The sequence below is a fragment of the Streptomyces sp. NPDC044033 genome (assembly GCF_056434425.1).
Genome location: NZ_JBWKFF010000006.1, coordinates 244,424 through 350,410 on the forward strand (window position 1 = coordinate 244,424; position 105,987 = coordinate 350,410).

At 70.8% G+C, this 105,987-nt stretch carries 87 protein-coding genes, 1 tRNA gene, 1 rRNA gene and 2 pseudogenes (1 of these 91 running past the window's edge); 32 read left to right on the forward strand and 59 right to left on the reverse strand.

Translation table 11 applies throughout. The features are described 5' to 3' along the window. The 5 genes from AC07AB_RS14080 to AC07AB_RS14100 form a co-directional block, all read right to left on the reverse strand. Positions 1-814: the 5' portion of a DMT family transporter gene (locus AC07AB_RS14080; protein ID WP_478565205.1), read on the reverse strand. Its footprint begins 137 nt before the window's first position; the window shows 814 of its 951 coding nt (coding positions 1-814); the start codon lies at positions 812-814; the stop codon falls past the left edge of the window. Further along, entirely contained in the window at positions 811-1,803 is a 993-nt protein-coding gene (locus tag AC07AB_RS14085; protein ID WP_478565208.1) for a BadF/BadG/BcrA/BcrD ATPase family protein, read from the reverse strand. The genes AC07AB_RS14080 and AC07AB_RS14085 overlap by 4 nt, the downstream gene beginning before the upstream one ends. Positions 1,804-1,852: 49 nt before the next feature. Further along, entirely contained in the window at positions 1,853-3,010 is a 1,158-nt protein-coding gene (locus AC07AB_RS14090; protein ID WP_478565211.1) for an SIS domain-containing protein, read from the reverse strand. Then, positions 3,007-4,302, reverse strand: coding sequence for a D-tagatose-bisphosphate aldolase, class II, non-catalytic subunit (locus AC07AB_RS14095; protein WP_478565214.1), 1,296 nt, complete (start codon positions 4,300-4,302; stop codon positions 3,007-3,009). Before AC07AB_RS14095 ends, AC07AB_RS14090 begins: the two co-directional genes overlap by 4 nt. Before the next feature lie 177 nt (positions 4,303-4,479). Further along, positions 4,480-5,247, reverse strand: a complete 768-nt coding sequence (locus AC07AB_RS14100) for a GntR family transcriptional regulator (RefSeq protein WP_478565462.1) — start codon at positions 5,245-5,247, stop codon at positions 4,480-4,482. Between the two features lie 439 nt (positions 5,248-5,686). On the opposite strand from AC07AB_RS14100, the gene AC07AB_RS14105 reads away from it, so the two are divergent. From AC07AB_RS14105 to AC07AB_RS14115, 3 genes are all read left to right on the forward strand, one after another. Further along, complete coding sequence (locus AC07AB_RS14105) at positions 5,687-7,762, forward strand: glycoside hydrolase family 36 protein (protein WP_478565217.1); 2,076 nt, start codon at positions 5,687-5,689, stop codon at positions 7,760-7,762. A 101-nt stretch (positions 7,763-7,863) separates the two neighbouring features. After that, positions 7,864-8,097 (forward strand): hypothetical protein, encoded by a 234-nt coding sequence (locus tag AC07AB_RS14110; protein WP_478565220.1) that lies wholly within the window; start codon positions 7,864-7,866, stop codon positions 8,095-8,097. 346 nt (positions 8,098-8,443) lie between these two features. After that, a complete protein-coding gene (locus AC07AB_RS14115) occupies positions 8,444-8,977 on the forward strand; it encodes a hypothetical protein (RefSeq protein WP_478565223.1) in 534 nt (177 codons plus the stop codon). Between the two features lie 1,248 nt (positions 8,978-10,225). On the opposite strand, the gene AC07AB_RS14120 is transcribed toward AC07AB_RS14115, so the two are convergent. The 4 genes and pseudogenes from AC07AB_RS14120 to AC07AB_RS14135 form a co-directional block, all read right to left on the reverse strand. Further along, positions 10,226-10,630, reverse strand: a complete 405-nt coding sequence (locus tag AC07AB_RS14120; protein WP_478565226.1) for a hypothetical protein — start codon at positions 10,628-10,630, stop codon at positions 10,226-10,228. 249 nt (positions 10,631-10,879) lie between these two features. Next, entirely contained in the window at positions 10,880-11,107 is a 228-nt protein-coding gene (locus tag AC07AB_RS14125) for a hypothetical protein (RefSeq protein WP_478565229.1), read from the reverse strand. 163 nt (positions 11,108-11,270) lie between these two features. Further along, the gene (locus AC07AB_RS14130) at positions 11,271-11,813 is read right to left on the reverse strand and encodes a GNAT family N-acetyltransferase (protein WP_478565232.1); all 543 of its coding nucleotides are present in this window, start codon (positions 11,811-11,813) and stop codon (positions 11,271-11,273) included. A gap of 130 nt (positions 11,814-11,943) precedes the next feature. Continuing rightward, a pseudogene (locus AC07AB_RS14135) lies at positions 11,944-12,105 on the reverse strand (Tn3 family transposase); the annotation flags it as partial. Positions 12,106-13,021: 916 nt separating this feature from the next. Between AC07AB_RS14135 and AC07AB_RS14140 the strand changes: the two are divergent. Continuing rightward, entirely contained in the window at positions 13,022-14,425 is a 1,404-nt protein-coding gene (locus AC07AB_RS14140; RefSeq protein WP_478565235.1) for an MFS transporter, read from the forward strand. Between the two features lie 74 nt (positions 14,426-14,499). Next, positions 14,500-16,116, forward strand: coding sequence for an MFS transporter (locus AC07AB_RS14145; RefSeq protein ID WP_478565238.1), 1,617 nt, complete (start codon positions 14,500-14,502; stop codon positions 16,114-16,116). Between the two features lie 244 nt (positions 16,117-16,360). Here the strand turns inward: AC07AB_RS14145 and AC07AB_RS14150 are convergent, their stop codons facing one another. Next, positions 16,361-17,194, reverse strand: coding sequence for an enoyl-CoA hydratase/isomerase family protein (locus AC07AB_RS14150; protein WP_478565241.1), 834 nt, complete (start codon positions 17,192-17,194; stop codon positions 16,361-16,363). A gap of 106 nt (positions 17,195-17,300) precedes the next feature. Between AC07AB_RS14150 and AC07AB_RS14155 the strand changes: the two genes are divergently transcribed. Continuing rightward, the gene (locus tag AC07AB_RS14155; RefSeq protein ID WP_478565244.1) at positions 17,301-17,693 is read left to right on the forward strand and encodes a winged helix-turn-helix transcriptional regulator; all 393 of its coding nucleotides are present in this window, start codon (positions 17,301-17,303) and stop codon (positions 17,691-17,693) included. Between the two features lie 868 nt (positions 17,694-18,561). On the opposite strand, the gene AC07AB_RS14160 is transcribed toward AC07AB_RS14155, so the two are convergent. Further along, the gene (locus AC07AB_RS14160) at positions 18,562-19,953 is read right to left on the reverse strand and encodes an MDR family MFS transporter (protein WP_478565247.1); all 1,392 of its coding nucleotides are present in this window, start codon (positions 19,951-19,953) and stop codon (positions 18,562-18,564) included. A 128-nt stretch (positions 19,954-20,081) separates the two neighbouring features. Here AC07AB_RS14160 and AC07AB_RS14165 point away from each other — a divergent pair, with 128 nt between their 5' ends. Continuing rightward, positions 20,082-20,738, forward strand: coding sequence for a TetR/AcrR family transcriptional regulator (locus AC07AB_RS14165; protein WP_478565250.1), 657 nt, complete (start codon positions 20,082-20,084; stop codon positions 20,736-20,738). A gap of 229 nt (positions 20,739-20,967) precedes the next feature. Here AC07AB_RS14165 and AC07AB_RS14170 read toward each other — a convergent pair whose 3' ends face one another. Beyond that, a complete protein-coding gene (locus tag AC07AB_RS14170; RefSeq protein WP_478565465.1) occupies positions 20,968-21,348 on the reverse strand; it encodes a tetratricopeptide repeat protein in 381 nt (126 codons plus the stop codon). Between AC07AB_RS14170 and AC07AB_RS14175 the strand changes: the two genes are divergently transcribed. After that, positions 21,316-21,477 carry a hypothetical protein gene (locus AC07AB_RS14175; RefSeq protein ID WP_478565486.1) on the forward strand — a complete coding sequence of 54 codons (162 nt, stop codon included), beginning with the start codon at positions 21,316-21,318 and terminating at the stop codon, positions 21,475-21,477. The two genes, AC07AB_RS14170 and AC07AB_RS14175, sit on opposite strands and share 33 nt — an antisense overlap. Before the next feature lie 236 nt (positions 21,478-21,713). Here the strand turns inward: AC07AB_RS14175 and AC07AB_RS14180 are convergent, their stop codons facing one another. Further along, positions 21,714-23,873, reverse strand: coding sequence for a DEAD/DEAH box helicase (locus AC07AB_RS14180; protein ID WP_478565253.1), 2,160 nt, complete (start codon positions 23,871-23,873; stop codon positions 21,714-21,716). A 522-nt stretch (positions 23,874-24,395) separates the two neighbouring features. Between AC07AB_RS14180 and AC07AB_RS14185 the strand changes: the two are divergent. Continuing rightward, positions 24,396-24,662, forward strand: a pseudogene (locus tag AC07AB_RS14185) (recombinase RecQ); the annotation flags it as partial. A gap of 171 nt (positions 24,663-24,833) precedes the next feature. Next, positions 24,834-25,481: a hypothetical protein gene (locus tag AC07AB_RS14190; protein ID WP_478565256.1), complete on the forward strand. Its 648-nt coding sequence runs from the start codon at positions 24,834-24,836 to the stop codon at positions 25,479-25,481. Positions 25,482-25,577: 96 nt separating this feature from the next. On the opposite strand, the gene AC07AB_RS14195 is transcribed toward AC07AB_RS14190, so the two are convergent. From AC07AB_RS14195 to AC07AB_RS14215, 5 genes are all read right to left on the reverse strand, one after another. Next, complete coding sequence (locus tag AC07AB_RS14195) at positions 25,578-26,264, reverse strand: hypothetical protein (RefSeq protein ID WP_478565259.1); 687 nt, start codon at positions 26,262-26,264, stop codon at positions 25,578-25,580. 58 nt (positions 26,265-26,322) lie between these two features. Continuing rightward, positions 26,323-27,024 (reverse strand): ribonuclease HII, encoded by a 702-nt coding sequence (locus tag AC07AB_RS14200; RefSeq protein ID WP_478565262.1) that lies wholly within the window; start codon positions 27,022-27,024, stop codon positions 26,323-26,325. A 113-nt stretch (positions 27,025-27,137) separates the two neighbouring features. After that, positions 27,138-28,028, reverse strand: coding sequence for an ADP-ribosylglycohydrolase family protein (locus AC07AB_RS14205; RefSeq protein WP_478565265.1), 891 nt, complete (start codon positions 28,026-28,028; stop codon positions 27,138-27,140). Between the two features lie 10 nt (positions 28,029-28,038). Next, complete coding sequence (locus tag AC07AB_RS14210; RefSeq protein WP_478565268.1) at positions 28,039-28,698, reverse strand: histidine phosphatase family protein; 660 nt, start codon at positions 28,696-28,698, stop codon at positions 28,039-28,041. A gap of 73 nt (positions 28,699-28,771) precedes the next feature. After that, positions 28,772-29,377 (reverse strand): YdbC family protein, encoded by a 606-nt coding sequence (locus tag AC07AB_RS14215; RefSeq protein ID WP_478565271.1) that lies wholly within the window; start codon positions 29,375-29,377, stop codon positions 28,772-28,774. A gap of 138 nt (positions 29,378-29,515) precedes the next feature. On the opposite strand from AC07AB_RS14215, the gene AC07AB_RS14220 reads away from it, so the two are divergent. Continuing rightward, on the forward strand, positions 29,516-30,046 hold the full coding sequence (locus AC07AB_RS14220; RefSeq protein ID WP_478565274.1) for a TerD family protein: 531 nt from the start codon (positions 29,516-29,518) through the stop codon (positions 30,044-30,046). A gap of 125 nt (positions 30,047-30,171) precedes the next feature. Here AC07AB_RS14220 and AC07AB_RS14225 read toward each other — a convergent pair whose 3' ends face one another. The 3 genes from AC07AB_RS14225 to nrdR all read right to left on the reverse strand — a co-directional run bounded on the left by AC07AB_RS14225 (position 30,172) and on the right by nrdR (position 34,305). After that, the gene (locus AC07AB_RS14225) at positions 30,172-30,678 is read right to left on the reverse strand and encodes a DinB family protein (protein ID WP_478565277.1); all 507 of its coding nucleotides are present in this window, start codon (positions 30,676-30,678) and stop codon (positions 30,172-30,174) included. A gap of 127 nt (positions 30,679-30,805) precedes the next feature. Beyond that, positions 30,806-33,679, reverse strand: coding sequence for a vitamin B12-dependent ribonucleotide reductase (locus tag AC07AB_RS14230; protein ID WP_478565280.1), 2,874 nt, complete (start codon positions 33,677-33,679; stop codon positions 30,806-30,808). 113 nt (positions 33,680-33,792) lie between these two features. Continuing rightward, on the reverse strand, positions 33,793-34,305 hold the full coding sequence (nrdR, locus tag AC07AB_RS14235) for a transcriptional regulator NrdR (RefSeq protein WP_478565283.1): 513 nt from the start codon (positions 34,303-34,305) through the stop codon (positions 33,793-33,795). Between the two features lie 514 nt (positions 34,306-34,819). On the opposite strand from nrdR, the gene lexA reads away from it, so the two are divergent. Continuing rightward, positions 34,820-35,605, forward strand: a complete 786-nt coding sequence (lexA, locus tag AC07AB_RS14240; protein ID WP_363224437.1) for a transcriptional repressor LexA — start codon at positions 34,820-34,822, stop codon at positions 35,603-35,605. Between the two features lie 131 nt (positions 35,606-35,736). Here lexA and AC07AB_RS14245 read toward each other — a convergent pair whose 3' ends face one another. The 5 genes from AC07AB_RS14245 to AC07AB_RS14265 form a co-directional block, all read right to left on the reverse strand. Beyond that, positions 35,737-37,728: an ATP-dependent DNA helicase gene (locus AC07AB_RS14245; RefSeq protein WP_478565286.1), complete on the reverse strand. Its 1,992-nt coding sequence runs from the start codon at positions 37,726-37,728 to the stop codon at positions 35,737-35,739. Between the two features lie 67 nt (positions 37,729-37,795). Next, a complete protein-coding gene (locus AC07AB_RS14250) occupies positions 37,796-39,562 on the reverse strand; it encodes an IucA/IucC family protein (protein WP_478565289.1) in 1,767 nt (588 codons plus the stop codon). Positions 39,563-39,644: 82 nt separating this feature from the next. Continuing rightward, positions 39,645-40,367, reverse strand: a complete 723-nt coding sequence (locus AC07AB_RS14255) for a GNAT family N-acetyltransferase (protein ID WP_478565292.1) — start codon at positions 40,365-40,367, stop codon at positions 39,645-39,647. 66 nt (positions 40,368-40,433) lie between these two features. Continuing rightward, the gene (locus AC07AB_RS14260) at positions 40,434-42,476 is read right to left on the reverse strand and encodes an IucA/IucC family protein (protein WP_478565295.1); all 2,043 of its coding nucleotides are present in this window, start codon (positions 42,474-42,476) and stop codon (positions 40,434-40,436) included. Positions 42,477-42,689: 213 nt separating this feature from the next. Further along, complete coding sequence (locus AC07AB_RS14265) at positions 42,690-44,150, reverse strand: diaminobutyrate--2-oxoglutarate transaminase family protein (RefSeq protein ID WP_478565298.1); 1,461 nt, start codon at positions 44,148-44,150, stop codon at positions 42,690-42,692. Positions 44,151-44,465: 315 nt separating this feature from the next. Between AC07AB_RS14265 and AC07AB_RS14270 the strand changes: the two genes are divergently transcribed. Further along, positions 44,466-45,653, forward strand: a complete 1,188-nt coding sequence (locus tag AC07AB_RS14270; RefSeq protein WP_478565301.1) for a trypsin-like serine peptidase — start codon at positions 44,466-44,468, stop codon at positions 45,651-45,653. A 103-nt stretch (positions 45,654-45,756) separates the two neighbouring features. On the opposite strand, the gene hflX is transcribed toward AC07AB_RS14270, so the two are convergent. The 6 genes from hflX to miaA all read right to left on the reverse strand — a co-directional run bounded on the left by hflX (position 45,757) and on the right by miaA (position 53,942). Next, complete coding sequence (gene hflX / locus AC07AB_RS14275) at positions 45,757-47,274, reverse strand: GTPase HflX (RefSeq protein ID WP_478565304.1); 1,518 nt, start codon at positions 47,272-47,274, stop codon at positions 45,757-45,759. Between the two features lie 116 nt (positions 47,275-47,390). Beyond that, positions 47,391-48,878 (reverse strand): M1 family metallopeptidase, encoded by a 1,488-nt coding sequence (locus AC07AB_RS14280; RefSeq protein ID WP_478565307.1) that lies wholly within the window; start codon positions 48,876-48,878, stop codon positions 47,391-47,393. Between the two features lie 120 nt (positions 48,879-48,998). Further along, a complete protein-coding gene (locus tag AC07AB_RS14285) occupies positions 48,999-51,152 on the reverse strand; it encodes a RelA/SpoT family protein (RefSeq protein WP_478565310.1) in 2,154 nt (717 codons plus the stop codon). A gap of 320 nt (positions 51,153-51,472) precedes the next feature. Further along, positions 51,473-52,375: a diaminopimelate epimerase gene (gene dapF, locus AC07AB_RS14290; RefSeq protein WP_478565313.1), complete on the reverse strand. Its 903-nt coding sequence runs from the start codon at positions 52,373-52,375 to the stop codon at positions 51,473-51,475. A gap of 28 nt (positions 52,376-52,403) precedes the next feature. Next, complete coding sequence (locus AC07AB_RS14295) at positions 52,404-52,886, reverse strand: hypothetical protein (RefSeq protein ID WP_478565468.1); 483 nt, start codon at positions 52,884-52,886, stop codon at positions 52,404-52,406. A gap of 117 nt (positions 52,887-53,003) precedes the next feature. Continuing rightward, entirely contained in the window at positions 53,004-53,942 is a 939-nt protein-coding gene (gene miaA / locus AC07AB_RS14300) for a tRNA (adenosine(37)-N6)-dimethylallyltransferase MiaA (protein WP_478565315.1), read from the reverse strand. Positions 53,943-54,126: 184 nt separating this feature from the next. Between miaA and AC07AB_RS14305 the strand changes: the two genes are divergently transcribed. Both AC07AB_RS14305 and AC07AB_RS14310 read left to right on the forward strand, forming a co-directional pair. After that, positions 54,127-54,405, forward strand: coding sequence for a hypothetical protein (locus tag AC07AB_RS14305; RefSeq protein WP_478565318.1), 279 nt, complete (start codon positions 54,127-54,129; stop codon positions 54,403-54,405). Positions 54,406-54,429: 24 nt separating this feature from the next. Then, positions 54,430-54,684: an antitoxin gene (locus AC07AB_RS14310; protein WP_478565321.1), complete on the forward strand. Its 255-nt coding sequence runs from the start codon at positions 54,430-54,432 to the stop codon at positions 54,682-54,684. Positions 54,685-54,771: 87 nt separating this feature from the next. On the opposite strand, the gene AC07AB_RS14315 is transcribed toward AC07AB_RS14310, so the two are convergent. The 3 genes from AC07AB_RS14315 to miaB form a co-directional block, all read right to left on the reverse strand. Then, a complete protein-coding gene (locus AC07AB_RS14315) occupies positions 54,772-55,482 on the reverse strand; it encodes a class III extradiol dioxygenase subunit B-like domain-containing protein (RefSeq protein WP_478565324.1) in 711 nt (236 codons plus the stop codon). Between the two features lie 79 nt (positions 55,483-55,561). Continuing rightward, the gene (locus AC07AB_RS14320; protein WP_478565327.1) at positions 55,562-56,008 is read right to left on the reverse strand and encodes a hypothetical protein; all 447 of its coding nucleotides are present in this window, start codon (positions 56,006-56,008) and stop codon (positions 55,562-55,564) included. Positions 56,009-56,105: 97 nt separating this feature from the next. Then, on the reverse strand, positions 56,106-57,662 hold the full coding sequence (miaB, locus tag AC07AB_RS14325; protein WP_478565330.1) for a tRNA (N6-isopentenyl adenosine(37)-C2)-methylthiotransferase MiaB: 1,557 nt from the start codon (positions 57,660-57,662) through the stop codon (positions 56,106-56,108). 155 nt (positions 57,663-57,817) lie between these two features. Here miaB and AC07AB_RS14330 point away from each other — a divergent pair, with 155 nt between their 5' ends. After that, positions 57,818-58,816 (forward strand): TAXI family TRAP transporter solute-binding subunit, encoded by a 999-nt coding sequence (locus tag AC07AB_RS14330; protein ID WP_478565333.1) that lies wholly within the window; start codon positions 57,818-57,820, stop codon positions 58,814-58,816. Between the two features lie 48 nt (positions 58,817-58,864). Here AC07AB_RS14330 and AC07AB_RS14335 read toward each other — a convergent pair whose 3' ends face one another. Beyond that, a complete protein-coding gene (locus AC07AB_RS14335; RefSeq protein ID WP_478565336.1) occupies positions 58,865-60,271 on the reverse strand; it encodes a sensor histidine kinase in 1,407 nt (468 codons plus the stop codon). A 16-nt stretch (positions 60,272-60,287) separates the two neighbouring features. Next, positions 60,288-60,995: a response regulator transcription factor gene (locus AC07AB_RS14340; protein ID WP_478565471.1), complete on the reverse strand. Its 708-nt coding sequence runs from the start codon at positions 60,993-60,995 to the stop codon at positions 60,288-60,290. A gap of 269 nt (positions 60,996-61,264) precedes the next feature. On the opposite strand from AC07AB_RS14340, the gene AC07AB_RS14345 reads away from it, so the two are divergent. The 8 genes from AC07AB_RS14345 (at position 61,265) to AC07AB_RS14380 (ending at position 68,057) form a co-directional block, all read left to right on the forward strand. Continuing rightward, positions 61,265-62,050: an amino acid ABC transporter ATP-binding protein gene (locus AC07AB_RS14345; protein ID WP_478565339.1), complete on the forward strand. Its 786-nt coding sequence runs from the start codon at positions 61,265-61,267 to the stop codon at positions 62,048-62,050. Between the two features lie 236 nt (positions 62,051-62,286). Continuing rightward, complete coding sequence (locus AC07AB_RS14350; protein WP_478565342.1) at positions 62,287-63,207, forward strand: glutamate ABC transporter substrate-binding protein; 921 nt, start codon at positions 62,287-62,289, stop codon at positions 63,205-63,207. Between the two features lie 113 nt (positions 63,208-63,320). Beyond that, positions 63,321-63,971 carry an amino acid ABC transporter permease gene (locus AC07AB_RS14355; protein WP_478565345.1) on the forward strand — a complete coding sequence of 217 codons (651 nt, stop codon included), beginning with the start codon at positions 63,321-63,323 and terminating at the stop codon, positions 63,969-63,971. Next, positions 63,968-64,882: an amino acid ABC transporter permease gene (locus AC07AB_RS14360; protein ID WP_478565347.1), complete on the forward strand. Its 915-nt coding sequence runs from the start codon at positions 63,968-63,970 to the stop codon at positions 64,880-64,882. Before AC07AB_RS14355 ends, AC07AB_RS14360 begins: the two co-directional genes overlap by 4 nt. 237 nt (positions 64,883-65,119) lie before the next feature. Further along, complete coding sequence (locus tag AC07AB_RS14365) at positions 65,120-66,820, forward strand: FAD-dependent monooxygenase (protein ID WP_478565350.1); 1,701 nt, start codon at positions 65,120-65,122, stop codon at positions 66,818-66,820. A gap of 32 nt (positions 66,821-66,852) precedes the next feature. Further along, complete coding sequence (locus tag AC07AB_RS14370; RefSeq protein ID WP_324606970.1) at positions 66,853-66,939, forward strand: putative leader peptide; 87 nt, start codon at positions 66,853-66,855, stop codon at positions 66,937-66,939. Positions 66,940-67,003: 64 nt separating this feature from the next. Continuing rightward, complete coding sequence (locus AC07AB_RS14375; protein WP_478565353.1) at positions 67,004-67,621, forward strand: cupin domain-containing protein; 618 nt, start codon at positions 67,004-67,006, stop codon at positions 67,619-67,621. Positions 67,622-67,667: 46 nt separating this feature from the next. Continuing rightward, the gene (locus tag AC07AB_RS14380; protein WP_478565356.1) at positions 67,668-68,057 is read left to right on the forward strand and encodes a rhodanese-like domain-containing protein; all 390 of its coding nucleotides are present in this window, start codon (positions 67,668-67,670) and stop codon (positions 68,055-68,057) included. A 343-nt stretch (positions 68,058-68,400) separates the two neighbouring features. Here the strand turns inward: AC07AB_RS14380 and recX are convergent, their stop codons facing one another. From recX to AC07AB_RS14410, 6 genes are all read right to left on the reverse strand, one after another. Further along, positions 68,401-69,147 carry a recombination regulator RecX gene (gene recX / locus AC07AB_RS14385; RefSeq protein ID WP_478565359.1) on the reverse strand — a complete coding sequence of 249 codons (747 nt, stop codon included), beginning with the start codon at positions 69,145-69,147 and terminating at the stop codon, positions 68,401-68,403. Positions 69,148-69,150: 3 nt separating this feature from the next. After that, a complete protein-coding gene (gene recA, locus AC07AB_RS14390) occupies positions 69,151-70,293 on the reverse strand; it encodes a recombinase RecA (protein WP_478565362.1) in 1,143 nt (380 codons plus the stop codon). 209 nt (positions 70,294-70,502) lie between these two features. Beyond that, complete coding sequence (locus AC07AB_RS14395) at positions 70,503-71,633, reverse strand: AI-2E family transporter (protein ID WP_478565474.1); 1,131 nt, start codon at positions 71,631-71,633, stop codon at positions 70,503-70,505. A 110-nt stretch (positions 71,634-71,743) separates the two neighbouring features. After that, entirely contained in the window at positions 71,744-71,938 is a 195-nt protein-coding gene (locus AC07AB_RS14400; protein ID WP_478565365.1) for a DUF3046 domain-containing protein, read from the reverse strand. A gap of 173 nt (positions 71,939-72,111) precedes the next feature. After that, positions 72,112-72,906: an ABC transporter ATP-binding protein gene (locus AC07AB_RS14405; RefSeq protein ID WP_478565477.1), complete on the reverse strand. Its 795-nt coding sequence runs from the start codon at positions 72,904-72,906 to the stop codon at positions 72,112-72,114. 49 nt (positions 72,907-72,955) lie between these two features. Continuing rightward, a complete protein-coding gene (locus AC07AB_RS14410) occupies positions 72,956-73,879 on the reverse strand; it encodes an ABC transporter permease (protein WP_478565368.1) in 924 nt (307 codons plus the stop codon). A gap of 176 nt (positions 73,880-74,055) precedes the next feature. On the opposite strand from AC07AB_RS14410, the gene AC07AB_RS14415 reads away from it, so the two are divergent. Continuing rightward, complete coding sequence (locus AC07AB_RS14415) at positions 74,056-74,676, forward strand: TetR/AcrR family transcriptional regulator (protein ID WP_478565371.1); 621 nt, start codon at positions 74,056-74,058, stop codon at positions 74,674-74,676. 220 nt (positions 74,677-74,896) lie between these two features. Then, positions 74,897-75,817 carry a hypothetical protein gene (locus tag AC07AB_RS14420; protein ID WP_478565374.1) on the forward strand — a complete coding sequence of 307 codons (921 nt, stop codon included), beginning with the start codon at positions 74,897-74,899 and terminating at the stop codon, positions 75,815-75,817. A gap of 142 nt (positions 75,818-75,959) precedes the next feature. Here the strand turns inward: AC07AB_RS14420 and AC07AB_RS14425 are convergent, their stop codons facing one another. Then, positions 75,960-76,268 (reverse strand): AzlD domain-containing protein, encoded by a 309-nt coding sequence (locus AC07AB_RS14425; protein WP_478565377.1) that lies wholly within the window; start codon positions 76,266-76,268, stop codon positions 75,960-75,962. Beyond that, complete coding sequence (locus tag AC07AB_RS14430) at positions 76,265-77,206, reverse strand: AzlC family ABC transporter permease (RefSeq protein WP_478565380.1); 942 nt, start codon at positions 77,204-77,206, stop codon at positions 76,265-76,267. The genes AC07AB_RS14425 and AC07AB_RS14430 overlap by 4 nt, the downstream gene beginning before the upstream one ends. A 159-nt stretch (positions 77,207-77,365) precedes the next feature. Here AC07AB_RS14430 and AC07AB_RS14435 point away from each other — a divergent pair, with 159 nt between their 5' ends. After that, the gene (locus AC07AB_RS14435; RefSeq protein WP_478565382.1) at positions 77,366-78,328 is read left to right on the forward strand and encodes an NAD(P)H-dependent flavin oxidoreductase; all 963 of its coding nucleotides are present in this window, start codon (positions 77,366-77,368) and stop codon (positions 78,326-78,328) included. A 66-nt stretch (positions 78,329-78,394) separates the two neighbouring features. Here AC07AB_RS14435 and AC07AB_RS14440 read toward each other — a convergent pair whose 3' ends face one another. Then, the gene (locus tag AC07AB_RS14440) at positions 78,395-79,267 is read right to left on the reverse strand and encodes a helix-turn-helix transcriptional regulator (RefSeq protein WP_478565385.1); all 873 of its coding nucleotides are present in this window, start codon (positions 79,265-79,267) and stop codon (positions 78,395-78,397) included. A gap of 115 nt (positions 79,268-79,382) precedes the next feature. Here AC07AB_RS14440 and AC07AB_RS14445 point away from each other — a divergent pair, with 115 nt between their 5' ends. From AC07AB_RS14445 to AC07AB_RS14455, 3 genes are all read left to right on the forward strand, one after another. Beyond that, positions 79,383-84,077, forward strand: a complete 4,695-nt coding sequence (locus tag AC07AB_RS14445; protein WP_478565388.1) for an ATP-dependent helicase — start codon at positions 79,383-79,385, stop codon at positions 84,075-84,077. Between the two features lie 146 nt (positions 84,078-84,223). Then, positions 84,224-85,039, forward strand: coding sequence for an Fpg/Nei family DNA glycosylase (locus AC07AB_RS14450; RefSeq protein WP_478565391.1), 816 nt, complete (start codon positions 84,224-84,226; stop codon positions 85,037-85,039). Positions 85,040-85,071: 32 nt separating this feature from the next. After that, a complete protein-coding gene (locus tag AC07AB_RS14455; protein WP_478565394.1) occupies positions 85,072-85,848 on the forward strand; it encodes an SDR family NAD(P)-dependent oxidoreductase in 777 nt (258 codons plus the stop codon). 494 nt (positions 85,849-86,342) lie between these two features. Here the strand turns inward: AC07AB_RS14455 and AC07AB_RS14460 are convergent, their stop codons facing one another. Further along, positions 86,343-86,531: an antitoxin gene (locus AC07AB_RS14460; RefSeq protein WP_478565397.1), complete on the reverse strand. Its 189-nt coding sequence runs from the start codon at positions 86,529-86,531 to the stop codon at positions 86,343-86,345. Positions 86,532-86,790: 259 nt separating this feature from the next. On the opposite strand from AC07AB_RS14460, the gene AC07AB_RS14465 reads away from it, so the two are divergent. Beyond that, a complete protein-coding gene (locus AC07AB_RS14465) occupies positions 86,791-87,414 on the forward strand; it encodes a histidine phosphatase family protein (protein ID WP_478565400.1) in 624 nt (207 codons plus the stop codon). A 274-nt stretch (positions 87,415-87,688) separates the two neighbouring features. Here AC07AB_RS14465 and AC07AB_RS14470 read toward each other — a convergent pair whose 3' ends face one another. The 9 genes from AC07AB_RS14470 to AC07AB_RS14510 form a co-directional block, all read right to left on the reverse strand. After that, on the reverse strand, positions 87,689-88,159 hold the full coding sequence (locus AC07AB_RS14470; protein ID WP_478565403.1) for a Dps family protein: 471 nt from the start codon (positions 88,157-88,159) through the stop codon (positions 87,689-87,691). Positions 88,160-88,299: 140 nt separating this feature from the next. Next, a complete protein-coding gene (locus AC07AB_RS14475) occupies positions 88,300-88,683 on the reverse strand; it encodes a helix-turn-helix domain-containing protein (protein ID WP_030892367.1) in 384 nt (127 codons plus the stop codon). A gap of 94 nt (positions 88,684-88,777) precedes the next feature. Next, positions 88,778-89,308: a CinA family protein gene (locus tag AC07AB_RS14480; RefSeq protein WP_478565480.1), complete on the reverse strand. Its 531-nt coding sequence runs from the start codon at positions 89,306-89,308 to the stop codon at positions 88,778-88,780. A 98-nt stretch (positions 89,309-89,406) separates the two neighbouring features. After that, a complete protein-coding gene (gene pgsA / locus AC07AB_RS14485) occupies positions 89,407-90,054 on the reverse strand; it encodes a CDP-diacylglycerol--glycerol-3-phosphate 3-phosphatidyltransferase (protein ID WP_478565406.1) in 648 nt (215 codons plus the stop codon). Continuing rightward, a complete protein-coding gene (gene rimO / locus AC07AB_RS14490; RefSeq protein ID WP_478565409.1) occupies positions 90,051-91,541 on the reverse strand; it encodes a 30S ribosomal protein S12 methylthiotransferase RimO in 1,491 nt (496 codons plus the stop codon). The genes pgsA and rimO overlap by 4 nt, the downstream gene beginning before the upstream one ends. 52 nt (positions 91,542-91,593) lie before the next feature. Then, the gene (locus AC07AB_RS14495; protein WP_478565412.1) at positions 91,594-92,397 is read right to left on the reverse strand and encodes a helix-turn-helix domain-containing protein; all 804 of its coding nucleotides are present in this window, start codon (positions 92,395-92,397) and stop codon (positions 91,594-91,596) included. Between the two features lie 212 nt (positions 92,398-92,609). Then, positions 92,610-95,408, reverse strand: coding sequence for a DNA translocase FtsK (locus AC07AB_RS14500; protein ID WP_478565415.1), 2,799 nt, complete (start codon positions 95,406-95,408; stop codon positions 92,610-92,612). A gap of 104 nt (positions 95,409-95,512) precedes the next feature. Continuing rightward, positions 95,513-96,190, reverse strand: coding sequence for a response regulator (locus tag AC07AB_RS14505; RefSeq protein ID WP_478565418.1), 678 nt, complete (start codon positions 96,188-96,190; stop codon positions 95,513-95,515). 244 nt (positions 96,191-96,434) lie between these two features. Then, on the reverse strand, positions 96,435-101,981 hold the full coding sequence (locus tag AC07AB_RS14510) for a HAMP domain-containing protein (protein WP_478565421.1): 5,547 nt from the start codon (positions 101,979-101,981) through the stop codon (positions 96,435-96,437). A 259-nt stretch (positions 101,982-102,240) separates the two neighbouring features. On the opposite strand from AC07AB_RS14510, the gene AC07AB_RS14515 reads away from it, so the two are divergent. Next, entirely contained in the window at positions 102,241-104,862 is a 2,622-nt protein-coding gene (locus AC07AB_RS14515; protein WP_478565483.1) for a SpoIIE family protein phosphatase, read from the forward strand. 72 nt (positions 104,863-104,934) lie between these two features. Here AC07AB_RS14515 and AC07AB_RS14520 read toward each other — a convergent pair. From AC07AB_RS14520 to rrf, 3 genes are all read right to left on the reverse strand, one after another. Beyond that, positions 104,935-105,007, reverse strand: a tRNA-Thr gene (locus AC07AB_RS14520). A gap of 55 nt (positions 105,008-105,062) precedes the next feature. After that, the gene (locus AC07AB_RS14525; RefSeq protein ID WP_478565424.1) at positions 105,063-105,779 is read right to left on the reverse strand and encodes a DegT/DnrJ/EryC1/StrS family aminotransferase; all 717 of its coding nucleotides are present in this window, start codon (positions 105,777-105,779) and stop codon (positions 105,063-105,065) included. Between the two features lie 116 nt (positions 105,780-105,895). Beyond that, positions 105,896-105,987, reverse strand: a 5S ribosomal RNA gene (rrf, locus tag AC07AB_RS14530); the annotation flags it as partial.

Below are 105,987 nucleotides of genomic sequence, written 5' to 3' on the forward strand. Positions count from 1 at the left end.
CCCACACGTTCGGGAGCGTCCGGTAGACCGCCAGGGACAGCACGATGGTCAGCACCGGGGCCAGCGCGTTGGTGATGGGGGCGACGACCGTGGCCTTGCCCCGGCTGAACGCCATGACCAGGAACAACGCGCCGACCGCGTTGAGGACCTGCGTCACCGCGGTGAGTGCCGGCGCCTGCCACGGAGCGTCGGACGGGAAATCGCCCATCATCACGAACGCCACCGGAACCAGCAGCAGTCCGCTGATGGTCATCCAGCCGAAGGTCGTCGCGTCGTTGACCCCGACCACCGCGGCCTTGCGCATGCAGAACGCCTGCACGCCCCAGGCAACACAGATCAGGATGGCCATCAGCAGCCATGGGCCGTGCGAGTTCGAGTCGTCCTTGCCGCTGGGAATGCTGAGCAGCACGATCGCCGCCAGCGCCGCGACGACACCCACTAGGGCGAGCCGGTTGATCCGCTCCCGCAGCAGCGCCATCGCCATGAGGACGGTGATCACCGGGGAGAGCGACACCAGGGGGAAGATCAGGTACGCCGGGCCGTTGGCGAGCGCGTGGAACAGCAGGAGTTGGCCGCCGGCGCCGGTCAGTCCCGCGATCAGTCCGTACACGGCGGCGATCGGCCGGCGGTCGAACGTGTTGCCGCGCATCGCGAAGTACGCCGGTATGAGCATCGTCAAAGCCCAGATGATGTAGATCATCTCGTTGGGGTAGCCGTACCTGCTGTTCGGCTCGCTGGAGAAGGCGCCCCACACACCCCAGAACAGGACCAGCAGCGACGCGTACAGGATCCAGCTCTTCTTGCCTCTGTTCATCGGTCTTCCCCTCCTGAGGCAGAGATCCCGGAGGCCATGCGCAGCGCGTCGAGCGCGGGCTGGTCGAGCGGGGTTCCGGCGATTTTCGCCGCGTACAGGGCGGCACCTACGACGGGCTCGTACAACGGGTGTCGCAGTTCGTAGTGGGTGAAACGACTCTTCAGTCCGGTGGCGAACGCCTCCAGAACCGCGTCCGCGCCGAAGGTGCCGCCCGAGTAGGAGACCGGTACGGTCTCGTCCGGGCCGAACTCCAGCCGCTCGCGGGTGACTTCGACGAGCAGGGCGAGTTCCCGGCCGGCCTCGGCGAGGATCGACGAGGCGGCCTCGTCGCCCAGACCGGCCGCCTCGGCCACCGAGCGGCTGAGCGCGGCGATCCGGCCGCGGTCGCCCTGCCACTGGTTGTGGACGACGTCGATCACGTCGAGGTCGGACGCGAGATCCAGGTGGCGTCGGAACACCTCGGCCAGGGGGCCCTCGGGGAGCCGTCCATCGCCCATCCGCGAGAAGGCGTTGAGGCCGCGGACCGCGATCCAGTGCGCCGATCCCTCATCGCCGAACATCTCGCTCCAGCCACCGACGCGCACGCCCCGGCCCAGCCGCTCGCCGTAGGTCATGGAGCCGGTGCCGCTGATGACGTTGATGCCGTCGACCGCGCCCAGTGAACCGGCCCAGCCGCAGACCATGTCGTTGTCGCAGGCGTAGCGGTCGTGTCCGAGCACGGCTCGCGGGGTCGCGTTCAGGACGGGCAGATCGCGGGCCGCCTCCCCGTAACCGGGCAAGCCGAAAAAGGCGTACTCGATGTCGGCGGGGGTCAGCTCGGCCGCCGCACAGACAGCGTCGACGCCTTCCCCCAGCACACGCTCGACGAGCTCGATGCCGTGGGAGAAGTAGTACGAACTTGCCGCCTGCGCTCGCGCCACGACTTGTCCGCCCCGGTCGACCAGGCAGAATGCGGTTTTCGTACCGCCACCGTCGACACCTAGGAACATCGTTGTACCTCCGTCCGGCGCCCTGGATCCGCGCCGTTGATGCCTTTGATCAGTTGTGCAAGGAGTGCAGGGTCACGCCCTGCACGACGCGGTTGACCTCACCCGAGGGGAACGGGTTATCGGCCCGCAGGCCCCGGGCCTGGGAGGCGCGCAGGGCGATGAGCTGGGCGTACACCACAGCGGACAGCGCCAGGGCGACGTCCTCGACGCCATCGAGGCCCGGCAGCGGCCAGGCGTCGTTGCCGTCCGCTTCCGTGTCGGGGCCCGCGGAGACGGTGACGACGCTGCCGGCGGGAAGATTTCCGCGCAGCTCCGCGGAGATGTCCTGGTCGTACTTGCGGGTGTAGGGGTCGTTCGACATGTACACCACGACAGCCGAACGGTCGTTGAGCACCGCCTTGGGACCGTGCCGGAATCCCAGCGAGGTCTCCGAGACGGCCATGAGCCTCCCACCGGTGAGTTCGAGCACCTTCAGCGCCGACTCCTCGGCGAGGCCCTTCAGCGGGCCGCTGCCCAGGAAGACGATGCGCTCGGGCGCGCGGGCCACGAGGGCGCCGACGGTGCGGTCCACGGCGTCGCTCTCGCAGATCGACTCGACCGCCTCGGCCAGGCGTTCGGCGACCCCGTCGTAGGCGCTGCCGCCGAGAGCGAGCAGTGCCGCGAGCGTCATGCACGTGAAGCTCGACGTCATGGCGAAACCGCGGTCGTTGGACGCGGCCGGCATCAGCAGCACGTGGGACTTCGGCAGCTCCGCGTGCTCGCGGGCCAGGCGGCCCTGCTCGTTGCAGGTGATCACGAGGTGGTGCACCTCGGAGAGGACCTGGTCGGCCAGGGCGGTGGCGGCCACAGACTCCGGACTGTCACCCGAGCGCGCGAAGGAGACCAGCAGCGTGGGAACGTCCTCGGCGAGGCAGCCGCGGGGGTCGGCGACGAGGTCCGTGGTGGGGACCGCGTCGACGCGGCGTCCCAGGCGCCGGGCCAGGGCGGGCTGGAGCACCTGGCCGGCGAACGCGGAGGTGCCGGCACCGGTGAGTACGACGCGCAGGTCACCGCGGGCGACGAGCGGACGCAAGAAGGCGTCCAGCGACTCCCGGGAGGCCGCGACGATCCGGTCGACCTCCCGCCACAGGGCGGACTGCTGGACGATCTCGCGGACGGTGTGGGCGGCGCCGTCGTCCAGGGACAGGGCGCCGGAGGGCGTGGTCACACGTGCTCCATCAGGTGGGGGTGGGAGGCGCGGTCGTAGTCGCGCAGAACGTCGCGGACGTGGTCCACGGCCAGGTCGCGCGGCCGGGCGGCGAGCCCGCCGTGGCGGACGCGGGCGTACTGGAGTGGGAGGTGGGCGCTGAGCAGCGGCAGGGGGATGTCCACGGCCGAGAGGTTGTCCATCAGCCGGGCCTGGGCCTTTTCGATCTCAGGGTCGGGCCAGTAGTAACGCATCCGGTCGCTGTAGCTGTAGCGGCGGGCGAGGCGCCGCTCGGCAGCGCTGCCCGGGTAGTAGCCCTCCCACTTGGCGGGCTCGGCGAGCATCCGCTCCTCGACGACCTCGGGAAGGCGTGACCGCTCGGCGGCCGGGACCAGCTCGTCCTCGATCGCGGCGAGGGCGAACAGCGCCTCGCGCAGGGCGAAGGTCAGCCCGGGGCCCACCTTGAGGACCGCCCAGTGGTCCTCGACCAGCGCGGTGAGCGCCTCGGCGGTCTGGTAGTCGGTCGAGTGGGCCTCGTAGACCATGGTGGGCTCGTCGTCGAGGACCTTGCGCAGCTCCTCGGTCAGCTCGCGCCGGTAGTCGACGACCTGCACATGGTCGAACTCGACGGCCGGCTGGACCACGAGGGCCATGACGCGCGGCCAGACCTCGTCGATGCCGTGCTGGGCGAACGCCTTGCGGTGCTGCTCCAGAGTGGTGCGCGCCGCCTCGGGCGTGGTCGGGGCGAGCGCGTCGAGCGTCTCGTGCGCGCCGCCGGGTGTGGGCACCTCGGTACCGATCACGTACCGGATGCGCTCGGCCCGCTCGGGGCCGGCCGTCTCCTCGGCCACCCGGATCAGCCGCGCGGCGCGTTCGGCGACCACGTCGTCGGTCAGCGGTACGGGGTCACCGGCGCAGGCGAAGCTGCAGTCCAGGTGGATCTTGGTGAAGTCCGCCGCCACGTAGGCGGCGACCAGGGCGTCGGCCCGCTCCATCGCCTCGTCGGGCGTCAGGGACTGCCACCGGTTCGGTCCGAGGTGGTCGCCGCCGAGAATCACGCGGTCCAGTGGCAGACCACTTTCGGCGGCGATGCCGTACACGAGGTCGCGGAAGTCCGCGGGCCGCATGCCCGTGTAACCGCCGTACTGGTCGACCTGGTTCGAGGTCGCCTCCACCAGTACATGACCGCCGGTCTCCCGTGCTTGCACCACGGCTGCCTCGATGACCAGCGGATGAGCCGAACACACCGAGGTGATGCCCTGCGGCTGTCCGGCCTTCTGACGCCGGACCACCTCTGTCAATGGGCTCTGCATTGCCAACCCCTTACGCAACGTGTTTCTCAAGCCAATGCGCCGTCATGGCCTGCGGCTCATTTCGGACAGTACTGGTCTTATTTAGGGTCGTCAATAGTCTTATTCTGGTATGCATCTGGTATTGCATAGCCGAACCGGCAGATCCGCGGCGATCGCCCAAGTCCGGTTGGTGATCGTTCAAGTCTGGTTGGTGATGGAGGCCCGGAACCGGTAGCGGTCCCCCCGGTAGACCTGGACGGTCAGTTCGATCGGGCGTGATTCCTGGTTCGACGTCAGCTGGGTCGCGACGAGCATCGGCATGGTCTCCCCGATCTCGAACAGCTCGATCTCCCGTGGCGTCGGGTGGCGGGCCTCGACCGAATAGTCGGCGACGCGGGGCAGCTGCGGCGGGTCGGCGGCGCGCAGGGTGGCGTAGAGCGAGGCCGTATTGAAGTCGGTCTCGGCCAGGGCAGGGCAGGCCGCCAACGGAAGCCGGTTGTGCTCAAGCACGACGAGCAGACCGTCGAGGAAGCGCAGTCGGCGGAGGTCGAAGAGGTCGGCGCCCGGAGCGATCCGGAGCTGCTCGGCCTCGGACACCGTGGCCGGGCGAACGGTGGCGGAGAGCACCTTGCCGGTCGTCGTCAAGCCGTTGGCCTGCGCATAGTCGGCGAACCCCTGGACCTGCGGGGCCGTCGAGGCGGACGCCATCGTCGCCTCGGGGAGCAGACCGAGCTCGGCGACGAACCACCCGCGCGACGACGACGGCCGCACGATGCCCCGCGACTCCAATTGCGCGAGGGCCGCTCGCAGCGTCACGCGCGACACGGCGTACCGGTCGACCAGAGCCCGCTCGGAGGGCAGCCGGTCACCGGGGCGGGCGGCAGCGGCGCGCAGGTCGTCGAGCAACTGCGTGGCTGTGCGCTCGTACAACGGGAGGACGTCGTCACCGAATAGACCTCTGGGCATCGACGCTCTCTCATCTGTCATACCAGAAGCATACCAATCCGATCGACGGTGCGAACCCTCGTCCAGGAGGCCCACTCGTTGACATGCCGCTCGAATACCACTTACGTTCTCGAAGCAGGCCACCCGATGATGGAGAAGTCGCCCGTGAGCGACCTTCCGTTTCGGCCTACCCCGGTGATCAAGGCAGCGTTGTCGCAGCTCACCGAGGATGCCCGCCCGCTACCGCCGGAGGCGACCTCACACTGGGGTACCCGTTCGGACAATACGCCGTCCCCCCACCCCAGCCGACCCGCTGCGAAAACCGGTAGCAGACCAGGCATCGACCAGCCTTACGGACGGTCGCTTCGTCGCGAGCGTGCGGCTCGACTTTGACGATCCCCAACGACGGACAAAAGGCGGCTGCCCCAGTCGGGCACGCACGACCGAAAGAGAGTTCGACATGACGGACATGAACCGGCGAAGCGTACTGAAGGTGGCGCTGGGGGGTGCCGGCCTGGCCGCCTTCCCCGTCGTGGCCATGGGCGCCTCACCCGCGGCCGCCGCACCGAACTCGGATCCTGACCTCGTCGGAGTCGGCGACACCTCCATCACCCTGGAGTTCGACGACCAACTGCGCAGCCGGGTGGCGCTCAAGGGCCTCGACCTCACCCGCTTCGACGCCGGCGAAGCCCTATTGGTGGGCGGTAAGGCCATCGAGGCGTTCGCCTACCGCGGGCACACGACCCGCGACACCCGCCACCCCCGCCACGGCGCGGGCGTCCGGGTGACGATCGAGGGCACGTCCAAGGAAGGCGTACGGAAGACGGTCGTGCTGACCTCCTTCGAGCGTCTCACCGGCATGATCGTGATGAAGGTGACCTACACCAACAGGTCCTCCACCGCGCTGAAGGTGACCGGGTGGCGCAACGGAGCCCACGAACTCCTGGAGACTCCCGGCGGCTTCTACACCTTCTCCGGTACCACGTACACGGACCGCCGCGACTGGGTGATGCCGGTGAAGGACGGCTATGTCCAGGAGAACTCGTTGGGGATGGACTCCTCCGACTACGGCGGCGGCACCCCGCTGGCGACCGTCTGGCGCCGGGACGCGGGCCTCTCCGTCGGACATGTCGAGCCCGTGGCGACGATCCTGCGCATGCCGGTCCGCAAGACGGGCGCCGGAGCGAGCATCGCCATCCAGGACGACACCGCCCGCACCCTGAAGCCGGGCCGTCGGCTCAGCACCGACACCACGTTCCTGACCGCCCTCCCGGGCGACCACTTCATGCCGCTCCAGCGGTACCGCGACTACATGAGCGACATCGGCCAGCGCGCCCCCAAGGTCCCCGCCTCGGCCTTCGAGCCCATCTGGTGCGCCTGGGGCTACGAGCGCGGCTTCGCCACCGAGCAGGTCACCGGAGCGCTGCCGAAGGCGCACGAGGTCGGTCTGCGCTGGGCCGCGCTCGACGACGGCTGGCAGACCAACGTGGGCGACTGGGACATCAGCACGGCGAAGTTCCCTCGTGGCAAAGCGGACATGCGGGCCTTCACCAGGGAGATACGGGACGCCGGTCTGCGGCCGCGCCTGTGGTGGGCCCCGCTGGCGGCGCACCCCGACAGCAACCTGTTCCGGGACCGGTCCGACATGCTGCTGCTGGACCGCGACGGCAACAAGCAGTACGTCACCTGGTGGGACTCCTACACCCTCTGTCCGGCCTACCGGCCGACGGTGGACTACTTCGTCGGGCAGGCGAAGAGGTTCATCGGCGACTGGGGTTACGAGGGGCTCAAGATCGACGGCCAGCACCTCAACAGCGTCGCGCCCTGCTACAACCCGAAGCACCGGCACGCCCGCCCCGAGGAATCCACCGAGGGCGTGGCCCTGTTCTGGAAGGCGATCCACGAAGCCGCGCACGAGGCGAACCCCGACGCCCTCGTCGAGCTCTGCCCCTGCGGCACCGCCTTCGCCTTCCACAACCTGCCCTACGTCGACCAGTACCCCAGCTCGGACCCGGAGTCCTCCTACCAGGTCCGGAGCAAGGGCAAGTCGATGAAGGCGCTGATGGGCACGGGCAGCAGCTACGCCGGCGACCACGTCGAACTGAGCGACGGCGGGAACGACTTCGCGTCCTCTTACGGGGTCGGAGCCGTCCTGTCGACCAAGTTCACCCTCCCCGGAACCGGAGCCCCGGACAAGGCGACCGACCTCACCCCGGAGAAGGAGGTCCTCTGGCGCAAGTGGGTGTCCCTGTACGAGAAGAACATGCTGTCCACCGGCGAGTACCGCGGTGAGCTGTACGACATCGGCTTCGACAAGCCCGAGGCGCATGTCGTGGCCAAGAAGCGGACCCTCCACTACGCCTTCTACGCCGACCAGTGGGACGGAACGGTCGAGCTGCGCGGTCTGGGCCGCACGCGGTACCGCCTGACCGACCCGTTCACCGGCAAGTCACTCGGAACTGCCACTGCTCAGCACAACACCGTGAAGCTGTCCTTCGAGCGTTTCCAGCTCATCGTGGCCGAGCCCATCGGCTGATCAGCCGGGGCGGCCGGGCGGCCGGGCGCCCCGGGCAACACTCTTGATATTGCGAGTGGCGTGCCACAGGCTTGCCGGGCCCCCGCTTCTCCACCTGTGACGTGGGCCCCGCATGCCCCGCCTCGTACCGGACACCCCGCCGCAGCGCGTCCTCGCGGCCACGAACTTCGTCCACACCATGGGCTACGGGCTACGGCCTCTATCTGACGGCCGGGGTGCTCTACTTCACCGAGGCGGTCCACCTTCCGGCAGGTCAGGTGAGGCTCGGACTCGGCATGGCCGGTGTGGTCGCGCTGGCCCTGGGCGTCACCGTCGGCCACCTCCAAGCGCACTGAAACGTGAGCACCGCTGTCGTTCCAGTTGAAGAATGCACCGGGGACGGCGAGAACGCCGTGGAACTCGGCAGCCAGGTCTCCACCCCGCGAATGGCACCCGGCTGCCTCCCCGCTCTACCGCCCCCGCTGCCGGGCCTCAGGTCCACACCGGGGAAGCCTGAGGGAAAAGGGGAAATGGGAAATGGGTCGAAGTACGCAGGGAGAGTGAGTACGTGAACTCTGCCCGGTTTGCCCGAGGGGGGCTTGGATTGACGCTATGTGCACAACAGCCCGCCCGGAGTCCCCGGACTCAGCAACCGCTCCCCCGCCCGGCCGACATGGTCGGCGCGGCCCTCTCATAGCGGTGTTGGTCGCCCTCGTCCTCATAGGGCTCCTCGTGGTGCTGGCCCGGGCCTGCGAATCCATGACCGGTGGGTCGGTGCGCTCGACCGCCGCATACGAGAATCACGTCACCACGACCAAGGACGCGGGAATGCGCACCGTCAGCCGGCTGCGGCCCGCACCGCGCCTGGCAGGCACCCTGCCCGGAGCCTCACTGGAGTCGACGGCCAACGACGAAGGCAGCACTTCCTGTGTGGACGACTTCGGGGCCGACGGCGACGGCGTCACCCGCGGCCAACCCATTTACTACTGGAAGCTTGAGTTCGGCAGTCACCGCGACTATCTGGCGGCGGTCCACAGCCTTCGCGAGGAATGGTCCCAGCGCAAGCTCGCGGTGAAGGAGAGCCCGGGCCCCGCGAGGGGCAGGCCCGGACAGGGCCTGCCCACCATCAGCACCACCGACGAGCACGGCATCGACCTGATGTTCGGGCCGGATCTCTACAGCGGCGCCCCCATCGTGCGGGCCGAAGGCAACTGCATCCGCCACGCCGACCGCTGACCAGCGGGTGCCCGGCCGACGAGGCGGGGGCCGACGTCCAGCCGGGCCTTCATCGCCTCCACCTCGGCACGCCGCCCCGTGCAATTGCGCGTGTGGCTGCGGGCGTCGCTCTGGGGGATCAAGCATCGGGTGGGCAGGTCAGGGTTCCGGAAGGCGCCGTATTGGGGTGGTGCACGTAATCTCCGTGCAGGGGATGCGGCTTACTCACCCGAGTGGTGGGCCGACCTCCTCAAGCACCAAGGTCTCACCGACATCGACGCCCAGATCCTCGCCGCCCCCGACCCGCAGGACGTCGGGACGCTCGTGGTGCGGGCTCGTGCCCCCGAATAGTGGGCGACGGGCCGCGGTCGCGCGTGAGAGCGTGATCATCGGGACCCCCGGATACATGGCCCCGAGCAGTGGCAAGGCGGCAGGCCGGGGGCAGCATCCGACCTGTTCGCGCTCGGTGTGACTCTGTACGAGGCGGCCGAAGGCGAACCGCCCTTCCCGCGCGAGAACCCGACGGCCGTCCTGACAGAGCACCCCCGACCACCCCGTTTCGCAGGGCGCCTGCGGCCGCTCCTGGAGCGGCTCCTCGACGAGGACCCTGCCCGACGGAGCGGCGCCGCCGACGCCCGGACCCTGCTCCGTATCGCTCCCACATCTGCGGAAGACCCGCCACGGAGCCAACCCACGCAACCTGTCCGGCGATCGGAACCGCAGGGCGGGAGCGTGACGATCACGAGCGGCCGGATGGAGTCGGCCAAGGCCCGAGCGAAAACGTACTCCGAGGGGACTGGATGCGTCTTGGCAGTCTTCGGCTTGATCGTCGGGCCGATCATCTCCGCAGACACTGGGGAGGGCAGCATGCTGCTATTCGGCGTCTTCGGCTGCCGGGGGGAGCGGCATCGGGTCTCTTCTTTGGCTGGATGTCTGGGTGGGCGCGCTACGGGATTCTGCTGGTCGTGGATGTTCCAACGACCGGAGCGGACTCTCTCCGTAGCGACTGCGGGGAGAGTCCGGGGCCCGCAGTCGCTGGTCCCCTGCGCTCCGGGTTCCTGCCGCGCCGCGACAAGAACCCGGAGCCATGGAAGAGGTGCCGGACGTCCCCCTCTGGGGAAGGGACTGCCCGACGCGTTGCCATGACGAGCAGCGCGGCCACACGTTCGGGGGGACCGCCCGGCAAAGACCGCCCCAGCCCTCGTCCAGCCCGCCGCACTCTCCACGCCCAAGTCGCTGACCGGCATTGATGGATGGTCCGGCCGGATACTAGGCCAGTGGTTCGCGTTCGGGCCACCATCGCTGGACGGCCTCGACGGTTGTCGACGGGCTCACGTTGAAACAGAGCTTCGCGTCGGGTGCCAGTTCGCGGGTGGTGACGACCAGGACCTCGAAGAGCGGGGTCAGCGCCGGGTCCAGCCGGATCCCGGCACCGATCACCACGATGTCGTAGTCCTTCTCGGACAGCGCGGCGCGATAGACCGCCTCGGCCGTGCGGCCGTAGTCGAGCGCGCAGACAACGACGGTGAAGCCGAGTTCTTTGAGCCGGGCCCGCTCCGCGGCCACGCCGACCTGGACCACTTCGGCGTCGATCTCGGGGAACGCCGCCCGTGACGAGGGCGCGTCGTCCACCAGCGCGGGATCAAGTCCGACGATGAGTATAGACGGGGACATGTCTGTATATCTCCTGTTGTCTTTGTCTTCTGGTTTCCGGACCGAGGATGGCATCGGGGCAGCCGCGCGGCCATCCCGCACTTCTTGGATACCGTTCGGCCGGTGAGTTCCGCGGTGGCCCAGCGTGAGACCGTGCGTGACATCGAGGCGGTCTGGCCGTCTCGACCTCGGTTCCCGGGAGCTGCGACGCCGGGTCGCCGAGCGGCTGACGCGGCTCGTCCCGGCCGAGGCGGGTGTGCTCCTGCTCGATCAGGACTTGCGGCTGCACTCGGAGAATCCGGCTGCGAAACTCTGGCGGAATGAACTCGCCTGATCCGGGGCGGAGCTGCCCATATCGACGCCGAAGGCACGCACGAGCGGATCATCGACGCGGCCGCCGAGTGGTACGACGTACTGGCCGATGTGTTCCATCTGAACCTGGCCGATGTCGACGCTTCCGCTCGGGCCCGGCTGTGGCATCGCGTCCGCGCCGAACACCGGGAGTGGGAGGCTACGAGACATCGTGTAACCACGCTCTGATCGCAGGTGCGGGACGAGGGGCGAACTCGCCGTCCCCGTCTGAGCACCACGCATCTGGACGGGGATCCAGCCTGGGAGCCAACTCGCTCCCAGGCTGGAAGACTCATGAAGACCTTGGGTTTCAGCCCCGCGAGTCCGGTTTCCAGTCCTGGGCGAGGAGCCCGAGGACTACCTCGTCCAGGAATTCGCCCAGCACCCAGGCCGAGGAGCGCAGTACGCCCTCGCGGATGAAGCCGTTGCGTTCGGCGGAGCGCAGCATGGCGTGGTTGTCCGCCAGCGTCTCGATCTGCAGCCGCTGCAGGCCGCGGACCACGAATCCGTAGTAGCAGAGCGTCGCGACCACGTCCGTGCCGTAGCCCTTGCCGCGTGCCGCCGGCAGCAGCCCGAGTCCGATGTGGGCGGACCGGTGGTGGTTGTCGATGCCCCACAGCGCCGCGGTGCCGGCCAGGGCGCCACCTTCCAGCTCCACCACGGAGAACGCGACGCTACCTTGCGCCGCGTCGTCCACCACGAGCCGCGGGTCCTTCGAACCGGGCGAGATCGGCCGCCACGGCTCGGCCTCGGCCCGCGCGGAGTTGACCACGTCGTCGTAGAGCTCGGTCCGCAGAGTGGGGATGTCGTCCTCGTGCCGAGCTCTCAGCCCGATCTTGCTGCCCTTTAGCATGCGGGATTCCTATCCGACTTGGCTCGCCTACGACAAACGAATATTCGAACAGCCCGAGTTGGCGCGTGCCGCTGATCGCCGAAGGGTTTGGGCTGTCACGGGCTGAGGGCCAGAGGCTGATCACGGAGGGGGTGTTGACGTGCCCCAACGCGGACTGGAGCAGGTGCAGGGAGAGCATCGAGACCTCCTGCGACTCCTTGTCGGAGCCGGTCAGGTCGCCGTCCTTGCCGGAGAACAGGTCATGGTTGGCGGAGTTCCAGTTCTCCACGACCTGGAGGCGGCGTCCGCGCATGAGCGGATCGGCAGAGCCGCAGTGGCTGGTCCTCTCACTCTCTGCTCCACCGTGTCTGGCCTCCACTCCCACTCAAGTCGGCGACCTCTGCAGCTGATCTTCCGGCGCATCGCCGCGGGCCGCTCGAACGCGATCACCGCCAACTGGGTGCCCCAGGGCTGGTATTCGCTGTTCCCGAACCCGGCCGTCGCCGAATCGCTCCTGGGCAAGCTGATCAACACGAGCACTCCTCGGCGATCTCGTCCGGCCGCGTCGCGCTCCACCAGCGGTGCCGTCCGGCTTCGAGGAGCGGCGCGAGACGCACACGGAACCCCCTCCGTTCGAGCTCGTCCACCGCCTGTTCGAGGTCGGGTGCGTATCTGGCATCGAGCGGCCCGGACAGCGTCGCGACGACGAGGTTTCCGGCCTCCAGGGCGCGAGGGCGCAGCAGTTGAGGCAGTGCGGGGCGGGTCCCGGAGGCAGCGTCGCGACACCCATGACAACACGCTGCTCATTTACCGATCGGCCGGCCAGCGGCCCCTCCTGTGCGGTGCCCGGTCAGGAGGAGGGCGACGGCGAGCAGCTTGGCTGCCGCGTCCGCGGGGGTTCGCCGCGCGGTCGGCCGGCGCCTCGGCGTACTGCGAGAGCGCGGCCCGGAGCCGGACTGAATGGTCCCGGCTCCGCCCGGCGCTTCCACGGTAGGCGAAGACGGCGTCGGCGTTGCCCCGACTGCGGCTGACGAGCGATCACGGTCGTACCCCCCTGCCGCAGGGCGAGTTCGACTGCCGTGCGTGAGCGGCGCCGCAGTGGAAGCAGCGACTCGTCATAAATCCTGAATTTTTCGTTCTAAAGGGCTTTTCTTGGTGAGCGCTTTACAGGGCGCGCATCAGAATGAACTGAATGTCATTTTCATTTACGTTCTGGAGGAGCCGCCCACATGACCGCGACCGTCTACGACCCCGCGACCGCCACCAGCCGCACCCGCAGACGCCAGTTGCTCGCGGGGTGCCTCGGCAACGGCGTGGAGTGGTACGACTGGACCCTGTTCACCATCCTCGGCGTCTACTTCTCACGCCAGGTCTTCCCGCACGCGGCGGACAACAGTTTTGTCCCACTCCTCCAGACCTTCGCCGTCTTCGCGGTGGGCTACTTCTTCCGACCGCTCGGCGGCCTGCTGCTCGGAGCGCTCGCGGACCGGCGCGGCCGGCGCGAGGCGATGGCCGTCACGCTGTCGCTCATGGGGCTCGGCTGCCTGATACTCGCGGCAGTGCCCACGTACCGCAGCGCCGGGCTGCTCAGCCCGGCGGTGCTGGTCGCCGCGCGGGTCGTACAGGGCCTGGCCGCCGGCGGGGAGTCATCCACCGCCATCGCGTACCTGAACGAGTCAGCCCCAAGAAAGCGACGCGGCTTCTACGCGGGCCTGATGCACTCCGGGGAGGGCATCGGCCTCATGGCGGCCACCGGGGCCGCGGCGCTCACCGCCCAGGTGCTACCGCCGGCGGCGATGAGCACGTACGGCTGGCGCATCCCCTTCGCCCTCGGCGCGGTCGCCGCGCTGGTCGGCGTATGGATCCGGTACCGGAGCCAGGAGACCAGCGACGTGGCGGAGGCCGTCCGGGCCGGGCGGGCCGAACGGCCGCAGGTCCTGGAGTTCCTGACGCGGTATCCCCGCCAGACCCTGGTCCTGGCCGGGGTGGTCCTCGCGGGCACCGCCTCCCAGTACCTCTGGCTGACCTTCCTGCCCACCTACGCCCATCTGACCACTGGCATCAGCCGCTCGACCGCGTTGACGACCAGCACGATCGCCCTCGTGTTCTTCGTCGTCGTCCAGCCGCTGAGCGGCCTGGCCGCGGACCGGATCGGGCATCGCCGGATGCTCATCGCCTTCGGCATCGCGGCCACCACGATGACCGCGCCGCTGCTGTTTTTGCTGCGGCCATCGGCGGGCGCGCTCCTGGCCGTGCAGTGCGGCGGGGCACTGCTGTGCTCACTGTGGTCCACATCGTCGCTCGCGGTGATGTCCGACTTGTTGCCCATGCGCTGCCGCGTCACCGGCATAGGCGCCACTTACGGGGCCACCGCAGCTCTGGTCGGCGGCACCCTGCCTCTGGTCGGAACCGCTCTGAGCAGCCACGGCGACATGCCGCTCTTCGGCGGGTACCTCACCGCGCTCGCCCTGATCACCACCGCCGTCTGCGTCTTCGCCCTGCCCAAGGCGCTTCGCACCGCGCACACCGGCGGGACCGACCCGTGCGACATGCCGATGCCCGTCCCGCTCCCCGCGGAGGCCGCCCCCACCCCCGTACCCCATGCCGTACCTGCGCTGGAAGAGAGCCCGTGACCCGCCGACCGCGCGACCGCGGCGCCCATCCCGGAACGTCCATGCGCACCGCACACGACCGTGATGATCCGGCGATGCCCCTTTACTCCGCCGCATCGGCCCGGGCACGGTCACGGAAACTCCGAGCGGACGCGGACACGACGGGCCTCTCACGCGAGCGGCGCGTCCTGATCCTGGTGATCTGCTGTACGAGCCTGCTTCTGGTCAGCCTGGACAGCACCATTCTGAACGTCGCCCTGCCGGTGATGCAGCGGGACCTGGATACCTCCCTCTCCGGAATGCAGTGGACCGTCGACTCCTACACCCTGGTCCTCGCGTCCCTGCTGATGCCGGCCGGCTCGGCCGCCGACCGTGTCGGCCGCCGCAAGGTCTTCACCACGGGCCTGATCGTCTTCGCCCTCGGCTCGGCACTGTGCTCGGTGGCGCCCGACCTGGAGACGCTGATCCTGTTCCGGGTACTGCAAGCCATCGGCGGCTCGATGCTCAACCCCGTCGCCATGTCGATCATCACCACCACCTTCACCGTCCCCGGGCAACGAGCTCGCGCGATCGGCGTCTGGGGCGGCGTCTTCGGCCTGGCTTTGGCCGCCGGCCCTCTCATCGGCGGCCTGCTGGTGGACACGGTCGGCTGGCGGGCGGTCTTCCTCATCAACATTCCTGTCGGTGTCGTCGCCGTCTGGGCCACCCTGCGCTACGTCCCCGAGTCGCGCGCCCCCGCGCCACGCCGGCCCGATCCCATCGGGCAACTGCTCGTCATCGGGCTGCTCAGCACGGTCACGTACGCCATCATCGAGGGGCCCGGCAAGGGCTGGACCTCGGCGGAGATCCTGGCCTGCCTGGTGAGCGCCACCGCCTCGCTCCTCGGCCTGCTGAGGTACGAATCGCGCCGTGACGAGCCGTTGCTGGATCTCCGGTTCTTCCGCAGCGCACCGTTCAGCGGCGCCGTCGCCATCGCTGTCACGGGCTTCGTGGTCCTCGGCGGATTCCTCTTCCTCAACACCCTCTACCTGCAGAACGCGCGTGGTCTCGACGCGCTGCACGCGGGCCTGTACCTGCTGCCGATGGCAGCGTTCATGCTGATCAGCGCGCCTGCATCCGGCCGCTTGGTCGCCTCCTACGGGCCTCGCCCCGCACTGGTCCTCTCCGGCGCCGCCATGGCCCTGGGCAGCGTGCTCTTCGCGGCCTGCGATGCCGAAAAATCCCGCCCCTTGCTCTTCCTGGGCTACTGCCTGCTCGGGATCGGCGCCGGCATGGTCAACGCGCCCATCACCAACACCGCCGTCTCCGGGATGCCCCTGTCCCAGGCCGGAGTCGCCTCCGCGGTGGCCACCACCAGCCGCCAGGTCGGCCAGGCTCTGGGCGTGGCCGTCATCGGCGCGGTCCTGGCCCACGGCACCCGGAACATCACCAGCGCCGCATACCCGGATACATTCGCCGACGCCGCCCGGCCCGCCTGGTGGGTCATCACCGGCTGCGGTGCGGCCGTCCTGCTGGTCGGCGCGGCCACCAACGGCCGCTGGGCACAGAAATCGGCGGAACGCACCGCTCGCCTCCTCGCGGAGGCCGGCGCACCCGGGCCGGCAAGGGGCGCCGCCTCGCATCCGTGGCCCCGTGGCCAAGCAGGGCAGCTGACCTGTGATGCCCCAAGCCGCCATATCACCCCGATGTCCCATGATGCGAGTGAGCACTGACCAACCGAAGTGGTCCAGCGTCTCATCGGTCACCTCGTTGCCGGGCTCCGCCGCCCTTGGCCGCGGCCGACTGTGCACGGGAGGCGAAGCCGCTCGTGGCCGTACGGCTGCCCGGGTTCTTCGCGTCGGCGGGCCGGCCCCGTGACCGCGTGTTTCCGAACCCGAATCGGGAGCTCAATGGCTTGATGGGCGAACAGAACGGCCGTGGGGCCGTTCAGCGATGTGTCATGCGCCCGTCCGGCGATCAGCGCGCGACGCTGCGCATCAGTCCCTCAAGATCGCGTTCGCCGGCCGGCGTTTGCGCCCCGTCCCGCAGACCCCCGCTGATCAGATGCTGAGCGGCCGGCTGGCTGAACGTAGAAGCCCAAGCATCGTTCTCACGAAGGAGTCCTTCCTTGAAGTCATCGGCAGGCAGCGAGTGCTTGGCCGCTTCGATGACACCGTCGGGCAGCGCGGCGATGTTACGGGCGATACGGTCAACGTACTCGTCAAGCTCGTCGGCCGGCAGGGCCCGGTTGATCCAGCCGTAGGACGCTGCGGTCTGGGCATCGAACAAGTCGGCGGTGAGGATCACCTCCAGTGCGCGGTTGCGACCCACGCGGTCCCGGAGGTACTGCGTTCCACCCCCGCCGGGGATGATGCCCATCAGCGCTTCGATCTGACCCAGCCCAGCGGTCTCGCTGGCGGCGAATGTCATGTCCGCTGCGGCCACGAATTCCGCCCCGCCTCCGCGGGCCTTCCCGGTGAGCTTCACGATGGTCACCTGAGGCTGGTGGCGGATCAGCTCACCGATCGCCTGGAACACGTTGACGTCCGCCGGCGCGAATGCGGCGAGTTCCTGGAGGACGTCCATCTCTTCCCCGATGTGCATGTCCACGTGAGCGATGAAGAATTCCGAGTTGGCGCTAGAGAAGACGATCACGCGGACGGAAGCATCGTTCTTGAGGCCCGTCAGCACCGTCCGCAGCTCACGCATCATCGTCGTTCCGAGCGCGTTCACCGGGGGATTATCGAGGACGATCCGGGCGACGCCGTGTTCGCTGCTCACGTGCAGGGTCGAGTAGGCATCGTTCGTCATGAGGCTCTCCGTTGGTTACCGTTGGGCATGTAGGTTTGCAATGCATACCTACCGTCGACGACGGCGCCCAGACGGTCAAGAACGCACTTTGGGAGCACCTAGGATCATGAAGGACACCGATCTGTACGGCATCGACGCCGAAGCACGGACGGTTTTCCGGGCGGACTGCCCCAGCCGGCCGATCCTCGACCAGATAGCGGACAAGTGGTCGATGATGGTGATGGCACTGCTGGAGCGGCCCACCCGGTTCAATGAGCTGAAGCGGGATCTGGGGGGCGTCACGCAACGTGTCCTCACCCAGACGCTGCGCCGTCTTGAGCGCAACGGCATGATTCGGCGCACGGTGCTGCCGACCTCACCGGTCGGCGTCGAGTACTCGCTCACACCCCTGGGCGCATCCCTGCGCGAGCCGTTCGCCCGGCTCTACGACTGGACCGTCGAGCACAGCGGAGAGATCCAGTCCTGCCAGCGGGCGTACGACACCAGGGCTGACGCTTAGCCGCCTGTTCAATGATGTCGATGTGCAGCTGGATTGCAGTGGCATGAACGCGCAGGGCCTCAGCAGGTCGGACATGGCTTTCACCACTCAAGTACGGGCCAGGGCACGGCGCTTCGGGCCGTGTCGGGACAGGGCTCGCATCCCCTACTGAGAGTCGGACCGAAAATCTCAGGATCACAATGAACGATCGCAAATGGCCGTTTGGTGACCGGGGTTGGGTTCAGGATGCGTTCGGCCAGCGGTTACTGTGACCGTTCGTCGAACGGTTCCCGCCCGGTGCCTCCAGGCCCGCACCTTGCACCGCGGCGAGCAGACCACCGCGTCCGAGCGGCGGTCGACGCCAGCCACCCACCGGGCCTCACGCTCCGGGCACTCCACCTCGCCCGTGCCGTCCTGAACAGCCGACAGGCGCTGGCGCAACCGCCGTTCCCGACGCCACCACCTGGACCGACAGGCCGAAGAACAGAACTCCGCTCCGGGTCGGGCTCCCGGCCTCAGCCGTTCCCCGCAGCCCCGGCAGATCCTTTCCCCGACCCGACCGGCGTCCTCGGACACCAGGTCAGCTTAGGACTCCAGGCTCCTCAGAACCGGGGCTTGGAAACACGCACTTACCTTGCCGAACCGCTCGGGCAGGTCCACCCGCGGTGTCCCGGTGCGGTACTTGAAGGCGATCGCCTCGATCGCCTACCGGTGATCCCGCCACCGTCCACCCCGCTTCGGTGTCCGGTCCGGTCCGGTCCGGTAAGAGAGGCTCGATTCGCTCCCATTGCAGGTCAGCCAACGGCACACCCGGACCAACGGTCAGACGATCTGAAAAGAGACGCCGGTTGCCGGTGATTGTCGGAGCCTTGGACATGTCATCGCTCTCTCAGGCCTGGGGGATGGAGTCATTGAGCTCAACGGCCTTCTTCCCTGGGAGGAGGAGGGCGAGCAGGAGCGGGATGGTGGCCAGCCCAAAGGTCCACCAGAACGTGCCGGCGAAGGCGTCGAGCGACATGGCGTCGGCAGCGAGGCGTTGCAGGATGACGGCGATAACGGCGACACCGAAGGGAGCGCCGACACGCTGCACGACACTGAACGCGGCACTGCCGTGCGGTGCCTCGTCATGGCCGAGGCCAGACAGGGCGATAGCGAGCACGGGGAAGGTGGTGGCGGCGAACCCGAGGCCCTGAGCGAACTGTCCGAGCAGGAGGAGGAACTCGTCGCCGGTGGTACCGGCGAGGGCAAACGGGAGGGTGCCGAGCATGGTCAGCGCAACGCCGCCGGCGACGACGATCCGTCCGTCGAGGCGGGCGGTGAGGTTGCGTACGACGAGGAAAAAGAACATCGTGCCGACGCCGGTGGGGATGAGCAGCAGGCCGGTATGGAAGACGGTCTCACCGCGGATCTGCTGGTAGAACAGCGGCAGCAGGAAGGCCAGGGCATAGGTGGAGAAGCCGCTCATGAAGGTGATGAGACTGCCCACGCCGAAGCTGCGCCGGGCGAACACGCGGACGTCGATGAGCGCCGGGCGGCGGGTCATCAGCGAGTGCGCCGTGAAGGCCGTGAGCAGGATGACGCCGACCGCAAGCGGCAACCATGCCTTCGGCTCGGTGAAACCGTCCGTGCCGGCCGCCTCGCTGATGCCGTAGGCGATGGCGACGACGGCGGGGGTCAGCAGCAGGAATCCGAGGACGTCGAAGCGGTGACCGCGCACGACCGGCATCTTCGGCAGCAGGATCGCGCCGAACACGAGCGCGGCGACACAGACGGGAACGTTCACGAAGAACAACCAGTGCCAGCTCCAGTACTCGACGATCGCGCCGCCGAGCACCGATCCCAGGACCGGGCCGAGCAGGCCCGGCAGTGCGACGACCGCCGTGGCGCGGTGGACGCGCTCCGGACCTGCGGCACGTATCGCGATCGACATCGTGATCGGCATCACCATGCCGCCGCCGACGCCCTGGAGGACACGGAACCCGATCAGTTCGGGCAGCGTCGTGGCGAGTCCGCAGAGTGCCGATCCGACGAGGAAGACGGCGATCGCGATCATCCAGATGCGTTTGGCGCCGAACCGCTCCGACAGCCACCCGCTCACCGGGATTACGGCGACGAACGCCAGCAGATATCCGGTCGAAATCCACTGGGTCTGGGTGACGGTGGCATCGAAGACCGTGCGCAATCGATCCAGCGCGATGTTCACGATCGTCGTGTCGAGCAGGGTGATGAACATCCCGAGGGCCAGCACGAGGCTGAGCAAGGTCAGCCGGCGATCCGTCACGGAGACGGCCGCCGGGTGTGTCGCAGCTGAGGTCATGCGAATCAAACTAAACCGTTCAGTTCAGTCCTGCAAGACTGTACGGTACAGTTCGATAGGTGGGTCGAACCGCCCGGAAGGATGAGGAGAGCATGGCCGCCGCGAGCACCGCCAAGGCAGTACGTGAGGGCTCCGCCGCCAAGCGAGAGGCAATCCTTGCTGCAGCTCGGGACTTGTTCGTGCGCGACGGCGTGGACCGCGTCAGCATGGATGCCGTCTCGGCTCGGGCCAAGGTTTCAAAAGCCACTGTCTATGACTACTTTGGTGACAAGCGTCGCTTGTTTCTCGCCATTCTCACCGACGCCTCCGAATCGTTGAACGCCTCCGGGCAGCGGGTGCTCGACGAGCACCTCTCCGACGATGCCGGGATCATGAATGTCGGGCAACTGGAGCAAGCGCTCGTGGCTGCCGCGGTCGATCTCGGCACGACGATGGTCGGCTCGGCCGACTATGCGGACGTTTTCGCGCTCGTCGCTCAGCAACATCGGGATTCGCCGAGCCCCAAAGGTGACGTCTCAACCGACGCGATGGAGGAAGCCTTCGCTGAACGCATCGCACATTTCGTCGACGCCGGTCTTCTCGATATCGATGACCCGCAGCTGGCCGCCGATCACTTCGTCGCCCTGACGATGTTGCGCGCTTACAATCAGCAACCCCATCCTGGCAGTGTCGACACCGATCGGGTCCGACAGACGATGGTCGACGGGGTCCGCTTGTTCATCCGCGGATACGGAGTTCGCTCCAGGTGACGACGGGATGGTACCGACACCGTTCGCCGCTATCCGAATTCGTCCATCCGTTTCGACTATTCTCGAAGAATAGCCGTCGAGCCCACCGTGCCCGCTTGTGTCGCGCCGCGTCGTGACGCGGTGTACAGCGACCGGCTTGTCCTCGACACTGCGCGCGCCGTGTCCGTGGCCCGCAGGCGAGCATGGAGGACGTCGCCCGTCCCGTGAAGCAGGCGGGGTGTCGACACCGCTAGAGATCTTCAATGGTGGGGGTCCTGGTCCTGCTGACGGTTGAGGTCGTGTGCGCCATGCCGGGGCCTGACGCTCCCGCCTCCCGCCTCCCGCCTCCCGCCTCCCGCCTCCCGCCTCCCGCCTCCCGCAGTACCTTGACCGCCTCTTCGTATCGGCCGGTCTTCCCCAGGAGGTTCCCAAGGTTCAGCAGGACAGCGGGATCCTTCATGCCCGCCTGCATTCGGCAGGCCCGCTCGGCTTCCGCATATCGGCCGAGAATTGCCAGGACGACACCCAAGTTGTTCCCGGCCCGACTGATGCCGGCGTCGGCCATCGCCCTCCAAAGAGGCACAGCGATGGACGGGGCGTGATCATTCGCCTTGAGCACCACCGCGAACATCTCGTCGATGTCGTGTGCTGCGTCCAGGGCCTGGAACCATGTCAGTGCGTGCACCGGCACATCCGCCCGCTGCGCCTCGGCTATGAGCTGTGGGTGGACATAGCCAATATCCTCCCTGAATGGCGCTGAGCTGAAACTCGACGCCTGAAATAAGTCGAGACGTAGTAGATATGGATTGTTGGGACCGCATGTGAAATCGGTGCGGCCCCAACAGCCATCATGTCAATTACGTGGCCACTCCGAGTACTCGTCCAGGAGGCCGAGAGCAACTCCACCGACTGAGCAGCGTGCATGCCGTGGCCTGACTCGAAAATGGCTTCACCATGCGCCGCAGGTAGGCCAGTGCTCGATTCACATGCAGGTGTCTACCCGGCCAGGGCGAGAACCAGTGGGAGCACCGGCCCGGCACCGGCCTGGCGCAGGAGGCGTGCGCCTACGGCCAGGGTCCATCCGGAGTCGGTGTAGTCGTCGACGAGCAGGACCGGGCCAGGGGTGCCGGCCAGGGCGGCGGCGAGTTCGTCGGGCACTGCGTACGAGGCGGCCAGGGCACGCAGCCGCTGAGCGGAGTTGCTGCGGTACGCCGCATACTCGTCCGCCTGCGGCGTGTAGGCCAGGCTGCCCAGCAGCGGGAGCCGACCGACCCGGGCCACTCCCTCAGCCAGTGAGGCGACCAGCCGCGGACGGGTGCGGGACGGCATGGCGACGATCCCGACCGGCCGAGCCACCGAGTCAGGGGTATTGCCGGCCCAGCCGCCCGGCGAGCGGGCCCAGTCGGTCACCACCGTCACGACGGCGGCCAGCACGTCGTCCGGGACCGGCCCGTCCCCAGCCTGCGGCGACAGGAAAGGACGCAGGCGGTTGCCCCAGCCGATGTCCGACAGCCTGCCCAGCGCACGCCCGGTGGCCGCCTGCTGGCCCACAGGAATACGGCCCTTCAAGTCCAGCCCGACCGCGGCGAGCCCGGTCGGCCACATCTTGCGAGGCTCGATCTCCACTCCCGGGCGGTCCAGCTCGCCCGCCGCCGCGGCGAGGGCCGCGGGAGACACGGCCGCCTCCAACCAGGGCCCGGCGCAGTTGTCGCAGCGGCCGCACGGGGCCGCCTTCTCGTCGTCCAGTTGCCGTTGCAAGAACTCCATCCGGCACCTCGTGGTCGCCACGTAGTCCCGCATGGCCTGCTGCTCCGCCGCCCGCTGCTTCGCGACCCAGGCATACCGCTCCGCGTCGTACGCCCACGGCTGGCCTGTCGCGGTCCAGCCCCCCTTCACGCGCTTGACCGCCCCGTCCACGTCCAAGACCTTCAGCATCGTCTCCAGGCGCGAGCGCCGAAGATCCACCAAAGGCTCCAGCGCCGGCAGCGACAACGGACGGCCCGCCTCCTCCAGGACGGCCAGGGTGCGACGTACCTGCTCTTCGGGAGGGAAGCCCACCGAAGCGAAATACGCCCAGATCGCCTCGTCCTCCCGCCCCGGCAGCAGCAGTACGTCCGCATGGTCCACACCACGCCCCGCACGCCCCACCTGCTGGTAGTACGCAATCGGTGACGACGGCGACCCCAGGTGCACCACGAACCCCAGATCCGGCTTGTCGAAGCCCATCCCCAGCGCCGAGGTCGCCACCAGCGCCTTCACCCGGTTCGCCAGCAGATCCTCCTCCGCCTGCAACCGATCGGCGTTCTCCGTCTTCCCCGTGTAGGAGGCCACCGGATATCCACGCTGCCGCAGGAACGCCGCGACCTCCTCCGCCGCCGCGACCGTCAGCGTGTAGATGATTCCCGAACCCGGCAGATCCCCCAGCCGGTCCCCCAGCCACGCCAGCCGGTGGGCCGCATCCGACAGCTCCAGTACCCCCAGCCGCAAGCTCTCCCGGTCGAGCGGGCCACGGAGCACCAGAGCATCGCCGCCCCCCGTGCCCAACTGCTCGGCCACATCCGCGGTCACCCGCGCGTTCGCAGTCGCCGTCGTGGCCAGGACGGGCACACCCTCCGGCAGCTCCGCCAGCATCGTGCGCAGTCGACGGTAATCGGGCCGGAAGTCGTGGCCCCAGTCGGAAATGCAGTGTGCCTCGTCGACCACCAACAGACCGGTCGTGGCCGCGAGCTTAGGCAGCACCTGATCACGGAAATCTACTGAATTGAGGCGTTCCGGGCTTACGAGGAGAACGTCCGTCTCACCCCGCTCGACCTCACCATAGATGGTGTCCCACTCCTCCGGATTAGCCGAGTTGATGGTCCGCGCCTGGATACCCGCCCGAGCGGCCGACTCGACCTGGTTACGCATCAACGCCAACAGCGGCGAGATGATCACCGTGGGGCCTGAGCCCCGCCGGCGCAACAGAGCGGTGGCGACGAAGTACACCGCCGACTTGCCCCAGCCGGTGCGCTGCACCACAAGTGCACGCCGATGCTCCTCCACCAGAGCCGCCACCGCCTGCCACTGATCCTCCCGCAACCGCGCCGACCCACTCGGGTCACCGACGAGCTCAGCGAGGATGGCATCGGCTTCAGTACGGAGCTCCAGGTTGTCCATGCCTACATGCAACCCGATAGCACTGACACTCGGCCACTTCACTCCGCGTGACCGCCAGCTCACGGATGGACCCTCGGCTAACGCAGATAGGGAACGGCCAGGGCGGGGCACTCGGCCACGGCCACCCCCGATTGACACGACAGTGCAGGTCAGGGCCTCAGATCAGCCTCGAATTCGAATGCCTCCCCGTTTCGGCGGCCCGGTGCGGTCGAACAACGGCCTGAGCCTGGGCGTTCTGCAACCGCCGGACGCAGCGCACCGGTTGGGCTGGCTCGCCGACCACATCGACGAGCTGCCGGGCTCCGGGATCATCTATACCCTCACGGTCGCCGCCGCCGAGGAAGTGACGGTGTTCCTGCGCCGCCGAGGGCACACCGCGGCCTCGTACACGGGAAAGGCCGGGAACGCGGACCGGCTGACGAAGCCATCTGGAAGTACTTCGCCTCGCCGGCCTTCCCCTCCGGAGAGCAGGTACGCCGCACACTCGACGTGCTCGCGGCATCGGACCGCCCGGTGTCCCTGATGCCGCCGCTCGGCACGGTCGCCTACCGCGACACGGAAGCGGACACCCACGTGCCGCGCACCAACAGCGCCCAGCGGCTGCGGACGCTGGACGGCGCGCTGACCGTGCCCCCCGCGCCCGCCGAGGAGTTGGCCGGGGTCACCGGGCCGGTCCTGCTCGTGGACGATCCGGCCGACACCGGATGGACGCTCGCGGTGGCCGCACGGCTGCTGCGCCGGGCCGGGGCACCGGGGGTCTTCCCCCTGGTCCTCGCGGTACAAGGGTGAATACGCGTGGCAGGCCCACCGTTCGGGAAGGAATATAGGGAGCGGGGCGTCAAATACCGGGCACAGGCGCGGATTACTCATTGTCGCCTGCCGACGCGGCCGCAAGAATTGGGCGGGCGCCCGTATCGGACGCCCTGCCCGGACCATGGACGCGCAGACGAAGGGAGGAAGGTGACCTTCGGTTTCGCCCCGCCCCCGGCTGGCGCCTCCTCGTCCCGGCTGGGCAGAATGCTCGAACCCGCCGAGTGGGCCGCGGCCGGGATACCCCTGCTGCGCAACCCCCGCGAGCTCGTCACCAGCCTGCACTCGCGCCACTTGCCGGCCCCGCGCACGGCCGTCGTCGCGGTTCTCGACCCGGAGCAGCACCTGGCGGCCAGCGCGTCGTTCGTCCGGCGGTCCACCGTGGCGGACGGCTGGGAGTTCCGCAACGCGCTCCTCGCGCGACTGCGCAGGATCATCCCGCACGATCTGCGGCTGCGGGCTCCGGTCCGTACGGCCGTATTGCTCTACTGCCGCGAGGGCGAGGCTCGTTGGACGGAGGAGGACGGCGCGTGGCTATGGGGGCTGCGGGACGCCTGCACGCTGCACGGACTGCGCTGCGGCGCGTACATCACGCTGACCGGGACCGGGTGGCAGGTCCTGGGGGAAGGGCGGGGCGGCCGGCGGCCGCACTCCCGCTCCGCCGCGCACCAGGAGGTATTCCGCGCCGGGGACGGGACGGAAAGGGGCGACGACGGGGAAGGCATGGAGCGCCTGAGCGCCTCGGTGTTCCCGGGCGACGGGGTGCCGGAGGCGCTGCGCGGTACGGCCGCCCGCTGACGAACGGGGCCGTGGTCCGGATGCGAAAGCGTCGGCCGGCCGCCTCCTGGTACGGGGGCGGCCGACCGACGATCCGCTGATACGGGTTGCCGCGCGCTAGACGGTCGTGGAGATCACGGCGTTGATGCGCTGCGGGTCGCCGCAGATGATCAGCAGCACACCGGCGCGAGCCATCGCGGCCGGCAGCGAGCCGGACACGGCCTCGTCCGCACCGCCGTTGACGGCGACCACCACGACCGGGCGGGCCTGGGCCCGTTCGGCGGCGGCGACCGCGTAGAAGACATCGTCACCGGCGTCGTGCTGCTTCCAGTAGGAGGCCTCGCCGAAGGACAGCTCATGTGCCGCCCACGGGTGCGGGTCTCCGGTGGTGAGCACCAGGATCTCGCCGGGTGCCCGGCCGGAGTCCAGCAGCAGGTCGACTGCTTCGTCGGCCGCGTCCAGAGCTCCCTCCGGGGTGGCGGGAATCAGCTGGATCTGCGGCGTCGCGGGAGCGGCCGTGGTGGCCGTGTCGGCCACAGCGGTCGCGGTGGCCTGGGGGGCGGTGGCGGCTTCGGCGGCCGGAGCGGTCGCCTGAGGAGTCACCGCCGCATCGCGCGGGGTGCGCTGGGACGGGGCTGTGGCCGAGCTCCGACTCGGGCCCGGAACACCGGGCCGCTTCGGGGCCGGGCGGGGGCCAGGACCAGGGACAGGACGGGGGGTCGGCGCGGTGCGGCCGGCGGCCGGAGTAACGCGGGGACCCGGGACACTCTCGTGAATCTGAGGCTCCTCGGGGATGAGAGGCATGGGCTGATGTTAATCAAACGCCGGTGCGGGTCGCGTCGGCGGGTGGCGGTCGGGCCGCTCAGATATCGAATCCGAGCTGGCCGCTGGCCTCCAGAGCAGCAGTTTTCGGGGCGCTGCGGGCCCGCTTTAGGTGCTGCCATCGGGGCAGCGCATCCAGATAGGACCAGGACAATCGGTGGTGCGGAGTCGGGCCCAGCTCCGCCAGGGCGGCTTGGTGCACCGGCGACGGGTATCCGGCGTTGTCGACGAAGGCGAAATCCGCGTGGTCGACGCCGAGTTCGGCCATCATCGCGTCCCGCGTGACCTTGGCGATCACGGAGGCCGCAGCGACGGCGATGCAGGACTGGTCGCCCTTGATGACCGTACGCACGCGCCAGGGCGCTCCGAGGTAGTCGTGCTTGCCGTCGAGGATCACCGCGTCGGGCCGTACCGGCAGGGCCTCCAGGGCTCGCGCGGCGGCCAGCCTGAGGGCCGCCGTCATGCCCAACTCGTCGATCTCCTGCGGGGAGGAGTGGCCGAGCGCGTGCGCGGTCACCCACGTCCGCAGCTCCCCGGCGAGCGCGGTACGGCGCTTGGGGGTCAGCAGTTTGGAGTCGGTGAGCCCGGTCGGGGCGCGGCGCAGTCCGGTGACGGCGGCGCACACGGTGACGGGGCCGGCCCAGGCCCCGCGTCCGACTTCGTCGACTCCGGCGACGGTCTTGGCTCCGGTGGTGGCACGGAGCGAGCGCTCGACGCTGTGGGTGGGCGGTTCGTACGGCATGGCGCGAGCAAGCGTACGCCCCCTGAGCCGCTGTGTCCGCCCCCGGTACCGGTCGGACGCCGAGACGGGGTGCGGGACCGTGTCTCGATCGACGCGTTCGCGGGCTCGGGTGGTCAGTTTTCCGCGGCCGGGAGCCAGTCGGGCAGCGGCTCCGCACGCTCCTGCCACTCGACCGGCGGGGCGCCCCGCTCCCCCGCCGCGACCACTCCGCCGACGATGGCGCAGGTGGTGTCCACGTCCCCGCCCACCTGGGCGGTGGTCCAGAACGCCGTCTCGAAGGAATCGAGATTGCGGGCCGCGGCCCACAGGGCGAAGGGCACGGTGTCGTGTGCGCTGGTGCGACGGCCGCAGCCGAGCACCGCGGCCACGGTGCTCGCGTCGCCGTAGTCGAGCATGCCGCGGGCCCGGCGCAGCCCTGCCTGGACGGCGCTGCGCGGTACGAGCGCGACCACCGAGTCCAGCAGGTCGCCCGGGCTCGGCGGCTCGGGAGCGGCGGCCAGGGAGGCCGCGGCGGCTACGGCCATCGCCCCGGCCACGGCCTCGCGGTGCTGGTGTGTGGTGTAGGCCGAGATTTCCGCTTGGTGCGTCGCCTGTTCCGGATCGTCCGCGTACCAGGCGCCCAGCGGGGCGATCCGCATGGCCGCGCCGTTGCCCCAGGAGCCCTGCCCCTGGAAGAGGCCGGCGGCGAGTTCGCGCCAGTCTCCGCCTTCGCGGACCAGGCGCAGCATCCGGTTCACCGCGGGACCGTAGCCGCGGTCGAAGTCGTGGTGGACGGCGAAGGAGCGGGCCAGGGCGTCCTGGTCGACGCGTCCGTGCTCGAACAGGACGGCCACCACCGAGCAGGCCATCTCGGTGTCGTCGGTCCACTGCCAGGGGGCGGGCGGCAGCTCGCGGCGCTTGAGGGACGGGTAGTTGGCCGGCACGAAGAACTGGGAGCCGAGGGCGTCGCCCACGGTCAGCCCGCGGAGGCTGGCGAGGGAGCGGGAGAAACGGTCAGCGGTCATCGCAGCGACTCTAACCCGCGATGCCGTACGGCTCCGGGGTGCACCAGTGCTCGAACGGGCGGTCGAGGTGGTAGCGGCCGTCGGCGCCGAGGAGCAGGGCGCGGGACTCGGCGTTGCCGGGGTTCGACAGGGACTCGAATTCCGCGACGCTCCAGTGGAGCCAGCGCATGCAGAAGAGGCGCATGGTCAGCCCGTGCGTGACGAGCAGGACGTTCGGCGGGTGGGAGGGGTCCTCGAAGCTGCGCCACAGGCTCTCCAGGAAGGCCCCGACCCGGTCGTACACGTCGGCGCCGGACTCACCCTGGGCGAAGCGGTAGAAGAAGTGCCCGTACGCGTCGCGGTACGCCTTCTGTTTGCGCACGTCGTCGCGGTCCTGCCAGTTTCCCCAGTCCTGCTCTCGCAGCCGCGGTTCCTCGCGGACCCGGACCCGGGAGGCGTCGAGGCGCAGCGCCTGGAAGGTCTGGTGGGTGCGTCGGTAGGGCGAGACGTAGGCGGAGACGCGTTCGTCACCGAAGGCCGCGCGGAGCCCTGTACCGGCCTCCTCGGCCTGCTTGCGCCCGGCCTCCGTCAGGCTCAGGGCGTGATCGGGTTCTCGTTCGTACACCGTGTCATCGACATTCCCCTCCGATTCTCCGTGCCGGATGAGGACTATGCGCCGGGGCCGTGCCATGCACTCCAGCCTAGATCGAGTGGCGGCGGCCTGCCTCATGCCGTCGGCGTACAGGTGTCGCGAGGGGGTTCCGTCACACGGTCCAGGAGGGTTCGATGGCGACCACGTCCCCGGCTATCGCCGTCATGTCCGCCTCGATCTGCGCCCTTGACGCGAGCCGCTCGACCCGGTCCGTGCGGTATTTGCCGTGTTCGGCCTGGGAGTCCCACATCGACAGCACCAGGAACTCGCCGCCGGGGGCCCGGCCGAACGATCCGCGCAGCATGCCCGGTGAGCCGGCCATCGCCGGGTTCCATACCTTTTCCTGCATCAGGGTGAAGTGATCCAGCCGTTCCTCGCGGACGCGGCAGTGGGCGACGCGCACCACGTCCGCGTCCGCGAAGTGCGGCCGAAAGCCGACTTTCACATCGAACTGATGCTCGAACAGCCTGACTTGGATGTCTTTGTACGTACCTGCCTGAGCGGCCGCGAGCCTGTCGTGCGAGCGCGCCATGAAGGAGTCGTAGAACGACCGGCTCTCCCAGAACCCGAAGAGATGCGCCACGTGCGGACGCCCCTTGCTCCAACCTCCACCCTGGCCCCGGAACCCCGGTTCGCCGAGCAACCCCGCCCATTTCCGCTGCCCTCGCTCGAAACCGCGGCGGTCCACCACGGTGCAGCGAATCCACTTGACCAGCACGGCGCCATCGTACGGCGCTGACAGTGGCCCGTATCACGCCTTGGGGCGCCGAAGCCTTACGGGCCCCCCGCCGCAGCAGGGGTGGCAACATGGTCAACCAGCGCTGGGCCCCGGGAAGTTACGAAGAAGGGAAGACCAATGAGCGGCCTCAACAAAGGCTTCGAGAAGGTCAAGGTGACGCTGAAATGGGACCCGAGCCCCTCCGGCTCCCCCGCCAACGACCTCGACATCATCGCCGCCACCTACTCCGGCGACGCCCCGCACGGCGAACCCGCGTACCTCGTGCACTTCGACAGCCGGTCGCCGGACGGCACGATCACCCTCAACCGGGACAGCCGGACCGGTCAGGGCTTCGGCTCCGATGAGGTCATGACGTTAGAGCTCAACCGATTGGCGCCCGCGTACACGCGGGTGGTCGTGGGCGTGGCCATTCAGCAGCGCGACGGCCGGAAGGCGTTCGGCGAAATCACGAACACCGAAATAAAGATCCTTGAGGGATATACAGTGCTGGCGGAAAACGATTTCTCCGCCGTCTCCGAATCGACCGCCTCGACGGTGGCCGAATTCAACCGGGACGCTGCGGGGAAGTGGAAATTCAACGAGTCCGTCCGCGGATTCGACGCCGACCCGACATCCTTTGCCGCGAAAATGGGCGGCAGCAGCTCCTGATCGCGGCGCTGACCTGGGAGAATGTGGCGACGGCGCGGCCGGTCCGATCAGTCCGGCCGAACCGTCGACCCACCGCCTTCGACCTTCCCGAGCCCCAGAGCTCTCAGCCTTCAGCGTTTGAACTCTTAAGCCCCCGTAACCCCGTCGATTCCCTCGCGCAAGAAATCGGCGTGACCATTGTGCCGGGCGTACTCATGTATCAGGTGCAGCATCACCAGCCGCAGCGACACATGCTCGCTCCACCGGGGCTGATAGCCGGTGATGTCGAGTGATTCCGCCTCCCGTTCGATTCGCCGCGCGTGCTCGACCTCCGTCTGCCAGGCACCGAACGCCTCCGTCCGCGTGGCCGCGCTCGCGTCGTACGCCTCCTGGTAGTCGCCCTCGGCGGACCAGACGAAGGGGATGTCCTCCTTGTTGATCACACGGCGGAACCATGTGCGCTCCACCTCGGCCATATGCCGCACCAGTCCGAGCAGGGAGAGCGTCGACGGGGGCATGGACCGGCGGCGCAGGTCCTCGTCCCCGAGGCCGTCGCACTTCATGGCGAGGGTCGCGCGGTGGAAGTCGAGGTAGGCGCGCAGCGTCTCCCGCTCGCCGCCCACCAGGGGCGGATCGATCCGTTCGGTAGTCATCGCAGGAGTGTAAGCGGCGGCCCGGCCGTGAGTTCGGCCATGGGTAAGGGGCGTCGGCTATAGCCGACGCCCCTTACCCATCATCACGCGTCACATCGGGCGGTGTATCACCCGACGCGGCCGCGAATCAGCTGCAACCGCTGGTCGAGCCGCAGCCCTCGCAGAGGTAGCAGCTGCCCGCGCGGCGCATCTTGGTGCCGCAGGAGAAGCAGAGCGGAGCATCGGCGTTGAGGCCGAGCTGCATCTCCACCAGTTCGGTGCTGTTGTGCGCCTGCTTCGGGGCCGGGGCCGCGGTGACCTCGACGACCTCGGAGGCGGGCGTCGCACCCTTGGCGGCCTCGACGGGCCGGGGCACGGACTGGGCCAGGCCCTCCGCGTCCATCTCGTCGTCGTTCGGCTCGTACGAACCCGTCTCCAGGTGGCGCTGGCGCTCACCGGCGGAGTGGATGCCGAGCGCGGAGCGCGTCTCGAAGGGCAGGAAGTCCAGCGCCAGGCGGCGGAAGATGTAGTCGACGATCGACTGCGCCATCCGCACGTCCGGGTCGTCCGTCATGCCGGCCGGCTCGAAGCGCATGTTGGTGAACTTGGAGACGTAGGTCTCCAGCGGGACGCCGTACTGCAGGCCCACCGAGACGGCGATCGAGAAGGCGTCCATCATGCCCGCCAGGGTCGAACCCTGCTTGGACATCTTCAGGAAGACCTCGCCCAGCCCGTCGTCCGGGTAGGAATTGGCAGTCATGTAGCCCTCGGCGCCGCCGACCGTGAAGGAGGTGGTGATGCCGGGACGGCCCTTCGGGAGGCGCTTGCGGACCGGGCGGTACTCGACGACCTTCTCCGCGACGGGGGCCTCGGCCTTGACCTCCTCCTTCTTCTTGGCGGAGAGCGGCTGGCCGACCTTGCAGTTGTCGCGGTAGATCGCCAGAGCCTTGAGGCCGAGCTTCCAGCCCTCGTAGTAGACCTCTTCGATCTCCTCGACAGTGGCCGCCTCGGGGACGTTGACGGTCTTGGAGATCGCGCCGGACAGGAACGGCTGCGCCGCCGCCATCATCCGCACGTGGCCCATGGCCGAGATCGACCGATCGCCCATGGCGCAGTCGAAGACCTCGTAGTGGGCCGGGTCCAGGCCGGGGGCGTCGACGACATTGCCGTTCTCGGCGATGTGGGCGACGATCGCCTCGACCTGCTCCGGTGCGTAGCCGAGCCGCTTGAGCGCCTTGGGGACCGTGTTGTTCACGATCTGCATGGAGCCGCCGCCGACGAGCTTCTTGAACTTGACCAGGGCCAGGTCCGGCTCGACGCCCGTGGTGTCGCAGTCCATCATCAGGCCGATGGTGCCGGTCGGCGCGAGCACGGATGCCTGCGCGTTGCGGAAGCCGTTCTTCTCACCCAGCCGGATGACGTCCTGCCACGACTCGGTGGCCGCGGCCCACACCGGGGTGTCCAGGTCGTCCACGCGCGTGGCGACGCCGTTGGCGTCCGCGTGCTGCTTCATGACGCGCTTGTGGGCGTCGGCGTTGCGGGCGTAGCCGTCGTAGGCGCCGACGACCGCGGCGAGCTCGGCGGAGCGCTTGTACGAGGTACCGGTCATCAGCGAGGTGATGGCGCCGGCCAGGGCACGGCCGCCGTCGGAGTCGTACGCGTGGCCGGTGGCCATGAGCAGGGCGCCGAGGTTGGCGTAGCCGATGCCCAGCTGGCGGAAGGCGCGGGTGGTCTCGCCGATCTTCTCGGTCGGGAAGTCGGCGAAGCAGATGGAGATGTCCATCGCGGTGATGACCAGCTCGACGACCTTGGCGAAGCGCTCGGCGTCGAACGACTGGTTGCCCTGGTCGTCGTCGCGCAGGAACTTCATGAGGTTGAGCGAGGCGAGGTTGCACGAGGAGTTGTCCAGGTGCATGTACTCGCTGCAGGGGTTGGACGCGGTGATGCGGCCCGACTCCGGCGAGGTGTGCCAGTGGTTGATGGTGTCGTCGTACTGGATGCCCGGGTCGGCGCAGGCCCAGGCCGCCTCGGCCATCTTGCGGAAGAGCGACTTGGCGTCGACCTCCTCGATGACCTCGTTGTCCATGCGGCCCCGCAGGCCGAACTTCGAGCCGGCCTCCACGGCCTTCATGAACTCGTCGTTCACGCGGACCGAGTTGTTGGCGTTCTGGTACTGGACGGACGTGATGTCGTCGCCGCCCAGGTCCATGTCGAAGCCGGCGTCGCGCAGCGCGCGGACCTTCTCCTCCTCCTTCACCTTGGTCTCGATGAAGGCCTCGACGTCGGGGTGGTCGACATCGAGCACGACCATCTTGGCCGCGCGGCGGGTGGCGCCGCCCGACTTGATCGTTCCCGCGGAGGCATCGGCGCCGCGCATGAAGGAGACCGGGCCGGAGGCATTGCCGCCGGAGGAGAGCAGCTCCTTGGAGGAGCGGATGCGGGAGAGGTTCAGGCCGGCGCCAGAACCGCCCTTGAAGATCATCCCCTCTTCCTTGTACCAGTCGAGGATCGAATCCATCGAGTCGTCGACGGAGAGGATGAAGCAGGCGGAGACCTGCTGCGGCTGCTTGGTGCCGACGTTGAACCAGACCGGCGAGTTGAAGCTGAAGACCTGGTGCAGCAGCGCATAGGTCAGCTCGTGATCGAAGATCTCGGCGTCCGCGGGGGAAGCGAAGTAGCCATGCTGCTCGCCGGCCTCGCGGTACGTGCGCACCACGCGGTCGATGAGCTGCTTCAGGCTGGCCTCGCGGTCGGGTGAGCCGACCGCGCCGCGGAAGTACTTGCTGGTGACGATGTTGACCGCGTTCACCGACCAGGAGTCGGGGAACTCGACGCCACGCTGCTCGAAGTTGATCGAGCCGTCGCGCCAGTTGGTCATGACGACGTCACGGCGTACCCAGACCACCTCGTCGTACGGGTGCACGCCGGGGGTGGTGTGGATGCGCTCGATACGCAGACCCTTGCTCGCCTTGGTTCCCTTGGAACGGGAGCCACGTGCCGGGCCACTCGCCGTCTCTGTCATTCCGCCTCCCTGTACGGGCAAAACGCCCTAATGCGCCTATTTCTTCCGTGGCGCGGTGTCTGTCTTTCGCCCGGGAGCGCGGCGCGCCCCGGACAGGTCTGTTTGGTGGCCGCTCAGTCGGCGGCCGCGGCGGGCGCGGGGACGTCCAGGTCCCCTGCGGGCCCGCCCGCGTCCGTGCCGGACCGCTGCTCACGGAGTTCGGCGACCGCGGACTCGAAGTCCTCAAGCGATTCGAAAGCCTGATACACGGATGCGAACCGAAGGTACGCGACGAGGTCGAGGTCCTTGAGCGGGCCGAGTATGGCGAGTCCCACGTCATGGGTGGACAGCTCCGCGCTGCCGGTGGCGCGGACCGCCTCTTCGACTCGCTGGCCGAGCTGGGCCAGGGCGTCCTCGGTGACCGGCCGCCCCTGGCACGCCTTGCGGACTCCGGAGATGACCTTATTGCGGCTGAAAGGCTCGGTGACCCCGCTCCGCTTGATCACCATCAGTGACGCGGTCTCCACGGTCGTAAACCTGCGGGAGCAGTCCGGGCACTGACGACGCCTGCGGATCGAGCAGCCGTCATCCGTGGTCCGACTGTCGACGACGCGGCTGTCGGGGTGCCTGCAGAAGGGGCAGTGCATGGCTCTCTAACCCTCCTCACCCTCGAAAACGGTGCACGACCAAGGGCTCCGGCGGGTCCGTACGGATCCCCCGAAGCAGCCCCAAGCATAGGTGATGCCCTCGACCAAGATTGACCGGGGACCACAACTTGTAGGTGGCTGACGCTCATCAAACCACTAGATCTGGTGTCTGGCAGTCAACTGCGCCCGGCGCGTGTCGCGCCTCGGCGGCATCCAAGAGAGTACGGGAAGCCACCCGGTCACGGCTCCACGGGGGCGAGGGTGCCACACTGGGGCCCGACGCGGCGGGACTCGCCGCCGCCGGTTCGGACGCCCGGACTGATCGCTTCCACCCCGGGTTACGAGTTTCGCGGCGAAGAGTACCGCCTTGGGGTGAATTACCACATGGCCGTACACCCATTCCCGTGATCACGTCAGCCAATTTGCCAAATTTCACTCGAACGTGTGTTTGGCGCAACCTTTCGAAAGCTACTACCGTTGTCCAACTAGGGAGAACATTTCGAGAGGGGCCGACGTGACCACCACCGCAGGCAGCGCGACCATCACCGCCCAGGACCGCTCCCAGAGCCGACTCGATACGGCGTATCCGCTGAACGAGGGGACCATGAATCCCGAGGGTCAGAAGCCCACCCGCTCGCTACCCGGCCGGCCTCCCGGAATCAGGGCCGACAGCTCGGGGCTCACGGACCGGCAGCGCCGCGTGATCGAGGTCATCCGGGACTCCGTCCAGCGCCGCGGCTACCCACCGTCCATGCGCGAGATCGGCCAGGCGGTCGGGCTGTCGAGCACCTCCTCCGTGGCCCACCAGCTCATGGCCCTGGAGCGCAAGGGCTTCCTGCGCCGCGACCCGCACCGTCCGCGCGCATACGAGGTGCGCGGCTCGGACCAGCCGAGCAGCCAGCCCACCGACACCACCGGCAAGCCGGCCGCGTCGTACGTGCCGCTGGTCGGCCGGATCGCGGCGGGCGGCCCGATCCTGGCCGAGGAGTCCGTCGAGGACGTCTTCCCGCTCCCCCGCCAACTGGTGGGCGACGGCGAGCTGTTCGTCCTCAAGGTGGTCGGCGACTCCATGGTCGAGGCCGCGATCTGCGACGGCGACTGGGTGACCGTGCGCCGCCAGCCGGTCGCGGAGAACGGCGACATCGTGGCCGCCATGCTGGACGGCGAGGCCACGGTCAAGCGCTTCAAGCGCGAGGACAACCACGTGTGGCTGCTCCCGCACAACGCCGCCTATCAGCCGATCCCCGGCGATGAGGCGACCATTTTGGGCAAGGTGGTCGCGGTACTGCGGCGGGTGTGAGGGCGCACCGAGAGACCGGCCCCGGAACCACTGCGCCGGTTCCGGGGCCCTGTGACGCGGCCTTGCGGCAGGCCGCTGACGGGACTTGCGGCAGGCCGCTGACGGGCTTCGGTGGCGGGCCCATGGCGGGGCTACTCCCCCGCCTCCTGCGGCACGTCCGCCGCCCTCGCGGCGGCGTCGATGGCCGCCAGTGAGCGGCGTGCCTGATTACGGTCCGTCGTGTACCAGAAGTCCGGCATGGAGGCCCGCAGGAAGCTGCCGTAGCGGGCCGTGGACAGCCGAGGGTCGAGCACCGCCACCACTCCCCGGTCCCCGGAAGCCCGTACGAGCCGGCCGGCCCCCTGCGCCATCAGCAGCGCCGCATGGGTCGCGGCGACCGCCATGAAGCCGTTGCCGCCCGCCTCCTCCACCGCCTTCTGCCGGGCGCTCATCAACGGGTCGTCGGGGCGCGGGAAGGGCACCCGGTCCATGACGACCAGCTGGCAGTTCACACCGGGGACGTCGACGCCCTGCCAGAGCGACAGGGTGCCGAACAGGCACGTACGAGCGTCGTTGGCGAAGGTCCGGATCAGCTCGCCCAGCGTCTCCTCGCCCTGGAGCAGAATCGGCATGTCGAGCCGGCCCCGCATCGCCTCCGCCGCGCCCTGAGCGGCCCGCATCGAGGAGAACAGGCCCAGCGTCCGGCCCCCGGCGGCCTCCACCAGCTCGGCCAGCTCATCGAGCATGTCGGTGCGGCCGCCCTCCCGGCCGGGCTGGGAGAGATGCCTGGCGACGTAGAGGATGCCCTGCTTGGGGTAGTCGAAGGGCGACCCGACGTCGATGCCCTTCCACTGCGGCACGTCGTCGCCTCCGGTGCCCTCGGGGGCCAGACCCAGCGACGCGCCGACCCCGTTGAAGTCGCCACCGAGCTTGAGCGTGGCGGAGGTGAGCACCACGGAGCGCTCGCTGAAGAGCTTCTCCCGCAGCAGCCCGGAGACCGAGAGCGGAGCCACCCGCAGGGAGGCGCCGAACCGGTCGTGGCGCTCGTACCAGACGACGTCGTACTCGGAGCCCTCCACGATCCGCTCGGCGACCGTGTGGACGCTCTCCACGGCGGCGAGCGCCTGCTTGCGCACGGCGTCCTCGTCCTGGACCGACTTGTCCTTGGTGGCGCCGATCGCCGAGATCACCGTGCGCGCGGCGTCGCGCAGCGACATCAGGGCGTAGCCCAGGTCCTCGGGGATCTCTTCCAGGCGGCCCGGCAGAGCGAGCTCCATGAGGCGCTCGAAGGTCTCCGCGGCCGTCTGCAGAGCGTCGGCGGCCTTCTCGTTGACGAGCTTGGCGGCGCGCCGGACGGCCCGGTTGACCTGGCCCGGGGTGAGCTCGCCGGTGGCGACGCCGGTGACCCGGGAGACCAGCTCGTGGGCCTCGTCGACGATCAGCACCTCGTGGCTGGGCAGCACCGGCGCGCCCTCGATGGCGTCGATGGCGAGGAGCGCGTGGTTGGTGACGACGACGTCGGCGAGCTTGGCGCGCTCCCGGGCGGCCTCGGCGAAGCACTCCGCGCCGTACGCGCACTTGCTGGCGCCGAGGCACTCGCGTGAGGTGACGGAGACCTGCGACCAGGCGCGGTCGGAGACGCCCGGGGTGAGGTCGTCGCGGTCGCCGGTCTCGGTGTCCGAGGACCAGTCGCGCAGCCGCAGCAGGTCCTTGCCGAGCTTGCTGGTCGGGGTGGCCGACTCGAACGGGTCGAAGAGCCCCTCTTCCTCCTCCTGCGGCACCCCCTCGTGGAGCCGGTGCAGGCACATGTAGTTCGAGCGGCCCTTGAGCATCGCGAACTCGGGGCGGCGGCGCAGCAGCGGGTGCAGCGAGTCGACCGTGCGGGGCAGGTCCCGCTCGACGAGCTGCCGCTGGAGGGCGAGCGTCGCGGTGGCGACCACCACGCGTTCGCCGTGCGCGAGGGCCGGCACCAGATAGCCGAGGGACTTGCCGGTGCCGGTGCCGGCCTGCACCAGCAGGTGGGCGTTGTCGTCCACGGCCTCGGCGACGGCTTCGGCCATGGTGACCTGTCCGGGGCGCTCCGTACCGCCTACGGCGGTGACGGCGGCGTGCAGCAGATCGGGGAGGGAGGGCTTCGTCGTCATAGCCCTGACACCCTACGACGCGGCACTGACATCGCCGTCCACGCGGCCCTCGTACCGGGGGTGGTGATCATGGTGCGTGGAGCGGGTTCGAGACGGTTCCGTGCACGGCCGCGTGCGGGCGTTTCGGGCGGTCGCGGTATCCGTCGAGATGGAGCCGGTTGCGGTTGAGGCAGAGCCGCGCGATGCGGGGCGTCAGCAGGTCGAAGGTCTCATAGCGTTCCTTGCCCTCGGGGAAGCGCTCGTGGTGGCGCAGGATCTCGGCCCGTACGAGCGTCCAGAACTCGGCTTCGGGTACGCCCAATTGGTCGGCGCAGAGCGGCGCGAGATAGCGGAATACGCCTACGAACAGACCCGCGTGGATGAACTGGGTGAGAAAGGCGGGCGGTTCCGTGAGCAGCACCGCGCGGACGTCGGCCGGCATGTCCTCGTGCTCGGGCAGCGGCTGGGCGCTGATGTTGACGTCGTCGACGAAATCCTTGACCGCGAGGCGGACGGGGACGTCGTTGTCGTCGAAGACGACGATGGCGTTCTCGCCGTGCGGGGAGAAAACGGTGCCGTAGCGGTAGAGGAACCGCAGCAGCGGCGGCAGCAGGGCGGCGAACAGGCGCCGCAGCCAGACGGCCGGGGGCAGCCCGGAGCGGTGGACCAGCTCGGCGGTGACGGCGCGCCCGCCTGCGTCGGTGTGCAGCAGGGCCGCGAGGGTACGGGCCCGCTCGCCCGGTGCGAGCTGAGGCATGAGGGGCTCGCGCCAGATGCAGCCGAGCAGCTCCTTGTACTGGTACGGGACGCCGGGGAGCCGGTCGTAGAGGGGGTGCTCGACGGTGACGGAGGCCGTCTCGCCGAGGAGGATCACGCGGGTCTCGTCGCGGAGGAACTCGTCGGCGTCGCGGAGGGAGTGCACCCAGGCGGTCACGGCGGGTGCGGCGAGGGTGCGTTCGGTGGGCAGTCCGCGCCAGACGAGGGTGTTGAGGATGGACAGCGGGAGCTTGACCGTACGGGCGTGCGGGCGGCTGGTGTTGAGGAAGGTGCGGATCGACTGCTGCGGCAGCCGGAGGTCATTGTCAGTGGGGAGGGGGATGATGCTGGCGTCGGCGAGATGCGGTGCGAAGAGGGGCGCGATGGTCTCGTCCCACTGCCAGGGGTGGACGGGGAGCCAGAGGTAGTCAGCGGGGTCGCGGCCCTGGTCGGAGATGGTGCGGGCGAAAACGGCGCGGGTGCCGGGTTCGAGTTCTTCGCGGTAGAGGAGATCGGGGGTGGCGAGGGCGGGGATGCCTCGGTAGCGGGCGAGGTCGCGGTGGACGGCGAGCCACGGCAGGCGCTGGGGTACACGGGCCTCCGGCGTCCAGCGGGCGGCGTCGGAGGCCGAGAAGCCGAAGCGCCCTTTGTTGGCGATGAGCCAGGGGTGGCCGGTCTGGTGGCCTTCGAGGTCGGCGTAGCCCAGATCGGCGAGGGCCGGTGCGGAGAGGGCGGTGGTGCGCAGTCGGACGTCTGCGGCGAGGGTGGCGGTGAGCTCGCGGACGAGGTGGCCGGTGGTGTCGCCGGTGAGGTCGAGCACGGTGTCGTGGGCGTCGGCGAGGAATTGGAGCGCGTCGCCTTGCGGGGTGATCGAGTCCGGCTCCACCCGCCAGTGTCCGTATGCGCCGCGGCGCGCGCGGAAGCGGTAGGTGACCTGGTCGGTCACGGGGAGCCGGTAGGCGGCCGCGCCGTCTTGGGGCTCGCCGTCCGGCTCGGGGGTGAGGACGCCTTCGTAGCTCAGTTCGGCGAGGAGCTTGGCGAGGAGTTCGCGTGACGCGTGGTGCCAGGCTGACTGCGGGGGACGGGGTGAAGGAGGCAAGACGGGACTCCTCGGGTGCGGAACCTGGGCGCGCCAGGCGGATATATGAGTCGCGGGGCCCTCGTGGGGGCTGGGTATGGGTTCACAGGACGTCGCACAGGGAGCGGTCGCGGATCATCAGGGCCGCACGTTTGCCGGGGAGGTCCAGTTCGGCGGAGAAGCGGAAGCCCGCGCTGAGGAAGGCGGCGACGGAGGGGGTGTTGCGGAGGTCCGGTTCGGCGATGATCCGGCCGCAGGAGGGCCGGTGGCCCAGGATGTGGTCGGCCACGGCCCGTAGCAGGGTGGTGCCGAGTCCACGGCCGCGTTGGGCGACCGCGCCGATGAGCAGGTGGAGGCCGGTGTCGTGCGGTCTGGCCGGGTAGTAGCGGGCGATCGGGTCGAGGTCGGCGCGGTACACCTCCCAGTAGCTCATGGGCGCCCCGGCGAGCACGCCGAGGCAGGGCACGCTGCGGCCGTCGCCGTCCAGCTGGGCGCGGACATGGGCCGCGGTGGTCTCGGCGGGGCCCGCGAGGTCCCAGAAGGCGGCGACGGCCGGGTCGTTCATCCAGTCGGCGAGGAGGCGCAGGTCGCGTTCGAGGCGTACGGGGACGAGCTGGAAAGGGCCCGCGTCGGTGCCGACGGGCCCCCAAGCGGCGAGCCCGTCGAGAAGGTCAGGGCTGCCCGGAGGCGGAAGGGGCTCTCCGGCGTCGGGGCACTCGGGGGTGATGAAGGCCGCGGCGAGTTCCTCGGACAGGTTCAGATCGATGGTGTCGTCGGCATCGGGATCGGTAGTGGTGCCGGTGCTTGAGTCGGTGGGCTGCTGCACGGCGGCGCTCTCCTTTCGAGGTGGACCGGGCTCAAGGGCGTATGCCGGTGCGCAGGGGCTCCCGGGTCAGCCCGCGACAGGCGGAACGGATGCGCCGGACGTAGCGGGGGTGACAGAAGTGACGGAGGTGGCGGTGGGCACAGGGGATGCAGAGGGCGAAGGGGGCGCGTCAGGTGCGGAGAGATGCATGGCCGTCGCTCCCGATGCGGCCGAAGGGGCCGGAGTGACAAGAGGGTTGGCGATGGTGACGTAGACGGACTGGGTGTCGACCGGGCCCACCAGCTCGTCGAGCCCGCGCAGCCGGGTCAGCAGATTGGCCTTGCAGCGCAGGTCGGGGGTCTCCAGGAGGAGGGCGGGCAGCGGCGAGCGGATGGCGGCGGGGCCGGCGGCCACGTCGCGCAGGAAGCGGCGGAAGCCGGCCAGCAGGATCTGCTCGTCGGCGAGGCGCTGCGCGCCGAAGGCGCCGATCAGGCCGAGGACGTTGTTGATGCCGAGGTAGTAGGCGAAGCGTTCGTCGGCGACGTCGTCGGCCACGAAGGTGTCGCTCCTGCCGCCGATGCCGGGCAGCCTGCGCTCCAGCTCCGCTCGGCGGGACTCGCGGAAGTAGTAGCCCTGGTTGTCGCGGTAGCGGCCGCCGGCCGGCCAGCCGTCGCGGTCGAGGAGGACGAGGGTGTTCTGCTGGTGCGCCTCCAGGGCGATCCCGGCCTCGCCGTCGAGCCAGAGCACCGGCCGTACGACCGTTTCCAGATACCGCAGGAACCACTCGGCGGCGACGGCGCCCGCGGGTCTGCCGGTACGCGCGACGAGCCGGGCGACGATGAAGGCGAGCCGGGAGCGCATGGCCGAGGGGTCCGGCAGGCCGGGCCAGGGGCGGGGCGAGGCGAGCCCGGCCACGCACACGGCGTCGTCGCCGGGCCCGAAGGGGTTGTGCCGGATGACGGCGTCGAGGCCGGGCAGGGCCTCGCCGTCGAGCGAGTCCACCGCGAGCCAGGCGGGGTCGCGGACGATGTCGAAGCCGGGCCCGGCGAGGCAGGCCGACCGCCACCGCGCCGCGACGCCGCAGCGGAGCAGCCGGTGGACCTCGACACCGCGCCGCAGTTCCTTGCGGAGGTTCTCCCGGCGGGAGTTGGTGATGCGCAGCCCGAGCGAGAGCTTCAGCATCGCGACGGCGCCGGGCCGGTACACGGTACGTACGGACGAGGTGGGGTGCCAGGGGTCGCCGTGCGGTCCGAGGTCGCGCAGCAGCCCCGCGTCGAGGAGTTCGGCGACGGCGGGGCGGTTGCGGACCTCGCGGACCTGCCACGGGTGGAGTGGCAGGGCGGCGCTCTCGGGGGGAAGTTCGAGTCCCGGCCCGGCCAGCCGGGCGGTGAGGTGGGCGGCGGCGACGGCCCGGCCGCGCTCGGTCCAGGCGGAGTCGGAGGCGAGGACGGAGCGGTGCACGGCCAGCCAGTGCAGGGGGAAGGAGCCGCGCAGTTCCGGTGAGTAGAGGCGGGCTTCGGTGTCGGAGAGTCCCTCGCGGCTCTTGGGCGTCGGGTGCAGGGGGTGGCCGAGGAGGAGCGATTGCTCGGCGGTGAGGAAGAGGTCACCCGTCGGCGGGTCGGCGGGGGCCGCTCGCCGCTCCATGATGAACTCCGCGGTGCGACGGGTGGAGTCGGCGACGCGTCCGACGAGTTCGGAGCCCTCGGTGGCGGGGGCGCGGCCCTCCAGCACAGCGCGGTGCGCGGCCTCGCGGCCGAGCAGCGCGGCCACGGTGACAGCGTCGACGGCCGGGGCTCCGGCCGGGCTGCCCTTGAGTACGGCCGGCCCGAAGCGGTGCCAGCCGGTCGCCGACCAGTACCGCACAGGCACGTGCAGCGCGGTGCCGCTCGCGGTGAGCGGCAGGTCCAGGGTGTCGCAGTCCGGGCGCGCGGTGCCGTTCTCGCGTACCCAGCAGCGGAGGAGGTTCTCGACCGCGGCGGCATCGGCGGCACCGTGCGGATCGGGGTGTTCGAGCGGGTCGGCCGATGCGGTGTTGCGGCGCTCCGGGGCCGCCGCATCGGGGCGGCGGCCCTGTCGCGGTACCGACGGGGCCACGGCGGCGGACGCACCGTTTCCGGGAGATGCGTTCACTGAGTTCTGCCTCGCGATGTCGTTATGTCTGGTCGTCACGTTTGGTCGTCACGTCTGTTGTTCACATCTGATGTTCACGATGTGCTGTAAGGGTTTGCTGTTACGGCTGTTACGGCTGCTGCGGCTTGCTGGTCTGTCGTGCTGCCCTGTCGCGCCACTGATCCTCGTGCCACTGCTCCGTCGTGCCACTGCGCCGCATCGGCCCGGAAACGGTCAGCCCGGGAAGCGGCCCATGTCCTCGCCGGGCGTGCCCCTCGGTGCGGGGACGTCCCCTGCCGTTGAGGGAGCGCTCCGCGCGGAGCGCTGAGCCGAGGCGATGGCGTCGGCGAGCCGGTCGAGCACCGCTTCCGCCTGTTCGTCGCTGATGGTGAGCGGGGGCAGCAGGCGGACCACGCTGGAGTGGCGGCCGCCGAGCTCGACGATGAGCCCGCGGCGCAGGCACTCCCGCTGGACCGCCGCGGCGAGCACGGGATCGGCGGGATGAGGGCGTACGCCGTCCGCACTGCCACCCCCGTCCCGGCCACCGTGCCCGCCCGGATCGACGAATTCGACGCCGATCATCAGCCCCTTGCCCCGCACGTCGCCGACCCGCTCGTACTCCTCGCCCAGCCGGCGCAGCCGGGCCGTCATCCGCTCGCCGAGCCGGGCGGCGCGCTCGGCGAGTCCGTTCTCGCGCACGTACTTCAGGGTCGCCGTGCCCGCCGCCATGGCGAGCTGGTTGCCGCGGAAGGTGCCGGCGTGGTCACCGGGCTGCCAGGTGTCGAGTTCCTCGCGGTAGACGATGACCGCGAGCGGAAGGCTGCCGCCGATGGCTTTGGACAGGACCATCACATCGGGTACGACACCACTGTGTTCGACCGCCCAGAACGCCCCCGTACGCCCGACCCCCGTCTGGACCTCGTCGGCGATGAGCGGGATCCCCCGGTCCGCGGTGATCTCCCGCATCCGGCGCAGCCAGCCGTCGGGGGCCGGGATCACCCCGCCCTCGCCCTGCACGGGTTCGACGATCATCCCGGCGGGGGTGCGTACCCCGCTCTTGGGGTCGTCCAGGAGGGATTCGGTCCAGCGCGCCGCCAGCCGCGCCCCCTGCTCGCCGCCGGTACCGAACGGGCAGCGGTAGTCCTGCGGATAGGGCAGCCGGGTCACTCGCGCGCTGTGCGCTCCCCCGGAGACGGCGAGCGCCCCGGCCGTCATGCCGTGGTACGCGCCGGAGAAGGCGAGCAGTCCGTCGCGTCCGGTGGCGGTCCGTACGAGCTTGAGCGCGGCCTCGACCGCGTCCGTGCCGGCCGGTCCGCAGAACTGGATGCGCGCGGAGTCGGCCAGCCCGCGCGGCAGGGTGGTGAACAGTTCGCTGGTGAAGGCGTCCTTCACCGGGGTGGCCAGGTCCAGTACGTGCAGCGGCGCCCCCGAGTCGAGCACGCCGCGGATGGCCTCCAGGACCACGGGGTGGTTGTGGCCGAGCGCCAGCGACCCCGCGCCGGAGAGGCAGTCGAGATACCGGCGGCCGTCCGCGCCCTCGATCGTCAGGCCCCGTGCGCGCACCGGCACGATGGGCAGCGAGCGGGCGTACGTACGCGCCGCGGACTCCCGTGACGACTGGCGCCGCAGGATGGATTCGTGGGCTCCTTCTTGGGCCGCGGGCGGTTGCGTCACCGGGAGCTGGGTAAAGGCCACGACTCTGTGTCCTCCTGCTGCTGAACCTGCTGCTGAACGCCGGTCGGCTGTCCCCCGTATGTACCAACGACGGCGCGGGCCACGGATCACGGCCCGGAGCAAGATCCTTGGCGGCGCGGAACCACGGACCCGCCCGCGACCGTCTCCCACCGCACCGGCATAGTTGGGGCCCGCTGTCCTGATGCCGGGACGGACGTGCCGGACTCGGCATGACAAGTTCACATCACGCACCAGATCAGCCCGATCGCACGGACCAGCAGAACAACAGACCAGCAGAACAACAGATCAAAAAGAACAACACGGGGAGCCCACTCCATGTCATCCATCCGCCGCCCAGTACTGGCCTCGGCCGCGCTGGCCGCCGTACTCGCGCTGACCGCCACCGCCTGCGGCCCGTCCGACGACAAGGCCGCAGGCAGCGGCAGTGCCTCCGCGTCGACCGGCACGGGAGACAAGGGCGACGAGTCCGGTGACGACGGTTTCAAGCTGCCCAAGGACCTGCCGACGTCCCTCCAGGACCTGGACAAGTGGAAGAACGGAGCCTGGAAGAACTGGAGCAAGGACGACTGGCTGCGCGAGGCGCGGGACTTCGTCAACCCGATCATCAAGGGGCACTGGAAGCCCGAGACGATGAAGGACGCGCACACCAGCGACAAGACGCTCGGCACGAAGGACTTCTCCGACGACCAGGGCGTCACCGACGCCGAGCCCCAGCCGGTCAAGGCCAAGGCCGTCGGCCTGCCGTACACCCGCAACGCGGCCCCGGTCGGCAAGATCTTCTTCGACAGCCCCCAGGGCCACATGGTCTGCTCGGCGACGGTCGTGAAGGACCCGGCGCACCCCGGCAAGTCCAACATGGTGTGGACGGCGGGTCACTGCGTGCACGCGGGCAAGAAGGGCGGCTGGTACCGCAACATCGCCTTCGTCCCCGCATACAACAACAAGGGCCTGCCGGCCTCGCAGCTGAACGGCGCGCCGGTGCAGGACGTCGCTCCGTACGGCGTGTGGTGGGCGAACTGGGCGCAGACCTCCTCGCAGTGGATCGCGCAGGGCGCGGAGTCCGGCGGCGCGGGGGCGCCGTACGACTTCTCGGTGCTGCACGTGAAGCAGGAGAACGGCACCGGCAAGTCGCTTGAGGAAACGGTCGGCGCGGCGCTCCCGGTGGACTTCGACGCCCCGAAGGTGCCGGAGATCGCGAGCATGGGCGCCTGGGGCTACCCGGCGGCGGCGCCGTTCGACGGCCAGAAGATGTACGACTGCGTCGACAAGCCGGGCCGGCTCGCCCTGCGGGCCCAGCAGCCGACGATGTACCGCATCGGCTGCACCATGACGGGCGGCTCGTCCGGCGGCGGCTGGTTCGCGAAGGGCGCGGACGGCAAGCTGGCGCTGGTCTCCAACACCTCGATCGGCCCGGCCACGAGCACCTGGCTGGCCGGTCCGCACCTCGGCCCCGAGGCGAAGGGCATCTACGACGCGATCAGCAACAAGTTCGCGAACCGCTGACCGCTCCGCGGGCCGTGCCGTGACGTGCCGTGACGAAGACGAAGGAGCCCGGTCCCCAACACCGTTGGGGACCGGGCTCCTCTCGTGAACGGACCGGGCGCTCCTAGGCGGAAGCAGGCACGTACGGCTGGAGATCGGCCGCGAGCTCCTCGTGGACCCGCGCCTTGAGCAGCGTGCCGGACTCCGTGTGCTCCTCGGAGATGACCTCGCCGTCGGCGTGCGCCCGCGCGATCAGACCGCCCTGCGTGTACGGCACGAGCGCCTCGATCTCGACCTCGGGCCTCGGCAGCTGGTCGTCGATGAGCGCGAGCAACCGCTCCATGCCCTCGCCCGTGCGCGCGGAGACCGCGATGGCGTGCTTCTCGATGCGCAGCAGCCGCTGGAGCGCGACCGGGTCGGCCGCGTCCGCCTTGTTGATCACTACGATCTCGGGCACGTCCACCGCGCCCACCTCGCGGATCACCTCGCGCACGGCGGCCAGCTGCTCGTCCGGCGCGGGGTGCGAGCCGTCCACCACGTGCAGGATGAGGTCGGAGTCGCCGACCTCCTCCATCGTGGAGCGGAACGCCTCGACGAGGTGGTGCGGCAGATGCCGTACGAAGCCGACGGTGTCGGCCAGCGTGTAGAGCCGCCCGCCGGGCGTCTCGGCCCGGCGCACGGTCGGGTCCAACGTGGCGAACAGCGAGTTCTCCACCAGGACGCCCGCGCCCGTCAGCCGGTTGAGCAGCGAGGACTTGCCCGCGTTGGTGTAACCGGCGATGGCGACGGACGGCACCTTGTGGCGCCGCCGCTCCTGCCGCTTGATGTCGCGGCCGGTCTTCATGTCCGCGATCTCCCGGCGCATCTTCGCCATCTTCTCGCGGATGCGGCGCCGGTCGGTCTCGATCTTCGTCTCACCGGGACCGCGGGTGGCCATGCCGCCGCCGGAGCCCGCCGAGCCGCCGCCGCCCATCTGCCGGGACAGCGACTGGCCCCAGCCGCGCAGCCTGGGCAGCATGTACTGCATCTGGGCGAGCGCGACCTGTGCCTTGCCCTCCCGGGACTTGGCGTGCTGGGCGAAGATGTCGAGGATCAGGGCGGTACGGTCGACCACCTTGACCTTGACGACGTCTTCGAGGTGGATGAGCTGGCCGGGGCTCAGCTCACCGTCGCACACGACGGTGTCCGCCCCGCTTTCGAGCACGATGTCACGCAGCTCACGGGCCTTGCCCGAGCCGATGTACGTGGCCGGGTCGGGCTTGTCGCGGCGCTGTACGACGCCGTCGAGCACGAGCGCGCCCGCCGTCTCGGCGAGGGCCGCCAGCTCCGCGAGGGAGTTGTCCGCGTCCTGTGCCGTGCCCGACGTCCAGACGCCGACCAGCACGACGCGCTCCAGGCGCAGCTGCCGGTACTCGACCTCGGTGACGTCCTCCAGCTCGGTGGACAGTCCCGCGACGCGGCGCAGCGCCGCCCGCTCGGAGCGGTCGTACTGGTCGCCGTCGCGCTCTCCGTCGATCTCTTGGCTCCAGGCGACGTCCTCTTCCATCAGGGCGTCGGCCCGAAGGCTCTCCGGGAGGCTCTGCCGGTCCGGCGCGTCCTGCCGGTCTTGCCGGTCCTGCGGAAGGGAAGAAGAGGAGGTCATTTGATCCTTTACGTGTTGGGAACTCTCATCTGCGGCAACGCGCGGGAGGCCCGGGAGATTCCCCGGACCGGCCGCCTCGCCGACGTCATCGATGGTCCCATGCCGGGCCGGGAGCGTCACGCGGGTTTCCGGGCGGCCTTCCAGTCCGGGTGGCCGGGCATGGGAGGGGTCTTCGGCCCGTACAGCCAGGGGTGCAGGAACTGGCCGAGGTCGCGCCCCGCGACCTGGGAGGCGAGGGCGACGAAGTCGGCCGTGGAGGCGTCGGAGTCGCGGTGCAGCGCGACCCAGGCCCGCTCCAGATTGGCGAAGGCGGGGGCGCCGATCTCCTCGCGCAGCGCGAAGAGGACGAGCGCGCCGCCGTCGTAGACGACCGGACGGAAGATGCTGATCTTCTTGCCGTGGTCGGGGCCCTTGGGGGCGGCGGGCGGGCCGCCCGCGGCGCGCCAGGTGTCCGACTTGGCGTACGCGGCGCGCATCCGGGCGGCGAGCGGCTTCCCGGCCTTCTCCTGGGCGTACAGCGCCTCGTACCAGGTGGCGTGGGATTCGTTGAGCCAGAGGTCGGACCAGCGGCGCGGGCTGACGCTGTCGCCGAACCACTGGTGCGCCAGCTCGTGGACCATGAGCGAGTCGACGTACCAGGCGGGGTACGCGGGGTTCGTGAACAGCCGGCGCTCGAAGAGGGACAGCGTCTGCGTCTCCAGCTCGAAACCGGTGGTCGCGTCGGCGATCAGCAGCCCGTACGTCTCGAAGGGGTACCGCCCCACCTTCCCCTCCAGCCACGCGAGCTGTTCCGTCGTCCTCGCCAGCCGCTTTTCGAGCCGCTTCCGGTCGGCGGCGGGCACCACGTCCCGTACGGGCAGTCCGTGCGGTCCCGTGCGGCGCAGGACGGCCGAGCGGCCGATGGAGACCTGGGTGAGCTCGGTGGCGACGGGGTGCGCCGACGTGTACGTCCAGGTGGTGTCCGCGCCCCGGCTCGTACGGCCGGCCGGCAGCCCGTTCGCGACGACCGTGAGGTCCTTGGGGGCGGTGACGTGGAAGGTGAAGAACGCCTTGTCGAAGGGGTGGTCGTTGCAGGGGAAGACCTGGTGGGCGGCGTCGGCCTGGTTGGCCATGACCAGCCCGTCGCGGGTGCGGACCCAGCCGCCGGCGCCGTCGCGCGGATCGCTGGTGTGCCGGACGGTGATGCGCAGGTGTTCGCCCGGCCGCACCGGGCGGGCGGGGGTCACGACGAGGTCCTCGCCGGCGGAGGCGAAGCGGGCGGGGCTGCCGTCGACGTCGACGGAGCGCACGGTGCCGTGCGTGAAGTCCAGGTTGAGGGTGTGCAGCCGGTCGGTGGCGCGGGCGTCGACGGTGGTGACGGCGTCCAGCGGCCGGTCGTTGCCGTGGTAGTCGAAGGCGATGTCGTAGGCGGTGACGTCGTAACCGGGGTTGCCGAGCGCGGGGAAGAGCCGGTCTCCGATCCCTCGCGGGGTCTCGGAGGACGGCGTCGCGGCCGCGACGAGGGCGGCCATGGCGACCGCGGTGAGGAGCGTACGGGCGGTACGGCGCGCCGGGGCGCGGACCCCCGGCGGTTTCGGGGCGCGTTCCCCGGCGGTGTGCGGCATGGGTCAACCGGTACCAGCGCGCGGGCCGGGGCCGTGGGCGGCGCGACAGGATCCCACCCGTACGAGCGTGCCGGGCGGGGCGCGGTGCCGCCGGTAGCGATGCGGCGGGGCCCCGCACCGCTACGGTCCGACGGCCGCCACCTGCCGTCCCGCGCGCGTCACGTCGTAGACCCCGGCCACCCGGCGCATCGCGCGCATCAGCTCCGGGAGCTGTGCCGCGGCGGGCAGTTGGAGCGTGTACGTATGGCGTACCCGCTGTTCATGGGGCGCCTCGACGGCGGCCGAGACGACGGCCGCGCCCGCCGCCGCGATGGCCTCGGTGAGGTCGGCGAGCAGATGCGGGCGGCTGAAGGACTCGGCGAGGAGGGTGACGCGGTAGCCGTGGGCTTCCTCGCCCCGCGCTCCGGCCCAGCGCACGCCGACGGAGGGGCGCCCGGTCGCGGCCATGCGGCCGACGGCCGGGCAGTGGGCGCGGTGCACGGTGACGACGCCGCCGCGGACGGCGAAGCCGGTGATCTCGTCCGGCGGTACGGGCGTGCAGCACCCCGCCAGCCGCACGGTCGCGTTCCGCCGGGCGGTGACGGCGGCGGGGTGGCTCCCCGGCCGCCACTCCCCGTCGGCGGAGCGGCCCTCGCTCTCGGCGGCCGGCCTGGACCGCCGTCCGCCGGGCCGTACGGACGGCACACGCGGAGCGACCGGTTCCGGCACCGGGTGGGCGGCCAGCCAGCGTGCGATGGCGATCCGCGCGGCGGGCGTACGGGCGTGCTCCAGCCAGTCCGGGGAGGGCCCGGAGGCCGCGTCCCGGGACATCAGCAGGTGCAGGGTGTCGCCGTCGCGCAGGACCGTACTGAGCGTCGCCAGGCGGCCGTTGACGCGGGCGCCGATGCAGGCGTGGGCCGCCTCGCCGTGCTGCGCGTACGCGGCGTCCACGCAGCTCGCGCCGGCCGGCAGGCCGAGCGTGCCGCCGTCCGCGCGGAAGACGGTGACCTCGCGGTCCTGCGCGAGGTCGGCGCGGAGCGAGGTCCAGAAGGTGTCGGGGTCGGGGGTGGCGCGCTGCCAGTCGAGGAGGCGGGAGAGCCAGCCGGGGCGGGTGGGGTCCTCGCGCTCGCCGTCCGGCACCGGACGGGCGGGCCCCTCGGCGGCGGCGTAGGGGTTGCCGAGGGCGATGACCCCCGCCTCCGCGACCCGGTGCATCTGATGGGTGCGGATGAGGACTTCGGCGACGTCGCCGCCGGGGCCGGCGACGGCGGTGTGCAGGGACTGGTAGAGGTTGAACTTCGGTACCGCGATGAAGTCCTTGAACTCCGAGATGACCGGGGTGAAGCAGGTGTGCAGTTCGCCGAGCACCGCGTAGCAGTCGGCGTCCTCCGCCACGAGGGCCAGCACCCGCCCGTAGTCGGCGCCGTTCAGCTGGCCGCGGCCGAGCAGCACCCGGTGCACGGAGACGAAGTGCCGGGGCCGGACGAGGACTTCCGCCGCGATGCCCGCCTCGCGCAGCACGGTCCGCAGGCCGGCGGCGGTGGCCTCCAGGGGGTCGGCGCGGGCCGCGTGGGCGGTGACCAGGTCGCGGGTGCGGGCGTACTCCTCGGGGTGCAGGATCGCGAAGACCAGGTCCTCCAGCTCGGTCTTGAGCGCCTGCACGCCGAGCCGTTCGGCGAGCGGGATGAGGACGTCGCGGGTGACCCTGGCGATGCGCGCCTGCTTCTCGGGGCGCATCACGCCGAGAGTGCGCATGTTGTGCAGCCGGTCGGCGAGCTTGATGGACATCACGCGGACGTCGTTGCCGGTGGCGACGAGCATCTTGCGGAATGTCTCCGGCTCGGCCGCGGCGCCGTAGTCGACCTTCTCCAGTTTGGTGACGCCGTCGACCAGATAGCGCACTTCCTCGCCGAACTGCTCCCCCACCTGATGGAGCGTCACCTCGGTGTCCTCGACCGTGTCGTGGAGCAGGGAGGCGGTCAAGGTCGTGGTCTCCGCGCCGAGTTCGGCGAGGATGAGGGTCACGGCGAGCGGGTGGGTGATATATGGCTCGCCGCTCTTGCGCGTCTGGCCGCGGTGCGAGGTCTCGGCGAGTACGTACGCCTGGCGCAGCACGTCGAGGTCGGCGCCGGGGTGGTGCCCGCGGTGCACCTTCGCGACGTGGTCGATGGCATCGGGCAGCCCGTCGCGCGATCCGGGGCCGCTGAGCGCCGCGCGCCCGAGCCGTCTCAGATCGATGCGGGGGCGGCCGCGCCTGCGGCCGAGAGCGGCGTGGTTGGTGGCCTCTGCGCTCATGCGCACCTCCGGCAGCGTCGACCGGCGGTCGGCTGGCGCCTCCGGGCCGGTGCTTGATGCTACCGACCCCATCACGCACCGCTCACCGGCTCTCGCCCAGAGTGAAACGGATCACCCATTCGAGCGAACAAGTGCCGCTCCCGGCGATGTTCGCCCATCCATGAGGACGGTCCGGCGGCTACGGCCGCGAAGCAGTCAAGGGCCCTCGCGGCACGGCCACTCGGCCCTTCCGCCGACGCGGCCGGCGTTCCGCCCGGTGGTGACCGCGGGGCCTCCGCCGGGCGGCGCGCCGGAGCGAACGCCGCAACGCGGGAGGGGCGTTAGGAGGCGAGCGCCGAATCCAGCCACGCCGGGTCGAGGAAGCCCTCGGCGACGATCACGGCGGGGCCGGTCATCTCGATGGTCCCGTCCGGGTTCTCGGCGATCCGCAGGCGGCCGCCCGGCACGTCCACGGTGTACGTGACGGGGAGGCCGGTGACGGCCGGGTCGACGCCGTCGCGGCGGGCGGCGGCGACCATGACGGCGCACGCGCCCGTACCGCAGGACCGGGTCTCGCCGGAGCCGCGCTCGTGGACGCGCATCGCGACGTGGCGCGGGCCGCGGTCGACGACGAACTCCACGTTGGCACCGTCCGGGTAGGCGGCGGCCGGGCTGACGACGGGGGCACTGAGCAGGTCGCCCGCCTCGGCGAGATCGCCGACGAAGGAGATCGCGTGCGGGTTGCCCATGTTCACGTTGCGGGCGGGCCAGCGAAGGCCCCCGACCGCCACGGTGACGTCGCCCGCCGGCAGCCGCGCCGCGCCCATCTCCACGGTGACATCGCCGAACTCACCGGCCTCACCGTCCGCGTCGGCCTTGGCCACGTGCACCCGCCGGGTGCCCGCGCGCGTGGCGATGGTGAGGTCGCCCGCCTCGACGAGACCGGCGCGCTGGAGGTAGCGCGCGAAGACGCGGACGCCGTTGCCGCACATCTCGGCGACGGAGCCGTCGCTGTTGCGGTAGTCCATGAACCACTCGGCGGCGTCCGCCATCGGCCGCGCCTCGGGGTGCGCCGCGGACCGTACGACCCGCAGCACCCCGTCCGCGCCGATCCCGGCCCGCCGGTCGCACAGCCGGGCGACGGCCGCCGGGGACAGCTCCAGCTGCCCGTCGGGGTCGGGGAGGATCACGAAGTCGTTCTCGGTGCCGTGTCCCTTGAGGAAGGCGATGCGCGCGGTGCTCACACGTCGATGGTACGGGTTGCGGGAGCCGTTATCGCAGGCGGGCGACGCGCCAGACGGCCAGCGAGACCAGGGCCACGGCGACGGCCGCGTACAGCGCCACATACCGCCAGTCCGGGCGTCGCCCGGAGCCGCGGGGCGGCAGGCCCGGCCAGGTGTACCCGACGCGGCGGGCGGCCATCACGCCCCAGCCGGCCCCGCAGCAGCTGATGAGCAGCCCGAGCATGGCGACCACGCGGCCGCCGTCGCCGAACTCGAAGGCGAGCGGGAAGGCGAACATCAGCGAGCCGAGGGCCGCGAGCATGACGATCGGCGCGAGCTGCCAGATCCGCAGCCGGCGCTGGGGGCGCAGGTCGCGGAACGCCTCCGGGGCGGTGCCCGCCCCCTCCTCGGGGCCGTCGTCGGCCACGGCTGCGAGCCCGTCGTCGGCGATGCCGCCGGGGCCGTCGGGAGTCAGCGGTTCCGGCTCGTTCCGCGGCTGCGGCTGCGGTCTGCCGCGAGGGCCGGCCTCCATCGCCACACGCCCTCCCAACTCGGATTTCACGGCTCGTTACAGCTCGATCGGAGCTCGATGATGGCACGCTCACGGAGGCCGCGAGACCGCCCGGAGCGTCCCGATGCCATCACGTGATCAGGCTGTGACCGTCCGTTCGACCAACGCCAACGCGTGCCCTTCCAGTTCCGCCTGCCGGCCGGCCGCCCCACTGAGCCAGTGGACCCGCGGGTCACGCCGGAACCACGAGTCCTGACGGCGCGCGAACCGCTTGGTGGCCCGTACGGTCTCGGCCCGCGCCGCCTCCTCGGTGCTCTCCCCCGCAAGGTGCGCGAGCACCTGCTGGTAGCCGAGGGCGCGGGAGGCGGTGCGGCCCTCGCGCAGCCCGGCGCGCTCCAGCTCCCGCACTTCGTCCATGAGCCCGGCCTCCCACATGCGGTCGACGCGCAGGGCGATCCGCTCGTCCAGCTCGGGCCGCTCCACGTCGACCCCGATCTGGAGCGTGTCGTACGCCGCCTCGTGGCCGGGGAGATTCGCGGTGAAGGGGCGGCCGGTGATCTCGATGACCTCCAGGGCGCGCACGATGCGGCGTCCGTTGCCGGGCAGGATGGCGTGGGCGGCGGCGGGGTCGGCGGCGGCCAGCCGGGCGTGCAGCGCCCCGGAGCCGTCCCGCTCCAGCTCGCCCTCCAGGCGGGCCCGCACTTCGGGGTCGGTGCCGGGGAAGTCGAGCACGTCGATCGCGCCCTTGATGTAGAGCCCGGAGCCGCCGACGAGGACCGGGATGCGGCCCTCGGCGAGCAGCCGGTCGATCTCGGCGCGGGCGAGCCGCTGGTACTCGGCGACGCTGGCCGCCTCCTGTACGTCCCAGATGTCGAGGAGCCGGTGGACCACCCCCTGGCGTTCGTCCACCGTCAACTTGGCCGTGCCGATGTCCATGCCGCGGTAGAGCTGCATGGAGTCGGCGTTGACGACCTCGCCGCCGAGCTGCCGGGCGATGGCGACGCCCAGATCGGACTTGCCCGCCGCGGTGGGACCGACGACTGCGATGACCCGCGGTGCGGGAACTGCGCTGTTCACGGGGTCAGTCTCGCAAACCTTGGGCACACTCCTCGAATGAGCGACGTGACGCGGTGCTGTCGGGTTCGTTGCCTGTTGCGAGGTTCCGACAGCCGGTTTACGGGCCGGTGCCCCGGTGGCGTCGTAAGGGGACGCCCAGGGCCACGCGGGATTTCGCCCACACGAGTAAGGTTATGGAGCAGATATGGGCGTGTTTGCAAGGTTTCGCCGGAAGTCGGCCGAGGCGTCAACCGAGGAGGCGGCCACCGCCACTCTGACGGCGGAGCCGGCCGAGGCCGCGGTCACGGCGGCGGACGCGGTCACGGCAGCCGACGAGGCCGCGGAGGCGAGCGCCGACAGCGGCACGGAGCGGCCCGAGGAGTCGGGCGGCGCCAAGGCCCCGGCCGAGGCGGTGGAGATTCCGAAGCAGCAGTCCGCGCAGGCGGCGGCCGACAGCGAGGCCGGTGAGAGCGCCCGTAGTTAAGTCCTCCGAGAGGGAAGGTGGCCCATGGGCCTGCTAGACAATCTGAAATCCAAGCTCGGACCGGTGAAGGACAAGGCCGGCGACCTCGCGCAGCAGCACGGGGGCAAGATCGAGCAGGGTCTGGCGAAGGCGGCCCAGACGGTCGACTCCAAGACCAAGGGCAAGTACAGCAGCCAGATCGAGACCGGCACGGGCAAGGCCAAGGAAGCCCTCGACCGCCTCGCCCGGAAGGACGAGAACGACGGGAAGGGCTCCGGAGGCGGCTCGGCACCTTCCTGATCCCTCCGCGACGCGGACGCGGGGCGGAGACTCCGCGCCCGCGTCGCCGGGGCGCGCCGCGCCTCGGCGCTTCCCGCGCCGCCGGTGTTACGACCAGGCCGCGACGTAGTACCCCACCCCGTACGGCGCCTCGTCGTAGAGCAGCGCTCCGCCGAGCCCCGCGCCCGTACCCGCGCCGGCGAGGACCTGCCAGGGGGCGCGGCCGGAGACCTTCAGCTCACAGGCCAGCTCCTCGTCCAGCGCGGCCAGCGCCTCGACGTCCGCCGCGCCCAGGGCCCGCGCGGCGGCGGCGTCGAAGCCCGGTGCGCGCTCGTCGAGATAGCCGGGGGCCTTCAGGGTGCGGCAGGCGCTGCCGTCGCCCATCACGAGGAGGGCGACCCGCTCGGCCGAGGCGGCCGTCTCCCGGCCCACCTCCCGGCAGCGGTCGCCCGCCAGCGGTTCGCCGACGCCCAGCCCCTCCACCGGCGCGGCGGCCCAGCCCGTACGCTCCAGCAGCCAGGCGCCGACGGCGAGCGAGGGCGGCAGCTCCCGCTCCCCCGCGGCCTCGCCCGGCCCGAGCCGTACGTCGAGGTCCACGCCGAAACCGCGGAACGAACCCACCGCGCCCTGAGGGTGCGGACCGCGCCCCGCCTGTTCGGCGGGGCCGATGACGACGAGCCGTTCGGGGCGGGCGGCGGCGAGCACGGCGATGGCGTCCACACACGCGGCCCGCAGCTCCGCCAGCTCGGGCGCGGCCCCGGCGGCGACTTCCGGGACGAGCAGCGGCGGGCAGGGGCAGACGGCGGCGGCTACGAGCATGGGCGCACCTTAACAAGGCGGTGGCTCCATGCGGCCGCGTGCGGCGAGGACGCCCGCGGCACAGCCGTACGCGGCCGTGTCAGGGCAGGTCGTCGCGGCCCAGCCAGGACGGTTTGACCGGTATGCCGTCCGCGTACCGGTCGGTGTCCGGAGCCTGGCCGTCCGGCTGTTCGGCGGCCTGCTCCCGCTCCTCCGCCCGCTCCCGCTCCCGCTCCCGCTCCCGCTCCCGCTCCCGCTCCCGGGGGTCAGGTTCCGGCGGGGCCGGGGGCGGCGGGGCGTCGCTGTCGTAGACCATCTCCGCCACGGTGAACCGGCTGTAGAAGTCCCGCCAGGAGGTGTCCACGACCATCAGGAGGCCGTCGCCGTCCCGGAACAGCCGGGTGCGCCGTGTCCGTGCGTTGCGCGGACGCGTGGGCAGGTGGTGCCGTACGTGCGCCTCCGGCGCCGCCATGGCCTCCACGCGGGTGCCCTCCACGCTGCCCATCACTCCGGCCACCCAGCGCGCACGCTCGCGACGGCCGTCCATCGTCTCCACGATCAGGCGCAGATGGCCATCGCCGCTCCCCCGCTCGCGCTGTCCGTCGCCCGCTGCCGTCCGTACGGGCGGGCCGCCCCCTGCCCGCTCAGCCGCAGCCCGGCACGGCCGGCGCCGGGCTCGGCGCGGGCGCTCCGATGCCCGGCAGGCCCAGCATGACGCCCTTGGGCGGCTCGGCCGGGGCGCCCTGCCGCCGCTGCCAGGCGTCGCCCGCGCGGGTGCGGCGGACGGCCTTGGCGGGGCCTTCGGCGAGCAGGTGGTGCGGGGCGGCGTAGGTGATCTCGACGGTCACCGTGTCGCCGGGGCGCACCGCTTCCTCGGGCGCGGTGCCCTCGGCGTCGCCCGCCGCCCGCCGGCTGGGGTTGAAGTGCACCAGGCGGTTGTCGGGAGCGCGTCCGGACAGCCGCTTCGTGGCACCGTCCTTGCGGCCCTCGCCCTCGGCGACCATGACCTCCAGGGTGCGGCCGACCTGCTTCTTGTTCTCCGCCCAGGAGATCTCCTCCTGGAGGGCGACCAGGCGCTCGTACCGCTCCTGCACGACGGCCTTGGGGACCTGCCCGTCCATCTCGGCGGCGGGGGTTCCGGGGCGCTTCGAGTACTGGAAGGTGAACGCCTGCGCGAAGCGCGCCTCGCGCACCGCGTGCATCGTCTGCTCGAAGTCCTCCTCGGTCTCGCCGGGGAAGCCCACGATGATGTCGGTGGAGAGGGCGGCGTCCGGCATGGCGGCGCGCACCTTCTCGATGATGCCGAGGAAGCGGTCCTGCCGGTACGAGCGGCGCATCGCCTTGAGCACGGTGTCCGAGCCGGACTGGAGCGGCATGTGCAGCTGCGGCATCACGTTCGGCGTCTCGGCCATGGCGGCGATGACGTCGTCGGTGAAGTCGCGCGGGTGCGGCGAGGTGAAGCGGACCCGGTCCAGCCCCTCGATGGTGCCGCAGGCGCGCAGCAGCTTGGAGAACGCCTCCCGGTCGCCGATGTCGGAGCCGTACGCGTTGACGTTCTGGCCGAGCAGGGTGATCTCGCTGACGCCCTCGGCGACCAGCGCCTCCACCTCGGCGAGGATGTCGCCGGGACGGCGGTCCTTCTCCTTGCCGCGCAGCGCCGGGACGATGCAGAAGGTGCAGGTGTTGTTGCAGCCGACGGAGATCGACACCCAGGCCGCGTACGCGCTCTCGCGCCGCGTCGGCAGCGTGGAGGGGAACGCCTCCAGCGACTCGGCGATCTCGACCTGCGCCTCTTCCTGGACGCGGGCGCGCTCCAGCAGCACCGGCAGCTTGCCGATGTTGTGCGTCCCGAAGACGACGTCGACCCAGGGGGCCCGCTCGACGATGGTGTCGCGGTCCTTCTGCGCGAGGCACCCGCCGACGGCGATCTGCATGCCGGGCCGCTTCGTCTTCATGGGGGCGAGCCGGCCGAGGTTGCCGTACAGCTTGTTGTCGGCGTTCTCCCGCACCGCGCAGGTGTTGAAGACGACGACGTCGGCGTCGCCCTCGGCGGTCCCCTCGGGCGCGCGGACATAGCCCGCGCCCTCCAGCAGGCCGGACAGTCGCTCCGAGTCGTGGACGTTCATCTGGCACCCGTAGGTGCGCACCTCGTACGTTTTCAAGCCGCCCACTGCTCCGCCACCCACTTCGTCACCGCTCACCCGTCCAGGGTAAGGGCCCCCGGGCCGGCCGTCGGACCGGCGGTACGACTACGGAGGGTGAAAGCCCTGTACGCGCTGGACCTGCGCACTCGTTACCTGATCGATGCTCTCCACGCCCCTCCCCAGGGAGGGGGGTGACTGGCAGTATCCCGCCCATGGTCACCGCACTTCCCCGCCTGGGCAGGCGTCGCGCCCTGATGGGCGCCGCCGTGATCGCCGCTGTGCTCGCGCTGCTGGGGTGGTGGCTGCTGCCGTCCGACGGTGCGCCGGTGGTCAAGGGGCAGGTGGCGCTGGCCACGGGGGTGCCGTCGGGGGTGTACTCGCGGTACGGGGACCTGCTCAAGGACGATCTGGGGCGGGACTCGCCCGCGCTGGATGTGCGGCTCACGCGCAGTCAGGGCTCGGTCGACAATCTGGGCAAGCTCACGGCGGGGCAGGCGAACTTCACGTTCGCAACGGCCGACGCGGTCTCCGCGTACCTGGACGAGCACGGCCGGGACGCGGACCGGCTGCGCGCGTGCGCGCGGCTCTACGACGACTACATGCAGCTGGTCGTCCCGAAGGGCTCGGCGGTGGGCTCCGCGCGGGACCTGCGGAAGCTGCGCATCGGGGTCGGCGAGGACGGCTCCGGCGTGCAGCTGATCACGCGGCGGCTGCTGGAGGCGGCGGGGCTGGACTTCGAGCGGGACATCACGCCCGTACGGGTCGGAATCGACAAGATGCCGAAGCTGCTGGAGGAGGGGAAGCTCGACGCGTTCTTCTGGTCCGGGGGGCTGCCGACGGCGGCGGTCCAGAATCTGGCGCTGCGCCACCCGATCCGGCTCGTGCAGCTCGGCGACCTGATCGGTCCGCTGCACCGGCTCGGCGCGAAGGCGCGCTACTACCGGGCGGCGGTCATGCCCGTCGACGCCTATCCCGAGCTGCACGCGGAGCACGCGGTGAAGACGATCGCGGTCGCGAACCTCCTGGTCACCACGGACCGCACGGACGCGGCGCTCGCCGAGAGCGTGACACGGACAGTGATCAAGAGCCGGGACCGGATCGGCGTGGAGGTGCACGCCGCGCAGAAGGTCGACCTGCGCACCGCCGTCTTCACCGACCCGCTGCCGCTGCACGAGGGGGCGCGGCGGTACTACCTCTCGGTCAAGCCCTGACGCGGGGACGCGGACAGGAGCGGCGGCAAGGCGACAAGGGGCGCGGGCTCATTCGTCGCCGTGGCGTGGCACCGTGATCGTCACCCGCAAACCGTTCGGCTCGTTCGGCTCGTACGCGATGGTGGCGCCGCCCGCGGCGAGCAGGACCCGGGATATGGACAGGCCCAGCCCCGAGCCGGAGATGTTCTGATGCCGGCTGCTGCGCCAGAAGCGGTCGCCGACGCGGCCGAGCTCATCGTCGGTGAGGCCGGGGCCGCCGTCGGCGACGACGAGGGTGACGCTGCCGCCGTCCGCCTGGACGCCGACACGGACCCGTTCGCCCTCGGGCGTGAACTTCAGGGCGTTGTCCAGAACGGCGTCGAGGGCGCTGGAGAGGGCGATCGGATCGGCCCAGCCGGTCGCCGCCGCGGCCCCTCGGTAGGCGAGGTCGACGCCTTCCCGGGCGGCGAGCTGGGACCAGGCGCCGACGCGGCCGGACGCGAGTTCCGCGACGTCCGTCAGCTGGAGGTTGGCGGGGGCGTGTTCGGCCAGTGCCAGGCCGAGGAGGTCGTCGAGGACCTGGGCGAGCCGTTTGCCTTCGCTCTTGACGGAGGCGATCTCCTCGTTGCCGTCGGGGAGTTCGAGGCCGAGGAGTTCGATGCGCAGCATCAGCGCGGCGAGCGGGTTGCGGAGCTGGTGCGAGGCGTCGGCGACGAAGGCGCGCTGCTGTTCCAGGACGTTCTCGACGTTGTCGGCCATCTCGTTGAACGACCTGGCCAGACGGCGCAGTTCCGGTGGGCCGCCGCCGGGCGCGACGCGGGATTTCATCCGGCCGGTGGCGATGCCGTGCGCGGCCGCGTCGAGGGTCCGTACGGGCCGCAGCACCCAGCTGGTGAGCCGGAACGCGGCCCCGACGGCGAGCAGCATCGCCGCCAGTTCGCCCGCGATGAGCAGCAGCCAGCCGTGCAGGATCCGGGAGCGCAGCTGCCCGGTGGGCGAGTCGGTGACGACGACCGCGATGACATCGCCGTCCCGGACGACGGGTGAGGCGACGGCGAGGCGGGCGTGCTGCCGCCAGGGCCAGACCTGGCTGGGGTCGTGGCTGCGGCGGCCGGCGAGCGCTTCTTGGAACGCCTGCTCGCCCTCGGACTCCGACGGTACGGCCCACCCCGCCGGCGCTGCGGCCATGGCCGTACCGTCGCGGTAGAAGACACCGGCATGAATGCCGTACACGCTCTCGTACCGGGCGAGTTCGTCCGTGAGCGTGGTGAGCCGCTCGTCCTCCTCCTCGCCGCCCTGCGCCGGCCGGGTGGTGACGTACTGGGCCAGGGAGGCGAAGCGCGCGGTGTCGTCGATGCGGTCGACGACGACGCGCTGCTGCTCGGCGGCGGCCTGACTGCCGGCGAGCGGCAGCCCGAGGGCGATCAGGACCCCGGCCATCAGGACGATGAGCAGGGGGAGGAGTCGGGTGCGCACAGGCTCGTCGCGGCCGTCAGCCGACCGGATCGACGATCTTGTAACCGACGCCGCGGACCGTCTCGATCAGCGCGGGCATCCGCAGCTTGGAGCGGAGGGAGGCGATGTGCACCTCCAGGGTGCGCCCGGTCCCCTCCCAGCTGGTGCGCCAGACCTCGCTGATGATCTGTTCGCGGCGGAAGACGACGCCGGGGCGCTGGGCGAGCAGCGCGAGCAGGTCGAATTCCTTGCGGGTCAGGGATACGGGCGCGCCGTCCACTCTGACCAGGCGGTTGGGCAGTTCGATGGTGACTGACCCGATGCGCAGCGCGCGTCTGGCGTCGTCGCGGGGGCCCGGCCGGCTCGCGCCGCCGGCGGGCGGGGTGCGGCGGCCGACCGCGTGGATGCGGGCGAGCAGTTCGCCGGTGTCGTACGGCTTGACCACGTAGTCGTCGGCCCCGAGGTTCAGTCCGTGGATCTTGGACCTGGTGTCGGCGCGCGCGGTCACCATGATGACGGGGGTGCTGGTGCGTTTGCGGATCTTGCCGCACACCTCGAAGCCGTCCTGGTCCGGCAGGCCGAGGTCGAGGAGCACGCAGCCGAAGGGCGCGCCCGCGCCGGGCAGCAGCGCCGCCAGCGCCTCCTCGCCGCTGCGGGCGTGCACGCACTCGAAGCCGTGCCGGGCGAGCACCGCGGCGAGCGCCGCGGCGACACGCTCGTCGTCCTCCACGAGCAGCAGTCGCATCGCTCCGGTCCCCTCTTCGTTCATCGCGCGCCGACGGCTCCGCGATGCGCCGACACCGAATCCACGCTGATGGAAGCGGTGCTCGTCAAGAGGTTCCGTTGCCCACGCGGCCTTCTGTTATGCAGCCGGTACGCCAGTGCGCCGCCTTGCGACGGAGTGTCGCTTTGCAGCCGGATCGTTATGCTCAATTCCAGCTCAGATGTAATGACGCTGCGCGACGCCCCTCATTACTGTCCTTTCAACCACGGAGGACGGAGCGAGGAACGCCGATGAGCGAAGTACCGGTGACCAAGGGCACCAAAGACACGGCACCCGCGGCGGACGTCCTGGTCGCGCTGGAGAACGTCAACAAGCACTTCGGCGCACTGCACGTACTCCAGGACATCGATCTGACCATCGAGCGCGGCGAGGTCGTCGTGGTCATCGGGCCGTCCGGATCCGGCAAGTCGACCCTGTGCCGGGCGATCAACCGGCTGGAGACGATCGACTCCGGTGCGATCAGCATCGACGGCAAGCCGCTGCCGCAGGAGGGCAAGGAGCTGGCCCGGCTGCGCGCGGACGTGGGCATGGTCTTCCAGTCCTTCAATCTCTTCGCCCACAAGACCGTGCTGGAGAACGTGACGCTCGGTCAGACGAAGGTCCGCAAGGTGGAGAAGAAGGCCGCCGAGGACAAGGCCCGCGCTCTGCTCGACCGGGTCGGTGTGGGGGCCCAGGCGGAGAAGTACCCGGCCCAGCTCTCCGGCGGCCAGCAGCAGCGCGTGGCGATCGCCCGGGCGCTGGCCATGGACCCGAAGGTGATGCTCTTCGACGAGCCGACCTCGGCGCTCGACCCGGAGATGATCAATGAGGTGCTGGAGGTCATGCAGCAGCTCGCCCGGGACGGCATGACGATGATCGTGGTCACTCACGAGATGGGGTTCGCGCGCTCCGCGGCGAATCGTGTGGTCTTCATGGCGGACGGGCGCATCGTCGAAGAGGCGCAGCCGGACCAGTTCTTCAGCAACCCGCGCAGCGACCGGGCGAAAGACTTCCTGTCGAAGATCCTGCACCACTGACCGGGCGCTGACGTGTCCCGGCCGCGCGCCGGGGGCACGCCGCTCGCGCGCCGGTCACGCACTGATCGCGCCCCGCTCGCGCGCCGGGTCCGCACCGGTCCGTACGCACCTCGCGCACCGCCCACGCATCGAAGGCCGATCGCTCGCCGATCGCCTCGGCCGCCCGTCGGCCGGCCGCCCGATCACCCGCTGATCGCGCCCGACGCCAACCTCTTCCGACGCAAAGGATGTTCACCATGAAGCTCAGCAGGACCGCATCCGTGGCCGCCGCGGTAGTCGCGCTCGCGCTGTCCGCGACCGCCTGCGGCAAGTCGGGCAGCCCCAACGACGACTCCGACAAGGCCGGCGGCGGCAAGTCGGCCTCGGCGCTGCCGCCCTACAAGGTGAACACCGCCGCGGACGTGAAGGGTTCGTCGGTCTTCTCGAAGATCAAGGGCAAGAAGATCACCATCGGCACCAAGGCCGACCAGCCCGGCCTCGGCTTCGAGAATCCCACCACCAAGAAGCGGACCGGCTTCGACGTCGAGATCGCCCGCATGATCGCCGCGGACCTCGGCTTCGACGAGGACCACATCGCCTGGAAGACGGTGCCCTCGGAGGCCCGCGAGACCCAGATCGCCAGTGGCGGCGTGGACCTGTACGTCGGCACGTACACGATCAACGACGAGCGCAAGAAGCAGATCGACTTCGGTGGCCCGTACTACATCGCCGGCCAGGACCTGCTGGTGAAGGCCGACAGCAAGATCGCCGGCCCGGAGGACCTCAAGGGCAAGAAGGTCTGCTCGGCGACCGGCTCCACCCCGCTCCAGCGGATCAAGGAAGCGAAGTACGGCGCCGCCGAGGTCAAGTCGCAGCAGACCTACCAGGTCTGCGTGCAGGACCTCGTCAACGGCTCGGTGGACGCCGTCACGACCGACGACTCGATCCTCAAGGGGTACGCCGCGCAGAACAAGGGCGCGCTGAAGGTCGTCGGCAAGACGTTCTCCAAGGAGCCCTACGGCGTCGGCCTCAAGAAGGGCGACAAGGCGCTGCGCGACGCGGTCAACAACGCGATCGAGGCACACGAGAAGAACGGCGACTGGAAGAAGGCGTACGACGCGACGCTCGGTCTCTCCGGTGCCGCCGCCCCGGCCGTCCCCTCGGTCGACCGTTACTGACCCGCCCAGCGGCGGCGGCTGACGCCTGATCGTTCCGCGGACGCGGCGCCGGTCCCCCGAGGACCGGACGCCACGACCGCGGGCGTCCGCCGCGCGATCCCCGGAGAGTTGACTTGAACGTTTTGGTGGACAACTTCGCGATGTTTCGCGAAGGGTTCTTCGGAACCGTCGAGCTGACGGTGCTCAGCTCACTGCTCGCACTGGTGCTGGGCACCCTCATAGCCGCGTTCCGCGTCTCTCCGGTGCCCGCCCTGCGCATATTCGGCACGACCTGGGTGACGCTGCTGCGCAACACCCCGCTGGTGCTCCTCTTCCTGGTCGTCACCCTGGGCCTGCCCGCACTGGGCCTCAAAGGGTGGGACTCCTTCTGGCTCGCCGTGATGGCGCTGGGGTGCTACACCTCCGCGTTCATCTGCGAGGCGCTCCGCTCCGGCATCAACACGGTGCCGGTGGGGCAGGCCGAGGCCGCCCGGTCGATCGGGATGACCTTCGGCCAGACGCTCGGCCAGATCGTGCTGCCGCAGGCGGGGCGCACGGCGCTGCCGCCGATCGGCAGCCTGCTGATCGCCCTCACCAAGAACTCGGCGATCGCCTCCGGCTTCAACGTCTCCGAGCTGGGCTCGGTGCAGCAGACGCTGAACGCGGCCGCCGGCTACAACATCTATGTGATCTTCGTGTGGATCGCGATCAGCTACATGATCATCACTTTCGCGCTCAGCGGCCTCTTCCGGCTGCTGGAGAACCGGCTGGCGGTGGCCCGATGAGTTCCAGCGTTCTCTACGACGTTCCGGGGCCGAAGTCCCGGGTACGCAACCGGCTCTACGGCCTGGTCTCCTCGGTCGCGATCCTCGGGCTGATCGCCCTGGTCATCTACAAGTTCAACGACACCGGGCAGTTCCAGACCGGGCTGTGGGAGGCGTACGAGTACACCGACACCCAGCAGCGCATCGTCGACGGCCTGCTGACCACGCTCAAGACCTTCGCGATCGCCGCGGCGCTCTCGGTGGCGCTCGGCGCGGTGCTGGCGACCGGACGGCTCTCCGACCACAAGCCGGTCCGGTGGGCGGCGACGGTGGTCGTGGAGTTCTTCCGCGCGATGCCGCTGCTCATCATGATCTTCCTGCTGTTCGCGGCGGTCTTCACCACCGAGCCGATGTGGGCGCTGATCATCGGCCTGACGCTCTACAACGGCTCGGTGCAGGCGGAGATCTTCCGGTCCGGAATCAACGCCGTGCCCAAGGGCCAGAGCGAGGCCGCGTACGCCATCGGGCTGCGCAAGACCCAGGTGATGACCACCGTCCTGGTCCCCCAGGCGGTCCGCTCGATGCTGCCGTCGATCATCAGCCAGCTCGTGGTGACCCTCAAGGACACCTCGCTCGGCTTCGTGATCCTCTACGAAGAGCTGCTCTTCGTCGGCAAGTCGTTCGCCCAGCAGACCCCGCCGGTGAACGGCGTGTACGCCTTCATTCCGATGGTGATCGTCTTCGGTTCCCTCTACATCCTGCTCTGCCTCGCCCTGTCGTCGCTCGCCACCTGGGTCGAGCGGCGCAGCCGGCGCAGCCGCAAGGGCAGCCCGCCCGCGCTCAAGGCCACCGCCGCGACCGTCATGGTCGACCCCGGTCACAGCGCCGCGCCCGGGCAGGACGACGCGGGAACGGGCCCCAAGGCTCCTTGACGCGCCTCCTGGTGACGCCCCGTCGACTGCCGTGCGCGGCCGACGGGGCGCACTCGTTCCGGTGCGCCGCCGAGTAGGCTGGTGTCACTTGACGCAAGCACGCGCAGTGGGTTGCATACGTTCTGTGATCGCGCCCCCGGCTTCAACTGCCAGCCCCCGCACGGCCCGTACGCCCCATCCGGGCCGCACACCCAGCGGCGCCGCTTGCGCGCTCCGCGGCGCCGAGGGGGCTGTTCAGTGGACCCGGTGATCGTCGTCGGGGCCGGGCCGGTCGGCCTCACCCTCGCCCTCGGGCTCGCGCGCCACGAGGTGCCGGTCATCGTCCTCGACGAGGGCACGGGGGACGAAGAGCGGCGCGCGGCCCGTACGGTCCTGCTGCGGCCGGACACCGTCGCCCTGCTGGCCCGGCTGGGGTGCCCGCTGGACGGCGGGGCGCGCTGGAGCGGATGGCGCACGCTGCGCCGCCGGAGCGTGGTGTACCGGCTGGCCTTCGGCGACGAGGACGAGGAGACCGTCGCGGGCGGCCCGGCCGGTGAGAGCCTCGGTTCGCGGCTCCACGGGGCCGGGGCGGACGCCGACGACGAGGCGGAGGCGGAGCCCGCCGGCCTCTCGCCGCTGCACATCCCGCAGCACGTACTGACGCGGTCCCTGCGTGTGGCCCTCGCCGGCGAACCGCTGGTCCGGCTCGTCCAGGGCAGCCGCGTCGACAGCCTGGAACAGGACGCCGACGGCATCACCGTACGCACCCGAGGCGACAACGGCACCTGGTGGCGCGGGAGTTACCTCGTCGGGTGCGACGGCGCCCGCTCCAACGTCCGCAAGCTGCTGGGGGTGCGCTTCCCAGGACGTACGGCCGTGGAGCGGCACGCGGTGGCGGCACTCCGCTGCGAACTGCCCTGGCCCGGCGAGGGCGTGCTGCACCGTTCGCCGCCGCACGGCGGCGAGGTCACGGCCCGGCCGCTGCCGGCCGGGGTGTGGCGGCTGGACTGGCTGCTGCCGCCGGGCCGCGACCTGGTCACCCCGGACGCCCTGATCTCCCGGGTGCGGGACTCACTGACGGGGTGGTGCGGGGACGTACCACCGTACGAGCTTCTGGACACCGGCGTGCACGCCGTGCACCACCGGCTCGCGAGGCGCTGGCGGACCGGCCGCGCCTTCCTCGCGGGCGACGCCGCGCACCTGCTCGGGGCGCTCGGGACGCAGGGGGTGGAGGAGGGGCTGCGGGACGTCGACAACCTCTCCTGGAAGCTGGGGGTGGCACAGCACCACGGGGCGTCGGATGTGCTGCTCGACAGCTACCAGGCGGAGCGGCGGACCGCCGTCGGCCGTCGGCTGCGCGCCGCCGACCAGGCGCTTCCCGGGCTGCGGGGCTCGGGCGGCTGGCGGGTGGTGCGGCGCGCGGTGGTGCCGGGCTCGGGGCGGGGGCGCGACGGGCTGCTCACCGACGGGCATCTGGGGCGGGGCGCGCTGGGGGCGCCGCCGGTGCACACCCGTACGCCCCTGGCGCCCTCCGCCGAGCCGACGGGTTCCGTGACCGTCGGCACGGCCGTCGGCGCGACCGCCGCCGATGTGCCGGTGACCGCGCCGGACGGCTCGGCGGCCTGGCTCGTGGACCGGCTGGGGCGGGACCTGCTGGTGGTGCTCGTCGCTCCCGGCACGGGGGTGTGGGAGCGGCGGCACTGGCTGGGCGCCGGGCTGATGCCGCGGCTGGCGGCCGCGGTCGCCGCGCTGCCGGTACGGGCCGAGCTGCTGGTCGCCGAGGGGTACCCGGGTGCGCCCGCGCACACGGTGCTGGTGGTGCGACCGGACGGGCATCTGGTGGCGGCGCTCTCCGGGGTGCGGCCCGCGGAGCTGTACGCGTGCGCGGACGCGGCGCGCGGCGGCGCCGTCACGGCGCCGGTGTCCGCGCCTGCGAGTGAGGCTACGGCCAACCGTTGACCTGCCCGAACCGCCGTGATTGACTCCGGAACGTGACTGAAAGTGGTGCGCGTTTCTGGCGGAGGGTCCATCTGGACCTGGTCCGCTACGCGGGCTGCGTCTGTCGTCCGTCCTGCTGATCCAGCATGCACTCGCGCGGCCGTGCGGAGCCGCGTATCTTCGCGATCTTTCAGGACGGTTTCTGTGTCACTTCCTGTTGTCCGTATTCCCGCGCCCGATACCGCGGCGGACCCCACTCCCTCTGACGCGCCGACCGCGCCGCCGGGTGGGGCGCCCGTACCGCCGTCGTCTGCCGCGGCGGCGGGGGCGGCGCCCACCGCCGCCGAACTCCTCGGCTACGCACGGCGGATCGCCGGGGACGCCGCGCTGGTGGCCTCGCTCCCCCTGGATCCCGAAGGCCGCACCTGGATGCGGCTGGAGGGGCCGGGCGGCAGCGAGGCGTGGCTGATCGGCTGGCCGCCGGGGACCGGCACCGGCTGGCACGACCACGGCGGCTCGCACGGCGCGTTCGCCGCGGCGGCCGGTGAGCTGACCGAGCAGTCCCTGGCGGCCCAACTGCCCACCGAGGGCTGGAAGACGCTGGAACTGGCGGACGGCGTCGACCGCCGCCGGCAGCTCTCGGACGGCCGCGGCCGGGCCTTCGGGCCGCACCATGTGCACCAGGTGTTCAACGCGTCCGAGGACCGGCACGCGGTGTCGGTGCACGCGTACTACCCGCCGCTGCCGCTCATGCGGCGCTACAGCCGGACCGGCCCGCTGCTGCGGCTCGAACAGGTCGAGCGCGCCGAGGAATGGGCATGACGGGGGGAGCATGGCGGGGGGCATGACGGAGGAGGGAGGAGTGGGCATGACGGTCGAGGAACTGCTGGCCGAGGCGCGGGCCTCACTGAACCGGCTCGGCCCGCACGAGGCCGCGGCCGTCCAGGACGGCGGCGGGCTGCTGGTCGACATCCGCTACGCGGCGCTGCGCGACCGGGACGGCGTCATCCCCGGCGCCCTGATCGTGGAGCGCAACGAGCTGGAATGGCGCCTCGACCCGGCGTGCGACCACCGCGCGGCAGAGGCGAGCGGCCATGACCTGCGGGCGGTCGTGATCTGCAACGAGGGCTACGCGTCGAGCCTGGCGGCCGTCAGCCTGCGGCAGTTGGGCCTTCGGCACGCGACGGACCTGGCGGGCGGCTTCCAGGCTTGGCGGGAGGCCGGGCTGCCGGTGGAGAAGCGGGGCGGGGAGCGGTAGTCCCGGGTCGGGCCAGGCCGGCGGCACGGGCATGCCGGGGCAGGCTGGTGGCGAGAGGGAAGCTGGCGGCACCGGAATACCGGGCCGGGCAGGCCGGTGGTACGGGCGGCGCGCGGGAGCGGACTGGTGGCGCCGATACGCCGGGGCGGACTGGTGGCCGGGCATGCCGAAGCGGACCGGTGGCTCTGGCGGCGCGCAGGGGTGAGCCGGCGGCGCCGGTATGCCGGGGCGGGCTGGTGGTACGGGCGTGCGGGTCCCCCGCCGCCATACCTTCGCCCTGGCCGCCTCGGCGGGCCACGGCCTGCGTGCTGTCCGGCCCGGCACGGCGGTACGCGCCTTGGAGCTAGGCGTCGGGCAGGTGGGCCTCCAGCAGCTCGGGGTCCTCGCCCTCCTCCTCCAGCGCACTGCGCACCACCCGCAGGGCCAGGCCCTCCGGGTACCCCTTGCGGGCCAGCATCCCGGCGAGACGCCTGAGCCGCTTCTCACGGTCCAGTCCGCGGCTCGCGCGCAGCTTCCGCGCGACGAGCTCGCGGGCGGTGCGCTCCTCCTGCTCGGCGTCGAGCTGCCCGACGGCCTCGTCGATGAGCGCGGTGTGCACTCCCTTGGTGCGCAGCTCGCGCGCGAGAGCCCGACGGGCGAGACCCCGGCTGTGGTGCCGGGACTCCACCCATGCCTCGGCGAACGCCGCGTCGTCGATCAGCCCGACGTCCTCGAACCGGGACAGCACCTCCTCCGCCACGTCCTCCGGGATGTCGCGTTTGCTCAGGGCGTCCGCGAGCTGCTTGCGGGTGCGCGGTGATCCGGTGAGCAGCCGCAGGCATATCGCCCGTGCCTGCTCACCGGGGTCGCGCGGCGCCTCATGCCTGCCGTCCGGCTCGGCGTCCTCCGCGCCGGAGTCCGGCGAGGTGCCGCCGCCCGCACGTCTGCTCGTCCCCCGGCCCGGGCCTCCGCCCGTACGGCCGCCCCCGCGACCGCCCGTACGTCTGCCGCCCGCGCGGCCCCGGCCTGGGCTCCCTTCCCACTCCCCCTCCCGGTCGCCCGGCTGATCATCCGCGCCGGGGCTGTCCGGCCAGTCGGTTCGCCGTGTCATGGGCTAGCTCTTGGCCGCCGCCGTCTTGGCGGCCTTGGTACCGGCCTTCGTCGCCGGGGCCGGGGCCGGGACCGACTTGGCCGGCTCGTCGGCCACGGTGCCTGCCGCGTCCGCGCCGGGCTCGGCCGGCACCGCCCCGGGCCTCACACCCACGCCCAGCTTTTCCTTGATCTTCTTCTCGATCTCGTTGGCGAGGTCGGGGTTGTCCCGCAGGAAGTTGCGGGCGTTCTCCTTGCCCTGGCCGAGCTGGTCGCCCTCGTACGTGTACCAGGCACCGGCCTTGCGGACGAAGCCGTGATCGACGCCCATGTCGATCAGACCGCCCTCGCGGCTGATGCCGTGCCCGTAGAGGATGTCGAACTCGGCCTGCTTGAAGGGCGGCGCGACCTTGTTCTTGACGACCTTGACGCGGGTGCGGTTGCCGACCGCGTCGGTGCCGTCCTTGAGGGTCTCGATACGGCGGATGTCGAGCCGCACCGACGCGTAGAACTTCAGCGCCCGACCACCGGTCGTCGTCTCCGGGGAGCCGAACATGACGCCGATCTTCTCGCGGAGCTGGTTGATGAAGATCGCGGTGGTCTTGGACTGGCTGAGCGCGCTGGTGATCTTGCGGAGCGCCTGGCTCATCAGCCGGGCCTGGAGACCGACGTGCGAGTCGCCCATCTCGCCCTCGATCTCCGCGCGCGGCACCAGGGCGGCGACGGAGTCGATGACGATCAGGTCGAGGGCGCCGGAGCGGATCAGCATGTCCACGATCTCCAGCGCCTGCTCCCCGGTGTCCGGCTGGGAGAGGATGAGGTTGTCCGTGTCGACGCCGAGCGCCTTGGCGTACTCCGGGTCGAGCGCGTGCTCCGCGTCGACGAAGGCGACCGTGCCGCCGGCCTTCTGCGCGTTGGCCACGGCGTGCAGCGTGAGGGTCGTCTTACCGGAGGACTCCGGGCCGTACACCTCCACCACGCGGCCACGCGGCAGCCCGCCGACGCCGAGTGCGACGTCGAGCGCGGTCGACCCGGTGGGGATGACCTCGATGGGTTCGTTCGGCCGGTCACCGAGACGCATCACGGCGCCCTTGCCGAATTGCCGTTCAATCTGTGCGAGTGCGGCGTCGAGCGCCTTCTCGCGGTCGGTACCTGCCATGGGTTCCACCCGATTTGCTTGAGTCGATCGCTTCACGTCCACGACGCTAACGCCTGCCACTGACAATCGGCCCTGACGTCGTGCCGCCCTGTGGATAACTCGGCCGGGACCGTCCCGGTAACCAGGGCCGGAGCCCCTATAAGAATGGCTGTTCGATTTCGGTGTCAAGCGCACCACGCCGCCCGGAATGGCGGGGCGGGCGGCGGAAGCGACGGGGTTCAGCCCTCGTCGTCGTGGCCGTCGGGCGGCGGATTCCGGCGCAGGGCCCGGCGCACGCGCCCCGCCGGCCTGGGCCGCCGGCGGTCGGGCAGACGCGCTTCGTCCGTGATCTCGTAGCGCCTCACATACGTGCCGAGGAACGCCTGGAGCGTCGCGGTCGCCGGGATCGCGATCAGCGCGCCCACGGCGCCCAGCAGCGCGGTGCCCGCGATCACCGACCCGAAGGCCACGGCCGGGTGGATGTCCACGGTCTTCGCGGTGATGCGCGGCTGCAGCACGTAGTTCTCGAACTGCTGGTACACCACGACGAACCCGAGCACCCACACCGCGTACCAGGGGTTCACCGTGAAGGCGATCAGCATCGGCAGCGCGCCCGCGAGGTAGGTGCCGATCGTCGGGATGAACTGCGAGACGAACCCCACCCAGATCCCGAGCGCCGGGGCGTACGGCACGCCCAGGATCTCCAGCAGTATGTAGTGGGCGACGCCGGAAACCACGGCCATAAGAGCGCGCGAGTAGATGTAACCGCCGGTCTTGGCGACCGCGAGATCCCAGGCGCGCAGCACCTCCGCCTGGCGGCTGGGCGGCAGCACGGAGCACAGCCCGCGCCGCAGCCGGGGCCCGTCGGCCGCGAAGTAGAACGAGAACAGCAGCACTGTCAGGATCCTGAACAGGCCCCCGAGCACGGTCGCGGAGACGTCGAGCACACCGCTCGCGCTGTTCTGCACGTACTTCTGCAACCAGTCCGAGTGCAGCAGGCTGTCCTGGACCTGGACCCGGTTCAGGCTGGTGCTGAAGGTCTTGTTGACCCAGTTGATCACCGAGTCGAGGTAGGAGGGGAAGTCGTCGACCATGTTGGAGATCTGGTCGGCGAGCATCGAGCCGAGCAGCGCGAAGAAGCCGGCGGAAACGACGACGACCCCGAGGAAGACCAGGCCGGTGGCGAGGCCGCGGCGCATGCCGCGCGCGGCCAGCCGATCCACCGCGGGCTCGACCGCGAGCGCGAGGAAGAACGCGATCAGGATGTTCAGCAGCAACCCGATGAGCTGGTGAAAGGCCCAGCTGGCGAGCTGGAAGCAGGCGAAGAGGACCAGCGCGAGCGCCATGGCACGCGGCAGCCAGCGAGGCATACGCGAGCCGGACGCGGGCGGCCGGCGGTCATCCTGAGCGGTCTCATCTGTCGGGGCCACGGAGGCCAGTCTGGCCCATCTGCCGCGATGTCCCCGCGTCGCCCCGCTGCTCAGCGCTTGTCGCGGGGCACGTCCATGGCGACACACACCTCGCGCCACACGTCCTTGGCGCTCCAGCCCGCGGCGAGCGCCTCGTGCACGGTCCGCCCTCCGAGCTCCGCCATCACATGATCGCGTGCGAAGGAGTCGGCGTACGCCTCACCGAAGTGATCCGCCATCCGCTGCCAGAAGACCGTCAACCGCATCCGTTCCGCTCCATACCGCTCAGCCCCGCTGCCATCCGCCACTCGCGCCCGCGGCACGGCCTCTGTGCCCGTGCCTGCCCGGCGCCCCCGTACGGGCCTCCGCACCCGCTTCCGCCCGGCCCGCCGGCACCGTCCATGACATCACCGCTGGGACCGGCGGGGTGTCGGCGGGTTCAGCGGTTGGTCTCCTTCTCGTACGCCTTGATGACCTCGTCCGTCGGACCGTCCATCAGCAGCTCGCCCCGCTCCAGCCACAGCACCCGGTCGCAGGTGTCCCGGATCGACTTGTTGTTGTGACTGACCAGGAACACCGTCCCCGCCTCCTTGCGCAGCTCCCGGATCCGCGCCTCCGACCGCTTCTGGAACGACCGGTCCCCCGTCGCCAGCGCCTCATCGATCATCAGCACATCGTGATCCTTCGCCGCCGCGATCGCGAACCGCAGCCGCGCCGCCATCCCCGACGAATACGTCCGCATCGGCAACGAGATGAAATCACCCTTCTCATTGATCCCCGAGAAGTCCACGATCCCCTGATACCGCTCCCGGACCTCCTCCCGCGACATCCCCATCGCCAACCCCCCGAGCATCACATTCTTCTCACCCGTCAGATCATTCATCATCGCCGCGTTCACCCCCAGCAACGACGGCTGCCCATCGGTGTACACCCGCCCCCGCTCCGCCGGCAGCAACCCCGCGATCGCCCGCAGCAACGTCGACTTCCCCGACCCGTTCGACCCGATCAAACCGATCGCCTCCCCCCGGTACGAGGCAAAACTCACCCCCTTCACCGCATGCACCTTCCGCACCCCCGCACCCGGCTTCCGCCGCACGATCCGGTTCAGCGCGGCCGTCGCAGTCCCCCGCCCCGAACTCCCCCCATACACCCGGTACACGATATGCAGCTCATCCGCGATCACCGTCGGAACCCGCCCCACACCCCGCCCCGAGCCCAGCCCCGCGTCCTGCACTGCACTCTGCCCCGCGTCCTGCGGCGCTGCGTCTTGTTCTGCGTTCCGCTCAGCCACGGCCGTACTGCTCCTCAGCCTTCCAGAAATACACGAAGCCCCCGGCCCCCACCACCAGCGCCCAGCCCACCGCCAGCGCCCACACATGCGGCGGCAGCTTCCCCGCACCGAAACTGTCGATCATCGCGAACCGCATCAGATCAATGAACACCGACGCCGGATTCGCCCCCAGCACCTCGATCACCCAATGCGGCGCATGCGCCTTCCGCAACTGATCCGTCATGCTGTACATCACCCCGGACGCATACATCCACGTCCGCAGAATGAACGGCAGCAACTGCGCCAAGTCCGGCGTCTTGCTCCCCATCCGCGCCATCGCCAACGCCAGCCCGGTATTGAACACGAACTGCAGCACCAACGTCGGCACAATGATCAGCCACGCCGCATCCGGATAATGCCCGCAAGCGATCAGCACCACAAACAGCACACACATCGAGAACAGCAACTGCTGCAACTGCTGCAACGCGAAAGAAATCGGCAATGCCGCCCGCGGAAAATGCAGCGCCCGCACCAGCCCCAAATTCCCCGCGATGGCCCGCACCCCCGCCATCGCCGAACTCTGGGTGAACGTAAAAACAAAAACACCCGTCACCAGGAAGGGAATATAAATCCCCATCCCGCCCATCGCCTTACCCCGCTGCATCAACACACCGAAGATAAAGAAATACACCATGGCATTCAGCAACGGCGTCGCAACCTGCCACACCTGACCCAGCTTCGCCTGACTGTACTGCGCCGTCAGCTTCGCCCGGGAAAAGGCCACAATAAAATGCCGCCGATCCCACAACTGCCGCACATACTCCCCGAGCCCCGGCCGGGCACCACTCACCGCGAGACCATGCGCGGCGGCGAGTTCCGATGGGGTCAGTGGTGCGGCTGCGGACCGTTCGAGGACGGCGGTGGAGAACTCGGTCACCTGGGAACTTTCGGTAGGGGGGCACGCCGGAAGGCAGCCGGGGCGCGACACGCGGACCCGGGGCGGCGTGAGGGCAGATGACATCACGTCGGAACGGGTGCGTTCCGTCGTTTCGTCAACGCTAGAGGAGGAGACGATGGAACACAAGCGTTCCATCGCCGAGTTAGGCTCAGTGCATGGAAAAGGAGTCCCAGAAGCCGCGTCGCGCCCCCGCGGGGGCCGCCGCGTTCCGTGAGGACGTCACCGAGGCGATCCGCGCCGCCGTCTTCGAAGAGCTGGCCACCGTGGGGTACGGGCGCATGTCGATCGAGCGCATCGCCCGCCGGGCCGGGGTGGGCAAGGCCGCCGTGTACCGCCGCTGGCGCTCGAAGCTGCCCATCGTCCTCGATGTGGTCTCCGCCCTCGCGGTCCAGGGCATGCCGACGCCGGACACCGGCACCCTGCTCGGTGACGTACAAGCGCTGCTGAAGGTGACCGCGCGGCTGCTGCAGCACCCGATGGCCGCCCAGATCCTCCCTGACCTGCTCGCCGAGGCGGCCCGCAACCCGGACATCGCCCAGGCGCTGCAAGCGGCCGTACGCGACTCCCAGCGCGGCATAGCGGAAGCGATCGTCCGCCACGCGGTGGCCCGGGGAGAGCTGTCCGCCGACACCAGCGTGGACCTCGCCCTCGATCTGGCCTGCGGCCCCCTCTACTGGCGCCTGGTCATGGTGCGCTCCCCCCTCCCGGCGGGCTATCTGGACGGGCTCGCGCGGGCCACCACCGCCGCCCTGGGCGCGGCGCGCACCGCCCGTTGAGGCGCCGCCGGGAACGAGACGGGCCGGCGAGCCCGTCCAGGCAGGGCACCGGCGGGCAAGGCGGCCGGCGCGCATAGGCGAGCAGAACGGCCCCCGCGAGCCTGCCGCGGCGGCATGGGGAACCCGCGGACCGTCAACCGCGTGCGCCCGGTCCCCGCCCTGCGGGTGCAGCCCGGCACGAGCCGCTGACCGCCGCCGTTTTCCGCCCTACGGTCTGACCATGGCCCGTTCCGGAGCATCACACGCAGACCGCGCCGAGCACTTCGTCTGGCTGACCGCCCGCGTGCTCGAACAACGCCGATTCGCCTACCACTTCCTCGACGACAGCGACCGCGCCGCCGATGCCGTCGAGACCGCGCTCACCGCCTACCTGGGGGCGGACGGCGGATACGGCTACGCCCTGGAGCCCGATCTGCGGGGCCCGGTGAGCCAGCCGCTGCACGTCGCGCACGCGCTGCGCGTACTCGACGGCATCGGACGCTGCGGCGGGCAGCGGGTGGAGCGCGTCTGCCGCTACCTGACCGGCATCTCGACCCCGGACGGCGCGCTGCCCGCGCTCCACCCCTCGCTGCGCGGCTACCCGGCGGCCCCCTGGATGCCGGTGGTGGACGATCCGCCGAGCGAACTGCTGACGACCGGCCCCGTGGTGGGGCTGCTGCACCGCAATGAGGTGTGGCACGCGTGGCTGTTCAGAGCCACCGACTTCTGCTGGGCCGCGGTCGAGTCGCTGACGAAGACGCACCCCTACGAAGTACTGGCGGCCGTCGCCTTCCTGGACGGTGCCCCGGACCGTACGCGCGCGCAGGCGGCGGCCCAGCGCCTCGGCGAGCTCGTACGGGAGCAGCGGCTGGCCGTCCTGGAGCCGGAGCGGGCGGCGGACCATCCGCTGTCCGAGGGGTACGCGCCGGGCGAGCATCACTTCCCGTACGACTACGCCCGCTCCCCCGGTTCCTTGGCCCGCCACTGGTTCTCCGACGCGGAAATGGACCGGTCGCTGGAGTTCCTCGCGCAGTCGCAGGAGGAGGACGGCGGCTGGCCGGTCAACTGGCGTCAGTGGGCGCCGGGCACGGCCCTGGAGAGCCGCCCGATGGTGACCATCGAGTCGCTGCTGACCCTGCGCGCGTACGGGCGGCCCCTGTAGGCCCCGGGTCCCCCGTCCGTCTCCGCGCGCAGCAGCGGGGCCGCCGAGGACGGTGCGGCGGTACGGGCGCGGGGCCGGGGCGATGAGCCCGGCGGCGGGCGGCCGGAAGCCGGCGGCCTGGCGGCTGCCCGGGAGGGGGCCGTCAGCCGCCGAGTGCGCGTACAGCCGCGGTGACGATGACGGCGACGGCGATCACCAGCAGGAACGGGGCGCGCAGCAGGAGTGCGACTGCCGCCGCGCCGAGCCCCGCCGCGCGGGCGTCGATGACGAGTCCGGCCCCTTCGCTCAAGGTCTGCTGCGCGGTGAGGGCGGCCAGCAGCGCCACGGGGACCAGAGTGGCGAGTCGCTTGACGAAGGGGCGGTCCAGCACCCCGGCGGGTACGGACAGGCCGAGCAGCTTGACGAGATAGCAGCCGACGGCGGTGGCTGCGATGGCGATCCAGACGTTCACCGGCTGCTGCCCTCCTCGGGGACGTCGCGGGAGACTTCAATGTCCCCAGGAGCGTTTTGAGCGCCCTTGGGGGCGTCGTGAACGTCCTCGCGTTCGTTTTGTTCGTTTTGGGCGCCCCTATAGGCGTCGTGGGCGCTGCCGGGCCTCTCCGGGGGTCGCGTCGGACGAATCGCGCGTCCCTTGAGGGCGAGCACGAGGGGTGCGGCGAGCCCGGCGGCCAGCACGGGCACCCCCGCGGGCAGCAGCGGGGTGCACCCCAGCACGAGCAGAACGGCCAGTGCCGCCGTCGCCCGCTCGACGGTGCTGGTCAGCAGCGGGGCGAGCAGGGCGAGGAAGACGGCCGGGCCGGCCGCGTCCAGGCCCCAGGCGTCGGTGTCGCCGAGCGCGGCGGCACCGGCCGCTCCCGCCAGCGTGGAGAGGTTCCACAGCACGTACAGGGTCAGGCCGGTGACGGTGAAGCCGATACGGGCGCTGCGCCGGTCCGGCTGTACGAACGTCACGATCGAGGTCTCGTCGATGACCAGCTGAGCGGCGAAGGGCCGCACGGCGCGCGGCAGCCGCAGCAGTCGCGAGAGCCGCAGCCCGTAGAAGGCGTTGCGGACGCCCAGGAAGAACGCGCCCGCCACGGCGGTCAGCGGATTGCCGCCCGCCGCGAGCGCGCCCACCAGGGCGAACTGCGAGGCTCCGGTGAAGACGAAGAGGCTGAGCGCGCAGGTCTGCGGAAGGCTCAGCCCGGCCCCCGCCGAGGCCGCCCCGAAGGCGAAACCGGAGAGGCCGACCGCCACTCCGACGCCCAGGGCGTCCCTTACGACGGCCCGGTCCTCGCGGGCCCTCGGCTCGGGAGGGGTGTCCGGCTCCTGGGAACACGGTGACCGCTCTGCCCGGCCCCTGTCTTCGGGGCCCACCGTCTGATCAGTACCTGCCGTCTGCTCTGCCACGCCCGCACGCTAGGAGCGGGGGCCTGACCCGGTCTTGTACGTTCTTGCGCTCCGTCTTTCACGGGTGAGCGGTGGTACGCGACTCATCGGGAAATCCCCCACTCGTGGGCCGTCGGGGCGGGGTGTCTCGGCTCGACGGTGGGTGTGATGATGGCGGCCATGGCGTTGTCGACTGCGTTCACGAAGTTGTTCGGGGTGCGGCATCCGATCGCACTCGCGCCCATGGGGAAATCGGCCGGTGGCGCGCTGGCCGCGGCGGTCTCGCGCGGCGGTGGGCTCGGATTGCTCGGCGCCGAGGACGGAGCCCCCGAGTGGCTGGCCCGCGAGCTGCCCCTCGTCGTGTCGGGCGCGCACAACGCGTGGGGCATCGGTTTTCTGACGTGGACGATCGATGTCGCCACGGTCGAGCGGGCGCTGGAGCACCGTCCCAGGGCGGTGATGCTGTCCTTCGGAGACCCGGGCCCGTTCGCCGAGCGCGTCCGCCGGGCCGGGGCCAAACTCATCCTCCAGGTCACCGACCTGGAGGAGGCCCGGCGAGCGGTGGACGTGGGTGCCGATGTGATCGTGGCGCAGGGCACCGAGAGCGGTGGGCATGGGGCCGAGCGGGGGAGGTCGACCCTCCCGTTCGTTCCGGTGGTGGTGGATCTGGCGGGGCCGGTTCCGGTATTGGCGGCGGGCGGGATAGCCGACGGCCGCGGTGTGGCGGCCGCCCTGGCCCTGGGCGCCGCCGGAGCGGTCATCGGCACCCGTTTCCAGGCCACGCCCGAAGCCTTGGTCGATCCCGGGACCGCCACCGCGATCGTCGAGGGCCGCGCGGAGGACACCGAGCGCAGCCATGTACTGGACATCGCCCGCGGCTCCCGCTGGCCCTCCCGGTACACCGCTCGCACGCTGGGCCATCGCTACCTCGACCGGTGGCGTGGCCGGGAGGCGGAACTCGCCGCGGACGCTCGGGCTCAGCGGGACTACCAGGGCGACGTGGCACGGGGCGAGGTGCCGCCGCATCCGGTGTGGGCGGGAGAGGGCGTCGACCTCATCACCGACCGGCCCCCCGCGGCCGATCTCGTGGCCACCCTGGCCGCTCAGGCCGAGGAAGCCCTGTCCCGAGCGGGACGCGGCTGACCGCGACACCGTTGGTGTCCCGGCGCCTCACCGGGAAGTCCCACGGCTCCCTCCTCGCCGATCGCGTCAGCCGACTAGCTGATCATCGGGAGGGGGCGGCGGGGTGAGCTCGCGGGCAGCGGTGCGCTCTCGGCGGTACGCACCGGGCGGTACGCCGACGATCCGGGTGAAGTGCCGGTTGAGGTGCGGCTGGTCGGCGAAGCCGACGGCGACCGCCGCCTCGGCGGGGGCGCTCCCGGCCTCCAGGAGCCGGCGGGCCCGGCGTACCCGGGTGTTGGTGAGCCAGGCGTGCGGCGGCATGCCGTAGGCGTCACGGAAGGCACGCAGCAGGGCGAAGGGGCTGGTGTCCAGCTCGGCCGCCAGCATCGCCAGGGACGGCGGGTCGGCTATGCGCTCTTCCAGTGCCGCCCGTGCCAGGAGCGCGTTGCGCGCCCCCGCCGTGCGGGTCGCGCGAGCGGGGAGAGCGCCGCCGTGCAGGCGCAGCAGACGGGCGAGAACGACGCGCAGCGGGCTGTCGGCGGCGAGCGCGTTGCCCTCCTCGGCCGCCCGGTGCACGGCGTTGATCATGTGGGCGGCTCCCGGGTCGTCGGCCACGAACTCGGCGAACCCCGGCGTGCCGCGGATCGTGCCCAGCTCGGCGGCGATTTCCCGGATCACGTGCGCTGCGGGGTAGAGCGTGGAGTAGGCCCACCCGTCGGGCGCCCCGGCCCGGGCGGTGTGGGCGACCTCCGGGTTGATCATGATGACGCCGCCGGAGCCGACCCGTACGGCTCCGCCCGGCAGCCCGACCCGCTCTATGCCGCGCGTGACCGCGCCGAAGGTGAACCCGTCGTGTGCGTGGCGCGGAAAGGTGTGCCGGATATATCGGGCGCGCAGCAGGTCGAGGCCCGGCAGCGCCGCGAAATGCCAGTGCCGGGCCCACTCGCTGTTCTCCGTCATCGCCCCGCGCCCCTCGTCATGGCCCCATTCTGCGCCGACCCGGCCGACCTCGCCCCTGACCTGGGGTTCTGTTGGCCAACAGCTCATTGTCAGTGGGGCGGTGCACGATGGGGTCATGGCGGACGACCCGGCTTCGGCCCTCGCAGCGTTCTCCCCCGCGACCCGTGCGTGGTTCGAGGGAGCCTTCACCGCGCCCACGGCCGCGCAGGCCGGGGCCTGGCGTGCGCTCGGTGAGGGGTCGGACGTGCTGGTGGTCGCCCCGACCGGGTCCGGCAAGACCCTCGCCGCGTTCCTCGCCTCGCTGGACGCGCTGGCCGCCACGCCGCCGCCGGCCGAGCCGAAGAAGCGCTGCCGGGTGCTGTACGTGTCGCCGCTCAAGGCCCTCGCGGTGGACGTGGAGCGAAATCTGCGCAGCCCGCTCACCGGCATCCGCCAGGAGTCCGTGCGGCTGGGGCTGCCCGAGCCCGAGGTCCGGGTGGGCATCCGCTCCGGGGACACCCCGCCCGCCGAGCGCCGGTCCATCGCCAACCGGCCGCCGGACATTCTGATCACCACCCCCGAGTCGCTGTTCCTGATGCTCACCTCGTCGGCGCGGGAGGCCCTCGCCGGGGTCGAGACGGTCATCCTCGACGAGGTGCACGCCGTAGCCGGAACCAAGCGCGGCGCGCATCTCGCGCTGTCCCTGGAGCGGCTCGACGCGCTCCTGGACCGGCCGGCCCGGCGGATCGGGCTGTCGGCCACCGTGCGCCCCGTGGACGAGGTGGCGCGCTATCTGTCGCCGCAGCGCAAGGTGGAGATCGTCCAGCCCGCCTCCGGAAAGGAGTTCGACCTCTCGGTGGTCGTCCCGGTGGAGGACCTGGGCGAGCTGAGCGGCGCTCCGGCCAGGGGCTCGGAGGACGCCGGGGACGGCGACAAGCCCTCGATCTGGCCGCATGTGGAGGAGCGGATCGCCGACCTCGTGCAGGCGCACCGCTCCACGATCGTCTTCGCCAACTCCCGGCGCCTCGCGGAGCGGCTGTGCAACCGCCTGAACGAGATCGCGTACGAGCGCGCCACCGGCGAGCCCCTGCCGGAGCACCATTCCCCGGCCGAGCTGATGGCCGAATCGGGCGCGGCTAAGGGGGCGCCGCCCGTGCTGGCCCGCGCGCATCACGGTTCGGTGTCCAAGGAGCAGCGGGCCGTGGTCGAGGAGGACCTCAAGGCGGGCCGGCTGCCCGCCGTCGTGGCCACCTCCAGCCTTGAACTGGGCATCGACATGGGCGCGGTGGACCTGGTCGTCCAGGTCGAGTCCCCGCCGTCCGTCGCCTCCGGGCTCCAGCGGGTGGGCCGCGCCGGACACCAGGTGGGCGCCGTGTCGACCGGTGTCGTCTTCCCCAAGTACCGGGGCGATCTGGTGCAGGCCGCCGTGGTGACCGAGCGGATGCGCGAGGGGGCGATCGAGTCGCTGCGGGTGCCGGCCAACCCCCTGGACGTGCTCGCCCAGCAGATCGTCGCCATGGTGTCCCTCGACGGCTGGGACGTCGACGAGCTGCTGGCCCTGGTGCGGCGCGCGGCGCCCTTCGCCTCGCTCCCCGAGTCCGCCTACACCTCGGTCCTCGACATGCTCGCGGGGCGCTATCCGTCCGACGCCTTCGCGGAGCTGCGCCCCCGCCTGGTGTGGGACCGTGTCGCCGGTACGATCGTGGGCCGCCCCGGCGCGCAGCGCCTCGCCGTCACCTCCGGCGGCACCATCCCCGACCGCGGCCTCTTCGGTGTCTTCCTGGCCGGAGCGGACCCCAAGAAGGGCGGCGGCCGGGTAGGCGAGCTCGACGAGGAGATGGTCTACGAGTCGCGCGCGGGCGACGTGTTCACGCTCGGCACCACCTCGTGGCGGATCGAGGACATCACCCGGGACCGGGTCCTGGTCTCCCCCGCGCCCGGCGTGCCCGGCCGCCTCCCGTTCTGGAAGGGGGACCAGCTCGGCCGCCCCCTCGAACTGGGCCGCGCCCTGGGCGCGTTCCTCCGCGAGATCGGCGGCCGCGCACCCGAGGAGTCGCGGGAGCGGCTCCTGGCGGCCGGCCTCGACGCGTGGGCCGCGGACAACGTCCTGGCCTACCTGGACGAGCAGCGCCGCGCCTGCGGGCATGTGCCGGACGACCGTACGGTCGTCGTGGAGCGCTTCCGGGACGAGCTCGGAGACTGGCGGGTGGTCGTCCACTCCCCTTTCGGCGCACAGGTGCACGCCCCGTGGGCACTGGCCCTGGGCGCCAAGCTCACCGAGCGGTACGGCATGGACGCCCAGGTCATGCACGCCGACGACGGGATCGTGCTGCGGCTGCCCGACGCGGACCTGATGGGGCTCGACCTCCTCGACGCCGATCCGGGGGCGCGGGGCGCGGAGTCCGACCCCGAGCGGTCGCCGGTCGGCGCGGCGGACGTCGTCTTCGACAAGAGCGAGATCGCGCAGGTCGTCACGGACCAGGTGGGCGGCTCCGCGCTGTTCGCCTCCCGGTTCCGCGAGTGCGCCGCCCGGGCCCTGCTGCTGCCGCGCCGCTCGCCGGGCAAGCGCACCCCCCTGTGGCAGCAGCGGCAGCGCGCCGCTCAGCTCCTCCAGGTGGCGAGCGAGTTCGGGTCGTTCCCGATCGTCCTCGAAGCGGTCCGCGAGTGCCTCCAGGACGTCTTCGACGTCCCCGGCCTGACCGAGCTGATGGGGGACATCGAAGCCCGCCGGGTCCGGCTCGTCGAGGTCACCACGGCCGAGCCGTCCCCCTTCGCGCGCTCGCTGCTCTTCGGCTACGTCGCCCAGTTCCTCTACGAGGGGGACTCCCCGCTGGCCGAGCGGCGCGCCGCCGCCCTTTCCCTCGACTCCCGCCTCCTCGCCGAGCTGCTCGGCCAGGCGGAGCTGCGCGAGCTGCTCGACGCCGACGTGCTCACCGAGCTGGAGAACGAACTGCAGTGGCGCACCGAGGACCGCCGCCCCAAGGACGCCGAAGGCGTCGCGGACCTGCTGCGGCTCCTCGGGCCGCTCACCGGCGCCGAGTTGGCCGAGCGCGGCGCGGACCCGCAGTGGGCGGCCTCCCTCGCCGACGCCCGCCGCGCCATTCGGGTCCGTATCGCCGGGCATGACCACTGGGCGGCCGTCGAGGACGCGGGACGGCTGCGCGACGCCCTCGGCACGGCGCTGCCCGTCGGGGTGCCCGAGGCGTTCACCGAGCCGGTCAAGGACCCGCTCGGCGACCTCCTCGCCCGCTTCGCCCGCACCCACGGCCCGTTCACCTCGGCGCAGGCCGCCGGGCGCTTCGGCCTCGGCACGGCCGTAACGGACGGGGCGCTGCACCGGCTCGCGGCGAGCGGCCGCGTCGTGCAAGGAGAGTTCCACCCCTCGGGCATCGGCCAGGAGTGGTGCGAGACCACGGTGCTGCGGCGGCTGCGCCGCCGCTCCCTGGCAGCGCTCCGCCACGAGTTGGAGCCGGTGCCACCGCCGGCCCTGGCCGCGTTCCTTCCCCAGTGGCAGCAGATCGGCACGCACAGCCTGCGCGGCGTCGACGGACTGGTGCGCGCGGTCGAGCAGTTGCAGGGCGCGCCGATCCCCGCCTCCGCCCTGGAGAAACTGGTGCTGCCCAGTCGCGTCACCGACTACGCCCCCGCCATGCTCGACGAGCTCACCGCCTCCGGCGAGGTCGCCTGGGCCGGCGCCGGGTCGCTCCCCGGCAAGGACGGCTGGATCTCCCTGTACGTGGCCGACGCCGCACCCCTGCTGCTCCCCGCCCCGCACCCACTGGAGCTCTCCCCCCTCCACCAGGCCGTTCTGGACGCCCTGGCCGGGGGCTACGGCCTGTTCTTCCGCCAGATCTCCGACCAGGTCCGCGCATCGCGTCCGGAGGCGGCGGACGCCCAACTGGCCGACGCGGTCTGGGATCTGGCCTGGTCCGGGCGGCTCACCAACGACACCCTCGCGCCCCTGCGCTCCCTCCTCGGTTCCGGCCGTACCGTCGGTTCCACGGCGCACCGCGCGAAACGCGCGGTACCACGCGGCCGTTACGGCGCTCTCACCGGCCGTTCGGGCGCGGGTCTGCGGCCCACCGCGTCGCGCACCGGGCCACCGACCGTCGCGGGCCGCTGGTCGCTGCTCCCCTCCCCGGAGAGCGAGCCGACCCACCGGGCCCACGCCCTGGCCCGTACGCTCCTCGACCGACACGGCGTCGTGACGCGCGGCGCGGTGGCCGCGGAGGGCGTCGAGGGCGGCTTCTCCGCCGCGTACCGCGTGCTGTCCGTCTTCGAGGAGAACGGCCAGGCGCGCCGCGGCTATGTGGTCGAGGGGCTGGGCGCGGCCCAGTTCGCCATGGACGGTGCGGTCGACCGGCTGCGCGCGGTGGGCAACGCCCGCGACCGCGCCATCGCCGGCGACGGACAGCCGGACGCGAAGGACGGCCGGCGTGCCGTCGTATTGGCGGCGGCGGACCCCGCCAACGCCTACGGGGCCGCTCTCCCCTGGCCGGACCCGCCCTCGGGCGTGACCCACAAACCGGGCCGCAAGGCCGGCTCCCTGGTCGTCCTCCTCGACGGGGACCTGGTTCTCTATATGGAGCGCGGCGGCAAGACGCTCCTGGCCTGGCCTGCCGACGAGCACCAGGCCGCCGGGTCCGGGGACGAGCCGCGGCTCCGGGCGGCGACCCAGGCCCTGGCCCAAGCGGCCCGCGCCGGGGCCCTGGGCACCGTCACGGTCGAGCGGATCAACGGCTCCGCCGCGCTCTCCTCCCCCATAGGCAGCGCGCTGGAAGGCGCGGGCTTCCATGCCACACCACGGGGCTGGCGCCTGCGCGCGCCGTGAGCAGGGGCCGCGGAGCGGACCACCACGGCAGGCGGGGCCCACACCGGGGAACCGCTTCGGGCCTTCCCGCGCCGGGGGATCCGGGCCGCCGCTCAGCGCAGTGCCACGAACCGCGCAGGGCCGTGCAGCGCGGCATCATGGTCCGTATGCCCGAAGGAGACACCGTCTGGCGTGCCGCGCACCGACTGCATCAGGCCCTCGCGGGCCAGTGCCTGGTCCGCTGCGATCTGCGCGTACCGCGCCTGGCGACCTCCGACCTCACCGGCCGCCGCGTCACCGATGTGACAGCGCGCGGCAAACACCTGCTGACCCGCTTCGAGGGCGGCCTCACCCTCCACTCCCACCTGCGCATGGACGGCTCCTGGCAGATCTACGCCCCCGGCGAACGGTGGCGCGGCGGTCCGCGGCACCAGATCCGCGCCATCCTCGCCACCGCCGACCGCACCGCCGTCGGCTACCGCCTCCCCGTCCTCGATCTCCTGCGCACCGCCGATGAGCCGAAGGTGGTCGGCCATCTGGGTCCCGACCTGCTCGGCCCCGACTGGGACCTCGCCGAGGCGCTGCGCAGGCTGCTCGCCGATCCCGCGCGCACCGTCGGCGAGGCGATGCTGGACCAGCGCAACTTGGCCGGGATCGGCAATGTGTACAAGTCGGAGCTGTGTTTTGTGCTGCGCGTCTCCCCCTGGCTGCCGATGGGCCGGCTGTCCGCCCCCGAGCGGCTTCCGGCGCTCGCGAAGAAGCTGCTCGAAGTCAACAAGGCCCGGCCTTCCCGCGTCACGACCGCCGACCCGCACCCGGACCGCCGCCTATGGGTGTACGGGCGAGCCGGCCGGCCGTGCCTGCGGTGCACGAGCCCCGTCCGCGCCGCCGACCAGGGCGACGGCGGTCGGGAGCGCCTCACCTACTGGTGCCCGCGCTGCCAGCCGGAGCCCGACGCTTTCCGGAACCCGCCCACCAGTTGACGGTGCGTCAGATCGAGTCGTACGGTCCCGCCATGCCCCTCACGGCGTACGACCTCACCGGACGCACCGCCTTCGTCACCGGAGCCGCCAGCGGGATCGGCCGCGCCACGGCGCTCCTGCTGGCCGAGGCCGGGGCCTCGCTCCACTGCGCCGACCTCGACGCGCAGGGCGCCGAGCAGACCGCCGACGAGATCCGCGCAAGCGGCGGCGAGGCCCGCCCCTACCCACTCGACGTCAGCGACCGCGCCCAAGTGGCGGCGGCGGTGGAGGAATCCGTACGGGCCGACGGCCGCCTCGACATCATGGCCAACATCGCGGGCATCATGCACCGCGGCACGGTCCTGGACACCTCCGACGCCGACCTCGACCGGGTACTCGCCGTCAACTTCAAGGGGGTGCTGTACGGCTGCCAGGAAGCGGCGCGCGCGATGATCGCCCGGGGGAACGGCGGCAGCATCGTCACGATGGCCTCGGGGGTGATCGACAGCGGCGCACCGGAACTGCTCTGCTACGGCGCGGCCAAGGCCGCCGTCTTCCAGCTCACCAAGACCCTGGCCACCGAGGTCGGCCGCCACGGCATCCGCGTCAACGCCGTCGCGCCGGGCTGGGTCCGTACGCCCATGACCGACCGGCACGCCGACGATGAGCAGGCGTTCGGCGAGCGGACGATGGTCCGGCTCTCTCCGCTCGGCCGAGTGGGTGACCCCCAGGACATTGCACATGCCGTACTGCACCTGGCGTCGGACGCCTCCGCCTTCACGACGGGCCAGCTCCTCCGCCCCAACGGCGGCGTCGACATGCCTTGGTGATCTCCGCCGTACCGCACCCGCGCCCCTCGGGCGGACCCTCGGGCGGCGGCGAGATTCCAGGCCGTACGCGGCCCCAAGGCGACGCGCGTCCCGGCCGTACGCCCTCGGCCCGCGGCTTTCCGCTTCGGCCCGCACGGTCCTTCTTCGACCACGGCACGCAGTGCACCGGCAGCAGGCTCAGCCCCCAGCCCCCGGCGGCGACAGCCCCTTCGACGGGGCCGACCCGTCCCGGCTCCACCAGCAGCCGGAGCGCGGCCCACCACCACATACCGCAGGCGGCGAGCGCCAACGCCCACCCCACCGGCCCGCGAGACCGGTACAAGCCCCAGAAGTCACGCCAGGCCATGGCTGCCTCCTTCGGCCGACGCTAGACCGGCGCTCCACCGCCTCGGGAGGGCGCACCGGGGGCAGAAGCGGCGTGCGGGATGTACGCACGCGCCCGTGAACCCCCGGTGCCGCCACCGGCGCCGACCCGCCGCGGCCGACGTGGGCCGTCAGGAACCGGACGGGCGGTCGTCCCCCGACCCCAGTTGGTCGTTGAGCTTCTGCTGGGCGCTGTCGACCTGACCGCTGTACTTGCCCTGGGTCTTCTTGTCGACGGCGTCGCCCGCCTTGTCCACACCCTTGCTGGCGGTATCTTCGTGGCCCTTGATCATTCCTTTGAGCTTGTCAAGCATGGACATGATCAACCTCCTTGCCTTTGGACCTGTGCTCCTCAGCATCACCGACCAGCCCGGATCCCGCATCCGCACCAGTGGTCACGACGGGCCGCCCCCCTTCTCACCAGGCCAAACGCCTTCGGCCCGACGGAACACCGACCACCGACGCCCCTGCCCACACGCTCCCGCCTCGCGGACCGTGCCGCGACCGACGGAACCACGCCGCACGCATCGGCGTCGATCAGATCACCCCAAGATCACGACCACTGACAGAGGACCGAGCATGACCGGAACGGCAACCCGTTACCTCTACCTCGCGCGGCACGGCGAGGCCACACCGGACGAGAGCGCGCTGACGGACAACGGCGCCCGGCAGTCCGTACTGCTCGGTGAGCGGCTCCGGCGCAGCCCCCTCTCCGCCGTCCATCACGGCCCGCTGCCACGGGCGGAGCAGACCGCTCAGCTGATCTGCGACCAACTCGACGGCGTTCGCCCGCAGCCGTCGGAGCCGGCCGGGGATTACATCCCCTACCTGCCCCGGAGAGAAGAACTCCCACCGGATTCCGCAGACGCCCTGTTCACCCGCCTGTCCCAATTCTCAGCCGAAGAGTGCGACCGGGGTCCGGAGTTGGCTCAGGCGGCGCTCGCGCGGTTCACCGGCCCCGTAGACGGTGACGAGCCGCGCCACGAGCTCGTCGTCACCCACGCCTTCCTCATCGGCTGGTTCGTACGAGCCGCCCTGGACGCCCCGGATTGGCGCTGGATCGGCCTCAACCACGCCAATGCCGCGTTGACGGTCATCCGCTACGCACCCGGCCGGCCCGCTTCCCTGCTCTTCTTCAACGACACGGGGCACCTCCCCGCAGAACTTCGCCGCGCCGGCTTCCCACCCGACCTCCACGTCTGACGGCACCGCTCGCCTCGCTCCCGGACATCGAGCGCCCCACCGGCTGTCCGCCCAGACGGACTGGCGCCGTCGTCCGTACGAGGAGCCGGCTCCCTCAGACAACGAGAAGCGGCCCTCACCCATCGGGGTGAGGGCCGCTGCGTTACTCCTGGCTCACACTCTTACGTCCGCATAGTGGGACGCAGCGTAAACGATCACGACATTGCGCAGAGCGCTGGAAGCACCTCTCCCGCAGGTCGGAGCCCCCTCAGCGCGTCGGCACGCTCAGCCGTTCTCAGCCGTTCTCTGCCTGGAACATCCAGTGGTGCTTCTCCAGGTCGGCCGTCAGGCCGATGATGAGGTCCTGGGTGACCGGGTCCGGCTTGTCGGTGGACTGGATGCGCTCGCGCATCCGGCCGATCACGGCGCCGAGCGCCGATACCAGGATCTGCACCGCCTGGGTGTCCTTGTTCCAGCCGTCGCCGACCGCGTCGATGCCACTCGTCTTCGCGACGGTCTCGGCTCGGCCGTCCGGGGCGATGCCGAGGGCCGAGGCGCGCTCCGCCACCGTGTCGGCGTGCTGGCGCGCGGAGACGACTACGTCATCCAGCTGCAGGTGGATCGAGCGGAAACGAGGGCCCACCACGGTCCAGTGGACCTGCTTGGCGACAAGCGAAAGGTCGACCAGGTCCACGAGTGCACCCTGCAGCGCCTCGCCGACGATCTTGCGGTCCTCCTCGGACAGCGTGCTCTTCACCACAGACATCCGGCTACTCCTCTTCGGCTGACTGATCCATTCATCCCCCGTGTTCCCACCATCGCACAATTGAACAGAACCGGTCGAAAAAGGTAGGAGCCCTGGTCAGGTTCACTGACCAGGGCCCCGGAAAAGCACAAGCGTCGCTGTCAGGCCGCGACCACATCCACGGCTTCTGCCGGCGCCTTGATGGTCACCCGTTCCCCGGGGACGCCCGTCACGGAGGTGACGGATACCGAATTGAGCATCGGCCGCATCGGCGCTGGTACCGGCTCGCTCGCCGCCGCCGACTGCGCCAGCTCGGCGAGCGACAGTTCGTCGCTGACCTCGCGCATGACCTCGGACATCCGTACGTCCAGAGCGTCGCAGATTGCGGAGAGAAGCTCGGAGGACGCCTCCTTCTGCCCCCGCTCGACCTCTGAGAGGTAACCGAGCGAGACCCGGGCTGAGGAGGAGACCTCGCGCAGAGTGCGGCCCTGGCGCTGGCGCTGCCGACGCAGCACGTCACCCAGCAGGCGACGGAGCAAAATCATCGGTGGCTCCCTCCTTGGACCGCGAATCCGGATCCTTCACGCCCCACCGTACCGCCTCGGGGTCCAGCCGTGCGGGGAGCGATGTCGTGTTCACTCAGGGCTGCAAACATCCAGAACCCCCACCGTGTTCCGTATCCTGTGTCCGCGCATTTTCGATCAGTTCGCCCAGCAGTACCTCCAGCGCCATCCGGACGCTCTCCACCCGGATGCCGGCCCGGTCGCCGTGGAGCGCCAGCTCCCGTACGGCCCCGGCGCCGCCCGGGCCCGCGGCCGCCACGAACACCGTTCCCACTGGGTGCCCGTCCTGCGGTTCGGGTCCCGCCACCCCCGTCGTGGCAACGCCCCAGTCGGCGCCCAGCGCCGCGCGCACACCGTCCGCCATCTGCCGGGCGACCTCTCCGTCAACCGCACCACGCGCACTGAGCAGCGCGGCGTCCACGCCCAGCACGGTCGCCTTGAGGTCGGTCGCGTACGCGGTGACCGAACCCCGGAAAGCTCGTGAGGCCCCCGGTACGGCCGTCAGCTCGGCGGCCACCAAGCCACCCGTGAGGGACTCGGCGGCGGCCACCGTCTCGCCTCGCTCCGCCAGTGTCCTCAGCGCCTCGGCCGCGGCCCACGTCCCCACGGCCCGCGCCCCCGCGGCACCGGCCTCGGCGCCCTCCCCGGCCCCGGTCGCACCGCTGCCACCGGTTGCGTCAGCCGCGCCGCCCGCACCGCTCTCCGTCACCGCACGGACTCCCGGCCGGCCCGCTCGCGCTCGGCCGCCAGCCCCGCCCGCCGCAGCACAACCGCCTGCTTCACGTAGTCGAGGCCCGTGAGAACCGTCAGCGCCACGGCGACGGCCATCACCCAGAGCCGGAAGGTGGCCAGCGGCCCCGTCAGCGCCAGGATGTACATGCCCACGGCCGTGCCCTGCGCGAGCGTCTTCATCTTCCCGCCGCGGCTGGCCGGGATGACGCCGTGCTTGATGACCCAGAACCGCATCAGCGTGATGCCGATCTCGCGGAAGAGGATCACGCCCGTGACCCACCAGGGCAGATCGCCCAGGGCGGAGAGGCAGACCAGCGCCGCCCCCATGATCGCCTTGTCCGCTATCGGGTCGGCGATCTTCCCGAAGTCGGTGACCAGGTTGTACCTACGCGCCAGGTGGCCGTCGAAGAGGTCGGTGATCATGGCGACCGCGAACGCGGCCCAGGCGAAGGAGCGCCAGGCCGGGTCGTAGCCGCCATTGTGGAGCAGCAACAAGACAAAGCCGGGCACAAGGAACAGCCGCACCATGGTGAGGATGTTGGCGATATTCCATAGTCCCGCCGGTGTCACTGTCGCCGTCGCCGTATGCGCACCGGCGGCGGAGGCCGGGACTCCGGTCATCTGCGCGCCTCCTCGGTACAGCCGTCGTCGCCCAGCGGCTCGGCGACCAGGTCCACGCCCTCGGTCGCGACCACCTTTGCCACGACCATACGGCCCGGCGCAAGATCACGGTCACCCGTGAGGATGGTCTGGCCATCGGTCTCGGGCGCCTGGTGCGCGGCGCGGCCGACCACTCCGTCCTCTTCGTCGACCCGGTCGACGAGCACTTCGATCGTCTCCCCGAGCCGCTCCTCGGCGCGCTGCGCCGTGAGCTCCTCCGCCAGCCGCGAGATGCGCGCCAGGCGCTCCGCGACGACGTCCTCGTCGACCTTGTCCGCGTAGCCGGCCGCCTCGGTGCCGTCCTCGTCGGAGTATCCGAAGACGCCGATCGCGTCCAGCCGCGCGCCGGTGAGGAAGCGTTCCAGCTCCACGACGTCGGCCTCCGTCTCACCGGGGAAGCCCACGATGAAGTTGGAGCGGGCGCCGGCCTGCGGCGCCTTGGCCCGCACCTGGTCGAGGAGGCTCAGGAACCTGTCGGTGTCACCGAACCGGCGCATCGCGCGCAGCACCCCGGGGGCGGAGTGCTGGAAGGAAAGGTCGAAGTAGGGCGCGACCTTCTCCGTGGAGGTCAGCACGTCGATCAGGCCGGGCCGCATCTCGGCCGGCTGGAGGTAGCTGACCCGGACGCGCTCCAGGCCGTCGATCGCCGCCAGCTCCGGCAGCAGCGTCTCCAGCAGCCGGATGTCGCCGAGGTCCTTGCCGTACGAGGTGTTGTTCTCGGAGACCAGCATGATCTCCTTCACGCCCTGCTCGGCCAGCCAGCGGCTCTCGCCCAGCACGTCGGAAGGGCGGCGCGAGATGAAGGAGCCGCGGAAGGAGGGGATGGCGCAGAACGAGCAGCGCCGGTCGCAGCCGGAGGCGAGCTTGACCGAGGCGACGGGGCTGGAGTCCAGGCGGCGGCGGAGCGGCGCGCGGGGGCCGGAGGCCGGGGCGACGCCCTCCGGGAGGTCCTCGGGGGGCGTGTCCTGCGCATGGCCGGGCAGCGAGACGGCGGCGTCCTGCCGCTCGGCCGGGCTGATCGGCAGCAGCTTGCGCCGGTCGCGCGGCGTGTGGGAGGCGTGGACGCCGCCGGAGAGGATGGTCTGGAGCCGGTCGGAGATGTCGGCGTAGTCGTCGAAGCCGAGCACTCCGTCGGCTTCGGGCAGCTCCTGGGCGAGTTCCTTGCCGTACCGCTCGGCCATGCAGCCGACAGCGACCACGGCCCGCGTTCGGGCTCTCCCTTCGCCCGCGGCGTCCTTGAGGTCATTGGCTTCGAGAAGCGCGTCGACGGAGTCCTTCTTGGCGGCTTCGACGAATCCGCAGGTGTTGACGACGGCGACATCGGCTTCGGCGGCGTCCTCGACGAGGTCCCAGCCGTCCGCTGCCAAGCGGCCTGCCAGCTCCTCCGAGTCCACCTCATTACGGGCGCAGCCAAGTGTGACAAGAGCGACGGTACGGCGTTCGGGCATAGGGCTCAGCCTACTTTGTCCCGAGGCCGCCTCCGCTGCCACGTGCTGATGATCACCCTGCTTCGGGATCGCCCTTGGTGTAGCTCAGCCGCTGGACCTGCCCGTTGTCGCCGACATGCTTGATCTCTTTGCCGTTCACGAAGAGCTGTATGGCACCGGCATTGCCCAGCACGAGGTCGATCTGCTTGTCGTCGGTGAAGGTCTTGGAGGCGCCCTGCTTGAGCACCAGCTCGTCCATCAGCCGGCCGTTGTGGTCCTTGGCGGAGATCCAGCTGGCGGCGGCGGTGGCGGTGACCTTGACCGTGACCTTGTTGGCAGGGGCCGCGGCGATGGCGCTGTCGGACGGGTCCGGCTTGGGATCGGCCGGCTTGCTCGGGCTGGGGGTGGGGCTGGAGGGGCGCGCCGTCGGGCTGTCGGCCGCGACGGGCTGGCCGCTCCCCTCGTCGCCGCCGCCGCTGAAGAGGGTGAAGCCGACGAATCCGACGACGGCGACGATCGCCGCGACCATGGCCGCGGTCCAGTTGGGCCGCCGGGGCTCGGACCGGATCCGCTCGGCCTCGAAGAGCCGGGCCGCCGGGGTCGGGGAGGGCCGTCCGCCGTGTTCGGCGTCGTACTGCTCGATGACGGCGGCGGCATCGAGGCCGACGGCGCGGGCGACCGTACGGATGTGTCCCCGGGCGTAGACGTCGCCGCCGCAGCGCGAGAAGTCGTCCTGCTCGATCGCGCGCACGATCGGGGCGCGTACGCGCGTGGTCGCACTGATCTCGTCGACGGTCAGTCCGGACTCGACGCGGGCCTGCCGGAGGCGGCGGCCGATGGAGGGGCGGCCGTCGTCGGAAGAGTTGCCGATGGACACGTGAGCGCCTTTCGAGCGTGCAGCCACCTGCTGGAGGTTCAGTTTAGGGGGGATGCGAAAGGGACGGGCAAGCGGAAAGCCGGCCTTTGTACGCCATCAGAATGCTCTGACGTACGCCATCGGAACGCTCTCAGACACCGACGGTGGTACATCAGCCCTGCCCCTTCCTCAACTTGACGCACGGCCGAGGGAAACGGTTGCTCGCCGTTTTCTCACGGCTGGGACTCACCGCGGATGATCGCGAGCACGCCGTCCAGCTCGTCCGGTTTGACCATCACGTCGCGCGCCTTGGAGCCCTCGCTCGGCCCCACGATGCTCCGCGACTCCATCAGGTCCATGAGCCTGCCCGCCTTCGCGAAGCCCACACGCAGTTTCCGCTGGAGCATCGAGGTCGAGCCGAACTGGGTGGAGACGACCAGCTCCGCCGCCTGGCACAGCAGGTCGAGGTCGTCGCCGATGTCCTCGTCAATCTCCTTCTTCTTGGCCGTGCCGACCGTGACGTCGTCGCGGAAGACCGGCGCCATCTGGTCCTTGCAGTGCTGGACGACGGCCGCGACCTCGTCCTCCGTCACGAAGGCGCCCTGCATACGGGTCGGCTTGTTCGCCCCCATCGGCAGGAAGAGGCTGTCGCCCTTGCCGATGAGCTTCTCGGCGCCCGGCTGGTCGAGGATGACGCGGCTGTCGGCGAGCGAGGAGGTGGCGAAGGCCAGCCGGGACGGCACGTTGGCCTTGATCAGACCGGTGACGACGTCGACGGACGGGCGCTGCGTGGCCAGCACCAGGTGGATGCCCGCGGCCCGCGCGAGCTGGGTGATACGGACGATCGAGTCCTCGACGTCGCGTGGGGCGACCATCATCAGGTCGGCCAGCTCGTCCACGATGACCAGCAGGTACGGGTACGGCGACAGCTCCCGCTCGCTGCCCTCCGGCGGCTTCGCCTTGCCGCTGCGCACGGCCGCGTTGAAGTCGTCGATGTGCCGGTAGCCGTACGCCGCGAGGTCGTCGTAACGCAGGTCCATCTCGCGCACGACCCACTGCAGCGCTTCCGCGGCGCGCTTCGGGTTGGTGATGATCGGCGTGATGAGGTGCGGGATGCCCTCGTAGGCGGTCAGTTCGACGCGCTTGGGGTCGACCAGCACCATCCGTACGTCCTCGGGCGTGGCGCGGACCATGACCGAGGTGATCAGGCAGTTGATGCAGGACGACTTGCCGGAGCCGGTGGCGCCGGCGACCAGGACGTGCGGCATCTTCGTCAGGTTGGCCATGACGTAGCCGCCCTCGACGTCCTTGCCGAGCGCGACGAGCATCGGGTGCTCGTCGCCCGCCGAGTCCGCCAGCCGCAGCACGTCGCCGAGGTTGACCATCTCCCGGTCGGTGTTCGGGATCTCGATGCCGACCGCGGACTTGCCGGGGATCGGGCTGATGATCCGGACGTCCGGGCTGGCCACGGCGTAGGCGATGTTCTTGGTGAGCGCGGTGATCCGCTCGACCTTGACGGCCGGGCCGAGCTCCACCTCGTAGCGGGTGACCGTCGGGCCGCGGGTGAAGCCGGTGACGGACGCGTCCACCTTGAACTCGGTGAACACGGTCGTCAGCGAGGCCACTATCGCGTCGTTGGCGGCGCTGCGGGTCTTGCCGGGGCCGCCGCGCTCCAGTAGGTCCAGGGAGGGCAGCGAGTAGGTGATGTCGCCGGCCAACTGCAGTTGCTCGGCGCGCGAGGGGAGTACGGGCGAGGGATCGGGCGAGGACTTGGTGAGGTCGGGGACGCCGCCGCTCTGTCCGTTCTTGTCCCGCTTCACTCCCGGTACGGGCGCGTCGGCCGCCGAGGCCCGCTCGGCGCCGCGCGCGGTCGGCACGGAGCCCGTACGCTCCCGCTCGGCCGAGATGCCGCTGCTGAGCCCGGCGACGAGCGGCGAGGGCTGCACTCCGTGCAGCACGGCGCCGTCGAGGGCCGCCGCGGCGGCGGCCGCCACGTCCACCGCGTCGAGCGGCCGGTCGAGCTCCGGCTGTACGGACGGACGGCGCGGCCGGCGGCGCTGGTTCGGCGCCGCCTCCTCGGCCTGCTCAGGGGCGCTGCCGCCGCCTGGCGCGCTCTTGTCCAGGGAGGTCCGCCGGGACCGCTTGGCAGGGGCCTCACGCCATTCCTCGCCGTACTCCCCCGCTTCGTGGACGCCGCTGTCGTACTCCTCGGACAGCGGCTCCGCCAGGCCGAGCCGCACGGCGAGCCGGCGCAGCCGGTGCGGGATGGCGTTGACCGGGGTGGCCGTGACCACGAGCAGCCCGAAGACGGTGAGCAGGATCAGCAGCGGCACGGTCAGCACCTCGCCGACCGTGTAGATCAGGGGGCTGGCCGCCGCCCAGCCGACGAGGCCTCCGGCGTCCTGAAGGGCCTGCGCCCCGTCGCCGCGGCTGGGCGCTCCGCACGCCACGTGGACCTGGCCGAGGACGCCGATGACCAGGGCGGAGAGCCCGATAACGATCCGTCCGTTGGCCTCCGGCTTCTCCGGATGGCGGATCAGGCGGGCCGCGATGGCGCCGAGCAGTATCGGCACGACCAGGTCGAGGCGGCCGAACGCGCCGGTGACCAGCATCTCCACCAGGTCGCCGACGGGCCCCCGGAGGTCGGACCAGGTGCCGGCCGCGATGATCAGCGCGATGCCGAGGAGCAGCAGCGCGAGGCCGTCCTTGCGGTGCGCCGGGTCCAGGTTCTTCGCGCCGCGCCCCACGCCGCGGAACAACGCGCCGACCGTGTGCGCCAGGCCGAGCCACAGGGCCCGTACGAGGCGGAAGATGCCGTTCGTGGGAGACGGCGCCGGCCTCGGTGCGGGCCTGGGCGCGGCCTTCTTGGCCGGGGCGCGCTTCGCGGGCGCCTTCTTCGCGGGCGCGGCCGCCTTCTTGGCCGGTGCCTTCTTCGCGGGCGCCTTCTTGGCAGCGCTCCCGGGTCGTCCGGCGCGCTGCTTCGAGGTGCCCGCCGTGCTCTGGGAACCCTTGCCGGACGTACGTGAGGCCATGGTGTTGAGGTTACCGTTGTCGACCGCGAGGGACACGTGTGTCTACGCCTTCACCCGTTCGTGTCGCGTGTCGGCGGGCCTCGCGGTGACGCGGCGTCAATAGCTCAGTTCTGTGAGGGGACCGTACTGGCGCCGCTGCCGGCGCCGGGCTCCAGCGCGTCCAGCGCCCGCCGCAGACCGGTGAGTTTGCGCTCCAGGTGGGCGGCGGTGGCGACGGCCGCGGCGTCCGCGGACTCGTCCAGCTGCTTGGAGAGCGCCTCGGCCTGTTCCTCCACGGCGGCGAGCCGCGCGGAGAGTTCGGCGAGCAGCCCGGCGGGCTCCCTGGCGTCGACGGCGGCGCCCTGGCCGCTCTCCAGCTGGAGGCGGAGCAGGGCCGCCTGCTCACGCAGCTGGCAGTTCTTCATGTACAGCTCGACGAAGACGGAGACCTTGGCCCGCAGCACCCAGGGGTCGAAGGGCTTGGAGATGTAGTCCACCGCGCCGGCCGCGTAACCACGGAAGGTGTGGTGCGGGCCATGGTTGATGGCCGTGAGGAAGATGATGGGGATGTCCCTGGTCCGCTCCCGCCGCTTGATGTGCGCGGCGGTCTCGAAACCGTCCATGCCCGGCATCTGGACGTCCAGCAGGATTACTGCGAAATCGTCCGTCAGCAGCGCCTTGAGCGCCTCCTCCCCTGACGATGCCCGGACCAGTGTCTGATCGAGCGCCGAGAGGATGGCCTCCAGCGCCAGCAGATTTTCCGGCCGGTCATCGACCAGGAGGATCTTGGCCTTCTGCACCATGGCCCGTCCTCCTCGCCCCGGAAATGCGCCGGGTGCCGCCCCAGAGGACGACTCCCTTGCGCCGCCCGTCCTTGTGCCGGTCATGGTAGCCGCACCCCGCTTGTCGCCACACCCTGTCACCGCGAAGTCACTGTGCACGTAGCAGAAACGCGGTGGGAGACCAGAAGGTTCCCCGAATACCGCGCTCCCACACGTGTTCGGCCACAGTCAGTCAACACTCCGCCGTGGTTCGCTCAGCCATCCGTCACTCCGCGCGCATCCACTGCTCCATCACCGCCAGCAAATGATCAGTGTCGACCGGCTTGGTCACATAGTCGGACGCGCCCGACTCGATGGCCTTCTCCCGGTCGCCCTTCATCGCCTTCGCGGTGAGCGCGATGATCGGCAACCCCGCGAACTGCGGCATCCGCCGGATCGCCGTCGTCGTGGCGTAGCCGTCCATCTCCGGCATCATGATGTCCATCAGGACGACCACCACGTCGTCGTGCTGTTCGAGGACCTCGATCCCCTCCCGGCCGTTCTCGGCGTAGAGCACCGACAGGCCGTGCTGCTCCAGCACGCTGGTGAGCGCGAACACATTGCGGATGTCGTCGTCGACGATGAGCACCTTCTCGCCGTGGAATCCGCCCGAGAACTCGGCGGTCACCAGATCCTGGCCGTTGCTCAGCCACGGCTCGGACGACGGCTGCGACGCGGCCGAGGCCCCGGACGCCGCCGGCTCACCGGCCGCCGCGTCCGCCGCCCCCTGGCCCGGCGGCGAGGCGGGCTGCTGCTCCGCTTCCTGGGCCGCCCGCTGCCGCCGCCGGAAGAGCCCGGCGGCGCCCGGCTGCTGCGCGCCGAACGACGCCGCCCCGTTCTCCCGCTCCTGCGCCCCGGACCCCTCGTCCGCCGGACCGCCCTCCAGCGCCAGCGGACCCGTGGCGTGCCCGGCGAGCGTCAGCTGCGAATAGTTCTGGGGCGGCAGCTCGGTCGGGTTCAGCGGCAGGTACAGCGTGAAGGTCGAGCCGCGGCCGGGCTCGCTGGCCGCGTGGATCTCGCCGCCGAGCAGCCGGGCGATCTCCCGGCTGATCGACAGGCCGAGGCCCGTACCGCCGTACTTCCTGCTGGTCGTGCCGTCCGCCTGCTTGAACGCCTCGAAGATCACCCGCATCTTGCTCGCCGCGATCCCGATCCCGGTGTCGGTGACCGAGAAGGCGATGACGCCGCCGTCCGCCTCGCGCAGCGCCCCCGATTCGAGCAGCTGCTCGCGGATGCTGTCCGGCACACCCGCACCGGCCGGCCGGATGACCAGCTCGACCGCGCCCGAGTCCGTGAACTTCACGGCGTTGGAGAGCAGATTGCGCAGCACCTGCAACAGCCGCTGCTCATCGGTGTGCAGCGTCGCCGGCAGCTCCGGGGAGACCCGTACGGAGAAATCGAGCCCCTTCTCCGCGGTGAGCGGCCGGAACGTCGCCTCCACATAGTCGACGAGCTGGACCAGCGCGATACGCGTCGGGCTGACGTCCATCTTGCCCGCCTCGACCTTCGACAGATCGAGGATGTCGTTGATCAGCTGGAGCAGATCGGAACCCGCCCCGTGGATCGTCTCGGCGAACTCCACCTGCTTCGGCGAGAGGTTGCCCTCCGCGTTGTCGGCGAGCAACTTCGCGAGGATCAGCAGCGAGTTGAGCGGCGTACGCAGCTCGTGCGACATGTTGGCGAGGAACTCGGACTTGTAGCGCATCGACACCGCCAGCTGCTCGGCACGCTCCTCAAGAACCTGCCGGGCCTCCTCGATCTCGGTGTTCTTGACCTCGATGTCCCGGTTCTGCCGCGCCAAGTGCTCGGACTTCTCCTCCAGTTCCGCGTTGGAGATCTCCAGCGCCTTCTGCCGGCTCTCCAATTCGTCCGATCGGTCCCGCAGTTGCTCGGTGAGCTCCTGCGACTGCTTGAGCAGCAGCTCGGTCTTGGTGTTGACGCTGATGGTGTTGACGCTGGTGCCGATCATCTCGGCGATCTGGTTCAGGAAGTCCTTCTGGATCTGCGCGAACGGCTGGAAGGACGCCAGCTCGATCACGCCGAGCACCTGCCCCTCGAAGAGCACCGGCAGCACGATCACATGGGCCGGCGGCGCCTCCCCCAGCCCGGAGGCGATCTTCAAATACCCCGATGGCACGTTGTCCACCAGGATGGTCCGCTTCTCCTCCGCGGCCGTGCCGATCAGCGTCTCGCCGGGCCGGAAGGACGTGGGCATCGAGCCCATCGAGTAGCCGTACGAGCCGAACATGCGCAGCTCGTACGCGTCCTCATCGGCCTCCGGCTCGCCGCTCTCGCCCGCGGCCGGGTTCTCGTTGGCCGGCGTCGCCACGAAGAACGCGCCGTGCTGCGCGGAGACCACCGGAGTCAGCTCGCTCATGATCAGGCCCGCCACGTCCGCGAGGTCGCGCCGGCCCTGCATCAGGCCGGAGATCCGGGCGAGGTTGCCCTTGAGCCAGTCCTGCTCCTTGTTGGCGAGCGTGGTCTCCCGGAGGTTGGCGATCATCGTGTTGATGTTGTCCTGGAGTTCCAGGATCTCGCCCGCCGCATCGACGTCGATCTTCAGGTTGAGATCGCCGCGGGTCACCGCGGTGGCCACCTCGGCGATGGCCCGCACCTGCCGGGTCAGGTTCCCGGCCATCTCGTTCACCGACTCGGTGAGGTCCCGCCAGGTGCCGTCCACATCCCGCACCCGGGCCTGACCGCCCAACTGCCCCTCCGTCCCCACCTCGCGGGCCACCCGGGTGACCTGCTCGGCGAACGAGGACAGCTGGTCCACCATCGTGTTGATGGTGGTCTTGAGCTCCAGGATCTCGCCCCGGGCGTCAATGTCGATCTTCTTGGTCAGGTCGCCCTTGGCGATCGCGGTGGTGACCATCGCGATGTTGCGGACCTGCCCGGTCAGATTGGACGCCATGCCGTTGACGGACTCCGTCAGGTCCTTCCACGTGCCGGAGACGCCCGGCACCCGCGCCTGACCGCCGAGGATCCCGTCCGTACCCACCTCGCGGGCGACCCGGGTCACCTCGTCGGCGATCGACGACAGCGTCTTCACCATGATGTTCACGGTGTCGGCGAGCTGCGCGACCTCGCCGCGCGCCTCGACGGTGACCTTCCGGGTCAGGTCTCCATTGGCGACGGCCGTCGCGACCTGCGAGATGTTCCGCACCTGACTGGTCAGGTTGTTGGCCATCAGGTTGACGTTGTCGCTCAGGTCCTTCCAGATGCCGGTGACGTCCCGCACCCGCGCCTGACCGCCGAGCTGCCCCTCCGTGCCGACCTCGCGGGCGACCCGGGTGACCTGCTCGGCGAAGTCGGAGAGCTGGTCCACCATCGTGTTGACGGTCGTCACCAGCTCCAGGATCTCGCCCTTCGCGTCCACGGTGATCTTCTTCGACAGATCGCCCTTGGCGACCGCCGTCGTCACCTCCGCGATGTTGCGGACCTGCGACGTCAGGTTGTTCGCCATGAAGTTGACGGACTGCGTCAGGTCCTTCCAGGTGCCGGAGACGCCCTGCACCTCGGCCTGCCCGCCGAGGATGCCCTCCGTGCCGACCTCCCGCGCCACCCGCGTGACCTGGTCCGCGAACGAGGAGAGCTGATCCACCATCGTATTGAGGGTGTTCTTCAGCTCCAGGATCTCGCCCCGGGCGTCCACGTCGATCGTCTGGGACAGGTCACCGCGCGCGACCGCCGTGGCGACCTGCGCGATGTTGCGGACCTGGGCGGTCAGGTTGCCCGCCATGCCGTTCACGGAGTCGGTCAGGTCACGCCACACGCCCGCGACGCCCGGCACCTGCGCCTGGCCGCCGAGGCGTCCGTCCGTACCCACCTCGCGCGCCACCCGCGTGACCTGATCAGCGAACGCCGAGAGCTGGTCGACCATCGTGTTGATGGTGTTCTTCAACTCCAGGATCTCGCCCCGGGCGTCCACGTCGATCTTCTGCGAGAGATCGCCGCGCGCGACGGCCGTCGTCACCTGCGCGATCTGCCGCACCTGCGAAGTCAGGTTCCCGGCCATGAAGTTGACCGAGTCGGTCAGCTCCTTCCAGGTGCCGGACACGCCGTCCACCCGGGCCTGACCGCCGAGCCGCCCCTCCGTGCCCACGTCCCGCGCCATCCGCGTGACCTGGTCGGCGAAGGAGGAGAGCTGGTCGACCATCGTGTTGACGGTGTTCTTCAGTTTCAGCATCTCGCCGGAGACATCGACGGTGACCTTCTGCGACAGATCGCCGTTGGCCACCGCCGTCGTCACCTGCGCGATGTTGCGGACCTGGCCGGTGAGGTTGCGGAAGGCCGTGTTCACCGAGTCGGTGAGGTCCTTCCACGTACCCGCCGCGCCCGGCACCTGCGCCTGGCCGCCCAGCTCGCCCTCGACGCCGATCTCCCGCGCCACCCGCGTCACCTCGGCGCCGAACGCCGAGAGCTGGTCCACCATCGTGTTGACGGTGTTCTTGAGCTCCAGCATCTCGCCCGCGACATCGACGGTGACCTTCTGCGACAGATCGCCGTTGGCCACCGCCGTCGTCACCTGCGCGATGTCGCGGACCTGCGTGGTGACATTGCGGAACGCGTTGTTCACCGAGTCGGTGAGGTCCTTCCACGTACCCGCCGCCCCCGGCACCTGCGCCTGACCGCCCAGCAGGCCGTCGGCCCCGACCTCGCTCGCCACCCGCGTCACCTCGTCGGCGAAGGTGCGGAGCGTCTCGGTCATCTGGTTGATCGTCTCGGCCAGCTGGGCGACCTCGCCGCGCGCGCTCACCGTGACCTTCTGCGACAGGTCGCCGTTGGCGACCGCCGTCGTCACCTGCGCGATCCCGCGGACCTGAGCGGTGAGATTTCCGGCCATAAGGTTGACCGAATCCGTCAGGTCCTTCCAGACCCCGGCGACCCCGGGCACCTGCGCCTGGCCGCCCAGCTCACCCTCGGTACCGACTTCCCGCGCTACCCGCGTCACCTCGGAGGCGAAGGAGGAGAGCTGGTCCACCATCGTGTTGACGGTGTTCTTCAGCTCCAGCATCTCCCCGGCCACATGAACCGTGACCTTCCGGGAGAGATCGCCCTTCGCCACCGCCGTCGTGACGAGAGCGATGTCACGTACCTGAGCGGTGAGCCGGGACGCCATCGTGTTGACGGAATCCGTCAGATCCTTCCACGAACCCGACATACCGCGCACCCGTGCCTGGCCGCCGAGCTTGCCCTCGGTACCGACCTCACTGGCCACCCGCGTCACCTCGTCGGTGAACGCCGACAGCTGGTCCACGAGCCCGTTGACCGTGCGCCCCACCTTGAGGAACTCGCCGCGCAACGGATGCGCCGCACCGTCCGCCCCCTGCGAGCGCAGATCCATCCGCTGCTCAAGATCGCCCTCGGCGACCGCCGAGAGCACCCGGCCCACCTCGGAGACCGGCCGCACCAGATCGTCGACCAGCGCGTTGGAGGCATCGATGGCCGCGGCCCAGGACCCTTCGCAGGCCCCGACCTCCAGCCGCTCCGTGAGCTTGCCCTCGCGCCCCACCACGCGCCGTACGCGTGCCAGCTCACCCGTCAGCTGCAGATTCCGGTCCGCCATTTCATTGAACACGGCGGCGATCTCGGACATCACTCCGTCGCCCGCGACCGTCATACGCTTCCGGAAGTTGCCGTCGCGCATCGCCGACAGCGCCGTCAGCAGCCGATTCAGGGCCGCCGTCTCCACTTCCGTCGTCCCATTGCTACGGGACCGTCCGCCTTTCGCGCGCGTGCTCACGCCCCGCGCCGCTGCGCCAGACTCCACCGTGTCCCTCCCGCAGGGTCGACCATCCTCATCGCGCTTCCACTTCAAGCGTTCCCAGTGTTTCACTTCGGCGCACCGAACCGTTCGGCAGTGGGAACGTAACCGGGTGGACAGGGGTTCGTTGAACGCCACCACCCCCGAAACACGCGCCTCCGTTCCACACAACTTGGGCCGACGGTTTAGCCTGGCGGACGAATCGAGGACTTGCGAAACGGGCACAGGACTCGGGGGGAGCGACGAGAGGCCAATGGGGAGTGCTGTGATCACCGCGCGGGCTGCCGCCACCTTCGAGCCGGTCGGACGCTCGGTCGCCTCCGCCCGCGCGTTTGTCCGGGACACCCTCCAGGGCTGGGGGTTCCCCGACGTCGTGGACGACGCCGTCGTCCTGACCAGCGAACTCGTCACCAACGCCGTCGTACACGCCGGCACCGCCGCCGACGTCCTGTGTCTGCGTACGGACACCGGCGTGCGCGTCGAGGTCGGCGACCACTACCCCGAACGCGAGCTTCCGCTGCAGAGCTCCGGCCGCCAGCTCGGCGGCGTCGACCGGGAGGGCGGCCGCGGCCTGCTGCTCTGCGCGGCCCTCGCCTCCAACTGGGGCGTCGAGTACACCGCCACCAACAAGAAGGTCTGGTTCCAGCTCGACCTCCTCTCCCGCCCGGCGGGCACCCGCTCCGCCGGCCCCGCCCTGCCCGCCGCCGCCCTTCCGCTCGCCGACGCCCGCGTCCGCGTCGCCGTCATCCAGATCGACCGGGTCGGCGGCATCAGCGCCTGGAACGACGACGCCCAGGACCTCTTCGGCTTCGCGCCGGAGCAGGTCACCGGCAAGCCCCTCACCGACTTCGCGGCCTGGCCGCACACCCCCGGCACCTCGACCGGCATCGCCGACGCGCTCCGCCTCTCCCGCTGGGAAGGCTCGTACGGCATACGCGGCGCAGACGGCCGTGTCGTCCCCGTATACGCCTCCCACCTGCGCGTACGCGATGCCGACGGCGATCCCTCGACCGTCTGCCTGCTCGTCCGCGACGCCGAGCGCGCGGTGCTCCAAAGCCCCCAGCGCGTCTCCAGCTCGGAAGGCAGCACCAGCGACCGGGGCGCCTCGGCGGACCCGTTCGAGGTCTTCATCGGCTCCCCCGCCCCCGACGACCTCGACGGACTGCTCCAGCGCACCGTCGAGCGCGCCCGCGACATGCTCGACGGCGACTCCGCCTATCTGCTGCTCGCCACGGACGACGAGACCGAGCTGGAGGTACGGGCCTCCACCGGCCTGCCCTCCGCCCGCCAGCGCTTCGCCCGCGTCCCCGTCGAAGCCGGCACCGGCCGCTACGGCTCGGCCCGGATGCCGGCCGTCCACGAGGACCTCAGCGCCGTTCCGGGCGCCGTGCCGCTGCTCAACAACACCGGCATGCGCTCGGTCGTCACCGTCCCCCTCAAGGTCGAGGGCCGGCTCACCGGCTCGCTGGGCGTCGCCGCCGAATCCCCCGGCCGGTACAGCAACGAAGAGGCCCTCCGGCTGCAATTCGCCGCCGACCGCATCGCCCTCGCCGTCGAGTCCGCCCGCCTGGGCGAGCTGGAGCGGCTACGCCGCGGCTCCCTCTCCTTCCTCGTCGAGGCGTCCGACCTGCTCGCGGGCACCCTCGACCGGGACCAGACCCTGGCCCTCATGGCCCAGATGACCGTCCCCACCCTGGCCACCTGGTGCGCCGTCTACACCATCGCCGACCAGTCCTCCGAGCCCGAGCTGTCGTACGTCCTGCACGAGGACGAGGACCGCATCGACGGCCTCAAGGCGCTCCTCGCCAAGGTCGCGCCGCCTGACCCGGTCCCCACCCCCGGCGCCCGCATCTGGACCGCGCCCTCCGACGCCGCCCACGCCGCGGCCCTGCGCAGTTCGCTGCGGAGCCTCGGTCTCGGCGACGCCGGACGGCTCTCCGCCGGCCCCGGCACCTCCCTCGCGACCGCCTCGGCCGTCGGCGGCGAGACCGTCGTACTGCCGCTGGTGGCCCGCAACCGCGTCATCGGCATGCTCACGCTCGGCAAGCCCACCGACGACCACTTCCGCCAGGAGATCCTCGAACTCGCCGAGGACCTCTCCCGCAGGGCCGCCCTGGCCCTCGACAACGCCCGCCTGTACTCCGAGCGCACCGCCATCAGCCAGTCCCTCCAGCGCAGCCTCCTGCCGCCGGAGCTGCCGACCGTCCCCGGCGTGGAGGTCGAGGTCATCTACCGCGCGGCGGGCGAGGGCAACGAGGTCGGCGGCGACTTCTACGACCTCTTCCCCATCCGCGACGGCGCGTACGGCTTCGCCATCGGCGACGTCTGCGGTACGGGCCCGGAGGCCGCGGCCGTGACCGGACTGGCCCGGCACGCACTGCGGCTCCTGGCCCGTGAGGGCTTCGGCGGCCCGGCCGTCCTGGAGCGCCTCAACGCCGCCATCCTCGACGAAGGCGCCCGCAGCCGCTTCCTGACACTGCTGTACGGCGAGCTGTGGCCGCAGCACGACGGCAGCGCGATCCTCAAGGTGGTCTGCGCGGGCCACCCGCTGCCGCTCCGGCTCCGCCAGGACGGCTCCGTCGAGGCCGCCGCCGAACCGCAGCCGCTGCTCGGCGTGCTGGAGGAGCTGGAGCTGTACGAGCAGACGGTCACCCTCGACCCGGGCGACGTCCTGCTCTGTGTCACCGACGGCGTCACCGAGCGCCGCGAGGGCACTCGGATGCTCGGCGACGATGGACTCGTCGACGTCCTCACCACCTGTACGGGCCTCACCGCAGGCGCCGTCGCCGGCCGCATCCTGCGCGCCGTGGAGCGCTTCGCCGCCGAACCGGCCTCCGACGACATGGCCATCCTGGCGATGCGCGTCCCGGAGCTGCAGGACCCCTGACCGGACTGCCGTGAGCAGCGGCCCCGGACAGCAAGAAGGCCCCCGCCAAGTGACGGGGGCCTTCTTCTCAAGAGCCCCAATACGGAATCGAACCGTAGACCTTCTCCTTACCATGGAGACGCTCTGCCGACTGAGCTATTGGGGCGCGGCAACGGAGTAGATCTTACCCGAACTCCCGTACCCCTTTGACCACTGGAGCCTTACGCGGCGGCCTTCAGCAGCCCGCCCAGAGCGTTGCAGGCCGACACCACCCGGTGCAGGTCCCGCCGCGTCATCGCCGCGCCCACAGGCAGCGCCAGGCACTCGTCAGCGGCCCGCTCCGTCTCCGCCAGCCACACATCCCGCCGGAAGGCCGGCATCCGGTGTACGGGCGTCTGTACGGGCACCTGGCACCGCACCCCGCGCGCCCGCAGCGTCCGGGCGAACGCGTCCCGGTCCGGCCGGCCGTTCCCGGGCACCCGCACCACGTATTCGCGGTAGGCGTGCGCCACCCCCGCCGTCGCGGTGGGCGTCACCAGACCGCTGAGCCGCCCGGTCAGATACGCGGCGTTCCGCCGCCGACGCGCCACCGCCCCCTCGTGCTCCGCCCACGCCCGGCCTTCGAGGCCGGCCCCTGCCCCGCCCTCGACGTGCTCGACGACCAGGAGCGCACGGCGATCCCCGACGGCACGCAGGGCCGCCATGTCCACCGGGTGTCCGAAGAGGGACACGGGCACGACTGCCGCCGTACGCGGCGTCACCGCGGCCGCCACCGCTGACGCGCCGAGGCAGAAGGTTTCGGCGTCGATGTCGGCGAACACGGGCGTCGCCCCAGTTCCCCGTACTGCTTCCGCGGCCTCCGCGGTGGCGTACGACGGCACGATGACCTCGTCGCCAGTGCCTACTCCGGCCGCCCTCAGCATCTCCAGTGTCCCCATACCTGCGGATGGTGACGGCGCAACGTGAACATCAAGTAACACTGCGCACTGCATCGCGACAACAAAAAAGCTCCGGCCCCTGAACCGAAGTTCAGGGGCCGGAGCTGTTAAAGATTGTTCGGCGGCGTCCTACTCTCCCACAGGGTCCCCCCTGCAGTACCATCGGCGCTGAAAGGCTTAGCTTCCGGGTTCGAAATGTAACCGGGCG

Coding starts and splice junctions, on each gene's coding strand:
- AC07AB_RS14295 (WP_478565468.1), bottom strand. CDS start 52,886: ATGGAGGCCGGCCCTCGCGGCAGACCGCAGCCGCAGCCGCGGAACGAG.
- AC07AB_RS14130 (WP_478565232.1), bottom strand. CDS start 11,813: ATGCTAAAGGGCAGCAAGATCGGGCTGAGAGCTCGGCACGAGGACGAC.
- AC07AB_RS14340 (WP_478565471.1), bottom strand. CDS start 60,995: ATGCGACTGCTGCTCGTGGAGGACGACGAGCGTGTCGCCGCGGCGCTC.
- AC07AB_RS14360 (WP_478565347.1), top strand. CDS start 63,968: ATGAGTTCCAGCGTTCTCTACGACGTTCCGGGGCCGAAGTCCCGGGTA.
- AC07AB_RS14120 (WP_478565226.1), bottom strand. CDS start 10,630: ATGTCCCCGTCTATACTCATCGTCGGACTTGATCCCGCGCTGGTGGAC.
- AC07AB_RS14440 (WP_478565385.1), bottom strand. CDS start 79,267: ATGACGGAGAACAGCGAGTGGGCCCGGCACTGGCATTTCGCGGCGCTG.
- AC07AB_RS14270 (WP_478565301.1), top strand. CDS start 44,466: ATGTCATCCATCCGCCGCCCAGTACTGGCCTCGGCCGCGCTGGCCGCC.
- AC07AB_RS14155 (WP_478565244.1), top strand. CDS start 17,301: ATGAAGGACACCGATCTGTACGGCATCGACGCCGAAGCACGGACGGTT.
- AC07AB_RS14525 (WP_478565424.1), bottom strand. CDS start 105,779: ATGGGGACACTGGAGATGCTGAGGGCGGCCGGAGTAGGCACTGGCGAC.
- AC07AB_RS14095 (WP_478565214.1), bottom strand. CDS start 4,302: ATGCAGAGCCCATTGACAGAGGTGGTCCGGCGTCAGAAGGCCGGACAG.
- AC07AB_RS14225 (WP_478565277.1), bottom strand. CDS start 30,678: ATGACTACCGAACGGATCGATCCGCCCCTGGTGGGCGGCGAGCGGGAG.
- AC07AB_RS14455 (WP_478565394.1), top strand. CDS start 85,072: ATGCCCCTCACGGCGTACGACCTCACCGGACGCACCGCCTTCGTCACC.
- AC07AB_RS14085 (WP_478565208.1), bottom strand. CDS start 1,803: ATGTTCCTAGGTGTCGACGGTGGCGGTACGAAAACCGCATTCTGCCTG.
- AC07AB_RS14500 (WP_478565415.1), bottom strand. CDS start 95,408: ATGGCCTCACGTACGTCCGGCAAGGGTTCCCAGAGCACGGCGGGCACC.
- AC07AB_RS14280 (WP_478565307.1), bottom strand. CDS start 48,878: ATGCCGCACACCGCCGGGGAACGCGCCCCGAAACCGCCGGGGGTCCGC.
- AC07AB_RS14315 (WP_478565324.1), bottom strand. CDS start 55,482: ATGCTCGTAGCCGCCGCCGTCTGCCCCTGCCCGCCGCTGCTCGTCCCG.
- AC07AB_RS14420 (WP_478565374.1), top strand. CDS start 74,897: ATGGCCCGTTCCGGAGCATCACACGCAGACCGCGCCGAGCACTTCGTC.
- AC07AB_RS14435 (WP_478565382.1), top strand. CDS start 77,366: ATGGCGTTGTCGACTGCGTTCACGAAGTTGTTCGGGGTGCGGCATCCG.
- AC07AB_RS14330 (WP_478565333.1), top strand. CDS start 57,818: ATGGTCACCGCACTTCCCCGCCTGGGCAGGCGTCGCGCCCTGATGGGC.
- nrdR (WP_478565283.1), bottom strand. CDS start 34,305: ATGCACTGCCCCTTCTGCAGGCACCCCGACAGCCGCGTCGTCGACAGT.
- AC07AB_RS14395 (WP_478565474.1), bottom strand. CDS start 71,633: ATGCCTCGCTGGCTGCCGCGTGCCATGGCGCTCGCGCTGGTCCTCTTC.
- AC07AB_RS14350 (WP_478565342.1), top strand. CDS start 62,287: ATGAAGCTCAGCAGGACCGCATCCGTGGCCGCCGCGGTAGTCGCGCTC.
- AC07AB_RS14450 (WP_478565391.1), top strand. CDS start 84,224: ATGCCCGAAGGAGACACCGTCTGGCGTGCCGCGCACCGACTGCATCAG.
- AC07AB_RS14505 (WP_478565418.1), bottom strand. CDS start 96,190: ATGGTGCAGAAGGCCAAGATCCTCCTGGTCGATGACCGGCCGGAAAAT.
- AC07AB_RS14415 (WP_478565371.1), top strand. CDS start 74,056: ATGGAAAAGGAGTCCCAGAAGCCGCGTCGCGCCCCCGCGGGGGCCGCC.
- AC07AB_RS14465 (WP_478565400.1), top strand. CDS start 86,791: ATGACCGGAACGGCAACCCGTTACCTCTACCTCGCGCGGCACGGCGAG.
- AC07AB_RS14195 (WP_478565259.1), bottom strand. CDS start 26,264: ATGCCTCTCATCCCCGAGGAGCCTCAGATTCACGAGAGTGTCCCGGGT.
- AC07AB_RS14145 (WP_478565238.1), top strand. CDS start 14,500: ATGCCCCTTTACTCCGCCGCATCGGCCCGGGCACGGTCACGGAAACTC.
- hflX (WP_478565304.1), bottom strand. CDS start 47,274: ATGACCTCCTCTTCTTCCCTTCCGCAGGACCGGCAAGACCGGCAGGAC.
- AC07AB_RS14445 (WP_478565388.1), top strand. CDS start 79,383: ATGGCGGACGACCCGGCTTCGGCCCTCGCAGCGTTCTCCCCCGCGACC.
- AC07AB_RS14205 (WP_478565265.1), bottom strand. CDS start 28,028: ATGACCGCTGACCGTTTCTCCCGCTCCCTCGCCAGCCTCCGCGGGCTG.
- AC07AB_RS14165 (WP_478565250.1), top strand. CDS start 20,082: ATGGCCGCCGCGAGCACCGCCAAGGCAGTACGTGAGGGCTCCGCCGCC.
- AC07AB_RS14105 (WP_478565217.1), top strand. CDS start 5,687: ATGACGGACATGAACCGGCGAAGCGTACTGAAGGTGGCGCTGGGGGGT.
- AC07AB_RS14305 (WP_478565318.1), top strand. CDS start 54,127: ATGGGCGTGTTTGCAAGGTTTCGCCGGAAGTCGGCCGAGGCGTCAACC.
- AC07AB_RS14200 (WP_478565262.1), bottom strand. CDS start 27,024: ATGCCGTACGAACCGCCCACCCACAGCGTCGAGCGCTCGCTCCGTGCC.
- AC07AB_RS14180 (WP_478565253.1), bottom strand. CDS start 23,873: ATGGACAACCTGGAGCTCCGTACTGAAGCCGATGCCATCCTCGCTGAG.
- AC07AB_RS14470 (WP_478565403.1), bottom strand. CDS start 88,159: ATGTCTGTGGTGAAGAGCACGCTGTCCGAGGAGGACCGCAAGATCGTC.
- AC07AB_RS14400 (WP_478565365.1), bottom strand. CDS start 71,938: ATGCGGTTGACGGTCTTCTGGCAGCGGATGGCGGATCACTTCGGTGAG.
- AC07AB_RS14345 (WP_478565339.1), top strand. CDS start 61,265: ATGAGCGAAGTACCGGTGACCAAGGGCACCAAAGACACGGCACCCGCG.
- AC07AB_RS14285 (WP_478565310.1), bottom strand. CDS start 51,152: ATGAGCGCAGAGGCCACCAACCACGCCGCTCTCGGCCGCAGGCGCGGC.
- AC07AB_RS14140 (WP_478565235.1), top strand. CDS start 13,022: ATGACCGCGACCGTCTACGACCCCGCGACCGCCACCAGCCGCACCCGC.
- recX (WP_478565359.1), bottom strand. CDS start 69,147: ATGACACGGCGAACCGACTGGCCGGACAGCCCCGGCGCGGATGATCAG.
- AC07AB_RS14210 (WP_478565268.1), bottom strand. CDS start 28,698: ATGGCACGGCCCCGGCGCATAGTCCTCATCCGGCACGGAGAATCGGAG.
- AC07AB_RS14310 (WP_478565321.1), top strand. CDS start 54,430: ATGGGCCTGCTAGACAATCTGAAATCCAAGCTCGGACCGGTGAAGGAC.
- AC07AB_RS14245 (WP_478565286.1), bottom strand. CDS start 37,728: ATGACGACGAAGCCCTCCCTCCCCGATCTGCTGCACGCCGCCGTCACC.
- AC07AB_RS14475 (WP_030892367.1), bottom strand. CDS start 88,683: ATGATTTTGCTCCGTCGCCTGCTGGGTGACGTGCTGCGTCGGCAGCGC.
- AC07AB_RS14380 (WP_478565356.1), top strand. CDS start 67,668: ATGACGGTCGAGGAACTGCTGGCCGAGGCGCGGGCCTCACTGAACCGG.
- pgsA (WP_478565406.1), bottom strand. CDS start 90,054: ATGACCGGAGTCCCGGCCTCCGCCGCCGGTGCGCATACGGCGACGGCG.
- AC07AB_RS14230 (WP_478565280.1), bottom strand. CDS start 33,679: ATGACAGAGACGGCGAGTGGCCCGGCACGTGGCTCCCGTTCCAAGGGA.
- AC07AB_RS14460 (WP_478565397.1), bottom strand. CDS start 86,531: ATGTCCATGCTTGACAAGCTCAAAGGAATGATCAAGGGCCACGAAGAT.
- AC07AB_RS14100 (WP_478565462.1), bottom strand. CDS start 5,247: ATGCCCAGAGGTCTATTCGGTGACGACGTCCTCCCGTTGTACGAGCGC.
- AC07AB_RS14320 (WP_478565327.1), bottom strand. CDS start 56,008: ATGGACGGCCGTCGCGAGCGTGCGCGCTGGGTGGCCGGAGTGATGGGC.
- rimO (WP_478565409.1), bottom strand. CDS start 91,541: ATGCCCGAACGCCGTACCGTCGCTCTTGTCACACTTGGCTGCGCCCGT.
- AC07AB_RS14170 (WP_478565465.1), bottom strand. CDS start 21,348: ATGTTCGCGGTGGTGCTCAAGGCGAATGATCACGCCCCGTCCATCGCT.
- AC07AB_RS14220 (WP_478565274.1), top strand. CDS start 29,516: ATGAGCGGCCTCAACAAAGGCTTCGAGAAGGTCAAGGTGACGCTGAAA.
- AC07AB_RS14150 (WP_478565241.1), bottom strand. CDS start 17,194: ATGACGAACGATGCCTACTCGACCCTGCACGTGAGCAGCGAACACGGC.